Annotated in this window: 119 protein-coding genes, 6 tRNA genes and 2 pseudogenes (2 of these 127 cut by a window edge); 36 read left to right on the forward strand and 91 right to left on the reverse strand. The window is 55.8% G+C overall.

Going from position 1 to position 109871, the window contains the following annotated elements; all coding sequences use genetic code 11:
* The 4 genes from ACEVJK_RS03330 to rplU form a co-directional block, all read right to left on the reverse strand.
* Positions 1 to 25, reverse strand: partial view of a PPC domain-containing DNA-binding protein gene (locus tag ACEVJK_RS03330; protein WP_147571020.1) — the 5' end (the start) only. 398 nt of this gene lie to the left of the window's left edge; 25 of the gene's 423 nt are visible here — the first part of the coding sequence; the start codon lies at positions 23 to 25; its stop codon lies off the left edge, out of view.
* Between the two features lie 129 nt (positions 26 to 154).
* A complete protein-coding gene (gene rpmA, locus ACEVJK_RS03335) occupies positions 155 to 439 on the reverse strand; it encodes a 50S ribosomal protein L27 (protein WP_147571021.1) in 285 nt (94 codons plus the stop codon).
* A gap of 3 nt (positions 440 to 442) precedes the next feature.
* On the reverse strand, positions 443 to 772 hold the full coding sequence (locus ACEVJK_RS03340) for a ribosomal-processing cysteine protease Prp (protein ID WP_374739948.1): 330 nt from the start codon (positions 770 to 772) through the stop codon (positions 443 to 445).
* Positions 772 to 1083, reverse strand: a complete 312-nt coding sequence (gene rplU, locus ACEVJK_RS03345; RefSeq protein ID WP_147571023.1) for a 50S ribosomal protein L21 — start codon at positions 1081 to 1083, stop codon at positions 772 to 774. The genes ACEVJK_RS03340 and rplU overlap by 1 nt, the downstream gene beginning before the upstream one ends.
* A gap of 324 nt (positions 1084 to 1407) precedes the next feature.
* Here rplU and ACEVJK_RS03350 point away from each other — a divergent pair, with 324 nt between their 5' ends.
* On the forward strand, positions 1408 to 1767 hold the full coding sequence (locus tag ACEVJK_RS03350) for a hypothetical protein (RefSeq protein WP_147571024.1): 360 nt from the start codon (positions 1408 to 1410) through the stop codon (positions 1765 to 1767).
* Positions 1768 to 1814: 47 nt separating this feature from the next.
* Here the strand turns inward: ACEVJK_RS03350 and ACEVJK_RS03355 are convergent, their stop codons facing one another.
* The 4 genes from ACEVJK_RS03355 to ACEVJK_RS03370 form a co-directional block, all read right to left on the reverse strand.
* Entirely contained in the window at positions 1815 to 2441 is a 627-nt protein-coding gene (locus tag ACEVJK_RS03355) for a CoA pyrophosphatase (RefSeq protein ID WP_374739949.1), read from the reverse strand.
* A 7-nt stretch (positions 2442 to 2448) separates the two neighbouring features.
* On the reverse strand, positions 2449 to 2769 hold the full coding sequence (locus tag ACEVJK_RS03360; protein ID WP_147571026.1) for a hypothetical protein: 321 nt from the start codon (positions 2767 to 2769) through the stop codon (positions 2449 to 2451).
* A gap of 53 nt (positions 2770 to 2822) precedes the next feature.
* Positions 2823 to 4571, reverse strand: coding sequence for an arginine--tRNA ligase (gene argS / locus ACEVJK_RS03365; protein ID WP_374739950.1), 1749 nt, complete (start codon positions 4569 to 4571; stop codon positions 2823 to 2825).
* A gap of 67 nt (positions 4572 to 4638) precedes the next feature.
* Complete coding sequence (locus ACEVJK_RS03370; protein ID WP_147571028.1) at positions 4639 to 5085, reverse strand: DUF1934 domain-containing protein; 447 nt, start codon at positions 5083 to 5085, stop codon at positions 4639 to 4641.
* 256 nt (positions 5086 to 5341) lie between these two features.
* Between ACEVJK_RS03370 and ACEVJK_RS03375 the strand changes: the two genes are divergently transcribed.
* Entirely contained in the window at positions 5342 to 5755 is a 414-nt protein-coding gene (locus ACEVJK_RS03375; protein ID WP_147571029.1) for a hypothetical protein, read from the forward strand.
* Between the two features lie 135 nt (positions 5756 to 5890).
* Here ACEVJK_RS03375 and ACEVJK_RS03380 read toward each other — a convergent pair whose 3' ends face one another.
* The 13 genes from ACEVJK_RS03380 to ACEVJK_RS03440 form a co-directional block, all read right to left on the reverse strand.
* The gene (locus ACEVJK_RS03380; protein ID WP_240288874.1) at positions 5891 to 6739 is read right to left on the reverse strand and encodes a metal ABC transporter permease; all 849 of its coding nucleotides are present in this window, start codon (positions 6737 to 6739) and stop codon (positions 5891 to 5893) included.
* Positions 6736 to 7539 (reverse strand): metal ABC transporter ATP-binding protein, encoded by an 804-nt coding sequence (locus tag ACEVJK_RS03385; RefSeq protein ID WP_186852202.1) that lies wholly within the window; start codon positions 7537 to 7539, stop codon positions 6736 to 6738. Before ACEVJK_RS03385 ends, ACEVJK_RS03380 begins: the two co-directional genes overlap by 4 nt.
* On the reverse strand, positions 7536 to 8477 hold the full coding sequence (locus ACEVJK_RS03390) for a metal ABC transporter substrate-binding protein (protein ID WP_186852203.1): 942 nt from the start codon (positions 8475 to 8477) through the stop codon (positions 7536 to 7538). The genes ACEVJK_RS03385 and ACEVJK_RS03390 overlap by 4 nt, the downstream gene beginning before the upstream one ends.
* Positions 8478 to 8616: 139 nt before the next feature.
* A complete protein-coding gene (locus ACEVJK_RS03395; protein WP_186852204.1) occupies positions 8617 to 9528 on the reverse strand; it encodes a hypothetical protein in 912 nt (303 codons plus the stop codon).
* 107 nt (positions 9529 to 9635) lie between these two features.
* Positions 9636 to 10553: an NAD(P)/FAD-dependent oxidoreductase gene (locus tag ACEVJK_RS03400; protein ID WP_240286812.1), complete on the reverse strand. Its 918-nt coding sequence runs from the start codon at positions 10551 to 10553 to the stop codon at positions 9636 to 9638.
* 97 nt (positions 10554 to 10650) lie between these two features.
* Entirely contained in the window at positions 10651 to 13038 is a 2388-nt protein-coding gene (locus tag ACEVJK_RS03405) for a ribonucleoside triphosphate reductase (protein ID WP_374739951.1), read from the reverse strand.
* A 187-nt stretch (positions 13039 to 13225) separates the two neighbouring features.
* Positions 13226 to 13918 carry an anaerobic ribonucleoside-triphosphate reductase activating protein gene (locus tag ACEVJK_RS03410; RefSeq protein ID WP_186852207.1) on the reverse strand — a complete coding sequence of 231 codons (693 nt, stop codon included), beginning with the start codon at positions 13916 to 13918 and terminating at the stop codon, positions 13226 to 13228.
* Between the two features lie 3 nt (positions 13919 to 13921).
* Positions 13922 to 15196, reverse strand: coding sequence for a hypothetical protein (locus tag ACEVJK_RS03415; RefSeq protein WP_374739952.1), 1275 nt, complete (start codon positions 15194 to 15196; stop codon positions 13922 to 13924).
* Positions 15180 to 18491: an AAA domain-containing protein gene (locus ACEVJK_RS03420; protein WP_374739953.1), complete on the reverse strand. Its 3312-nt coding sequence runs from the start codon at positions 18489 to 18491 to the stop codon at positions 15180 to 15182. Before ACEVJK_RS03420 ends, ACEVJK_RS03415 begins: the two co-directional genes overlap by 17 nt.
* A gap of 150 nt (positions 18492 to 18641) precedes the next feature.
* Positions 18642 to 19409, reverse strand: a complete 768-nt coding sequence (locus tag ACEVJK_RS03425) for a hypothetical protein (RefSeq protein WP_374739954.1) — start codon at positions 19407 to 19409, stop codon at positions 18642 to 18644.
* Positions 19402 to 20601 carry a hypothetical protein gene (locus ACEVJK_RS03430; RefSeq protein WP_374739955.1) on the reverse strand — a complete coding sequence of 400 codons (1200 nt, stop codon included), beginning with the start codon at positions 20599 to 20601 and terminating at the stop codon, positions 19402 to 19404. The genes ACEVJK_RS03425 and ACEVJK_RS03430 overlap by 8 nt, the downstream gene beginning before the upstream one ends.
* Before the next feature lie 28 nt (positions 20602 to 20629).
* Positions 20630 to 21679: a hypothetical protein gene (locus ACEVJK_RS03435; RefSeq protein WP_186852212.1), complete on the reverse strand. Its 1050-nt coding sequence runs from the start codon at positions 21677 to 21679 to the stop codon at positions 20630 to 20632.
* Between the two features lie 15 nt (positions 21680 to 21694).
* Positions 21695 to 22315 (reverse strand): hypothetical protein, encoded by a 621-nt coding sequence (locus tag ACEVJK_RS03440; RefSeq protein WP_374739956.1) that lies wholly within the window; start codon positions 22313 to 22315, stop codon positions 21695 to 21697.
* A 236-nt stretch (positions 22316 to 22551) separates the two neighbouring features.
* Here ACEVJK_RS03440 and ACEVJK_RS03445 point away from each other — a divergent pair, with 236 nt between their 5' ends.
* From ACEVJK_RS03445 to ACEVJK_RS03470, 6 genes are all read left to right on the forward strand, one after another.
* A complete protein-coding gene (locus ACEVJK_RS03445) occupies positions 22552 to 24429 on the forward strand; it encodes a TM1812 family CRISPR-associated protein (protein WP_374739957.1) in 1878 nt (625 codons plus the stop codon).
* 167 nt (positions 24430 to 24596) lie between these two features.
* Positions 24597 to 25448, forward strand: coding sequence for a C39 family peptidase (locus ACEVJK_RS03450; RefSeq protein ID WP_374739958.1), 852 nt, complete (start codon positions 24597 to 24599; stop codon positions 25446 to 25448).
* A 169-nt stretch (positions 25449 to 25617) separates the two neighbouring features.
* Positions 25618 to 25860 carry a hypothetical protein gene (locus ACEVJK_RS03455; protein WP_374739959.1) on the forward strand — a complete coding sequence of 81 codons (243 nt, stop codon included), beginning with the start codon at positions 25618 to 25620 and terminating at the stop codon, positions 25858 to 25860.
* A gap of 80 nt (positions 25861 to 25940) precedes the next feature.
* Positions 25941 to 26663, forward strand: coding sequence for a hypothetical protein (locus tag ACEVJK_RS03460; protein WP_262669460.1), 723 nt, complete (start codon positions 25941 to 25943; stop codon positions 26661 to 26663).
* Positions 26664 to 26710: 47 nt separating this feature from the next.
* Positions 26711 to 27487 carry a hypothetical protein gene (locus tag ACEVJK_RS03465; RefSeq protein WP_374739960.1) on the forward strand — a complete coding sequence of 259 codons (777 nt, stop codon included), beginning with the start codon at positions 26711 to 26713 and terminating at the stop codon, positions 27485 to 27487.
* A 44-nt stretch (positions 27488 to 27531) separates the two neighbouring features.
* On the forward strand, positions 27532 to 28164 hold the full coding sequence (locus tag ACEVJK_RS03470) for a hypothetical protein (RefSeq protein ID WP_374739961.1): 633 nt from the start codon (positions 27532 to 27534) through the stop codon (positions 28162 to 28164).
* 80 nt (positions 28165 to 28244) lie between these two features.
* Here ACEVJK_RS03470 and ACEVJK_RS03475 read toward each other — a convergent pair whose 3' ends face one another.
* Entirely contained in the window at positions 28245 to 28697 is a 453-nt protein-coding gene (locus ACEVJK_RS03475; protein ID WP_374739962.1) for a helix-turn-helix domain-containing protein, read from the reverse strand.
* 355 nt (positions 28698 to 29052) lie between these two features.
* Positions 29053 to 29141: transfer RNA gene (locus ACEVJK_RS03480), tRNA-Ser, on the reverse strand.
* A 94-nt stretch (positions 29142 to 29235) separates the two neighbouring features.
* On the opposite strand from ACEVJK_RS03480, the gene ACEVJK_RS03485 reads away from it, so the two are divergent.
* Complete coding sequence (locus ACEVJK_RS03485) at positions 29236 to 29697, forward strand: low molecular weight protein-tyrosine-phosphatase (RefSeq protein ID WP_374739963.1); 462 nt, start codon at positions 29236 to 29238, stop codon at positions 29695 to 29697.
* Between the two features lie 49 nt (positions 29698 to 29746).
* Here ACEVJK_RS03485 and ACEVJK_RS03490 read toward each other — a convergent pair.
* Positions 29747 to 29920 (reverse strand): annotated as a pseudogene (locus ACEVJK_RS03490) (ferritin family protein); the annotation flags it as partial.
* 152 nt (positions 29921 to 30072) lie between these two features.
* Between ACEVJK_RS03490 and ACEVJK_RS03495 the strand changes: the two are divergent.
* Positions 30073 to 30729 carry a hypothetical protein gene (locus ACEVJK_RS03495; protein WP_374739964.1) on the forward strand — a complete coding sequence of 219 codons (657 nt, stop codon included), beginning with the start codon at positions 30073 to 30075 and terminating at the stop codon, positions 30727 to 30729.
* A 9-nt stretch (positions 30730 to 30738) separates the two neighbouring features.
* Positions 30739 to 31284, forward strand: coding sequence for a tyrosine-type recombinase/integrase (locus ACEVJK_RS03500; RefSeq protein WP_374740042.1), 546 nt, complete (start codon positions 30739 to 30741; stop codon positions 31282 to 31284).
* A 45-nt stretch (positions 31285 to 31329) separates the two neighbouring features.
* Here ACEVJK_RS03500 and ACEVJK_RS03505 read toward each other — a convergent pair whose 3' ends face one another.
* From ACEVJK_RS03505 to ACEVJK_RS03515, 3 genes are read right to left on the reverse strand one after another with little or no spacing between them, the layout of a single operon-like run.
* Positions 31330 to 31677 carry a hypothetical protein gene (locus tag ACEVJK_RS03505; protein WP_374739965.1) on the reverse strand — a complete coding sequence of 116 codons (348 nt, stop codon included), beginning with the start codon at positions 31675 to 31677 and terminating at the stop codon, positions 31330 to 31332.
* A gap of 4 nt (positions 31678 to 31681) precedes the next feature.
* On the reverse strand, positions 31682 to 32134 hold the full coding sequence (locus tag ACEVJK_RS03510) for a hypothetical protein (protein ID WP_374739966.1): 453 nt from the start codon (positions 32132 to 32134) through the stop codon (positions 31682 to 31684).
* A 9-nt stretch (positions 32135 to 32143) separates the two neighbouring features.
* A complete protein-coding gene (locus ACEVJK_RS03515; RefSeq protein ID WP_374739967.1) occupies positions 32144 to 33172 on the reverse strand; it encodes a helix-turn-helix transcriptional regulator in 1029 nt (342 codons plus the stop codon).
* Positions 33173 to 33410: 238 nt separating this feature from the next.
* Between ACEVJK_RS03515 and ACEVJK_RS03520 the strand changes: the two genes are divergently transcribed.
* Positions 33411 to 33995, forward strand: a complete 585-nt coding sequence (locus ACEVJK_RS03520) for a ScaI family restriction endonuclease (RefSeq protein ID WP_374739968.1) — start codon at positions 33411 to 33413, stop codon at positions 33993 to 33995.
* On the opposite strand, the gene ACEVJK_RS03525 is transcribed toward ACEVJK_RS03520, so the two are convergent.
* The 4 genes from ACEVJK_RS03525 to ACEVJK_RS03540 all read right to left on the reverse strand — a co-directional run bounded on the left by ACEVJK_RS03525 (position 33973) and on the right by ACEVJK_RS03540 (position 36688).
* Positions 33973 to 34839 (reverse strand): site-specific DNA-methyltransferase, encoded by an 867-nt coding sequence (locus tag ACEVJK_RS03525; RefSeq protein ID WP_374739969.1) that lies wholly within the window; start codon positions 34837 to 34839, stop codon positions 33973 to 33975. The genes ACEVJK_RS03520 and ACEVJK_RS03525 overlap by 23 nt on opposite strands.
* Before the next feature lie 63 nt (positions 34840 to 34902).
* Positions 34903 to 35466: a tyrosine-type recombinase/integrase gene (locus tag ACEVJK_RS03530; protein WP_374739970.1), complete on the reverse strand. Its 564-nt coding sequence runs from the start codon at positions 35464 to 35466 to the stop codon at positions 34903 to 34905.
* A 162-nt stretch (positions 35467 to 35628) separates the two neighbouring features.
* Positions 35629 to 36279: a SprT-like domain-containing protein gene (locus ACEVJK_RS03535; protein WP_374739971.1), complete on the reverse strand. Its 651-nt coding sequence runs from the start codon at positions 36277 to 36279 to the stop codon at positions 35629 to 35631.
* 130 nt (positions 36280 to 36409) lie between these two features.
* A complete protein-coding gene (locus ACEVJK_RS03540; RefSeq protein ID WP_007493636.1) occupies positions 36410 to 36688 on the reverse strand; it encodes a hypothetical protein in 279 nt (92 codons plus the stop codon).
* A gap of 211 nt (positions 36689 to 36899) precedes the next feature.
* Here ACEVJK_RS03540 and ACEVJK_RS03545 point away from each other — a divergent pair, with 211 nt between their 5' ends.
* Entirely contained in the window at positions 36900 to 37121 is a 222-nt protein-coding gene (locus ACEVJK_RS03545; protein ID WP_374739972.1) for a helix-turn-helix domain-containing protein, read from the forward strand.
* 135 nt (positions 37122 to 37256) lie between these two features.
* Positions 37257 to 37394 (forward strand): hypothetical protein, encoded by a 138-nt coding sequence (locus tag ACEVJK_RS03550; protein WP_374739973.1) that lies wholly within the window; start codon positions 37257 to 37259, stop codon positions 37392 to 37394.
* Between the two features lie 521 nt (positions 37395 to 37915).
* Here ACEVJK_RS03550 and ACEVJK_RS03555 read toward each other — a convergent pair.
* The 14 genes from ACEVJK_RS03555 to ACEVJK_RS03620 form a co-directional block, all read right to left on the reverse strand.
* Positions 37916 to 38359 (reverse strand): type IV toxin-antitoxin system AbiEi family antitoxin domain-containing protein, encoded by a 444-nt coding sequence (locus ACEVJK_RS03555; RefSeq protein WP_374739974.1) that lies wholly within the window; start codon positions 38357 to 38359, stop codon positions 37916 to 37918.
* Between the two features lie 12 nt (positions 38360 to 38371).
* A complete protein-coding gene (locus tag ACEVJK_RS03560) occupies positions 38372 to 40036 on the reverse strand; it encodes a hypothetical protein (protein WP_374739975.1) in 1665 nt (554 codons plus the stop codon).
* Positions 40037 to 40921: 885 nt separating this feature from the next.
* Positions 40922 to 41779, reverse strand: coding sequence for a hypothetical protein (locus ACEVJK_RS03565; RefSeq protein WP_374739976.1), 858 nt, complete (start codon positions 41777 to 41779; stop codon positions 40922 to 40924).
* A gap of 316 nt (positions 41780 to 42095) precedes the next feature.
* Positions 42096 to 42530, reverse strand: a complete 435-nt coding sequence (locus tag ACEVJK_RS03570; RefSeq protein ID WP_374739977.1) for a hypothetical protein — start codon at positions 42528 to 42530, stop codon at positions 42096 to 42098.
* Positions 42531 to 42572: 42 nt separating this feature from the next.
* Entirely contained in the window at positions 42573 to 42782 is a 210-nt protein-coding gene (locus tag ACEVJK_RS03575) for a hypothetical protein (RefSeq protein WP_374739978.1), read from the reverse strand.
* 37 nt (positions 42783 to 42819) lie between these two features.
* The gene (locus ACEVJK_RS03580; protein ID WP_374739979.1) at positions 42820 to 43248 is read right to left on the reverse strand and encodes a hypothetical protein; all 429 of its coding nucleotides are present in this window, start codon (positions 43246 to 43248) and stop codon (positions 42820 to 42822) included.
* Between the two features lie 528 nt (positions 43249 to 43776).
* A complete protein-coding gene (locus tag ACEVJK_RS03585; RefSeq protein ID WP_374739980.1) occupies positions 43777 to 44319 on the reverse strand; it encodes an NADH peroxidase in 543 nt (180 codons plus the stop codon).
* The gene (locus ACEVJK_RS03590; protein WP_147571050.1) at positions 44316 to 44735 is read right to left on the reverse strand and encodes a Fur family transcriptional regulator; all 420 of its coding nucleotides are present in this window, start codon (positions 44733 to 44735) and stop codon (positions 44316 to 44318) included. Before ACEVJK_RS03590 ends, ACEVJK_RS03585 begins: the two co-directional genes overlap by 4 nt.
* A gap of 96 nt (positions 44736 to 44831) precedes the next feature.
* Positions 44832 to 45515 (reverse strand): TVP38/TMEM64 family protein, encoded by a 684-nt coding sequence (locus tag ACEVJK_RS03595; protein ID WP_147571051.1) that lies wholly within the window; start codon positions 45513 to 45515, stop codon positions 44832 to 44834.
* 86 nt (positions 45516 to 45601) lie between these two features.
* Positions 45602 to 46468, reverse strand: coding sequence for a methylenetetrahydrofolate reductase [NAD(P)H] (metF, locus tag ACEVJK_RS03600; RefSeq protein ID WP_147571052.1), 867 nt, complete (start codon positions 46466 to 46468; stop codon positions 45602 to 45604).
* 30 nt (positions 46469 to 46498) lie between these two features.
* On the reverse strand, positions 46499 to 47020 hold the full coding sequence (locus tag ACEVJK_RS03605; RefSeq protein ID WP_147571053.1) for an NAD(+) diphosphatase: 522 nt from the start codon (positions 47018 to 47020) through the stop codon (positions 46499 to 46501).
* Between the two features lie 24 nt (positions 47021 to 47044).
* Positions 47045 to 47803, reverse strand: coding sequence for an exodeoxyribonuclease III (locus ACEVJK_RS03610; RefSeq protein WP_374739981.1), 759 nt, complete (start codon positions 47801 to 47803; stop codon positions 47045 to 47047).
* Positions 47804 to 48023: 220 nt separating this feature from the next.
* Positions 48024 to 48476, reverse strand: a complete 453-nt coding sequence (locus tag ACEVJK_RS03615) for a DIP1984 family protein (protein ID WP_186852240.1) — start codon at positions 48474 to 48476, stop codon at positions 48024 to 48026.
* 110 nt (positions 48477 to 48586) lie between these two features.
* Positions 48587 to 49012, reverse strand: a complete 426-nt coding sequence (locus ACEVJK_RS03620; protein ID WP_186852241.1) for an RNHCP domain-containing protein — start codon at positions 49010 to 49012, stop codon at positions 48587 to 48589.
* A gap of 299 nt (positions 49013 to 49311) precedes the next feature.
* On the opposite strand from ACEVJK_RS03620, the gene asnA reads away from it, so the two are divergent.
* From asnA to ACEVJK_RS03640, 4 genes are all read left to right on the forward strand, one after another.
* Positions 49312 to 50325, forward strand: a complete 1014-nt coding sequence (gene asnA, locus ACEVJK_RS03625) for an aspartate--ammonia ligase (RefSeq protein ID WP_240286759.1) — start codon at positions 49312 to 49314, stop codon at positions 50323 to 50325.
* 118 nt (positions 50326 to 50443) lie between these two features.
* Positions 50444 to 51007: an elongation factor P gene (gene efp, locus ACEVJK_RS03630; RefSeq protein WP_147571166.1), complete on the forward strand. Its 564-nt coding sequence runs from the start codon at positions 50444 to 50446 to the stop codon at positions 51005 to 51007.
* Between the two features lie 77 nt (positions 51008 to 51084).
* A complete protein-coding gene (locus ACEVJK_RS03635; RefSeq protein ID WP_147571057.1) occupies positions 51085 to 51492 on the forward strand; it encodes a CD1247 N-terminal domain-containing protein in 408 nt (135 codons plus the stop codon).
* A 125-nt stretch (positions 51493 to 51617) separates the two neighbouring features.
* Positions 51618 to 53153, forward strand: a complete 1536-nt coding sequence (locus ACEVJK_RS03640) for an oligosaccharide flippase family protein (protein WP_374739982.1) — start codon at positions 51618 to 51620, stop codon at positions 53151 to 53153.
* 55 nt (positions 53154 to 53208) lie between these two features.
* Here the strand turns inward: ACEVJK_RS03640 and rplL are convergent, their stop codons facing one another.
* From rplL to ACEVJK_RS03710, 14 genes are all read right to left on the reverse strand, one after another.
* Positions 53209 to 53586 (reverse strand): 50S ribosomal protein L7/L12, encoded by a 378-nt coding sequence (gene rplL / locus ACEVJK_RS03645; protein ID WP_147571058.1) that lies wholly within the window; start codon positions 53584 to 53586, stop codon positions 53209 to 53211.
* Positions 53587 to 53663: 77 nt separating this feature from the next.
* Entirely contained in the window at positions 53664 to 54221 is a 558-nt protein-coding gene (gene rplJ / locus ACEVJK_RS03650; protein ID WP_240286755.1) for a 50S ribosomal protein L10, read from the reverse strand.
* 272 nt (positions 54222 to 54493) lie between these two features.
* On the reverse strand, positions 54494 to 55186 hold the full coding sequence (gene rplA, locus ACEVJK_RS03655; protein ID WP_147571060.1) for a 50S ribosomal protein L1: 693 nt from the start codon (positions 55184 to 55186) through the stop codon (positions 54494 to 54496).
* Between the two features lie 12 nt (positions 55187 to 55198).
* The gene (gene rplK, locus ACEVJK_RS03660) at positions 55199 to 55624 is read right to left on the reverse strand and encodes a 50S ribosomal protein L11 (protein ID WP_147571061.1); all 426 of its coding nucleotides are present in this window, start codon (positions 55622 to 55624) and stop codon (positions 55199 to 55201) included.
* Between the two features lie 171 nt (positions 55625 to 55795).
* A complete protein-coding gene (nusG, locus tag ACEVJK_RS03665) occupies positions 55796 to 56320 on the reverse strand; it encodes a transcription termination/antitermination protein NusG (RefSeq protein ID WP_374739983.1) in 525 nt (174 codons plus the stop codon).
* An 11-nt stretch (positions 56321 to 56331) separates the two neighbouring features.
* Positions 56332 to 56628, reverse strand: a complete 297-nt coding sequence (secE, locus tag ACEVJK_RS03670) for a preprotein translocase subunit SecE (RefSeq protein ID WP_147571063.1) — start codon at positions 56626 to 56628, stop codon at positions 56332 to 56334.
* A gap of 39 nt (positions 56629 to 56667) precedes the next feature.
* The gene (gene rpmG / locus ACEVJK_RS03675; RefSeq protein WP_008980220.1) at positions 56668 to 56835 is read right to left on the reverse strand and encodes a 50S ribosomal protein L33; all 168 of its coding nucleotides are present in this window, start codon (positions 56833 to 56835) and stop codon (positions 56668 to 56670) included.
* A 390-nt stretch (positions 56836 to 57225) separates the two neighbouring features.
* A complete protein-coding gene (locus tag ACEVJK_RS03680) occupies positions 57226 to 57489 on the reverse strand; it encodes a metal-sensing transcriptional repressor (RefSeq protein ID WP_186852243.1) in 264 nt (87 codons plus the stop codon).
* The gene (locus ACEVJK_RS03685) at positions 57486 to 60050 is read right to left on the reverse strand and encodes a heavy metal translocating P-type ATPase (protein ID WP_374739984.1); all 2565 of its coding nucleotides are present in this window, start codon (positions 60048 to 60050) and stop codon (positions 57486 to 57488) included. The genes ACEVJK_RS03680 and ACEVJK_RS03685 overlap by 4 nt, the downstream gene beginning before the upstream one ends.
* Before the next feature lie 408 nt (positions 60051 to 60458).
* Positions 60459 to 62084, reverse strand: a complete 1626-nt coding sequence (ptsP, locus tag ACEVJK_RS03690; protein ID WP_374739985.1) for a phosphoenolpyruvate--protein phosphotransferase — start codon at positions 62082 to 62084, stop codon at positions 60459 to 60461.
* Positions 62085 to 62098: 14 nt separating this feature from the next.
* Positions 62099 to 62356 (reverse strand): HPr family phosphocarrier protein, encoded by a 258-nt coding sequence (locus ACEVJK_RS03695; RefSeq protein ID WP_374739986.1) that lies wholly within the window; start codon positions 62354 to 62356, stop codon positions 62099 to 62101.
* Between the two features lie 29 nt (positions 62357 to 62385).
* Positions 62386 to 63315, reverse strand: coding sequence for a carbohydrate kinase (locus ACEVJK_RS03700; protein WP_374739987.1), 930 nt, complete (start codon positions 63313 to 63315; stop codon positions 62386 to 62388).
* On the reverse strand, positions 63312 to 64643 hold the full coding sequence (locus ACEVJK_RS03705) for a Na+/H+ antiporter NhaC family protein (RefSeq protein WP_147571069.1): 1332 nt from the start codon (positions 64641 to 64643) through the stop codon (positions 63312 to 63314). The genes ACEVJK_RS03700 and ACEVJK_RS03705 overlap by 4 nt, the downstream gene beginning before the upstream one ends.
* 59 nt (positions 64644 to 64702) lie before the next feature.
* A complete protein-coding gene (locus ACEVJK_RS03710) occupies positions 64703 to 64837 on the reverse strand; it encodes a hypothetical protein (RefSeq protein WP_263858374.1) in 135 nt (44 codons plus the stop codon).
* Positions 64838 to 65033: 196 nt separating this feature from the next.
* Between ACEVJK_RS03710 and ACEVJK_RS03715 the strand changes: the two genes are divergently transcribed.
* The 3 genes from ACEVJK_RS03715 (at position 65034) to ACEVJK_RS03725 (ending at position 68943) form a co-directional block, all read left to right on the forward strand.
* Positions 65034 to 65630 (forward strand): shikimate kinase, encoded by a 597-nt coding sequence (locus ACEVJK_RS03715; protein ID WP_147571070.1) that lies wholly within the window; start codon positions 65034 to 65036, stop codon positions 65628 to 65630.
* Positions 65617 to 67497 carry a DEAD/DEAH box helicase gene (locus ACEVJK_RS03720; protein WP_374739988.1) on the forward strand — a complete coding sequence of 627 codons (1881 nt, stop codon included), beginning with the start codon at positions 65617 to 65619 and terminating at the stop codon, positions 67495 to 67497. Before ACEVJK_RS03715 ends, ACEVJK_RS03720 begins: the two co-directional genes overlap by 14 nt.
* Before the next feature lie 105 nt (positions 67498 to 67602).
* Entirely contained in the window at positions 67603 to 68943 is a 1341-nt protein-coding gene (locus ACEVJK_RS03725) for a butyryl-CoA:acetate CoA-transferase (RefSeq protein ID WP_147571072.1), read from the forward strand.
* A 49-nt stretch (positions 68944 to 68992) separates the two neighbouring features.
* Here the strand turns inward: ACEVJK_RS03725 and ACEVJK_RS03730 are convergent, their stop codons facing one another.
* The 5 genes from ACEVJK_RS03730 to ACEVJK_RS03750 all read right to left on the reverse strand — a co-directional run bounded on the left by ACEVJK_RS03730 (position 68993) and on the right by ACEVJK_RS03750 (position 72092).
* Positions 68993 to 69154, reverse strand: a complete 162-nt coding sequence (locus ACEVJK_RS03730) for a hypothetical protein (RefSeq protein ID WP_186852250.1) — start codon at positions 69152 to 69154, stop codon at positions 68993 to 68995.
* A 2-nt stretch (positions 69155 to 69156) separates the two neighbouring features.
* On the reverse strand, positions 69157 to 69732 hold the full coding sequence (locus ACEVJK_RS03735; protein WP_147571073.1) for a hypothetical protein: 576 nt from the start codon (positions 69730 to 69732) through the stop codon (positions 69157 to 69159).
* Between the two features lie 284 nt (positions 69733 to 70016).
* Positions 70017 to 70637 carry a TatD family nuclease-associated radical SAM protein gene (locus tag ACEVJK_RS03740; RefSeq protein WP_186852252.1) on the reverse strand — a complete coding sequence of 207 codons (621 nt, stop codon included), beginning with the start codon at positions 70635 to 70637 and terminating at the stop codon, positions 70017 to 70019.
* Entirely contained in the window at positions 70634 to 71314 is a 681-nt protein-coding gene (locus ACEVJK_RS03745; protein ID WP_240286743.1) for a hypothetical protein, read from the reverse strand. The genes ACEVJK_RS03740 and ACEVJK_RS03745 overlap by 4 nt, the downstream gene beginning before the upstream one ends.
* Positions 71301 to 72092, reverse strand: coding sequence for a TatD family hydrolase (locus ACEVJK_RS03750; protein WP_262669444.1), 792 nt, complete (start codon positions 72090 to 72092; stop codon positions 71301 to 71303). The genes ACEVJK_RS03745 and ACEVJK_RS03750 overlap by 14 nt, the downstream gene beginning before the upstream one ends.
* Positions 72093 to 72309: 217 nt before the next feature.
* Between ACEVJK_RS03750 and ACEVJK_RS03755 the strand changes: the two genes are divergently transcribed.
* Positions 72310 to 72747, forward strand: coding sequence for a LytTR family DNA-binding domain-containing protein (locus tag ACEVJK_RS03755; RefSeq protein ID WP_240286739.1), 438 nt, complete (start codon positions 72310 to 72312; stop codon positions 72745 to 72747).
* 18 nt (positions 72748 to 72765) lie between these two features.
* Complete coding sequence (locus ACEVJK_RS03760) at positions 72766 to 73215, forward strand: hypothetical protein (protein WP_262669443.1); 450 nt, start codon at positions 72766 to 72768, stop codon at positions 73213 to 73215.
* Between the two features lie 294 nt (positions 73216 to 73509).
* On the opposite strand, the gene ACEVJK_RS03765 is transcribed toward ACEVJK_RS03760, so the two are convergent.
* The 7 genes from ACEVJK_RS03765 to pyrB all read right to left on the reverse strand — a co-directional run bounded on the left by ACEVJK_RS03765 (position 73510) and on the right by pyrB (position 76996).
* A tRNA-Lys gene (locus tag ACEVJK_RS03765) sits at positions 73510 to 73585 on the reverse strand.
* Positions 73586 to 73663: 78 nt separating this feature from the next.
* Positions 73664 to 73738 (reverse strand) — tRNA-Gln (locus tag ACEVJK_RS03770).
* Between the two features lie 65 nt (positions 73739 to 73803).
* Positions 73804 to 73880, reverse strand: a tRNA-His gene (locus tag ACEVJK_RS03775).
* A 136-nt stretch (positions 73881 to 74016) separates the two neighbouring features.
* Positions 74017 to 74093: transfer RNA gene (locus tag ACEVJK_RS03780), tRNA-Arg, on the reverse strand.
* Positions 74094 to 74096: 3 nt separating this feature from the next.
* Positions 74097 to 74170: transfer RNA gene (locus ACEVJK_RS03785), tRNA-Gly, on the reverse strand.
* A gap of 168 nt (positions 74171 to 74338) precedes the next feature.
* Positions 74339 to 75652, reverse strand: a complete 1314-nt coding sequence (locus ACEVJK_RS03790; RefSeq protein WP_374740044.1) for a hemolysin family protein — start codon at positions 75650 to 75652, stop codon at positions 74339 to 74341.
* Positions 75653 to 75934: 282 nt separating this feature from the next.
* Positions 75935 to 76996 (reverse strand): aspartate carbamoyltransferase, encoded by a 1062-nt coding sequence (gene pyrB, locus ACEVJK_RS03795; RefSeq protein ID WP_147571079.1) that lies wholly within the window; start codon positions 76994 to 76996, stop codon positions 75935 to 75937.
* A gap of 181 nt (positions 76997 to 77177) precedes the next feature.
* On the opposite strand from pyrB, the gene ACEVJK_RS03800 reads away from it, so the two are divergent.
* Entirely contained in the window at positions 77178 to 77693 is a 516-nt protein-coding gene (locus tag ACEVJK_RS03800; protein WP_374739989.1) for a putative ABC transporter permease, read from the forward strand.
* 319 nt (positions 77694 to 78012) lie between these two features.
* Here ACEVJK_RS03800 and ACEVJK_RS03805 read toward each other — a convergent pair.
* The 4 genes and pseudogenes from ACEVJK_RS03805 to ACEVJK_RS03820 form a co-directional block, all read right to left on the reverse strand.
* Positions 78013 to 78515 (reverse strand): annotated as a pseudogene (locus tag ACEVJK_RS03805) (tyrosine-type recombinase/integrase); the annotation flags it as partial.
* A gap of 254 nt (positions 78516 to 78769) precedes the next feature.
* Complete coding sequence (rpoN, locus tag ACEVJK_RS03810) at positions 78770 to 80131, reverse strand: RNA polymerase factor sigma-54 (protein WP_374739990.1); 1362 nt, start codon at positions 80129 to 80131, stop codon at positions 78770 to 78772.
* A 372-nt stretch (positions 80132 to 80503) separates the two neighbouring features.
* A complete protein-coding gene (locus tag ACEVJK_RS03815; protein WP_240286731.1) occupies positions 80504 to 80866 on the reverse strand; it encodes an NAD/NADP octopine/nopaline dehydrogenase family protein in 363 nt (120 codons plus the stop codon).
* A gap of 208 nt (positions 80867 to 81074) precedes the next feature.
* Positions 81075 to 81287: a helix-turn-helix transcriptional regulator gene (locus ACEVJK_RS03820; protein ID WP_240286729.1), complete on the reverse strand. Its 213-nt coding sequence runs from the start codon at positions 81285 to 81287 to the stop codon at positions 81075 to 81077.
* Positions 81288 to 81547: 260 nt separating this feature from the next.
* On the opposite strand from ACEVJK_RS03820, the gene ACEVJK_RS03825 reads away from it, so the two are divergent.
* Positions 81548 to 83002, forward strand: coding sequence for a sigma-54 interaction domain-containing protein (locus tag ACEVJK_RS03825; RefSeq protein ID WP_374739991.1), 1455 nt, complete (start codon positions 81548 to 81550; stop codon positions 83000 to 83002).
* 1914 nt (positions 83003 to 84916) lie between these two features.
* Here the strand turns inward: ACEVJK_RS03825 and ACEVJK_RS03830 are convergent.
* The 6 genes from ACEVJK_RS03830 to ACEVJK_RS03855 all read right to left on the reverse strand — a co-directional run bounded on the left by ACEVJK_RS03830 (position 84917) and on the right by ACEVJK_RS03855 (position 90731).
* Positions 84917 to 86302, reverse strand: a complete 1386-nt coding sequence (locus ACEVJK_RS03830; protein WP_374739992.1) for an acetamidase/formamidase family protein — start codon at positions 86300 to 86302, stop codon at positions 84917 to 84919.
* Positions 86303 to 86407: 105 nt separating this feature from the next.
* The gene (locus ACEVJK_RS03835; RefSeq protein ID WP_374739993.1) at positions 86408 to 87184 is read right to left on the reverse strand and encodes a fumarylacetoacetate hydrolase family protein; all 777 of its coding nucleotides are present in this window, start codon (positions 87182 to 87184) and stop codon (positions 86408 to 86410) included.
* Positions 87185 to 87255: 71 nt separating this feature from the next.
* A complete protein-coding gene (locus ACEVJK_RS03840; RefSeq protein ID WP_240286719.1) occupies positions 87256 to 87642 on the reverse strand; it encodes a cupin domain-containing protein in 387 nt (128 codons plus the stop codon).
* A gap of 18 nt (positions 87643 to 87660) precedes the next feature.
* A complete protein-coding gene (locus ACEVJK_RS03845; RefSeq protein WP_240286717.1) occupies positions 87661 to 88035 on the reverse strand; it encodes a cupin domain-containing protein in 375 nt (124 codons plus the stop codon).
* 22 nt (positions 88036 to 88057) lie between these two features.
* Positions 88058 to 89038 (reverse strand): L-lactate dehydrogenase, encoded by a 981-nt coding sequence (locus tag ACEVJK_RS03850; protein WP_374739994.1) that lies wholly within the window; start codon positions 89036 to 89038, stop codon positions 88058 to 88060.
* 37 nt (positions 89039 to 89075) lie between these two features.
* Positions 89076 to 90731, reverse strand: a complete 1656-nt coding sequence (locus ACEVJK_RS03855; protein WP_374739995.1) for a M20/M25/M40 family metallo-hydrolase — start codon at positions 90729 to 90731, stop codon at positions 89076 to 89078.
* Between the two features lie 634 nt (positions 90732 to 91365).
* Here ACEVJK_RS03855 and ACEVJK_RS03860 point away from each other — a divergent pair.
* The 5 genes from ACEVJK_RS03860 to ACEVJK_RS03880 all read left to right on the forward strand — a co-directional run bounded on the left by ACEVJK_RS03860 (position 91366) and on the right by ACEVJK_RS03880 (position 97664).
* The gene (locus tag ACEVJK_RS03860; protein WP_374739996.1) at positions 91366 to 92421 is read left to right on the forward strand and encodes a TRAP transporter substrate-binding protein; all 1056 of its coding nucleotides are present in this window, start codon (positions 91366 to 91368) and stop codon (positions 92419 to 92421) included.
* A 141-nt stretch (positions 92422 to 92562) separates the two neighbouring features.
* Positions 92563 to 93072, forward strand: coding sequence for a TRAP transporter small permease (locus ACEVJK_RS03865; RefSeq protein WP_240286709.1), 510 nt, complete (start codon positions 92563 to 92565; stop codon positions 93070 to 93072).
* Entirely contained in the window at positions 93072 to 94358 is a 1287-nt protein-coding gene (locus ACEVJK_RS03870; protein ID WP_240286707.1) for a TRAP transporter large permease, read from the forward strand. The genes ACEVJK_RS03865 and ACEVJK_RS03870 overlap by 1 nt, the downstream gene beginning before the upstream one ends.
* Before the next feature lie 36 nt (positions 94359 to 94394).
* Positions 94395 to 95684, forward strand: coding sequence for a nickel-dependent lactate racemase (gene larA / locus ACEVJK_RS03875; RefSeq protein WP_240286705.1), 1290 nt, complete (start codon positions 94395 to 94397; stop codon positions 95682 to 95684).
* A gap of 33 nt (positions 95685 to 95717) precedes the next feature.
* The gene (locus ACEVJK_RS03880) at positions 95718 to 97664 is read left to right on the forward strand and encodes an FAD-dependent oxidoreductase (RefSeq protein ID WP_240286703.1); all 1947 of its coding nucleotides are present in this window, start codon (positions 95718 to 95720) and stop codon (positions 97662 to 97664) included.
* 1602 nt (positions 97665 to 99266) lie between these two features.
* Here the strand turns inward: ACEVJK_RS03880 and ACEVJK_RS03885 are convergent.
* Positions 99267 to 99647, reverse strand: a complete 381-nt coding sequence (locus tag ACEVJK_RS03885) for a hypothetical protein (RefSeq protein ID WP_374739997.1) — start codon at positions 99645 to 99647, stop codon at positions 99267 to 99269.
* On the opposite strand from ACEVJK_RS03885, the gene ACEVJK_RS03890 reads away from it, so the two are divergent.
* Positions 99646 to 99897: a hypothetical protein gene (locus tag ACEVJK_RS03890; protein ID WP_374739998.1), complete on the forward strand. Its 252-nt coding sequence runs from the start codon at positions 99646 to 99648 to the stop codon at positions 99895 to 99897. The genes ACEVJK_RS03885 and ACEVJK_RS03890 overlap by 2 nt on opposite strands.
* 218 nt (positions 99898 to 100115) lie before the next feature.
* On the opposite strand, the gene ACEVJK_RS03895 is transcribed toward ACEVJK_RS03890, so the two are convergent.
* The 4 genes from ACEVJK_RS03895 to rplM form a co-directional block, all read right to left on the reverse strand.
* Positions 100116 to 100319, reverse strand: coding sequence for a ParA family protein (locus tag ACEVJK_RS03895; RefSeq protein ID WP_374739999.1), 204 nt, complete (start codon positions 100317 to 100319; stop codon positions 100116 to 100118).
* A complete protein-coding gene (locus ACEVJK_RS03900; RefSeq protein ID WP_263858371.1) occupies positions 100289 to 100579 on the reverse strand; it encodes a ParA family protein in 291 nt (96 codons plus the stop codon). Before ACEVJK_RS03900 ends, ACEVJK_RS03895 begins: the two co-directional genes overlap by 31 nt.
* 454 nt (positions 100580 to 101033) lie before the next feature.
* Entirely contained in the window at positions 101034 to 101438 is a 405-nt protein-coding gene (gene rpsI / locus ACEVJK_RS03905; protein ID WP_147571081.1) for a 30S ribosomal protein S9, read from the reverse strand.
* A gap of 16 nt (positions 101439 to 101454) precedes the next feature.
* A complete protein-coding gene (gene rplM / locus ACEVJK_RS03910; RefSeq protein WP_147571082.1) occupies positions 101455 to 101886 on the reverse strand; it encodes a 50S ribosomal protein L13 in 432 nt (143 codons plus the stop codon).
* A 275-nt stretch (positions 101887 to 102161) separates the two neighbouring features.
* On the opposite strand from rplM, the gene ACEVJK_RS03915 reads away from it, so the two are divergent.
* The gene (locus ACEVJK_RS03915; RefSeq protein WP_262669948.1) at positions 102162 to 102926 is read left to right on the forward strand and encodes a tRNA 2-thiocytidine biosynthesis TtcA family protein; all 765 of its coding nucleotides are present in this window, start codon (positions 102162 to 102164) and stop codon (positions 102924 to 102926) included.
* Between the two features lie 256 nt (positions 102927 to 103182).
* Here the strand turns inward: ACEVJK_RS03915 and ACEVJK_RS03920 are convergent, their stop codons facing one another.
* Complete coding sequence (locus ACEVJK_RS03920; protein WP_374740001.1) at positions 103183 to 103773, reverse strand: DNA-3-methyladenine glycosylase I; 591 nt, start codon at positions 103771 to 103773, stop codon at positions 103183 to 103185.
* A gap of 11 nt (positions 103774 to 103784) precedes the next feature.
* On the reverse strand, positions 103785 to 104324 hold the full coding sequence (locus tag ACEVJK_RS03925; RefSeq protein WP_374740003.1) for a methylated-DNA--[protein]-cysteine S-methyltransferase: 540 nt from the start codon (positions 104322 to 104324) through the stop codon (positions 103785 to 103787).
* A gap of 298 nt (positions 104325 to 104622) precedes the next feature.
* Between ACEVJK_RS03925 and ychF the strand changes: the two genes are divergently transcribed.
* The 4 genes from ychF (at position 104623) to ACEVJK_RS03945 (ending at position 107591) form a co-directional block, all read left to right on the forward strand.
* Positions 104623 to 105711: a redox-regulated ATPase YchF gene (gene ychF, locus ACEVJK_RS03930; RefSeq protein WP_186853148.1), complete on the forward strand. Its 1089-nt coding sequence runs from the start codon at positions 104623 to 104625 to the stop codon at positions 105709 to 105711.
* Positions 105712 to 105830: 119 nt separating this feature from the next.
* Positions 105831 to 106388 (forward strand): chromate transporter, encoded by a 558-nt coding sequence (locus ACEVJK_RS03935; protein ID WP_147571088.1) that lies wholly within the window; start codon positions 105831 to 105833, stop codon positions 106386 to 106388.
* A complete protein-coding gene (locus ACEVJK_RS03940) occupies positions 106385 to 106948 on the forward strand; it encodes a chromate transporter (RefSeq protein ID WP_240286666.1) in 564 nt (187 codons plus the stop codon). The genes ACEVJK_RS03935 and ACEVJK_RS03940 overlap by 4 nt, the downstream gene beginning before the upstream one ends.
* A 79-nt stretch (positions 106949 to 107027) precedes the next feature.
* Positions 107028 to 107591, forward strand: coding sequence for a prolyl-tRNA synthetase associated domain-containing protein (locus tag ACEVJK_RS03945; protein WP_147571090.1), 564 nt, complete (start codon positions 107028 to 107030; stop codon positions 107589 to 107591).
* A 48-nt stretch (positions 107592 to 107639) separates the two neighbouring features.
* Here ACEVJK_RS03945 and ACEVJK_RS03950 read toward each other — a convergent pair whose 3' ends face one another.
* The 3 genes from ACEVJK_RS03950 to ACEVJK_RS03960 all read right to left on the reverse strand — a co-directional run.
* A complete protein-coding gene (locus ACEVJK_RS03950) occupies positions 107640 to 108344 on the reverse strand; it encodes a coenzyme F420-0:L-glutamate ligase (protein WP_147571091.1) in 705 nt (234 codons plus the stop codon).
* 102 nt (positions 108345 to 108446) lie between these two features.
* Entirely contained in the window at positions 108447 to 109739 is a 1293-nt protein-coding gene (mtaB, locus tag ACEVJK_RS03955) for a tRNA (N(6)-L-threonylcarbamoyladenosine(37)-C(2))-methylthiotransferase MtaB (protein ID WP_262669945.1), read from the reverse strand.
* Positions 109736 to 109871, reverse strand: partial view of a cupin domain-containing protein gene (locus ACEVJK_RS03960; protein ID WP_147571093.1) — the end only. Its footprint extends 200 nt past the window's final position; only the last 136 of its 336 coding nucleotides appear in the window; the start codon falls outside the window, past its right edge — the gene reads right to left on this strand; the stop codon is at positions 109736 to 109738. Before ACEVJK_RS03960 ends, mtaB begins: the two co-directional genes overlap by 4 nt.

Genomic DNA, 109871 nt, shown 5'->3' on the forward strand with positions numbered 1-109871 from the left:
CCTGTTCAAATTTGCGGTAGTCCATATTTTATCCTCCTTCACAATATTCCCCGTTTTCTGTCCCATATCCTTGTCCAAGGCGGGGCGTCACATTCCGGGACTGGAAAAAGGCCGCAAACGGAGTCCGTTTGCGGCCTTCTGTTAAGCAACGAAATTACTGGGCGATCTCCACAATGGAAACCTGCTTGCGATCCTTGCCCAGGCGCTCAAACTTGACCCTGCCGTCCTTCAGAGCAAACAGGGTGTCGTCGCTGCCCTTACCCACATTGACGCCGGGATGGATGTGGGTGCCGCGCTGACGGACCAGGATGTTGCCGGCCAGCACGAACTGTCCGTCGCCCCGTTTGACGCCCAGGCGCTTGGCCTCGGAGTCACGGCCGTTCCGGGTGGAACCAACGCCCTTTTTATGGGCGAAAAACTGCAAACCGATATTCAGCATAACTTACACCTCCATGACGGAAATATTTTCTGGGTACTCCTCTGCCAACTGGACACAGTGGACCATCAGCGCCACCAGAAGGGTCTGGCAGGTGCTCTCGTTAGTCTGGCCCAGAGCACTGGGGAGCTTGAGGGAGATGGATGCGTCCTTTTGCTTCACCTTTACAGCGGCCTCCAGCCCCAGTACGTCGTTGACGGCGCACTCGGTTAGGCGCACGGCGCTGGTGATGGCGGCGCAGACGATGTCTTCTCCCTCCGGGGCATAACCGCTGTGGCCCTTCACCTCGAAGCCCACGATCCGGCTGCCCTCAGTCTGAAAGGTTACGGTGGTCATCAGGCCTTAATAGCGCCGATCTGCACCTTGGTATAGGGCTGGCGGTGGCCCTGACGCTTCCGATAACCCTTCTTGGGGGTGTACTTGAAGATACGGACCTTCTTGCCCTTGCCGTTCTTCACGACAGTGGCAGCCACAGAGGCACCCTCCACCACGGGAGCGCCGAAGGTAGCCTTGTCCCCATCCAGGATGGCCAGCACCTGGTCAAAGGTGATGGTCTGTCCGGCCTCGGCCTCCAGCTTCTCGATAAACAGGGTGTCCCCTTCGTTCACTTTGTACTGCTTGCCGCCGGTCACGATGATTGCCTGCATTTGTTTCAACTCCTTCATTACGGGCTCGCTCTCGCAGGAGGGGGCCGTTCCCCGCTTGTCACACCTGGGTCCCCTTGCGGCCGGGTCGTTCACTCCCCTGACCGGAAATCTGGTGCTTTTCCTGTTCAATGCGGCTATGATAGTTTATCAGCAGAGCAGAAGGTTGTCAATAGAAAACGGAGATTTTTTCTCCTGTTTCCACCTTTTTTGGCCTCTTTCCTCCAAAGGTGGAATATACCATCCAATTAATAAGAATCACTTGCGTTAATATTTGTTCTGTGCTATATTCTTCTCATCCAATACCATTGAGAGGAGGCGTTCCCCATGAAATTCAAGCCCGAATTGTCCACCGCCGTCCTGGAGCGGCAGCTTCTGGACCGGGAATTTTCCGCCGCTTGGGAGGCGGGGCGGGTGCGTCTGGGGGAAAGCTGTCTGTTCTTTCCCAAATTTTCCGGCACTACCTATCTCCCATACAGCCAGATTGTGAACGCCTATCTACGTCAGGAGGAGGTCAACGCCAATTTGTGCTGTGGCCGGGCCAATTTTGACCAGTTTTTCCTCATGGTCCGTGGGACCGACGGCCAGCTGCGCCGGGGACAGGTGCTGTCCAAGGAGAAGGGGAAGGAGGCCCTGGCCCTCCTCGCTGCCGCCAATCCCGCCATTGAGATCGGCTACCACCCCTGACCAGACATAGGCAAAACGGCCCGGCCGCATAGGCGGCCGGGCCGTTTTCAGTTCCTCTCCAGGGAGCGGACCAGCGCCACCAGATGGCGGGTGATCCGGGCGGTGAGTCCCCAGATGGCCCGCCCCTTCCAGGGGTAGATGGGGACGTTCTCTCCTCCCGGCTGCCAGCGGTAGTCCCGCGGGATGCCCACCAGCTCATAGGGGAAGTTCTCCCCCGTCTGGGGAATCAGCTGATAGTCATACTCCAGGGGCTGGGTGGCCAGCAGGTGGCGGAGGGGCACCAGAAAGGTCTCCTCCACCTCCGCCGAGTTTGGGCACATTTTCTCTACCGCCCTCCTGTCCACCAGGGCCAGGACAGGGTACATGATGAAGTTGGCCCGGTGGGCGATAAAGTCCAGCCGTCCCAGCACCCGGACGGCAGACCGGGGGATGGACAATTCCTCCTCCGTTTCTCGCAGGGCACATTCCTCCGGGGACTCTACCCCCTCAATCCGGCCGCCGGGAAAGCACACCTCCCCCGGCTGGCGGCGGAGTGTATGGGCCCGGACCTCGTACAGCAGGGACAGGCCCTCCTCTCCCTTCACCATGGGGACCAGTACCGCATATCTCCCCGTGGCGTCCATCAGGCCGGGCTGGCGGCGGGCCAGCAGGCGAGTCAGCGCATCCAGTTCCATAGCCACCTCACACCAGGTTGTTGTACAGCAGGGCAAAGGTGAACAGCAGCCCAATGAGGGAGCCAGCCAGATAGACCCACTCTCTTGGCCAGCGCCAAAACAGGGCGGCAAAGATCTCCGTCATTGCCAGATTGAGCAGCAAGCCCTGCCCCTTGGGGACATAGTGGTGGTTCGCCGCCGTTGGGGGCCTGATGGTCACCATATCAGGCAGCAGCCCCCAGCCCACTAGAGCGCCCAGCAGGCCCAGCACCACCAGCAGGTAAGTGATCAGGTTGCGGTGGCGCTGAAGGGCGTCCCTCTGGCGTGGGAACCATTCACGCTTTGCCATGGCTCATCCTCCTTTGGAAAAACACGCCCCGTCGGGGCGTGTTTTCCCGTTCTTTACATCTTTTCTGGGGCGGACACGCCCAGCAGCTTTAGGCCGTTAGCTAGAACGGCACGCACTGTGTCCGCCAGCTTCAGCCGAGCGGACAGCACAGCGGACTCCTCTCCCTTGATGCGGCAGGCATTATAGAACCGATGGAAGTCCCCAGCCAGGGCGGACAGATACCGGTTGATGCGGCTGGGGTCATAATCACGAGCCGCCAGATGGAGCTCCTCGGGGTATTGGGCCAAGGACTTTACCAGGGCCAACTCCTCTGCCGCCGCCATCAGGCTGGCGTCCACCTCCGCGGCGGCGGGCACCTTGGCTCCCTCCTCCGCCAGGCGGCTCACCAGGGAGCAGATGCGGGCGTGGGCGTACTGGACATAGTACACAGGGTTGTCGCTGTCCTGGCGAACCGCCAGGTCCAGGTCAAAGTCCACCGGGCTGGTGGCCGTCCGGGAATTGAAAAAGTACCGGGCAGCGTCCACGCTTACCTCGTCCAGCAGGTCGTGGAGGGCGATGGCCTTGCCCGACCGCTTGGACATTCGGACAGGCTTGCCGTCCTGCATCAGGTTGACCAGCTGCATCAGCACAATGACCAGCCGGTGGGAGCCGTCCAGCCCCAGCGCGTCCAGGGCAGCCTGGAGTCGGGCCACATGGCCGTGGTGGTCGGCGCCCCAGATGTTGATGGCCAGATCAAAGCCTCGCACCTCCAGCTTGTTCCGGTGGTAAGCGATGTCAGCGGCAAAGTAGGTGTAGAAGCCGTTGGCCCGGCGGAGCACATCATCCTTCAGATCCAGCTTGTCCACCTGCTCCTGGCTCTTGCCCTCCCGCATGAATTTCTCCTTGAGCAACTGAGTGGTGTTCAGCCATAGGGCCCCGTCCTTCTCATAGGTCCAGCCCTTTTCGGTGAGCATCTGTACCGTTTTTTCCACATAGCCGCTGTTGTGCAGCTCAGACTCGAAAAACCACTGGTCATAGACGATGCCGTATTTCTTCAGGTCCTCCCGCATCTTGGGGATGTTGACCGACAAGCCGTATTCGGCCAGCTTGTCCAGCCGCTCCTCCTCGGGCAGGTTCCCCCAGCTTTCCCCGTGGGCCTCATAGATGGCCTTGGCCAGCTCCCGGATGTCATCCCCATGGTATCCCTCCTCGGGGAAGGGGAAATTGTCCTCCCCCAGAAGGAGCTGCATATACCGGGCGTTGATGGACACGGCGAACTTGTGGATCTGGTTGCCGGCGTCGTTGACGTAGAACTCCTTCCAGGTGTCCCAGCCGTCCCGGGCCAGCACATTGGCCAGGGTGTCCCCCAGCACGCCCCCCCGGGCGTTGCCCATGTGCATGGGGCCAGTGGGGTTGGCGGAGACGAACTCCACCATGACCCGCTTGCCCCGGCCCTCCTCGCCGGAGCCGTAGCGGTCCCCCTCAGTCTCCACGGCGGACAGCACCTCGCCGTACCACTTGGGGCCCAGAGTGAAGTTCAAAAAGCCGGGGCCGGCGATCTCCACCTTCTGGAAGTAGCTCCCCCCCAGTTCCAGGTGGTCCACGATAATCTGGGCGATCTGCCGGGGGGCCATATGGAGAGCCTTGGCACCGGCCATAGCGAAGGAGGAGGCGTAGTCCCCATGGGAGGTGTCCTTGGGGATCTCCACTGTGGCCCTCACCTCGGCTCCAGCGGGGAGTAAGCCCTCGGCGGCGGCCTTCTCATAGGCCGCCTGGGTCAGTTTGGCCACCTGTGCCTTGGCGCCTTGGATCATATTTGTCATAGCGATCACATCCTCATTTCTCACGCGGACTTTCTCTCCATCGCCCGTCCCGCGTCTGTATATTTCTCTACTGCTTCAGGCTCCCGGAACCCTCCGCCTCCTTAAATTGGATACAAAAAATATTCCTGCTGGCTACCGCGTGGTCCACCTCGATACAGTAGTCGATCTCGATGTTCCCGCCGTGGTCGTCCAGCTCGGCCAGCAGGTGCCGGGTATTCACCCCGATGGCCATTGCGCCATAAGGTGTATTGTACATGGAGAGGTGGCGCCGCCCCTCCCGGAACACCATCTGGGTATTGAACTCGCCCACCCGCATCAGGGTGACCTGCTCCCCCTCCACCTGGATGGTGGTCATCGTCCCCTCCAGGCCGGTGAGCTCACTCTCCTGATAGGAGAGGGTGTAGCCAGCCTCGTCCTGGGCCAGCCGCCCGGCGGTGACCAACTCGACAGCGCCGGGCTCCCCTCCGTCGTATTTCTGCGTCCCTTTGATGGAGATGATGACATCCTTTTCCATGAGTCCCTCCAGGGTATTCATTCTCGCGCCGCGGAGGCGGACCGCCACCGGGCAGGGGGTATTATACCCTTCCCCGCCCTGGTTGTAAAGGGCAGAGGGGGCGAAGCTAGGTATTTTTTATTTTATGTTATCTTCTCTGGAAAGACAAGGGGAAATTTCCATGGAAAATACCCGTTTTTTCTCCGTTCCCCTATTTGACAATCCCTCAGACTTGATTATAATATAGATACCCATTCCAAGGAAGGAGGTCCTGACGATGAACTTGGAATTGAGTAAGAAGCAATTTCGCCGTCTGCTGGACCTGGTATACATCGGCAACTGGATCCTGAACTCCACCCGTGGAGACCAGCGTTTCGCCGACTATGACCAGGTGGAGAGCCTGCTGTTCGGCCGGGCCGCTTTAGAGGGGATGCCTGATCTGGCCGAGCTGTACCAGGGGGAGGTTGTTCCCTCCAGGGCCTTTGTGGAGGGAGGCATCCACGAGGCCATCATTGAATATGAAAACAACGTCTTTTTTGATATTCTGGCCGAGGACCTGGCCCGCCGGGACATGGATGACGCCCCCATCGATGAGAGCAACTACGCCGAACTGACCAGCCGCATCGACGCCTATATCGCCGAATTTGAGGAACACGGCACAGACAACATTTTAGTGGATATTGATAGCTGATCCGCCCTTTTGATTCAACTAGACCGTAAGGTATGGATATACTGGCCAAATCAACGGCCATTTCACCTGAGAAGTATTTCCTTTTTTCAAGAAAAACAGGCGCGCCCCCAGTTATCTGCTGGGGGCGCGCCTATTTTATCCCTTTTTCCGGAGCAAAAACGACAGCGCAAACCACACCGCGAGATAGAGAGTGATAGACGCTCCAGCGGAGGGACCCAGATGATAGGAAGTCATCAGGCCGGCCACGCCGGCCAGCACCGCTCCCAGCAGAGAAAACAGATGGTACTGCCTCATGTTCCGGGCCAGGTTCCGGGCCGCCGCCGCGGGCAGCACCAGCAGAGAATTGATGACCAGCAGGCCCACCCAGGTCATGGACAGGGTGACCACCACGGCGATGGCTACGGAAAACACCGTCTCCTGCCAGAACACCTGAATCCCCCGGCTGTCTGCCAGGGCCGGGTGAACAGCGGACAGCATCAGCTTGTTGAAGGACAGCAGCCACAGGGCCAGCACCAGCAGCAGAATACCCGCCAGAACCCCGATCATGGCCGGCTCCACCGACAGGATGTCGCCGATAAGCAGGCTGTTGAACTTGGTGAAGGACCGGCCGTTCATTGTGGACAGGAAGATACCCAGCGCCACGGCGGTGGAAGAGAACACCCCGATGACCGTATCGCTGGCCAGAGCGGACCGGCGGCGGACCAGGTTGAACAGCAGGGCGAAAACCACCGCAAAGATCACCGCCGCCAGCGTGGGGCGGTCGAAGCCACAAATGGCTCCGATGGCCATGCCGGTGAAGGCGGAATGGCCCAGGGCGTCGGAGAAAAAGGACATCCGGCTGTGGACCACCATAGTGGACAGGATACCGAACAGGGGCGTGATGACCAGCACGGCCAGCAGGGCGTGCTTCATAAAGTACATCTGCCCAGGCTGGGCCCAGTCAAAGGGCAGGACCGACAGGAGAGAATACCAAAGCTCCATCAGCGCTCTCCCCCTCTCCCCATCCGCAGATGGAAGGTGTCATAGAATTCCGGAGAGGACAGCACCTCGTCCGGCGGACCCGCCCGCAGCATTCTCTTATTCAGCAAAATGACCTTGTCCGCGAACTGGCCCAGGGTGGCGAAGTCATGGGTGGACAGGAAGATGGACAGATCATATTGGGTTCTTAGCTCATCCAGCATCTCCAGCAATTGGTGCTCCCCCTCAATATCCACGCCGGACAGGGGCTCGTCCAGAATCAGAATGTGAGGCACTGGCTCCAGGGCCAGGGCCAGCAGCACCCGCTGGAGCTGGCCACCGGACAGGGCCCCCATGGGCCGGTCCAGTAAGTCCTCCCCATGGACACGGGCCAAGATGGCCGCCGCCCGGTCCCGGTATTCCCGCGGGATAGGGAGAAAAACCGGCCACTTAGAGGTTGCGGCGGTAAAGAAGTCTAAAACTGACACCGGGTCCCCCCGGTCAAAGCTGGGAGACTGGGGCACATAGCCCACCAGTGGCCGGGTGCCCCCAGCCGCCGCTCCGTCGGCCAGCCGGATGGCGGGGCCGCCCGCCGGGGAGAAGGTAATACTCCCTTTATAGGGGGTCTGCCCTAAAATGCTTCGAAAAAGGGTGGATTTGCCAGCGCCATTTGGTCCGATCAAAGCCACGATCTCCCCACAGTGTAGGTGGAAGGACACATCCTCCAGGATCTGGTCCCCCTCCATGCTGACGGACAGGCCCTCCAGTTTCAGGCAGCAGGAGTCGGCGCAGCCACCGGATAATTTTCCATGCTTGAACTTTCTCATCCCAGAGCCTCCCTCACCGTCTCTAGATCTCCCTTCAGCCGGGAGATGTATTGCTCCATGATCTTCTCCAGTCCCCAGTCCTGGGGCACGTCGTCACCGCTCATCAGCATATCCAGCATCCAGACCTGACAGCCCGTCTCCCGTCCGATAGCGTTGGCGGTGGCGTCAGAGCCGTTGACCTCGGTAAAGATTGCCGGAATATCATGCTCCCGCACCAGCTGGGAGATCTCCACAATCTCCTTGGCGGAGGCCTCGCTGCCCGCCTCCTCCTCGATGGCAGCCAGCAGCTCCAGATCAAAGGCCCTGGCAAAATATTGGAACCCGTCGTGGAAGGTAATCAGTTCCCGGTGGGTCAACCCACCACCGTCCCGCCCCTGGTATGTATCCAGCAGCTCTCTCTCCACCAAGTCAGCGGCCAGCCCAGTATTGGTCCGGAGCAGAGGCTCCCACTCCGGCATAATTTGAACAAGTCCCTCTACTAGATTGTCCAACATGGTGGGCACGCTGGCAGGGTCCATCCAGTAGTGGGGGTCATAATGGCCGTGATCATGGTCCTCGTCCCCTTCCTTGTGGTCGTGGGAGAGATTTTCCAGCAGCTCTGCTCCAGCGGAGCAGTCCACCACCTCCGCGTCCGAGGTGGCTAGGGCATCGGACAAAAAGTCCTCCAGCCCCGCCCCGTTCAGGGCAATCAGGTCGGCTCTCTCCAGCTTTTTCATGTCCGCCATGGACAGGGTGTAATCGTGGAGGCAGCTGGCGCTTCCTGTGTCCAGCCGCTCTACCACTACCCCCTCCGTCCCATCGGTCACCGCCCGCGCAAACAGATAGATGGGATATGTGGTGGCCACCACAGTCACTCTTTCCTTTTCTTCCTGGGCCGCACATCCAACTGCGGGCAGGAGCAAGGCCAGCAGCAGGAAAGCTAAAATAATCTTTTTCATGGAAACCTCTTTTGAAAAAATTGAATCCCCTGGCCGCACCTGCGGCGCATGGGGTATCCGGAACTGATTTAGTATATCGCAGTTTCCTCTGTTTGTAAAGGAAGGCTGTCCGCCAGTAAGCGGACAGCCTTCCTTTTCATTAAAATATTCCGGGGACGAACAGGGCCAGCACCCAACCCAGGGCCAGCGACAGGCCGTTGGCAGCCAGCGCATAGGCGGCGAGTTGTTTCCCCCGCCCCTTCCCACCGGGCATGAGGCCGAGATAGGCCCCTCCTTCTGCCAGCACCACCCCCAGCTCCATCAACAGATAGGGCAAGAACAGGAACATGGTGCCATTCTTATAGGCGTACCAGTTTAGTCCCAGGTTCAGCGCGCCCTGGGTAAGCAGGTTGACAACCAGAATCAGCGCCATCTGCCCCCTGCTCCGCAGATGGAACAGCCAGGCCACCCCCAACTCCGCCCCAACCGTCAGCACCACCCGGACGGCCAAGGAAACCAGCTCCTTGGTGTAGTCATAGCTCCGAGCCGCCGTTGGGAGCCGGACCGCCCCGCCAGGCTCCAACTCCGCCCCGGACAGATCCAGATGGTAGTAGCTGTCAAAGGCGTACTGCTCGCAGGTCTGGCTAAGAACGACGGCATTCTCCCCCGGAAACCACAGCGCTATCTGGAACTGGTCCGGCGGGTAGTAGGTCCAGGCAAACGCTCCATCGGAGGCGTCCCACACCTCCTGAAGGAAAAACCAGTCCCTCCTCTCCTCCTCATACTCGGCGAAGGCAGCCCATGCGGGATACTCCGGATCAAGCTGGGTATACCGTGGCAAGATATGCTGGTTTTTTACCCACTGCCCCCTCTCACTTTCCCGCCACAGAGAGCTGTGTGGGCCGGTGGAGGAACGGGCAGACAGCAGGGTGGCCCAACAAGCCCGCCCCTCCAGTCCCTCGATCGTTACATTCACTGACGGCTTGGGCCCCGTGTCCCCGTAGACGGGCAGAGCCATGGCGGACAACATCAGAAGCAGGCAGGCCAATCTGATCAGCGTCTTTTTTCTCATGTCATTTCCCTCCCAATCATCCATGTCCCCGCCACTCCCGGCGGTACATTTCTACTGGTATAGACGGAAAAACACGCTTCTCATGACAGGTCCGGGGCCATCCTCATTTAATTCTTGCGCTGGTCCACATAGCGGCAGGCAGCCAGACCAGCCACAGCCCCGTCGCCCACGGCAGTAGTCAGCTGGCGGACCTCCTTCGCCCGACAGTCACCGGCGGCGAAAACCCCAGGCAGGCTTGTAGCGCAGTCCTCATGGACCACAAAATAGCCTCTGTCGTCCGTCATGACCAGGTTGGCAAATATCTCGTTCCGGGGCTCCTGACCCACGGCCACAAAAAGGCCGTCAACCTTCAGCTCCTCCTCTGTCCCCCTCTTCCGGTCAGCCAGCCGCAGGCCGGTCAGCTCCCCGTTGGCTTGTAACAGGCCGGTCACCTGGCTAGACAGGCGGAAGTCCACATTGTCACGGCCGCGGAGCTGGTCCACCAGCCGCTGTTCCCCCCGGAACAGGTCCCTTCGGTGGATGACCGTCACTTGGGCGCACCGCTGGGACAGAAAGAGGGCCTCCTGGAGGGCCGCATCACCGCCGCCCACCACCGCCACCGGACGCCCCTGGTAAAAGGCCCCGTCACACACCGCGCAGTAAGACAGGCCAGCTCCCACCAGGTCGGCCTCCCCAGCCAGTCCCAGCTTCCGGTGGCTCACCCCAGTGGCCAGCACCAGGGCCAGACACTCCTCCGTTCCTCCGTCCGTTGTCAGCTCAATAACCTCTCCTCTGGTGCGCATGGCGGACACGCCCTCCATCCGCAGCTGCGCCCCCTGCTCCCGGACCTGCCGGGCCAATTGGTCGGCAAAGTCGCCGCCCCTCATGCCGGGCAGTCCCGGATAGTTCTCCACCAGGGGGGCATAGGCGATCTGACCGCCCAAAGTCTCCTGCTCCAGGACCAGGACCGACTTGCCCGCCCGGGCAGCATACAGGGCGGCAGTCAGACCGGCGGGCCCGCCGCCCACAACGATAATATCATACATATCAAAGCACCTCTTCCTGTCAGGTCGTGGAAGGAAAAACAGCCCCGGAATCCGGGGCTGTTTTTATGATACACGAGTTTGTCCTCCAGCGCAAGGGTCATCCTACACTGGCGGGCCGATTCTCCTGGATAAACTGGCGGATGGGCCCCAGGCCAACCACCTTCGCCGGGCCGCCCTGTCCCTCAAAGACTAGGGTTGGGGCCTGGCGGACGCTGTATCGAGTGGTCAGGTCGGGATTTTCCTCTGCCAGCACCTTCCGGTAGGGGATGCCCGCCTTCTGTAACTGTTCCTCCGCCTGACGGCAGTTGGGGCAGGTCCGGGTGGCGAAGAGCATCAGTTCCTCCGTGGGAACAGGCCGGGCCGCATGGTCCTCCACCGTCACTTGGCTGCCGGCGATGCCCGCCCGGCGCAGAGAGGAGCGGCTAATGTCGTACACCTTTCGGTCCTTGAACTCCTGACTCTTGCCGTCGTTCCAGTTCTTCACCGGGCGGTAGTAGCCGGTAATACGGCTGTACACCTCGGCTTCCTTGCCACAGTGGGGACAGACGTGCTGCTCCCCTGCCAGATAGCCGTGGTCGGCGCAGACCGAGTAGGTGGGGGACATGGTGTAGTAGGGCAGCTTATAATTCTCCGCAATCTTCCGCACCAGGGCGGCAGCCGCCTTCCAGTCGGGCAGCTTCTCCCCCAGGAAGGCGTGGAACACAGTACCTGAGGTATAGAGGGTCTGGAGCTCATCCTGGACATCCAAGGCGGAGAAGATATCCTCGGTGTAGCCCACGGGCAGATGGGAGGAGTTGGTGTAGTAGGGGGTCCCGTTCTCATTGGCGGTGATGATGTCGGGGAACTGGGCCTTGTCGTGCTTGGCGAAGCGGTAGGTGGTGGACTCGGCGGGGGTGGCCTCCAGGTTATAGAGGTCGCCGTACTTCTCCTGATAGTCGCTTAAACGCTCCCTCATATGGTTGAGCACGTCCTTGGCAAAGGCCTGGGTCTCCTTGTGGGTCAGGTCAGCCTGGAGCCACTTGGCGTTGAGCCCCACCTCGTTCATGCCAATCAGGCCAATGGTGGAGAAATGGTTATCAAAGCTTCCAAGATAACGTTTTGTATAGGGATACAGCCCCGCATCCAGCAGCTTAGTGATAACGGTGCGCTTGGTCTTCAGCGATCTGGCCGCCACGTCCATCAGGTGGTCCAGTCGCTTGTAGAAATCCTCTTCACTCTCCGCCAGATAGGCGATGCGGGGCAGGTTGATGGTGACCACGCCCACAGAGCCGGTGGACTCGCCGGAGCCGAAGAAGCCGCCGGACTTTTTCCGCAGCTCCCGCAGGTCCAGCCGCAGGCGGCAGCACATGGAGCGCACGTCGGAGGGCTCCATATCGGAGTTGATGTAATTGGAGAAATAGGGGGTGCCGTACTTGGCGGTCATCTCAAAGAGAAGCTTGTTGTTCTCCGTTTCGCTCCAGTCAAAGTCACGGGTGATGGAGTAGGTGGGGATGGGATACTGGAAGCCCCGGCCATTGGCGTCCCCTTCGATCATGATCTCGATGAAGGCCTTGTTGACCATATTCATCTCTTTTTTACAGTCGCCGTAAGTAAAGTCCATCTCCTTCCCACCCACGATGGTGGGCAGGTTCTCCAGGTCCTTGGGCACCGTCCAGTCCAGGGTGATGTTGGAGAAGGGGGCCTGAGTCCCCCAGCGGGATGGGGTGTTCACGCCGTAGACAAAGGACTGGATGCACTGCTTGACCTCCTTCTGGGTCAGGTTGTCCACCTTGACAAAGGGGGCCAGATAGGTGTCGAAGGAGGAAAATGCCTGGGCCCCAGCCCACTCATTCTGCATGATGCCCAGGAAGTTGACCATCTGGTTGCACAGGGTAGACAGGTGGCTAGCGGGGGAGGAGGTGATCTTACCCGGAATACCGCCCAGCCCCTCCTGGATGAGCTGCTTCAGAGACCAACCGGCGCAGTAGCCGGTGAGCATGGACAGGTCGTGGATGTGGATCTCGGCGTTCCGGTGGGCGTCAGCAATCTCCTGGTCATAGATCTCACTGAGCCAGTAGTTTGCCGTAATAGCCCCGGAGTTGGACAGAATCAGACCGCCCACGGAGTAGGTGACGGTGGAATTCTCTTTCACCCGCCAGTCGTTGATCTGCAGATAGTCATCCACCAGGTCCTTGTAGTTCAGCAGGGCGGAGTTGACATTGCGCACCTTCTCCCGCTGCTTGCGGTACAGAATATAGGCCTTGGCCACATCGGCGTAGCCCGCCTCAGACAGCACCCGCTCCACACTGTCCTGGATATCCTCTACGGCGATCCGGCCGTCCTTGATCTTGGGCTCAAAATCGGCGGTGACCCGCAGGGCCAGCATATCGATCACACTGGGGTGATACTGCTTCTCCATGGCCTCAAAGGCTTTGGTAATGGCGGCGGATATCTTGTTGAGCTCAAAGCTGGCGGCGGTGCCGTCCCGTTTTGTCACCTGGTACATCAGAAGTCCCTCCACATTTCTTTCTATGACAAAGCCGGCCTCTCCCGGCGTTTCAGCGCCTTTTTACTATACCACCGGCTGGAGCGGCCGTCAATATATAGTTTCAAATATTTTCAACAAACACAATATCTTGTTGCTATATACAAAAAGGCGAGGGCAACTTTTGGTCACCCTCGCCAAAGCCCTCTCACTCCAGCCCCCGCAGGCTCACCTCGTCCACATAAGGGCGAACCAGGGCGGCGAAGCCCTCCAGCTCCTCTCGGGAGCAGGGGTGGAGGCCCGGCTGGAGTACGGTGTCCCGGTCCGCGAAGGACTGGAGGAAGTACCTCCTGGCGCCGGACAGCCAGGGGCCGATGGCCCGGAAGGAGTCCCGGTTGTGAAACTCCCGTACCACGGTGGTCCGAAATTCATAGTCCACCGCCCCAGACAGCAGATAGGACACGCTGTCCCGGACAGACGCCAGCTCCAGGCCGTACACCCCCGCTGTTTCCCCGTACCGCTCCGGGCTGTTCTTCACGTCCATGGCCACATAGTCCACCAGCCCCTCCTCCACCAGCCGGCGCAGCCGGTCCGGATGGGTGCCGTTGGTATCCACCTTGACCCGAAAGCCCAGCTCCTTGATCTCGCCCAGCAGTAGGGGCAGGTCGGGGCGCAGCAAGGGCTCCCCCCCTGTGACGCACACCCCGTCCAACAGGCCCTTTCGTCTGTTCAGGAAGGCCAGAAGCCCCTGGTCGTCTGTTTCTGGGGGACAGGTGCCGGTAACCAGCTCGCCGTTATGACAGAAGGGGCAGCGGAAATCGCAGCCGCTCAAAAAGACGGTGCAGGCCACTTTGCCGGGATAGTCCAGCAGCGTCATTTTTTGCAGTCCGTGTATCTCCATGGCTTATACCTCCTCTCTCTCCGTACGGGCCAGCTCCTGGGGGCTGTCGGCGGGCCGACGGCGGACCGTCAGCCTATCCAGGTACCGCTGGTCCTCTTCCTCCCCCTCCGGTCCGGGACGGTGTTCTAAAAGTGTCTGCTGGAGCCGGTCCAGCTGCCCTTCGTCCAACACGGGGTGGCAGACGCTCCCCATAGTCTGCGGCTGTGTGTTGGCCAGCCAGGGGTTGCGGTACAGCTCATGGAGGGCGTCTATTCCCCGGCCCTCGCCGGCCTGGGCCAGCAGGACCTCTATATCCTGGTCGGTCACCCGGAAATGGAGATTGCCCTGGTCGTCCAGATAGCCGGTTTTGGCACATTGGCCCAGAGAGCGGGGAAAACCTCTCAGCGGGATATAGAGCCGGTCTCCCCTGCCCTCCGCCAGCTGCTGTGCCGTCCAATCCCGGCTGTTCTCCAGCAGGCCAAGGATCTGTTTGCGCAGGTCAGGTCTCCGGTAGAGCAGGGGAGAAAAAATCTCAGAGGGCTCCCCGGTGTAGTAGTCCAGCGCCTCCGTCTCGCCCCCCTGCCAGCATACGAAGTAGTAGGGAGTAAAATACTGCTCCAAAGGCTCTCCGCTATTGAGGACCACCCGGCTCACCCGCTGGGGCAGATTGCGCTCGATCCGCTCCTGGCCGGACCAGGGGTCCAGGATGCGCCGCTTCAGAGCCTCCTCCTCCAATACCACCCGCTCGTCGAACATGTCCAGTGGCAGTCCGTCCCGGAAGGGTACCTTGGCTCCCTCCTCATGGTGGAGGGAAATGTAGAGGTCCTGGCTGTTATAGGGGATCAGCCGGGTACCGGGCTGATACTCCCGCGTCAGGGGAATCAGCCCCAGGGCGTCCACATAGAGCCGCCGCAGCGACCGGGCCGGGTATATCTTCCTACCTCTTTGGATGGACTTGGCACACAGCTGGGTGTATTCCAACCCCTGGGGTCCTTCCACGATGTGCCCCTGGGTTATCAGCGCGGAGTAGAAACTCTTGGCCATCTCCACTCCCTCCAGCCCAAGCAGGCGGAGCAAATCGTCCCGGTCCTTCAACCGCTGGCTGGGGGCGCACTCCATCACCGCCCGGTCCATAAATTCCTCCAGCACAGACCAATCGCTCTCCAACTCCTCTACCAGCTCCAAAGGCAGTCCATAGACCGGGTGGTACACCTTGGCGAAGCAGGCCACCGGCCGTACGGCGGCCAGGGCGCTCAATATCTCATTGACCCGGCGGGGCCGGTTATTCTTCCTTGCCATGGGACACCTCCAGCCGCTGATAGACGCCGTTCTGCCGGCAGTAGTCCAGCAGAGCGGAGAAATACTCCCGGGGGTAGCGGCTCCCCTGGAAGGGGGGCTTTTTGGCCCGGGTCTGGGTCAGGGTCTCGCTGTCCCCCACCATGACCAACAGCCGCTTGGCCCGGGTCATGGTCACGTTCAAGCGGCGGACCTCGCTCTCAAAGCCAATGCCGTGCTGGGGGGAGGAGCGGACAAAGCAGTAGAAGATGATCTCCTTGTCTCTCCCCTGAAAGGAGTCCACCGTGGCGATGTCGATCCGGTCCAGGATCTCCTGGGCGTGGAGCTTGTCACCTTCGCACAGCTCCCGGGCGAGGGCAGGGAGTAAGAATTTGCGGATGCGGCCAATCTGCTTCTTATAGGGGGTGATGATACCCACCGAGCGGTAGTTCAGCTCCACGTCAAACTCCCGGCTGCCGTCAAAATCCTTGACCACATAGGGCAGCTGTTTGAGTATCTTGACGGTTTCATCCACCAGGATCCTAGCTTCACAGTCGTTATATACTCCCTCGCCTCCCTCCGCCATGGTCTCCTCCTTGTCGGGCAGGCCGATGGTATCCAGAAAGCGGATGGGGGCTTCGCCCCCCCGAAGGGGCAGGACACGGTATTCATCCAGGCACCCGGTTTGGTAGGTCCCGTGATAGAACTGGTCCGAGATGTACCGCGCGATGGAGCTGTGCATCCGGAACTGGGTATCCAGCATGACTTTATTTGCCTCCGGCGCCCGCTCGAACAGTTCCTCAAAGAGGCTGACGGAATAGTATCGGTCCAGGCCCTCCTCCTGCTGGAAGCGTTCGTCCTCCTCCATGCGCCGGATCAGGTCGCTGTCTGACACAGGGGGCAACTGAAGGTGGTCTCCGATGAGGATGACCTTCCTGGCCTTGGCCATGGGGACGATTACGTCGTGGAGGGTAATCTGGCCCGACTCATCCACGATGGCAACGTCGTACTCCAGCTTTTTAAAGTTCCGGTCCGTTTCGCTGGAAATACAGGTGGCCCCGATGACCTTCACCTGGGCAAACAGGGCGTCCTCCAGTTCCTCGCAGCGGTTTTGCAGCTCCCGCTCCCACTGGCTCAACAGTTGGAGACGGGCTCTCCAGGTCCGCTCCTTGGCCTGGAGATCAGCCAACTCCCGGAGGATATCGGTCGCCAACTGGCCCACATCCACATCCCGGCTCCCCATGCCGTGCTCCACACAGTACCGGGCCAGCAGCTCTCGGGCAAAGGCCAGCCGCTCCTCGGTATGCTCCAGTTCCTGCTCCCACTCCTTCGTCCGTTTGGAGCGGAACAGGGCCAGCAGCTTCATCCACAGGCGCTGTCCCATCAGCCTTCGGCGCTCCTCCAGCAGCTCCTGATAGCGTCCGGCGCTCTGGGCACAGTCCTGGAGGGCGGAGATCTGGGGGGCAAGCTCTGTCATCTCCTCCTCCAGCCTGGCCCGCTGGCGACCGCTGTTTCGGAGCACGTTTCGCTGCATGGTCAGCAGCTTCCGGTTGGTCCATACCTCTCGGACTACGGGGACTTGGATTTTCTCCTCGTCAGTGGTCAGGCGGACACAGTCTACCTGCTTCTCCACCAGCTTTTCCAACACATTGTCCACCGCTAGATTGTTCTTGGAACTGATCAGCACCCGCATCCCCCGGTCTACAAACAGGCGGACCATCTCGATAATAATGGTGGTCTTTCCTGTGCCGGGCGGTCCCTGGACCAGCAGGAAATCCTTAGTGGCCACTGCCAGGTCTACCGCCCGTTTTTGGGCGGGGTTTCCTTTTCTGGCCACTTGCTCCACCGGCCCCATGGGGGCATACCGCCCTTCCAGCAGGATGTCCAGAATAGAGCGGTTCACCGCCTTGTCCTCCGCCAGAGTCTGGAAGGCGCTCTTCTGGATCGCGTAGCCGATATTGGGCCGGCTGAACAAAGTGCCCTCCTTCGGCAGGGCGTCCAGGGTACACTCCCGCCGCTGGGGCAGCTTGACCCATACCGCTGGGCGCTGGCTTTCATACCGGACGATGGTCCCAGTGCGCCGGCTGTTCTCTCCCGGCTCCTCACCCAGGCCGCACAGCACCACGCCCTGTCCCTCCAGCTCCTGACCGCTCTGGGAAGAAGGCTCGGCCAGCAGGAAACAGTAGGTGCCGCCCTCGGCGTTGAACTGGTCCGTGCTCTCGATACCCCGGTAGGACAGCCGGATGGCCTTCTCCTGCTCCAAAGCCGCCTCGGCGTCGATCAGGTCACAGTGAAGGGTACAGTAATCCACCCGTTTCTGCTGCTCCTCTTCGGGCCGCTGTTCCTCCTCCCGTTCCAACTCCACCTGGCCCAACAGGCAGAAGTAGCTGTCCACCCGGCTAATGAACTGCTCCACATAGGCCAGCTCCACGCCGGACTGCCCCTTCCTGGCCAGAGATATTTTTTTATTGTGCCGGAAGCGGGCAGTCCGCCCTAACATATTCACCGTATCCAGGGTGGTCTTTCTGTGCCGGAAATGGATGGTAGCGTAGTAGTTGCCGCTGGAAACAAATTTTTTCCACTGCAGCTCAAAGACACAGTTAGCGGAATAGAGGAGGTATTGGGCATATTGCTCCGTAATCTTTCCTGGCTGAATCCACAAGTAGTCGTTCAGAGCCAGCTCCTCTTTGACCAGCCGCTCCAGCTCCCCGTTGGGGATGGTCCTCCGCTCCATCTGCTCCGACGGAAAGAACAGCGGAGTGGGGCCGGTCAGGTCCAGGCCCTCGGCCAGCTCCGCCCGTAGGGTGGCCGCCTGCCGCCCGTCCACAGGAGGTGTCAGCCCAGTTGGACAGCCAGCCACCTGCACCCCCGTCTGGCGGGCCGGAGGATTGCCCAGAGGGTATCCCAGATCACGTTCGGCCTGTACGGTCCTTTCCGTAGCTTCTCCGCCAATCCGGATTCCATTGGCCGCCTTTCCGGTCCCCACAGAGGCTCTGCCCCTCTCCTCCAGCCAGGCAGCGCCTCCATCGGCCCAGCGGAGCAAGGCCCCTATCTTTTCCCGAAAGATCCATAGTCCAGCAGGGATCAGAGGCAGAAAGAATTTTACATACTCGACCAGCCTCCACAGCAGGAAGCCTGCCGTCAGACACAGCAGCAGCCGGACAGTCATCGTCCGCAGCAATATTCCCTGCCTGTGTTCCTGGAGAAACACCAGGCTCCGGCTGCTGATACAGGCACTGACTCTCTCCGCGGCCAGAAAAAGCAGTCCGGTCCCAATCGGCCCTGACTCTATTATGATGTCGTAAAGAACATCACACAAAAACAACCATATCCCAATGGCAAGAAAGACCCATATCAAAGAAACCATACCGCCGCCTGCCGAGATCCAATCTCCGTATCGGCTTCCATCCCGGTATCTGTATTGTCCGTTTTTCTTTTTATGGATCAACCCCGTTCACCTCTCCTCTGGCTAAAGTCGGAACAGGTAGGGCGGCCGCCCCACCCAAAAGTCTGTGGGCAGCACGCCCGGCCACCGCAGCCAGCTCCCTGGCTTTAAGGCGGGGCCCCCCTCCGCCAGACAGAGCCGCCAGCTGCCAGCCCCATCCTCTGAGGGCAGTTCCTCCGGTCTGGCGGGTATACCAGCGGACAGCAACAGCCAGCGTTCCCCGGCCGCCGGGGGGACATCCATCTGCCCCTCCACAGTCAGCACAGCGCCGGCCATCTCCAGCTCACGCCCCGGCGCCAACGCCAGCTCCCGGGGCAGGAACACCTCCAGCGTCAGATCCTGGTCCGCCTCCCACACCATCCGGTGGACCAGCCCGCCCCGGTCCAGTCGGGCCTGGGGCCGTGGGATGGGAAGACGCACCTCCCCCAGCTCCGCCGGAGCCAATATCCCGTTCTCACAGCGCCAGCGGCCAGCGGCCAGCCGGTCCAATGCCTCCTGAGAGAACCAGGGTTGAAACAGCATCCGAAGCAGGCCCGGAGCCCGGGCTACATACTGGCTTTTCTTCAGCTTCTTACCCAGCGTATAGCTAGCAGCATCCCCCTGATCCCCGCTCTGGACACCGGATGGCCCCAGAGGACTATAAAATGTCCCTCCAGGCAGCAGATCGCTGAGGGCGTCTCTCTCCTCCAGCCCAAAGGGGGCCAGAGCTTGGGCCACGGCGGAGGCCGGTACCGGAAACAGATCCATGCACTGACCCCGCTCCATCTTCAGGCGGAGCGCCTTGTCAGCCATATGGGACCTCCTCTCTGCCAAACAGAGCCAACAGCTCACGGGCCTGTGCCCGGTCGCTGTCCCGGCCGCTGTGGTCCAAAATATCCTGGAGGAGCAGTTGGGGAACTCCATAGTGATGGGCGCTCCGGCCAAGCTGCCGGAACAGGTATTCATTCTCCTCCAGCAGCCGGCCCAGCTCCTCCGCCTGTACCCAGCTCAAGGTCCTGCCCCCCATCGCCAGCCGGTCTTTTCCCTGGGCCTTGGACAGCTCCAGTTGTCCCTCCGCCCGATCCAAATAGTACAGGGCGGGCAGCCTGGGGTCGAAGGAGGGCAGACAGCCGCAGGACAGGCCGAAGCGAGGGCGGTAGGCCTCCAGCGCCGCCTCTCCCTCGATCTGCCGCTCCAGCTCCCGCCGCAGGGCGGCGGCCACGGACAGCGCCCGCTCCGGTGGGCACAGGAGCAGCAGGTCATCCCCTCCGGCAAAGAGGGGATATAGCTCCTCCAGGTGGGTGACAGCCCCCAGGATGGCCCGGTCCAGAGCCTGTCCCGCCGCCTCCCTCTGGTCCACGGTGCCGAAGGCGGAGAAGAACAGGCCCAGGTTGTCCAAGTCCAGCTTCAGCAGGCCAGGCCGTGCCCAGGGAGGCGGTAGGAGCTCTCCTTCCCCTTTTAGCAGGGCGGCAGGCTCCAGCCAGGGCATCCGGTCCCTCGCCCGATCCAGCCCGAACAGGGCCCGGCTCTGGAACTTATCCCGCTCCATGGCCCGGTGGACCTGGGCCATCCCGTCCGGCCAGGGCCCGCCCATCAGGCGTCTGCCCCCAGGCCGGACCAGTACAACAGGGACCGTGCCCGCCTCCAGCTCCAGCCGGCCGCCGGAGGCCAGAAACAGCCCCCGCTTCAGCCGGACCAGCTCCCTCTCCAGCTTTTCCAGGGGTGTTCCGGGGGCCGTGAGGAGCCAGCCCTTGCCGCTGCTCATCATCAGCGGGTGGGGACGGTATCCCCCCATGGCCCGGACCAGGTAGGCCCCCACCGCCTCCGTCGCCAGGGACACATAGCGGGAGGCCCGCCGCACCCTGGCCGGGGTCCACTCCCCGTTTATCCTGCCAAAAAGATAGCCCTGGATGCCGGACAGGGCAAACCCGGTAAGCAGCGCCCGGCTTTTTTCCGGGTAATCTGCCGGAAATTCCTCAAAAAATAAGCCGTACCGCTCCCCCATGGGTGACCTCCTCTCCGCTAGAAGCCTTTTATCGGATGGCCATAGCCATTGTTTTCCTGTAATTCTGCCGGTGGAGGTCGATGCTGCGGGTGGTGACCTCCTTCCCCCAGGCCAGAGCCACATATGCCTGATATACGTCTGTGGGCAGGGGCAGAGGGGGCTCCGCTCCGCTGTCCCGCTTTGGGACCAGAAGCCGGTATGCCTTCAGGGCCGTCCGGCCCAGCTCCGTCAGTGTGCGGCACACACAAGTCATGCAGTGGTCCAGAAAATCCAAGTCCATACTGCGAAACAGCTCCCTGGGGTGGCGCACCTGGCGGAGCCAGCCCTCTCTGGCCATCTGGGTCACATTATCAGTAAAAAACAGCTGGTAATAGGCAATGACCACGTCTTTCCTGACCGACCGGCCCCGCTCCTGCTGGAGCAGGAACACCTTGGCCGCCAGCTCACAGGCCATGGAGGCGAACACACTGTCCTCCTCCACCCGCTCCAGGGTCTTCAGCCCTTCCGGGTCCTGGACCATGTCGCCCAGCGTGGCCTCCTCCTCCCCCATCGGTACATCCAGCGAGAGGGCGCTGATGCCGCGGTAGACCGCCCGGCGCACCTCGTCCCTGCGGTCCGGGTCCGCCTCCCGGATGCGTTGGCGCTCCCCATGGGTCAATTCAGGCACACCGTCCCGCTCCCTGCGGATGAAGTCAGACTGCTTCCATTTCATCCCCTTGGCGATATATACCAGCCAGGGGGCCCGCTCCGGGTCAAAGCGAGGAACACCCTCCCCCTCCTGTCCTGGCCGACCAGTCAGGCCGTTCATGATCAGCTCGGTGAGCAGCTCCATCTTTAGGTCCTGTTCCTCATAATCCCGCCCGCTGTTGGCGATTCGGCGCTCCTGGTCCAGAGCTCGGCCCCCCAAGGTCCGTTCCATAGCCTCCACCGTGCCCAGCCAGATCTGGGTGGACAGAGCGGTCAGCCGCTCGCTGTTCCGGTCCTGGCCTCTGTTCACCAGCTCTACATACTGGGCGGCCAGCTGGTTGACCCGCTGCTCCTGTCGGGTGAACGCCGGTCCTGTTGTCCTCTCTTCCATCCCGCTTCCCTCCCCTCACAGGTTCAGGATGCGGTCCAGTACCGCCTTGGGGTCGGATACCCGCTGCTCCGCCAGGCGGCGCACGATGTCGTCCAGCGTGATAAGGGCGGTGATGTCATAGAGCTTTGCCGCCGGGGGCTGGACGCTGTGGTCCATCTGGCCGTATACCGCACAGGTGATGGTCACATCCCTGTGGACCCGGTAGGCATACTGCATGGCCATCACCTCCACCAGCGGGGTGGGCTTGCTTCCGAAGGTAAGACAGGCATATAGATCGTCCCCGTCCTCCGTCCGGTCGATCAGCTTTTGAAAGGTGGCGATATGGCTGTCCAGGCTCTCGTCAAAGGGGACCTCCACTGCCTCCACCCCCTTGGGACAGGAGAGTCCCCTGTCTTTGCAGAGGGCCTCCAATTCCTCTTTGAGCAGCTCCAGATTGCAGCGGCAGTTGTCATAGTCGGCCGACAGGGCAATAACACGGATCTCCTCTCCCTCCTGGCCATAGCCCCAGATCAGCGGGATCACCGGGAACCGGGTGGCCCCAGGATAGTCCAGCGCCCGGTTCCCCTGGGCCTGGTAGCGTACGTTGCTCAGGTCCCCGGCCTTCTGCCTGGGGATGACACAAATAAACTTCTTCATGGGAACGCGGTCCTTTCTGTTTGATCTTTCCTCCTGGCTCCAATTACGGAGCCATAACGGGCCATTTTTACATATTGTAGCACACATCCTCTCCGTTTGACAGACCTATCCGGCCCTTCTTCTCCCCTATCCGGACATTTTTTTACCAGAGAAGCGGGATTCCCTTGTTCCAAAGATGTTGGGATGCTATAATAATTATGATTATTTTCCGGCGGAAGCTAAAAGGGAGTGTCCCCATGTCCACACGGATCATCAGCTTTTTCAGCGATCTGCGTCCTGGCCTGACCGAACGTTTATACCGCTATCCCGGCCAGCAGGGCCGGCCGCCCCTGTCTGGAGCTCACACGAACGAGGCTCCGCTCTACTATTTGCTGACCACCTTTGCCCCGGTGGATGAGATCCTGTACCTGCGCACCCGCCAGGTAAGGGAGGACAAAGTGGACTGCGGCCGCGAGGGATCCCTCACCGCTGAGGAGTACCTCCAGAAGCGGGTGGCCCGCTTCTGCCAAGACCGGGGGCTGCCCCAGCCCCAAATGACCCCTCTGGACTACGATCCGGCCAATCCGGACATGGAGCAGGCCCTCCGGGCCCTGCTGACCGGCATCCAGCCCAGGGACCGAATCTATCTGGATGTGACAGGCGGCCCCCGGAACGTCAGCTTTCTTATGCTGCTCCTCACCCGTGCTCTATCCTATAAAAACTGCTCGGTGGAGCAGGTGGTATACAGCAGCATCGTCAACGGCCAGAACGCGGTGGTGGAGCTGGCCAATGTGCCCCAGCTCTTTGACATCATCAACGGCCTCCATGAGTTCACCTCCTTTGGCAGCGCCGACACTCTGGTACGGGTGCTGGCCCAGGACCCCGCACCTCAGGTACAGGACCTGATCCGTGACCTCCAGGCCTTTACCGAGGCCATCCGCCTGTGTCGGGCGGACCTGGACCTTCTGGAGCAGATGCTTGCCGACCTGAACCGCGACCTGGACCGGTGTGGAGCACTCCAGGACAGCCACCCCCTGTTATCCGCTCTCCTCCCTGTCTTTCGGCAGGAGCTGGGCTTTGGCGACCGGAAGCTTACCATCACCGGCCTGGTCCGCTGGTGCGCCCAAAACCGGATGATTCAGCAGGCTATGACCATCTATAATGAGCATCTGGCCCACGCCATGATCCAGGGGGAGACCCCCTATCTTCTGGTATCCCCTGATGCCAGGGAGCTGCTGTCCCGTGAACCCTTCTACGCCAAATCCCAGAGAGAGGTCACCGACTCCGACTGCTTCCAGAGCTTCTCCTACCATCTGGTGGCCGAGCTGGAGCGTTGGGCCGCTTCCACTGGAAACGTTCCCTTCCCCAAGCTCGCCGGAGCAGAGCGGCGGCAGATCCTCCAGCAGGCCCTGTCCCAACCGGGGGTCCGAGCAGCTCTGATGGTAGAGGCCGCTGCCGACCCGTTAGAGGGGACGGCCATTCCCCCTGCCCTGCCCAGCCTACCCGTGGAGAGTCAGGCTCTGGTCCACCTTCTCCGGGCCCTGTTCCAGTCCCCTGGACAGCGGCGGACCCGAGAGGGCAGCTTGTCTTATCTGGCCCAGCAGGACCAGTTGGATCTGGCTCTGCCAGTGCTTCAAAAGGACTGGCAGAGCCAGATGGCCGATGTACTGGAGCGGCTGGCCGATCCCGGACACAATGGCGACCGTCTGCGCCGGATTCTCCTCACCCCGCTGTCCGCCGCCCCTTACCGCCAGGTGGTGTTGGACCTGCTGGACCGCCGGAAGCTCCGGCTTCGTCCCGGTGCGTCGGTGGCGGTCTTTGTCCGCCTGGCCCTGGACAACCAGTATGTCAACCTGATGCGCAACCAGATCAACCACGCCTTGGGCGACTCCAGCAACCGGGGCAAAATGCACGCCCTAAACCGGCTGGGCTACCATGCCAACCTGGGCCGTCTCACCACCCAGGAGCTGTCCTCCTTCTTCCTGGAGTCTGTGGGCCGGCTGGAGCACTTGGGCCGCGAGGTCAAGGCCGCCAGCGGCGCTCCACTCCCCCAGCCGCCGGAGTCCCCATCCCCTCAGGTCACAGAGGACCTCCTGCGCCAGCTCCAGAAAAAGACCAATGCTAGGATGCTCTGAACTTATTTCAAAGGAAAATGCCCCGGCTGTTCAAAAAGAACAGCCGGGGCATTTCTCTATCTTCACTTCTCTGCCTGATCCTTCTCCGGATAGGGTAACTGTACGGTCCAGCGCCTGCCGGATATCCCCAGCGGCCCCAGGCCGCTGTTAGAAAGGAAGGATCCACGATGAAAAACTCCCGTTTCCCGGCCCTCCTCCTGGCCATCAGTCTGATCACGACCTCACTCCCCGCCGCCTTCGCCGCGGGTGAGTCGGCGGGCCAGAGTACCGCTTCTTCGGTCGTCCCACTCCTCTCCCATGCGGGGGTGGACGGCGCGTCCTCCTTCCTCTACCTGCTGGGCACCCTTTTGGGGCCCAACCCTCTGCTGGCCCTGATGCAGCAGCCCTCCGAGTCGGAGGAAGCCCAGCCGGTGGAACCCGCGGCCCCCGCCCTGCCCGACCGTTGGGTGATCGACACCCCTTACATCAGCCAGGTGACCCCGGTGTACGCCCCGGTAGGCTGCGAGCCCACCTCCCTGCTCATGGGGCTAAAGGCCAAGGGCTATGCCCAGGAGGTAGACCTGCGCTCCTTCCTGGACGCCATGCCCAAGCATGAGTACGACCCCGCCCAGGGCTTTGCCGGCTCCCCTTATCAGCCCGACCAGAGCAAACGCACCACCATCTACCCCGCCAAGCTGGCGGAGTACGGGCGCAAGTACGGAGACGTGGCGGATTTCTCTGGACGGTCTGTGGAGGAGCTCCAGAGAGAGCTGCTGTCAGGCAACCCTGTCGTGGTTTATGTCACTCTCTGGTGGGCGGAGCCATACTACCGCACTTACCGCATGGGGGACCATGAGGAGACCTTGCTGCGAAACAACCACGCAGTCCTTCTGTGCGGCTATGACAGCCAGACCGACCAGTACAATGTAGCCGACCCCTATAACGTGAAGTGTCAGGGGCAGGACTACTTTTACTGGCAGGACGCCTCTGTGCTGGAGCCTCTGTACCTGGTCCGGCAGCACGCCGTGGTAGTGCGGTAACTTTTTTCCCAGCTCGCTTCTCTCCCTCATTTCCGTCCGGACAGTACCCTGGGCACCGGAAGCGGTGGGAAAAATAATTTTTCTGTTTCCCTTCTCTCCCGCTCCCGGAGCCGGACAGTACCTTGTAAGTCACAGCGGCCCGGCATCCGTCGAAAGAAAGGAGGTCGCTATGGACCATTCTCCTCTGTCCCATTCCATCGCCGCCATGGTTCGGCGCGAGAGTGTTCAGGCCCATCGGGAGCTGGACCGCCGGCAGGAGCAGCTCCAGCAGCTACTGGACTATAACCAGACCCACGACCTGGACCCCAGGCTGACGGAGGGCTTTTACCGCTGCCTGCGGACCGCCCTCCAGGCTATGGACCTGGCCCAGCGGGACGTTCTTTCCCTCTCCTTTCTGGACCCCCTCCCCTAGTCAATGCCGGCCCCTGGAGGAGCCGCCGCCTGACTTCTCCCATTCCGTCCCAATATGATACATTTAAGGAGGTTATAGATATGAAAGAAATTTTTTGGATCTCTCATTCTCCCATCCACCAGGAGGAGTACCAGGACCTCTGCCAGCGGTCCGGAGCGCCCCTTCTCATCCGGCCTATGGAGCCGGAATCGCTGGAGGAGCAGCTCCAGCTGCGGGGTAGCCGGGTGGAATCTCTGGTAGTCAATCTTCCTCTGCCCAAGGCCGCCCAGGTTTTCCGCACCGCCGCCGGCCGCTTTCCGGTCCTGTTCCGGGCCTCCCAGAGAATCGCCACCGGGCGCAAGGTCCCCGGCTACTGCAGCGGGCTGCCGGAAGACGAGTACGAAAAGCGGTTTGTGGGCTGGCGCAGGTTGCTCCGCTGCGACGTGGAGGAGCTTCCCGCCGCCCAGCTCTCCCTTCCCCCCGCGTCTGGCCGTGTCTTTCTCTGGCTGTCCCGCCACCAGCTCTCTCAGCCGGCCCTGGACGCTCTCCAGGCCGACTGCGGGCCAGTGACGGTCCTCCAGTACCCCCTCCCCATCCGGGATGTAGCTGACCTGCTCCCTCTGCTGCCTATGGCCGACCTTGTAGGGGCTGTGCTGCCCCCTCAGATGCTGTCCCAGCTGAAGCTGCTGCTTGGGGACACCCCCCTCCTCCGCTCCGATTTCTCCCCCCAGGACGGCTTCCATCGCTGGCAGACACTCCTCTCCTGCTCTGTGGAGTATGAGCTTTTACCTCAGTTGGTCCCTGAACAGCTCCACACCGCTTGATTCTATCCCTCTATCCTCATTTTTTGTATACAGAAAGGAGTTTTATGATGAGAAACTACACCCAGGAGCAGAAGCTCCAGCTCCAAACTCTGATCAGTCAGGAGGCAATGCTGCCCGCCAAGCTGTTCAAGTACCTACGCTCCGAGGAGCATCTCCCTTCTCTGTTGGCCCTGGTGGATGTGCCCGGCTTTTCGGAGCCCCTGATGTGCTCCGTCCCCGCCAATCAGGTGGACCGGTTGAATAAGCCCGTGTCCATCCGGGACCTGCAGCCGGGCTTCCGGGTGGTCCTCGGCGGGCTTGAGGAAGACGGCAGCCTGACGGCCTCCCGCCGGCGGGCCCAGGAGCTGATCTATGACCGCCTCTTCCTTCATCCCGACCGCCGCCAAGTCTACCAGGGCCGGGTAATGGGCATCTCCCCGCAGGGCTTCTTTCTGATGGTGGAGGATCAGCCCGCCATCCTCCTCCGGGAGTTTTACCGCCCCACAGAGGGGCAGGAGGTCTCCGTGGGCGACCTGCTCCCTGTCTGTTTCGCCAACTCCTCTCCCCATCAGCGGCTCTGGTTCCGCTCCCCTCAGGATGAGAACTACCTCAACTATCCCTTCCTGGAGGAGCTGGAGCCCGGCCTGATCTTCCCGGCACGTGTCGTGGGCACTCGGAACGCCTCTATTTTCTTCCAGATCTTTCCCGGCTTCAATGCCATCTCCCCCCGCCCGGATGGCTGGCAGGCGGCAGCGGGTGACCAGATCCTATTCCAGATCAGCGGCGTATCCCGGGATCAGGCCAATCTTAAGGCCTGGGGCAGACCCCTGTGCCCCGTAGCCTGAATCTCACACCCGGTGATGATTTGATTTGAATGGAGGTTTTTTAGATGGATACACTTTACACGCTGAAGGACCGGAATCAGCGCTACTATGCGGCCCAGGTCCCTGGCGGCCGGACCGACTGCCCAGACCGGGCCGACACGCTCACTCTGGATAAAGTCAGGGAAGTAATGAAGCGCCCTGCCATGGCCGGCAGCTGCTGGCAGATGGAACCCGCCGCCAGGACCAAGTCCACCCCCGCCCCTCTGCGGCCCTTTGACTGTTTCCCCACACCCAGGCCAGAGGTACAGGCGGGCTCCGCCCCAGCTCCTGTTCCTGCTCCGCCCTCAGATGGAGCCCCCTCTCCCTCTGAACTTCCGTCCCGTTCCGCCGCCCCCCTTTCCCCCGCACTGGGGCGGCTGGCCTCCTCCCTACGCGCCTTTTTGACCCAGCAAAAGGGGCAGCTGGAGGCACGCCGGGACCAGCTCCGTGGTCGTAAGGATTCTCTGCTCCAACAGGCAGCAGCGAACCAGCTGACGGGGCAGGCGCTTACCCAGTTCTACCAGCAGCTCCAAAACACCCTGCTGGAGTCCGCTCAAGCGGAGCAGGACCTAGCCCTGGCAGTGGAGCTTCTGTCTGCCCCAGACGATAGCCAACTGCTCCAGTCCCTCCAGCGGGCGCAGAAGGGAGGGGCAGCGTGAGCTTCGCCAACGGAAGAGAAAAGGGCGTTTCCTCCAGTATCAGGAGGAAACGCCCTTGCTCCGCCGAAATCAGAGCGCCTTCAGTTCTGTCTGTCCAGCTCCCGACGGACAGTCCGAGACAAGAGCTCCTGCCCTTCGGGAGAGCGGAGCACTTCTAGTACCATCGTCCGCACCAGCTCCTGAAAGGGAGCACTTCGCAGGAAGGAATCGAACACAGTTCCCTCTCCTCCCACAGACTGGGCGGAACTCCGAGGCTCCCGCCTGGGAGGGGGAGATTGGACCGGGTCCTCCTGGTACGCGCCTTCTAGCCAGCTTTCTTGACGGGTACAGTCGTCGCTCTCTCCCCGGAGGTAAAATATGGACACGCCAAAGTAGGCGGCCAGCTTCTCCTGCTGCTCCTGGTTGGGTGTTTGGCGGCCCGTTTCAAACTTCTCAATGGCGTTCTTAGGAAGGCCCAGAGCTGCGGAAAGGCCAGGCCGGCTCATTCCCCGCTGGGTCCTCAACTCCTCGATTCGCTGTGCCAATGTGATCATGGTCATTTCCCTCCTGGTTTTGTTGTCTTCCAGAGCCTATTATACCTCCTTTTTTCCTCATTGGAAAGAGGTATGCGAAGGCCGTCCACGTACTCATGTGGACGGCCCTCTCTTGTTGTCGTCGCTGCCCCTATCTTCTGTTCCTATTGACACCATAGTCCTTCCTGGTAAAATAGGAACTGCTCATACCAGTGTCAAACGGTATTTCCCGCCAGAATAATAGCTGGGTGGTAAGGTGAACTATGAGCCCCCCTGACTTTTGAAACCGTTGGCATAGGAGAGCGGACAAATGACGTCTCTTTTGCCACAGGCATAAAAAGACGTCGGAGCAAACGATATAACGTTTGCTCCGACGTGGCGGAGACGGTGGGATTCGAACCCACGTGCGGTTGCCCGCAAACTGATTTCGAGTCAGCCCCGTTATGACCACTTCGATACGTCTCCATTTGGATTCACATTTAAGTCTATGTGATAGGATATCAAACTATTGGGGAGAAATCAAGCACTTTCTTGTTCTCTCTCCAGGAAAGGACAAACCATGTATCGTATCCTGTTCGTATGCCACGGCAACATCTGCCGCAGCCCCATGGCGGAATTTATTATGAGGGATCTGGTCACACATGCTGGTCTTGGTGGGAAGTTTCATATTGCCTCTGCCGCCACCAGCAGGGAAGAGCTGGGAAATCCAGTCTATCCTCCTGCCCGGCGCAAGCTGGCGGAACATGGCATCAGCTGTGCCGGCAAGACAGCCCGGCAGCTGACACAGGAAGATTATAGCCAATATAATCTTCTCATTGGCATGGACCGCACCAATCTCCGCAATATGTCCTATATCTTAGGCGGCGACCCAGAGGAAAAACTCCACCTGCTGCTGGAGTTTGCGGGTCGTTCTGGAGAGGGCATCGCGGACCCCTGGTATACAGGCGACTTTGAGAGCACCTTCCGGGACGTTTTAGCCGGCTGTAAGGGGTTATTAGCTCACTTTACCGGTACGAAATAAAACAGAGAGTGGAGCACAACACTCCACCCTCTGTCACTCTTTGTCTTAATTAGCCGAAGTAGCGCTTCAGCAGGCCCTCAAAAGCCTTGCCGTGACGGGCCTCGTCGCGGGCCATCTCATGCACGGTGTCGCGGATGGCATCCAGGCCCAGCTCCTTGGCCTTCTTGGCCAGCTCGGTCTTGCCGGCGGTCGCGCCGTTCTCGGCGTCCACGCGCATGCGCAGGTAGCCAAACGGCTGTGCCGTTCGGCGCCGGGGCAATACAAACGACGAAAATATAGCCTTTTGTAAATCTCTTCCTTTATCCACAAGTGGACATTTTCACACTCTGGAATTCAGATTTTTGCCACAAAAAAATCCACAAGGAGGATTTACAAGTGGCAAAGCAGAATGACGCAGGTGTTTACAAATTAAAGAATGGGAATTGGGCTTATCGCTATGTTCTCATGGTGAACGGCATCCGCAAAGAAGTACGAAAGGCAAAAGATGAATTCGGAGCGTCTTTCAAAACAAAGCGTGAGGCAATCAAGGCGCGGCAAGCAGCCATTGACAGCGCCCAGAACTCCCGCAAGCCAAAGCCCACGGTACGGAAAACGGTTCAAGAGGTCTATCAAGAATACTGTATCAATGGGCGGAATGATAGAGCATATACCACCAAACGCAAGCAGGACAGCCTTTGGAAAAACCACCTTTGCGCCCGGTTCGGGGCGCGGTACATTGATGAAATCAGCGCGGCGGAAGTAGTGGACTACTTGACGGAACTGTATTGCAGCCGGGGCCTCTCTTATCGCTATGTGGAGGGCTTTTTGAAGATGTTCTATCTGCTGTTCGGGCAAGCCTACTCCCGCGATTACCTTGCTGTGGACAGCTATAATAAGCTCTGTGTCAACAAAGACACGAAAATCCACATGCCAAAACTGAAAACGGATGATGATTTGGATATTGTGTCATTCAACCGGGAAGATCTTGCCGTACTGGATGATTATTTCCACGACACCAATGCGGAAACGGCGTATTTGTTGGGACGGTATTGAGGTCTGCGTATCAATGAGTGTTATGGTCTGAAATGGTCGAATGTCGATCTGGAAAACGGTACGATATTGATTGACCGGCAAATGCAATACCAAGAAAGCCGTATCAAGCTGGTGTCCCTCAAAACCCGCAACGCAAAGCGGACAATCCAGATGTGCGACAAATTGAAAGTGTACTTTCAAGAACTGGCACGGCGGCGGGAGCATGACCAGCTTCACCTTGCCGATCTGCGGGAACAGAACCAACGGATTATAGAGGACTTGGATGGAATGAAAATCCCCTCCACTGAGCTTGTGAACTGCCTGCCAGACGGAAAAATCCAGACGGTAAATTCTATGAAGTACCCTACACGGGAGATTAAAAGCAAATACGGGATAATGTTCAAGTATCACTATTTACGGCACACCTACGGAACCATGATGGCGGAAATGAATACCCCCACGCACCTTCTCTGTAACCAAATGGGCCATGGCAATATCCAGGTCACACAGCGGTATTATATTGCCATTTCCAGAACAGGGGTAGATATATTAAAAGATAACTTAAATCACTTATAACTAAGAACTTTCAAGCAAAGAGCAGTCAGAAGCAACAACTTTTAACTACTCTTTGATATTTTCATGGTCAATATCTTCATCTAAATCAATATATTCAAGAACTTTTTGTCCAAAAAATGTAATGTGGAATCTATCAATATTATTGGATGAGGTGTTCCCTAATGTTGTTATGAAATCATATTGAAGAACACCAAGGGATTGGAGTTTTATAATGGATCGTGCAATAAATGAAGGTGCAATAGTAAAGATTTCTTCGCCTTCTTTCGTTTTCGCAATACATTGTCGGTTGAGCAACTGCCCCATATCTTTGATATCGCTTCCAAAGAGAAAAGCAGAAAAATCACTCCAGTGGATTGTGTTTCCATCTTGGTATAGTTTATTACGATCTGTCATGCGATCACCCCTCATTTTGAGAACTATTTGCCTCTTGCTGCTGTTTAAACCGTTTTATATTTTTTAAAAGTGAAATATCATCTGCATTTAGTTGCTTGATAATCTCACAAGCATACTCAGCCATTGTTGGCTGATCGGACATTATAATTTCAATTAACGCCCGATTGAAAGAATCTACTGTTTCTGGAAGGGCAGACAGGCAAAGAAATTTTAGATTATTCCTAACCACATAGTATTTATGTTCGTCTTTTTCAAGTTGATAAAGTCGTTCTGTAAAATCACTCATTAAGATATCTAAGCTTCGAACTGTTCGCTCTAATTTGGATAGTCTTTTTTCAATATAGCGTTGATCTAAGCAGCCAATTACTTCAGCTATGACGCCTCCTACAATGGGGATTTCGGACATAGCTCCTACAACAACAGCTTTGGCAATATCCTTTTTTACGTTTTCTTCCATACTCCACCTCTATAAATTTGTATACATGTCGCTGATACCATGCAAAAAGTGTTGCATCTTCTCTACTATATCTGATGGATTGATAATTTTAGCTCGATTTCCAAATCCACACACCCACGCAAAAAATTGGTCGCTGACTTCCACATCGGCGGTTACTACATAATGCTTTTCATCATCCTGCCTGTAAAATACATCGGGGCTTGTGCCGAAGCGTTCAATCGCCGTATCAAGCAGCGGATTGATAAAGCGAATACTGACGCGCTTTTCCTTTCCGCCGAACATGGAGAACACGCGGCGGGTATAACTTTCCATATCCAAATCGGCAAACGTTCTTGCACCCTCTCGCGGTTCATCAATGGCCTTTACTTCCTTCATGCGGTCAACACGGTATGTCCGCATGGCCTGGGACTTATCATCAAATGCCAGCAGATAATAATTGCCCTCATTTATCAGCAGTTTATAGGGGCTGACTTTATAGGTGGCCCCTTTGCGGCGCTCCACCTGTTCGCTCTTGTTTTGAAGTGTATATTTCAAATATTTGAAGGTGATTTTTTGCGGTGTGTGTGGCTTTCCGTCCTGCTTGGTAGCCATAGCCGCATGGATAATGCCAACAGTCAGCAAAATGTTGTTGCGCGTTGTTTTCACGCGGTCACAAAGGAACACTTCTCTTTGCAGCTCTTCCGCCTGGTAGATACTGCAAAACTCGCTGATGGTCTGCACAAGCTCCTTGGCCTTGGATGCGGATATAAACTTGGCCGCATGGACGCACTCGGCCAGCAGTCGCAAATCTTCAAATTCAAACTGACGGGACAGCAGCCGATATTTGCCGCCTTGTCCCCCGGCTATGTCCATACCGTACACATCACGCAGGGCGGCAATGTCGCGGTAGATGGCGCGGCGCTCGGCCTCAATGCCGCACTCTTCCCGCAGATAGTCCACAATATCCCCGGCGGTGATTGGGTGGTTCTCGTCTGAATTCTCCAAAAAGTATTTTGCCACAAAGAGCGTTTTCACTTTCTGATTTTCCGACTTTGCCATGTGCGCCGCCTCGCTTTCCCAGTCTTATATCCAGTGTACCATAAAACCGGGAAAAAGGCCGTAACAAGTATTATATCGTTTTCTGTCTCATATGTAACCTCCCTTCTTTCCTGGCCATGCTCAATTCATGAAATTTCGCGAAAAGACAGATAAATCAGAATGTGAGAGTTCGTTATTCTTGAATATAAGTTCATATTTTGGTAAAATGTAATTCAGCTATTATGGAAGGAGACTCTTTATGATAGTATCACCATATGAAGGATTGCCTGTCGGCGCTTGGGAAGAAAAAACCAAAGAGTTAATCAGGCTACATCCCATTACTACAAGTGCTCTGGTAGATGCAGTGATTAACTCTTGGAATAAAATTTATGGCTCTATAATTGGCGAAAACATAGTAATTGGAAAAACATATTTCCCTACACCACAAATTTTAGGGGATTTTATTCATGAACTTGTGCCATTTGAGTTAAGAGAAAACTATCCTGATTTTAGAAAGGGCATTGGCACCGCGGAAAAAGACATTCACTGTGATAGCAATGACTTCTTTTCTATTGAAATTAAGACATCTTCACAAAAGGGAATTTACGGGAATAGAAGCTATGCACAAAAAGGCAGTCGCTCTAGTAAAAGTAAATCTGGATATTATTTAGCTGTAAATTTTCCCCCCGTACATAAAATTGAAGAATGGCAACCGATATCCCTCATTCGATTTGGCTGGCTAGATGCTTCTGATTGGCATGGGCAAGCTGCGGCAACAGGGCAGCAAGCAAATTTAAGCAGAGATGTTTTGCAGAAAAAGCTCATAACATTGTATTCCAATTAGTAAAAGACATCTGATCTTCATTAAGATAATCTCCAATTCGCTGAGCGGCCAATTCGCAATATTCCTCTGAAATTTCGAATCCAATTACTTTTCGGTTATGTTTTAATGCAGCAATACAGGTTGAACCAGAGCCTAGAAATGGGTCAAGGACTATTTCATTTTCATTGCTCATCCCTAAAATGAATTTTTCAATTACTGCAATAGGAAATTGGGCTGGGTGCTTTGCTCGTTCCTTAGAGCTTCTATTTTCTCCAGAAGTAACTTTAGGAAAACACCATACATCTCCAGGATTTTTCCCTAGGGGATTACAACGTAATTTTCCGCGCTTTTTCTGATTGGGATATTTTACATTTGGATCTCGTATTGGATCAAGATTAAATGTATAATGTTTTTTATCTTTAACATACCATATAAATTTTTCATTGCGGGGAGATAAATACTTTTTACTGGCAACACCAGCCTCATAATGCCACACAATCTCTTGTTGCATAAAAAAAGGTGATTTATCCCACAAAAGATAGGAAATCGGAACAGCTCTCCCTTTTTGGGGAACCTCAAGATATCCTAAATTCAAAAGAAATGCGCCATCTTTTGCAGTAACGTGGTATAGACTATGCATCCATTTTGTACACCAGTTGATATATTCGTCAACTGGAAGGATAGATTCATAAGACTTCCCGATGTTATATGGAGGACTAGTTATTGTGAGATTGATTGATTCTTGGGGAATCTTAGACAAGAGGGTAAGCGAATCTGTATTATAAATCAAACAATTATCAGACTCGTAATATGGCGTTCCTAAGGTACGTTTAATATCTAAAAACATTTTTACTCCTTCAAACATATGTTGTTCCTCCGTATTATACCCTATTGTGCATACGCTGACAATATTTCTTTAGGAATCCGCCTATAGCAATCTAGTATGATTTGCAATAGCAGCCTCTATTCGCTGTGGCTCAATGCCGATATAGCGCTGTGTTACGGCGGCGGAGCTGTGTTGTAGTAACCTCTGCACCAGGGCAATATCATAGCCGTTCACCTTGTATATCTCGGTGGCGTACCACTTGCGGAAGCTGTGTGTACTGATACCCTCAAAGCCCAGGTAATCGCACACGACATGAAGCTGTTTTTGTATAGCCCGCTCGGTGATGGGAAAAATCAGATCTTCACGGCGGATATTGTGGCGCAAGCAATAATTCTCTATGTATTGCTGGATAACAAGCGGGACAGTGAACACGCGGCGCTTGCCTGTTTTCTGCTCGGTGATTTCAAGGCGGTATCTGTCCCCGTCCCGGACAATATCGCTGGGCCGCAGCTTCAATATATCGCTGATACGCAAGCCTAAATTCCCTTCCAGCACAAGGGCGGTGGCTATGCGCTCATTAGGGCGGCAGCAGCAACAGCCCTCTTTCATGGTCTGGATAATCTCTTTATATTGCTCGGTGGTGAGCGCCTTTGTTTTCTTGTTCATAGTGGCCTCCATCGTCAAAAGTTCGTTTTTTCGGGCGGGAAAGTTCGGATATTTCGAGCGGCAACGGGAAAGCCCCGGAATCTCTTATTTTTGGTGTTCGTATAATCCCGATTATACGAACTTTGGGGACTGGGCGGGGATTTCTCCCCGCCCACTGTCTTATTATCCGGCAAGTACCATCGGTACAGCACAATCCAAACATGCTATGTGTACTTCTTTGGTGGCTCGAACAGAATTCCCACAGCAAGGACAAATATACTTTCGCGTGCTGCTCGTCCGTGGCGGTGTGGCGGTGCCCTCCGTCCCGCTGTGCGTCCCTGTCCCGGTGACACGGAACCCGGCGAATTCGTTGCGGCTTATCAGAATGTCGGTCAAGCCGTTTTCCAATATGAAGTCCAGCAGTTCGTCAGAGGGGCTTGTGTGGCTCCATCCGTATTTGTCGCTATGGGTGACTATCAGGCCGTGAGCCTCGGCAGCGGCCTTGAAGCGGCGGTTGTGGTAGGTATTGCCCCGGCTGCAATCCTGTATGCCGTTCTCGTAGTTGTAATAATGCACCATTTCGTGAAGCAGGGTCGCGGCCACTTCCTCGATGGGGCGGGCCAGTGTCCCAGCTCCTATATTGATTTCGTGGGTGCCGCCCAGCTTGGAAACCCAGGTATCTTCCCGCAGGGAGAAATGACCGTAGGCGCGGGGCGTAGATTGTATGGTGATGGTCGGTCTTGAAAGTGCATTTTCAAAAAATTCAGCGTTCAGCAGATCAAAAACCTTGTTCAGATACCCGGCTACCCGGTTATAGCTTGTCAATTCTTTCATGTCTTTTTCTCTCCTGTTCTTGATTTTGGGGAGAGGGCAAGCTATAATGGTCTTGCCCTCTCCGGTTCGGTTAGGGTGGAAGCTCTTTGTCCGCTTGCTTTGGTCGGCGTGTCGGACAAGGGGCTTTTCTTTAGGCGCTGATGGAAAAGCGGCGGCTGGCGCTCTGCTTGGTGTACTCCTTATACAGCTCGCCGTGGGCCTTTTTGAAGGCCGTGGTATCGAACCGATTAGAGAGAACCGAAGTCCAGCGGACGATATACTTTCCAGCGGTCATTTCCTCGGTGTCGCGCTCCATCATTTCGGCCTTGATACTATCCCGGATGGCCTCGGCCTCCGCTTTGGCTTCCTCGATAACGGCTTCCCACTCGTTCAGGGCCTCGATTTTGGCAACCAGTTCATTCTTGCTCATGGTCCATTCTCCTTTGTTTTGATTTGGGGTGTTCCCCTTAACTGATTATAGTTTACACCTTTTTTGAGTGTAATTCAATTCGCAAAACGCACAAGTTTTACACTCGAATTATGTGTAGTTTTAACACTTGAAAAAGGTGCAATTTTGTGTTAGAATAAGGATAATGGAAGATAGGCACAATTTTTGGAGCACCCCGGAGGGAGGGACAAACATGCCAATCAAATACAAGGTCGATGTAATCGCCGCGCTGAAAGAAGCCGGGTACAACACTACCAGAATACGGAAAGAGAAAATCATGGGTGAGGCCATGCTACAAAAAATCCGCAGCGGTCAAATGGTGTCGTGGGCCACGCTTGAAACCATTTGCGAACTTCTCAACTGTCAGCCCGGCGATTTATTGGAATACGTCAAAGAGGCCCCAGGGGATAGGTAAATTATGAGAAGCGTAAAAGACCACTAATGTGGATAACGATAGTACGAAAATCCAGCGCAGCGCAGGAAACAGGAGAGCGCGTCGTGACATTCGCCACGACGCGGCAGCTTCAAGCGATACTCGGGAGGTGATATCATGTTCGGGGATACGGATTTGCCCCTTGCCCTTATCATGGAAGAAATACTCGGCTGGGAGAAGAAGCCCGGCGAAAAAGATGAAGAAGAGAAGGAAAATACACAACTTTCATCAACTTCTAATTCTAAAAACTCTTGAACACAAAAAGAGAAGTCGGAGAGAAGATTTTACATCTTCCTCCGACTTCTTGACTTAATGGCACATCTTTATCCGATCAGCTGTTACTTATTAAGTTTGAAATAATACCCTGTCATTTTATCAGCTATCTTCTGTAATTCCTTCTCTGCCGTCTGCTCTACGCCTTTTTCAATCTGTTCCGTACTGTCTGCAATAATACTTCTTTCTAAACAGTCTAACAAATCGCGCCGTCTTTGCAGGAATTGAAGAAATCGTTGCGGGCGTAAGAAGTCTTTACTTTGCTTGTGCAGCTTATAGGTAAGACTGTCTTTGTCAGCAAAAGTTTCCAGCCAGCTCCCCCGGATTTCCTCTTTCTCAAACTCTCTGAAAATCTTTAGTATCTACTCTTGATACATGGTATTACTCCTTTCGATGAATTTTGAATGTGTACTTTCAAGTGCGGAAGCGGAAACCCGGCGTACCCCGTGGGGATTATATCTTTCTCTTTTAACCCCTCGGGGCGTGCCGGGTTTCCGCTGGAATTACACGGAAAGCACCAAATAATGACCACGCTTTATCCTTTTTAAGACACCGCTATCAATCAGCCTTTTTCTCGCTTTATCATCGGTGTACCCCATTCCTACAAGCTGTTCCGTTGTTAGAGTATCTCCCACCTTTGCTTCTCCACACGCAGCGGAAAAACGCTCCTGTATTCTTTTCTTGCCCTTCTCCTTGTTCCTAGCGGCGTTGGTTTCCTGGTTGTATTTTGCCATCTCGCCGGGGGCCTTCAAATCCCGGTTGTCCACAAATTCAACATCGGTATTGTAGTCAATCACAAATTTGTAATCGGCGGCAGGTGTTGCCCCGGAAAGAGGGAATGGAGCGGAACCTCCCACAAAATATTCATTTATCCACTCCGTTATTACTCTGTAATTCTCTTGTGTAAGGGTGAGGTAGCTACCGTAATAGTCAAACTGATAATACATAGCGGGTCGAACCTATTTCCACATTTCTGAATAGCTGCAACTGCAGGCCCGGCACCGATCTAAAACTTCAATCAACTTTACTTGCCAGCGCTCCCAGGTCATTGCGCTTCCCATGAAAACGGCCTTGTCCTTCTGATAATCAACGGAATAGCACCACGTATGCTGTGCGGTCCCGTCCAGTTTCATCCCCACACCAAAGGTCACCAGCTTTGCCAAACCACGGGGCCAATGCAAGCGGGCCAGTAAAGCATCGGCGGTTTTATTGTCCTCTTCACACTCACAAAGGCGGATTAAATCAAGGGCATCCTGTCCGCTCACTTCTTCCAATCCATACTTCCATGCCAAAATTTCATACATCAACTTGGTGCGCTGTCCCCCTGTCAGCCGCAGCACATCATCCGCAGCTTGCCCCAAAAACTTCACGCGCTTCTTGACTTTGTTGTATTGATCGGGGAAGGCCAGCTTGAAGAACTCTTCCCGCTTGGAGCGGGTGCCGTTCCAGACAATCCAATGCCCGGTTCTCTGCTTGCCGTTATCTTCTGCTATTACATTCTCCCAGACAATCGGAAGGCCACGGAAGGTCGGCTCAGAAGTAGTTTCTTCGAACACGACAGAAGTATCATCTTCGAGCGGGACTTGCGGCTCTGCTTCTGGCGCTACTAAGTCTTGCTCCACTTCACCACGGTCAAAGGCAGTTTGGGTGCCTTGCAAAATTCCAGCCCAATGCTCATCCCAAAGTTCACTTTCTGACCCAATTTCACAAATGTAGTCCCATGTGTTCGCACAACTTTGAGGCTGGAATGTCTCCCCAGGCTTGCTCCAATACAAGAACACCTTTCCACCCAAATCAGCGCCGAATACATGAAAAATATCAATACCAACAGAAAGCCATCTTTTCTGTTTCCAGTGAGGCGATTTTGTCTTTTCCAGATCGGCAAAGACTTCTCGCTGCTCTGCGCTCATTTGCTGCAACAGCTCTTCTTCGGGAAGCTCTTCCAGCATGGTATAGCTCTTGCCGTCTTTACCACTTGCGCGTTTCCCCTTGCCGCTGCTCTTGGGACGCGACAAGTCAAAGTTTTCCTTGATAAGCTGGTAAAGTTCCTGCGTCTTATCGGTCAGGCCAATGGTATTATCCCACGGCTCCCATTCGTAGATAAAATGGCCTGTATCACAAAATAAATCGACTTTGTTTGCTCCGTCCCGTGTGACAGCAGTTTTGCATACAAAACTTGCGGCGTTTTCACTTGTCAGTAAATTGATACTGTCAAAGAGCGGTTCCGCCTTTTTCTTGTCTATCCCATAAAACATGTGATAGCCACCACTCTTTGACCGTGTTACTTTATTCGCTAAACGGTGAGCTTCTTTGAAAAAACGGCTCTCTTCATCAAAATCATCAAAGTCAATCACAAAAATGTGAAGGTTGTCAAACATAGCATTGTCCAGCCAAAGGCCGATACGCAAATCTTTACTGCTTCTTTCCCAATTCTCACTACTCTTAAAATAGTAATATTCTATTACAGCTTCTTCGTAAGAAAGTTCGTAATATTTACGTTTATCACCGCTTTTAGCGCCATACAAATTCTGAATTGTATCATCGTAATGGTCGATAAAAACGGGAATTTTCTTTGAACCTAAAGTAAAGCAGTTGTTGTAAGTCGGCCCATCCCCTGCTGGCAACAGGTACTATATGCCCATCTTGTGTGCTTCCTCCTTTTTATAGATTTAAGCAAACAGTAGGAAGCGTGTTGCCAGCACTTGGCGCTGCTGCCCGGAAGCATAGAACGGAAGCGCTCTACAAGATGGAAGGCCGCTGCGCCTTCATCCTACTGCTTGTTTAAGCCTACAAATGGAGCCACAAATTATAAATTTCTCCCTTTTTCTATAAATATTATAACATAAAAATTTTTTTGCGTCAAAGAAGCGGTTTTTGCCTTGTATTTGCCTCATTTAGCAACAAAGTTGTTGCCTTCGCTCTAAAAGTTGTTGCTGGGTAATGGGAAGTGGTCGCCTCTTCTCAAAAGTTATTTCAGAGTTATCAATTCTTCTCACAAGTTGAATTCTTGTGAATGGAGATCCATTTTTGAAAGTGCAGTTTCAATTTGGAGCGGAACCCTGATTGCGAGCGGGTGAAGGGAAATCCCTCAAAAGAAGGTCAAAGGGTAGGCTGGGAGTACCCCCAGGTGGAGCGGAACAGGGAGAACACTGCCCCTGGCGGGGGATAGTTCCGGGAAAGTTCAAACATGATTCTCGGCGGCGGCTTTTCTTGGGAGTTTTCCCTACCGCTGATAAATCACGGCGGGCACGGCCGGGAACGGATAACTTCTTTTACAATCCGACAAAAATAAAGACAGATGGCGGAAAACGCCACCTGTCTTTTCCTCATTTTGTTTTATTGTTTTGTTTCTTGGTATCTTGACCTGCCTTAGCTGCTGTTGCACCGACAATAGCGCCTGCATCACCAGCAATAATACCACCCACCACAGCGCCCGCATCCCCGGCAATGATGCCGCCGACAACTGCTCCTTTGATGACTTCCTTTCTGGCTTTCTTCGCTGCTTCTTTTTAAAGTTCTGCCTTGGCTCGGTCAGACACGCCGGGGATGCCGCTTCGGGCGTTGATTTGGTTAATAGTGTGGCGAAGTTCCTTGGTAGCTTTTATACTCTTTATAAAGTCGGCCACAATTTTACCGAAGCTTTTCCCCAAACCGCCCATACAGGGCAGGATTACAAGGAACAAGGACGCATTAAGCGGAGATGAAAACCCGTCATCGGATACCAGCAAAACAATAAAGCCAATTACCATGATGATAGGACCAAATGTGACAATTCCTCGCAGAAATAGGGTCCCGAAGTAATTGCCCAGGGTTTCCTGATTTTTATTATCTCTCAAAAAGAGAGTTTTGAATGTCATTTGCGGGTGAGCCAACCATGCCCCCATGAACAGATAGCTCCAAACATCCAAGCAACTGGACAGAGAGGCATAGGTGAGAGCGTCTCTATCTTCACCACTCGCGAAAACCCCCAAACATACCATTAGAACCGCGACAGCGAAAGGAAGAGCCCATGCCTTAGCCCATTTTTTTCGCGTTTGAGGGAGAAGAAGCACAAGAACATAAATCAGAGATGCAAGTTCGCCACTCGGTGCAAATGATATAAAGCCCTGTGCCAACTCAAGGAGTAATTTTAATCCTATTGCGATAGCCAGAACTTTGTCGGCACGCCCCATAATGAGTAGGGCAGCAATCAGCAGGCTAGCCAGTAAAGAGAGGGCAGAGAGGGCACTCCACTGCACAGCGTCCCAGCTCATGACATACGGCAGGACAGCCGCTAGCAGAAACAATACCCCTGCAGCAATCGACAAGCCGCTCCTTCTTGTCGCCGGGGTCACCGGTGTCGCATTCGATCCTATTGGTTGTTTCATCGCCTGTTCCTCCTTTTTGATACAATATCGGCTTTCATTAACAAACAAAAAAAGCGTGCGGCAAAAGCCGCACGCCGAAAAACGCATAGCTCTTGCCGCGACGCAAGTTCCAACATTCCCTCAAAAGAAGTGTGCTGAAACAGAGCCTGCGTTTTTACCGAATGGTAAAAACGCACGCTTCCTTAGAGGGAAAACAATATGAACTTGCGTCGCAGTATTATTTTATCACGGATGATTTCAAAAAACAACTTGAAATAGCAAAAAGAGGACAGTACACCAGTAGTACCGTCCTCTTTCATTTTGTATTCCATTGTTATCAAGCGCTCTCCTGCTCCTTCTCTTCCCGCTTCTTCTGGAAAGCCGCAAGGTCAATCACCTTGGGGGCGTTGTTGCCGAAGTCGGGCTGCTCCTTGTAATGGGGGAACTGGGCCTTGAACCAATCCAGCACAAACTTGTAGGGATTGTTCTGGGCCAGGGAACACCGCTTAACCGCATTGAACTGGGCCAGCAGCTCATCGGCGTTCTGAAACACGCTCATGTACTGCTCCATGTGTTTGTAGGTCAGGTTCTTGGTGGGACGGGCCTTCTTGGAGGCGCGGCGGGTCTTGCGGATAATGGTCAGGCTGGGGAAGTCGGCGCGGAGTTGCTTCAACAGCTTGTATTCCTCGGAAGCGGGATTGTTGAGGGCTTCCTCAAAAGCCTTGCTCATGGTGAGGGTATTGTTCACAAAATCAATCTTGTAGTTCATCATGGTATTATTCCTCCTGAATTCTGATCTGAATTTTGAGTTGTCTTAAAAGTCGGTGTAGAGGTCAGGGGTATTGCCTTCACAGAGGGGATGGCTGGGGCGGGCACCTTGCAGGCTGTTGTATTGGGCGGTGAACTCCGCTTCCAGTGCTTCATCGGTTAAGCCAGTCAAGCGATCTTCCTCTTTCTCGTACTCTTCATCGGTGGCGCAGAAAAGCAACAGATAGCCAATCATGTAGGTACGGGTGAATTCCATAGTATCAAACTCCTTTTTATTTTTTGAAAAATGCACTTCAAGCGGACTGCTCCATTATCAATGCCTCATTCTGCTCGGCAGCGACTTCCTCGGCGGCGGTGGCCTCTGTCCCGTCCTCCGTCAACTCGGGAAAGGTGGCAAGGAACCAATTCAGCACGGTGCGGTAGGGGCTTTTCTGAACAATGGAAATCTTCTTCTGCGCCTCGAACTCCTTCATCAGCTCGTCGGCGTTCTCCTGCAAGCAGATGTACTCGGCCATCTTCTCATAGGTTCTGTTTTTGGCGTCGTTCCTCTTGTTCTTTGCCTTCTTAATGGTCTTGGAAACCATCTGTGCATTGGGGAAGTCCTGGCGGTAGGCTCTCCACTCTCTGTATTCGGGAGTACCGAAGATACGGGCTTGCTTCTCAAAAGCCTTGGTGACCTGGGCGTGGGTATCGTCGATGTAGATGATAGCGTTCTTTTTCATGGCAGTAATCTCCTTTTTCATTTTATTTTTTGTTTTGAGGGGCTTTGTTTTTTTCTTGTTCTCTGTCCCTCTTTGTGCTTTAAGTATAGCACCTGGCAAAGAAAAACCTGTACTTTAATTAGAATATGTTGTATAATAGAAGCAAGAAAAAACAGCCGAAAAGCGGCTGCAAACTGAAAGGAGACAGGCGAAAAGCAATCAGCGGCGGAGAGGTTTTGCTTTGGCTGCTCAAGAAATTGGTGAAAGTTAAGAAAAACACTCCAAAACTTCTTGATTGTTGTCCCGGCAAAGCAAAAACTTCTCAAAAGTTGTTAATTTTTCTCCATTTTTCGGTATTAAGCGGTGAAAGCCGCTTGATATAGGGCAAAAAACTGAATATCCACATGTGGAAGGTTTTCACGGATAGATAAAGAAAGAAATGCCACAAAAATATCCACAATGAAGCGGCAAGACGCAAAAAGAGAGGGAACCGGTCTCCCGATTCCCTCTCAAAAAGTGCTTATTAACTGGCTGTTTATCCGGTATTGATTAGCCGAAGTAGCGCTTCAGCAGGCCCTCGAACGCCTTGCCGTGGCGGGCCTCGTCGCGGGCTATCTCATGCACGGTGTCGTGGATGGCGTCCAGCCCCAGCTCCTTGGCCTTCTTGGCCAGCTCGAACTTGCCGGCGGTGGCGCCGTTCTCAGCGTCCACACGCATCTCCAGGTTCTTCTTGGTGGAGTCGGTCAGCACCTCGCCCAGCAGCTCGGCAAACTTGGCGGCGTGTTCAGCCTCCTCATAGGCGGCCTTCTCCCAGTACAGGCCGATTTCAGGATACCCCTCCCGATGAGCCACACGGGCCATGGCCAGATACATACCGACCTCAGAGCACTCGCCCTCAAAATTCATACGCAGGCCCTTGATAATCTCCTCGTCCACGCCCTGGGCCACGCCCACAACGTGCTCGGCGGCCCAAGTCTTCTCACCAGCCTGCTCCTTGAACTTCTCGGCAGGAGCCTTACAGATGGGGCAGAATTCAGGGGCAGCGTCGCCCTCGTGGACATAACCGCAAATGGTACAAACAAACTTTTTCATGATCGTGTTTCCTCCTTACTTTTTTTCTGTTTTATACAGTCGGGACAAAGTCCATGCAGGGTGAGCTCATGGCGGTAGACCATCAGCCCATATTGCTGACTGACGGCATGGTCCATCTCACTGTCCAAAGTAAGATGGGGCAAATCGATGACCGCGCCGCAGTATTCGCAAACAAAGTGGCTATGGGGGGTGACAACGGCGTCAAAACGCTCCTGTCCCTGAATGACTCCTACGCTCCGAATATCGCCTCTCTCCTGAAAGAAGATGAGATTGCGGTACACGGTGCCCAGGCTCAGGTCGGGATGGCTGGGTTTCAACTGCTGGTAGATCCACTCGGCGGAGGGATGGCAGCTGGTGCCCTGAATGGCGGCCAGGATGGCCTCTCTCTTTTTACTGTATCGAATGGACCGTTCCATATCCGCCCCCCTAACAATAGTAATTATCGTTTGCTATTTAAGCATAACATATGGGACTGAGTTTGTAAAGACCCAGTCCCAAAAATTTTTTATCTCTTATCCTCCCCGCTTTAGCCGGCGCAAAATCTCTGCTTCCACCCGGTCCCCGTACTTCATCCCCAGCAGAAAGAGAGCCAGGCCGCCCAGTCCGATAGGGGCCATAGCCCACAGCGGCAGCCGGAGGGAGGCGCCACCTAATGCGCTGGCGAACAGCAGGCCCCAAGGGCGGGCGCACAGCGCAATGAGCGCGAACCTGCGAAACGGGATCTCTGTCAGGCCTGCCAGGATGCACAGCACATCGTCCGGAAAGAAGGGAAACAGGAAAGCCAGCAGCAGAAAGATATCCGTTTTCGCTCGAATCACGTCCTGGTAGCGGTCTGACAGCCTTCGGCTGACCAGCCGGTCAGCAAAATCTCTGCCCAGCACTCGGGCCAGCCAAAAGACCAGGAGGGAGCCGGCCATCACTGCCCCAAAAGTGAGCCAGAAGGAAGGCCAGGTACCAAAGAGCACACCCCCGGCCGCGGCGCTGATATTGCTGGGAATCGGAGCCAGTACCACTGACAGGAACTGGAGCAGGAAAAAAATCAGGTGTGAATAAGGAGCGAACCGGCGGATATACTCCTGCAGCCCTTCTGCTGAGGTTGCTGCCTGAAAAAAGCCGCTTCGGTACAGGAACAGCCCTCCTCCCAAAAGGAGCAGCAGGGCGAGGACCAGGATCAAACTCTGCTTTTTCTTCTTCATGACGACCGCCTTCTCCTGTGGTTTTCCTCATCCTACCACAGGAAAATTAGGATATCTGGTAGTTTTCCTTAAAAATTGTTAAAATCCTACACCGACCGGATGGAGGTCAGGCTACCGGCAATTTGCTGGGCTACCGCGGGGTCATTCATGGTATACAGGTGGATACCCTCCACTCCTCCAGCAATGAGATCGGAGATCTGATCAATGGCATAGGCGATGCCAGCCTCCCGCAGGGCAGCCGGATGGTCGCCATACCGGGCTAGGATACGGGTCAGCTTGCTGGGCAGGCTGGCGCCGCACATGGACACCATCCGCTGGATGGAGGACCTGGACAGCACGGGCATGATGCCGGCCTCAATAGGCACATCAATGCCGGCAATCCTGGCCCGCTCCAGGAAGCGAAAGAAATCCTCATTGTCAAAGAACAGCTGGCTGACCAGATGCTGGGCCCCGGCATCCACCTTTTCCTTCAGGTGGCGAATATCGCTGACCAGGTCAGGGCTCTCCAGGTGTCCCTCGGGGTAGCAGGCGGCAGACACTCCGAAGTCGCTGTGGGCGCGGATATAGGACACCAAATCGCTGGCGTGGGCAAAGTCTGTCTTGGGCGGGATATCTGGATTCACGTCCCCCCGGAGCGCCAGGATGTTCTCCACCCCTTCGGCCTTCAGCTCCTCCAGCAGCCGGTCCACGTCCTCCCTGCCGGCCGCCACACAAGTCAAGTGGGCCATGGCCGGGATGTGGTACTGGTTTTGGATCAGTCCGGCGATCTCCCGTGTAGACTGGTTCACCTGGGACCCTCCCGCCCCGAAGGTGACGCTAATAAAGTCTGGGTGGATGTCCCGCAGGCCGTCCAACGTCTTGTAGATGCTATCTACTGGGCTAGTCTTTTTAGGGGGAAACACCTCACAGGAGAAAACCGTGCGCCCCTTCCCAAATAATTCTGCTAACTTCATGGAAATTCTCTTCCTTTCTGTTGATGTGCACTAGGCCAAAACAGAGGGCGTCAGGCTCTCCCGATGGTCCACGTAATATTCCACCACCTGGTGGGAAATGGCCGGATGGGCGTTTACCATAGTCAGGGCCTCCTCTGGAGTGACCCAGACCGCCTGGTCCACCTCCTGGGAGAGGTGGAACTCCTCCCGGTGGACGTTTGCCACAAAGCCGATCATCAACATATCCTTTTTTCCCAGCCAGTAGGTCCCGGTGAAGTGGAGCCCCCGGACCGCAAGGCCCAGCTCTTCCCCAATCTCCCGGGCCGCGCACTCCTCGGCGCTCTCTCCCGGCTTTATATATCCGGACACCAGCACATAGTGCTGGGTGGAGATATACCCCTGGCGCAGAAGGGCCACATTCCCCTCTTCGTCCACCGCCAGAGCGATGATACAGGTGGAGAATATGTCAAATAGAGGCCGCTTACAGCGGTCGCACCATGGCATCAGCCCCTCGTCCCCGATCTCCTTTTGGACGGCTCTCGTCCCACAGTGTGGGCAGTATTCAAATCGCATGGCGTTTCCCTCTCCGTCTTAATATCATACGTCCAGCTCCAGCAGCACCGGACAGTGGTCGCTGCCTTCTACGTCAGCGAGAATCTCCGCCCGGCGGATCTTATCCCGCAGGCGGTCGGATACGATAAAGTAGTCGATACGCCATCCCGCGTTGTTCTTCCGGGCATTGAACCGATAGGACCACCAGGAGTAGGCCCCGGTGGCGTCGGGATAGAGGAATCGGAACGTGTCAGTAAAGCCGGAGGAGAGCAGAATCGTCATCTTCTCCCGCTCCTGGTCGGAGAACCCCGCGTTCATCCGGTTGGTCTTTGGATTTTTCAGGTCGATCTCCTGGTGGGCCACGTTCAAGTCCCCGCAGTAGATGACCGGCTTTCGCCTGTCCAGAGAGCTAAGGTAATCCCGCAGGTCGTCCTCCCACTCCATCCGGTAGTCTAGCCGCTTCAGGCCATCCTGGGAGTTTGGGGTGTAGCAGCACACCAGATAGAACCCCTCATACTCTAGTGTAATGAGCCGCCCCTCGTGGTCGTGGAGGTCCTTGTCCATACCGTAGGCCACAGAGATGGGGGTATGGGAGGTAAACACGGCGGTGCCGGAGTACCCTTTCTTCTCCGCGGAGTTCCAGTATTCCAGGAGACCCTCCCCAAGGGGGACATCCGCCTGTCCCTGTTCCATCTTGGTCTCCTGCAGACATAGAAAATCCGGCCGCCGCTCCTGATAAAAGTCCAAAAAGCCTTTTTTCATACAGGCCCGCAGCCCGTTCACATTCCAGGATATAAATTTCATTGTTTGCTCCTCTGTTGTTCAAAAATCCCCGTACCCACCCTCGTCTCCGGTCAGTGCTGGGTTGTGCGTGATGCCAGATCACAATGCGGTCATGCATGGTCGGGGCATTACGATAAGCCGGGGAATCGAACCCCCGCGTCCGCCCAAGGACGCATACCAATGGTTGGCTCATTCTCAGCCAAAGAGATCGCACTCGCTCCGGAAACTATCCTTTGTCAGCTTATGACAGTTCTGTGGACCAGTTGGTCTGCTGCAGCTTGTTATCCAAAAGGCGCAGCCGCTGGGCCATCCGATCAGTGTCCTTTTGCAACTGGGCCACGTCTACTGTGCTGAGAATCTTAATCTCAGAGCGGGTTGCCCGGCGGGTGGTCTGCCCCGCCTGCTGAAGAAGATCCCGGTACACGCTGATTTTCAGGGACAGGCAGTCCTTTTTCGCAATCAGTTCCGTAAGGGTGAGACCATCCACCATCGTTCTGCTATTGGTAAGATTGATGCGGACCATCAGTTCCTCCAGCCTAGCGGCGCAGTGCTCCAGTTCCTCCAGAAGCACCTCGGGAGCTTCCGCAGGGCGCTCTCCTTCCTGGACGAGGGCGCTGTTCTCCAGCCGATTTCGGAGCTGCTCGATGCGACGGTTCAGGTCCGCCCGTTCCTGCAGGGCCTCTGCCAGTTTCATGGCGGGATCCTCCTTGTCATTTTTTATGGTTATCATTATAGCCATGGCGGTCTGGTTTGGCAAGAGATGAAATAAAGCGCCCGCCGAAGCGGACGCTCTGAAATGGTCCGTTACAAAAGCCTGCCCTCTCCGCCCATGAGGGTGGTAATCGCTTCTATACGCTCCAGTGGGAACGGAGGCATAGCAAGGGGCTTCAGCGCGATGGACATAAGCTTCACAGGGTTGTCGTCCGCTGCTGACCGGTTGGAACTTAGCTTACCGCACCGGCGGCACCGGTGGATGACCGCCCACTCTCCGTTTTTCCGGACCCAGACCCCGATGGGGTCCATCACGCCACCACACTCGGCGGCCCGGTCCCCAGGCTCCTCATCCATATGCAGGCTGGACAGACAGTTGGGGCAGTGGTTGCGGTAATCGCTGCCCGCCGCCTCCGGCGTCACCAGCCAGCCGCACACCTTACAGGTAAAGCTATCTCGGCAGGGATGTGTCTTATAGTAGCCTTTTTCAAATATTTTCCGTTTATTTTCCCGATTCATGGGGATATTTCCTCCTAAAAGATATCATGTGTTCTTTTGGGAGGCGCGCGAAGCGTTTGGGCGCAAACCTCCCGGTTTAACCCACAAGCTCCGAATCATAATGATAATTCATCTTGGTTTCCTCATTTTCTATTTTTGTCGTCGCCGCGGCCGCAACACCGCCATTATACTGTAAAGTGAGTGGAAAAGGCAAGTTCAGAAACAAAATCGTAATAAAACTGTAAAAAACGCCGTTGCGCTCCCGCAAATAATTCGTTATAATAAGGGAGATTCGATTGAAAAAGGAGGACCCTGCCACCATGCCTCAGATTCACATCCCCCAGGGTTATACTTCCCTGCTGTCCATCTATGAAACACAGAAGGCCATCGGTCTACTCAACCGGCTCTTTGAGGATAAGCTGTCCGGTGCTCTCCGCCTCCACCGGGTGTCCGCCCCCCTGTTCGTCTCCTCCACCTCCGGGCTGAATGACGACCTGAATGGCGTAGAGCGGCCCGTGTCCTTTGACATCAATGGCTGTCAGGAAACCGCGGTGGTGGTCCACTCCCTGGCCAAGTGGAAGCGCCTGGCCCTGAAACGCTACCAATTCCAGGTGGGTGAGGGGCTGTACACCGACATGAACGCCATTCGTCGAGACGAGGAACTGGACTCCCTCCACTCCGCCTATGTAGACCAGTGGGACTGGGAGAAAATCATCTCCAGAGAGGACCGGAACCTGGATTTCTTGAAGCAGACCGTCCGCTCCATCGTGGGCGCCCTGGCCGAGACCCAGTCCTTCCTCCACACCGTGTTTCCCCAGCTGTCCGTCCTGCCCAAGCTGACCCGTGAAGTGACCTTTATCACCTCCCAGGAGCTGGAGGACCTGTACCCCCAGTTGACCCCCAAGGAGAGGGAGCACGCCTTCACCCAGGAGCATCCCGTCACCTTTCTCATTGGCATCGGGGGCAAGCTCCGCTCCGGCCAGCCTCACGACGGTCGGGCGCCCGACTATGACGACTGGTCCCTTAACGGCGACCTGCTGGTGTGGGACAGCGTCAACGGTCAGTCTCTGGAGCTGTCCTCCATGGGCATCCGGGTAGACCCTGAGGCGCTGGACCGGCAGCTCGCTCTGGCCGGCTGTGACGACCGGCGCGGCCTGCCCTTCCACAAAATGCTGCTGAACGGCGAGCTGCCTCTGACTATGGGCGGCGGCATCGGGCAGTCCCGGGTGTCTATGGCCCTGTTAGGCAAGGCCCATATCGGAGAGGTCCAGAGCTCTCTCTGGGATGAGCCCAACCTCAAGGCCGCCGAGGAGGCCGGCGTCATCCTGCTGTAATGGGAGAAATTTACCGGCCCGCTTCATCAAATCCCAGGAAACCCCTTGTCAAAGCAGGGAAAATAGGGTAAAATAAATCAGCTTATTTCAACGATAATGGAGGATGATTCCTATGGCAATGATTTCTGCCAGCGACTTCCGCAATGGCGTGACTTTTGAAATGGACGGAAAGGTCATGCAGGTAGTCGAGTTTCAACACGTGAAGCCCGGCAAAGGCGCCGCCTTCGTCCGCACCAAGATGAAGAATATCATCACCGGCGGTGTCACCGAAACTTCTTTCAATCCCACCGCTAAATTTGAGCAGGCCTTCGTGGAACGCAAGGACATGGAGTATAGCTACAACGACGGCGACCTGTACTATTTCATGGACATGGAGACCTTTGATATGCTGCCCATCAGCAAGGATCTGCTGGGCGACTCCTTCCGGTTTGTTATGGAGAATACCCCCTGCAAGGTCATGTCCTATAAGGGCAGCGTCTTTGGTGTGGAACCCCCCAACTTTGTTGAGCTGGTGGTCACCGAAACCGATCCCGGCTTCAAGGGTGACACCGCTACCAATGTGACCAAGCCCGCCACTTTGGAGACCGGCGCCGAGATCAAGGTCCCCTTGTTCATCAATCCTGGCGACAAAATCAAGATTGACACCCGCACCGGCGAGTATCTGGAGCGTTGCAAGGGTTAAGTGTCCCAGCCGTCGTGAGTCCCACCTAACAACCGTAGGCCGGGGTTTGTCCCCGCCGCCTGAAAAGGAGAACGATTATGACTATTTCCGAAAAAGTCGCCTATCTCAAAGGTTTGGCCGAGGGCCTGAATTTGGATACCGAGAAGTCCAAGGAGGGAAAGCTCATCTCTGTGATGATCGGCATTCTGGAGGAGGTCGGCCTGTCCATCGAGGACCTGGAGGAGAACGCTCTGGCTCTGGGAGAGGAAATCGATGTGCTGTCCGATGACCTGGCTGATGTGGAGTCCGTGGTCTTTGACGAGGATGAGAACGACGAGGAGGACTACGACGACGACTGGTTTGAGGTGGAGTGCCCCACCTGTGAGGAGCCTCTCATCATCGACGATGAGGCTCTGGCGGAGGGCTTTATCCAGTGCCCCAACTGTCAGTCCAAGTTCTCTTTGGACCTGAGCGACGATGTGGTGGAGGCTGACGAGGAGGAGTAACCCCCTTCCCCTCTCTCCCGTTCAAAAAGCGGCCGAGGAGGCGCGCCAGACGGCGCGCCTCCTTTTTTCCTTTGGTCATGAAGCGCCCTCCCCGCGAATAGAGTGACAGGGAGGGGTGATCATCGTTGGGCGAAAAAATGTTGTCGGCGGGCAAGGGGGCGCTCTTCCTCACCGCTGTAGGCGCGGTATCCCAGATACTGGGCTTCGGCTACCGTGTGGCCCTGTCTCGGGCCGTAGGGGCGGAAGTCATGGGGCTATACCAGCTTATCATGCCAGTGTATTCGGTCCTTCTCTCTCTGACCGCCATTGGCCTGACCTCCGCCATGTCTAACCTTACCTCCCAGTATCTGGCCCTGGGCAACCGGAGGGGGCTGTCCCAGACAATGGGCACCTGCCTGCGGGCCTTTTTTCTCCTTCTGCTCCCTCTAGGCGCGCTGGTCATCTGGCTGTCCGACCCCATCTCTGTGGAGCTGTTGGGGGACGCCAGGACCCAGCTAGGTCTTATTCTGCTGGTCCCCTGTGTTGCCCTTACCGGTGTGGAAAATCTACACAAGCACTTCTTTTATGGGGCGGGGCTGGTTCGGCCGCCGGCCATCGTCGAACTGGTGGAGCAGTTCATCCGGACGGCAGCGGTGCTTGGACTGCTGTTCTTCTTTCTGCCTCAGTATCCGGAGCGGGTGGTCGGGCTTATCGTCCTAGGGATGGTGATCTGCGAGGTATTCTCCGCCTGCACCCTTTCCGTCCTGTACCGCCGTCGGTTAGGCCGCTTAGGGCTGAACGGGCCGGGGGAAACCGCCCGAATCCGCCGGAAGCGAGTGCTCTCCATTGCCCTGCCTGTAGGGGCCAACGCCCTGCTGGGCAACCTGATGGGAGCGGCCAACGCCACTTTAATTCCCCAGAAGCTGGTAGAGGGAGGGATGGAGCGGTCGGCGGCCATCTCCGAATTCGGTGTGGTCTGTGGCATGACCATGCCCATGCTCTCCCTTCCCATTGTCTTTCTGGGCGCCCTCAATCTGGTCCTGGTCCCCCGTCTGGCTCGGGCCTGCGCCTTAAACTTGCCGGGTGAGGTGCGGCGGCTGTCCTCCCGAGCCATGGCCGCCGTCTCTGTCCTCACTCTGCCTGCCATGGCTCTGATGGTGGTGCTGGGCCCTGACCTGGGCCGGCTCATGTTCAAGCAGGATGGCGTAGGAGAGCACCTGATCCCTCTGGCTGTTACCACCGCCATGAGCTGCTACTGCTCCGTGTTGGCCGCCGTCCTCAATGGGGTTGGCCGCCAGAAGGAGGTGGCCGCTGTTTCCCTGCTAGGCGGTGGGGTGCAGCTGGCCTGCACTCTGGTTCTGATCCCCCTGCCTGGCCTTGGAATGAAAGGCTATGTGGCCGGAGCTCTGGTATCCACCGCGCTGGAGCTTGTCCTGTGCCTGTCGCTTGTTCTACGGCACACAGGTCTGCGGCCCCAGCTCTTCCGCTGGATGACTGCCCCTGGGCTGGCCTCTCTCCTGGCCGCATTGAACACCAATCTTCTGCTCCGGTATCTAAAGGCCAGCGGGCTTCCTCTCCTTTGGGCTGGGCTGGGCAGTCTAGCCTTCGCTCTGGTCCTCTACCTGGCCGCTCTTCATGCCCAGGGAGTCAGCCTGCGGGATACACTGCGGGTCAAGTGGTAAACGAAAAAAGGACTGCCGCAAAAAGCGGCAGTCCTTTTAAATGCATGGGGACAGCTTACTTCAGCTCGACCTTGGCGCCGGCCTCTTCCAGCTTCTTCTTCAGCTCCTCGGCCTCGTCCTTGGACACGCCCTCCTTCAGAGCCTTGGGAGCGCCCTCGACGGTAGCCTTAGCCTCGGCCAGACCCTGGCCGGTGATCTCGCGGACGGCCTTGATGACCTTGATCTTGGCAGCAGCGTCAAAGCTGGCCAGAACCACGTCAAACTCGGTCTTCTCCTCAGCGGCGGGAGCAGCAGCGCCGCCAGCAGCGGGAGCGGCCATAGCGGCGGCGGACACGCCGAACTCCTCCTCCAGAGCCTTGACCAGCTCGGACAGCTCCAGCACGGTCAGAGCCTTGACTTCCTCGATCAGAGCAGTAATCTTCTCACTTGCCATGATAATTTACCTCCTAATTGTGTAATCAAAATCTAAATTTTTTCTCCCCACCGGGGAGCGGGGAAAGGTACGCCGACTTACTCGGCGGCAGGGGCTTCCTCAGCGGGGGCAGCGGCCTCCTCGGCAGCAGGGACGGCTTCGCCGCCCTTCTCGGCGATGGCCTTCAGCACGATAGCCAGGCTGGTGATGGGAGCCAGCATCATGCCCAGAGCCTGGGCCTGCAGAACATCCTTAGCGGGCAATTCGGCCAGAGCCAGGATTTCCTCCAGGGACAGCACCTTGCCATCCATGAAGCCGCCCTTGATGTTGAAGCGATCGCCCAGCTGCTTGGCGTACTTGTTGACCACACGCATGGGAGCGATTGGGTCGCCGGCGCTGGTCGCCAGGGAAGTGGTGCCGTTGAGCACCTCATCCAGGCTTTCCAGGCCCACATTGTTCAGGGCGAACCGGGCCAGAGTATTCTTCACCACGCCATACTGCACCTCGTTCTGGCGCAGCTCGACGCGCAGAGCGGTGTCCTCGGCAACAGTGATACCCTTGTAATCCACCAGCACGCCGCTGGCGGCGCCCTTCAGCTGCTCCGTCAGAGCGGCCACAACAGCCTGCTTCTCAGAAAGGACCTTTGCGTTAGGCATTTTGGATTCACCTCCAGAAATTGTTTCCGCGCAACAAAAAACCTCCGGTCAAAAGACAGGAGGACAGTACCATCAAAAGGTATTCTTTTGAAAGCACTCTCGGCAGGACTTACTCCGGCGGGCCGGAACCTGCTGTCTTTGAACGCGAATGATATTTTATCATCCCGGACAGGCCTTGTCAAGCAAAACCTGTCCGGGCATGACAAACAAAATTGGGGCACAGCGCAGCCGCCAGATCGAGGACCAGGTCCTCCCAGCGGTCCGTGCGCGTCTTACATCAGTTTGGCGCCGTTGACTTTCACACCGGGGCCCATGGTGGATACCACGGTGCAGCTCTTGATATACTGGCCCTTGGCGGCGGCGGGCTTGGCCTTAACAATGGCGCCCATGATGGCGTTGAAGTTCTCAGCCAGCTTCTCAGGGCCAAAGGAAACCTTGCCGATGGGGCAGTGGATGATATTGGTCTTGTCCAGACGGTACTCCACCTTACCGGCCTTGATCTCGTTGACGGCCTTGGTCACGTCCATGGTGACGGTGCCGGCCTTGGGAGAGGGCATCAGGCCCTTGGGGCCCAGCACCTTACCCAGACGGCCTACCACGCCCATCATGTCGGGGGTAGCCACTACCACGTCGAAGTCGAACCAGTTTTCCTTCTGGATCTTCTCCACCAGGTCCATCTCACCTACGTAGTCAGCGCCAGCAGCCTTGGCCTCGTCCGCCTTGGCGGCCTTGGCAAAGACCAGCACGCGCTGGGTCTTGCCGGTGCCGTGGGGCAGAACGATGGCGCCGCGGACCTGCTGGTCAGCGTGGCGGGAGTCGACACCCAGTTTCACGTGGAGCTCCACGGTCTCATCGAACTTAGCGGTGGCGGTATCGACGACCAGCTTCATGGCGTCGGCGGTATCGTACAGAGCGTTGCGGTCGATCTTCTTGGCGCTCTCCTGATATTTCTTACCTCTAAACATCTCTAACCCTCCTTACTCGCCCACCAGGATGCCCATGGAACGGGCGGTGCCGGCGATCATGCTCATAGCGGCCTCGATGGAGGCGGCGTTCAGGTCGGGCATCTTGATCTCGGCGATCTTGCGGACATCTTCCTTGCTGATGGTGGCCACTTTGTTCTTATTGGGCACGCCGGAGGCCTTCTCCAGATTACAGGCCTTCTTGATCAGCACGGGGGCGGGAGGAGTCTTGGTGATAAAGGTAAAGGAGCGATCGGCGTATACGGTGATGATAACGGGGATGATCATACCCACGTCGTTCTTGGTGCGCTCGTTGAACTCCTTGGTAAAGGCGGCGATATTCACGCCGTGCTGGCCCAGAGCGGGGCCAACAGGGGGGGCGGGAGTCGCCTTGCCGGCGGGGATCTGAAGTTTTACATATCCAGTTACTTTCTGTGCCACGAAAGAGCACCTCCATTTGAAAAATGTGGTCGTTTGGCGGAGCGGTAATCGCTCCTCCCACTTGTGCGGGCCGCTTTTGTAGGGCGCGGCGACCCTGGTGCGCCATTTATGACCCAACCTGAAGCATGCGGCGCGCCATAGCCGCCGCATCCTGCGTCCAGTCGGTCATTGTCAGGAATTTGCGGGCTCCACCTGGTCCAGCTCCAGCTCCACGGGGGTCTCGCGTCCAAACATGGACACTACCACCCGAACCTTGCCGCGCTCCAGGTCAATTTCTTCCACGGTGCCCAGGAAGGACTCCAGGGCGCCCTCGGTGATCTTGACCATGTCGCCCAGCTGATAGCTGACTACGATCTCGCGCTTCTCCACCCCAAGGGCAGCCACGTCGTCTTCGGACAGGGGGATGGCCTTGTTGCCCTCGCCCAAAAATCCGGTGACGCCGCGGATATTGCGCACCACGTGCCAGGTCTCGTCGTTCATCACCATCTTGACCAGGACATAGCCGGGAAAGACCTTCCGCTCCACGTCCTTGGGACCGTTGTCGGTAATCTCGGTAACCGTTTCCATGGGGATGCTGATCTCGTGGATCAGATCTCTCATGTTGCGGTTCTCCACATACTTCTCGATGGTGGCCTTCACCGTATTCTCATACCCGGAATAGGTGTGTACCACATACCAGTTCGCGTTGTCAGCCATAGTCCGCGCCCTCAGCCCAGCAGGGAAAGGATCAGGCCGATCCCCTTGTTGGCCACCAGGTCAAACAGCCAGATAAAGATGCCAACCACAACCACACAGGCGATGACGATCAGGGTGTTGTTGACCGTCTGCTTGCGGGTGGGCCACTGGACTTTCTTCAACTCGCTCTTCATATCCTTGAGCCACTTGCCAATGCGGGCAAAGACGCCGGGCTTGGACTTTTTCTCGGACTTCTTGTCCTTCTTGGCCTTGTCGGCCTTGTCAGAAGCAGTCTGGGCAGTCTGCTCCAGCTTCTCGTTCTCAGCCATGTTGCTACCCTTCTTTCCTTTCAGCCTGTGAGGCTCCAATTACTTGGTCTCATTGTGGACGGTGTGCTTTCTGCAGAAGGGGCAGTATTTGTTCAGCTCCAGGCGGTCAGGGGTATTCTTCTTGTTCTTCATGGTGTTGTAGTTTCTCTGCTTGCACTCAGAGCACCGCAGGGTGATCTTAATGCGCGCGCCGGCTTTGCTTGCCATTTGTTCGGCACCTCCTTTTGAATTTACAGGGACCGCCGCAGCGGCCCGCGTTGAGTCGGACGGGAGAAAAAGCGTTCCTAAAACAGAAAACGCCGGACCCGGCCATATTGCCAGATCCAGCGACACAAGGGCGTAGTACGCCATGGTCTACGGTGGGATCCGGCTCTGTTGCCTCCCTGTGTTCCAAGTATGGCTAAGGGGGTCGGACGTCAAACACCGTAAAAATGCGCACGACAAAAAAGCCCCTTTTCACAGGTATGGGATACTATATCATCTTTCCCGCTATTCGTCAAGCAATTTTTTATTTTTTATAAGTTAAGGTAAGAAACGGGATGGACGGCGGGCCCCTATTTGTAGGACCCGCCGCCGCAGTCTACTCAAATATTCGCTTCAGTCCGCCAGCTTATCCAGCAGGGCAGCCAGCTCTTCCAGCTTGGCGTCCGGGTCGCCGGAGGCGGCCGCCTCCCGGACGCAGCAGTCCATATGGGCCCTGAGCACCATCCGGTTGGCCTTTTTCAGGATGGACTGGGCGGCCATGATCTGGCTGGATACATCCAGGCAGTAGCGGTCCTCCTCCACCATCTTCAAAATGCCGTCGATCTGCCCGCGGGCGGTCTTTAGCAGCCGGTTCACCTGGGCGTGGTCTGCCTTCACTTGACAGACACCACCTCATAGCCTGCCTCGGTGACGGCGTCGGTGAGCACCTTGTCATCCACTTCCTTAGATAGGGACAAAACGGCGGACTTATCCTCCAGACTCATCTCTACCTTGTCCACTCCGTCAATGGCGGACAGGGCCTTCTCCACCCGTCCGGTGCAGTGGCCGCACATCATGCCCTCGATTATCATGGTCTTGTTCATCGTTTCTGTTCCTCCTTGCTCTGTTTCCTTTATCTCCAGGGGGCAGGCTCCCTCCCGGGCGCTCCGCTCCTCTGTGGGCGGGGATTTAAATTTGCTTTTGAAAAAGCGCAGGCGCAGGGCATTTGTCACTACGCAGACCGAGCTTAGGCTCATGGCGGCAGCGGCAAACATGGGATTGAGCTGCCAATGGAGGGTGGTGTAAAATACACCGGCAGCCAGAGGAATACCCAGCGAGTTATAGAAAAATGCCCAGAACAGGTTTTCTTTGATGTTTCGGATGGTGGCCCGGGACAGCTCCACTGCGGAGGCCGCGTCCAGCAGGTCAGACTTCATCAGCACGATGTCCGCGCTTTCGATGGCCACGTCAGTCCCGGCTCCGATGGCCAGTCCCACGTCCGCCCTGGCCAGGGCGGGGGCGTCGTTGATGCCGTCGCCCACCATGGCCACTTTCCTGCCCTGATCCTGGAGCTCCTTCACCTTCCTCTCCTTGTCCTGGGGCAGGACCTCGGCCATCACCTGGGTCACCCCCAGCTCTTTGCCAATGGCGTCGGCAGTGCGCCGGTTGTCGCCGGTGAGCATAACCACGTCCAGTCCCAGCGTCCGGAAAGCTGCCACGGCGGCCGCGCTGGAGGGTTTGGGGGTGTCCGCTACCGCGATAAGGCCCAGCACCCGCTCCCCGTCCGCAAAGTACAGAGGCGTCTTTCCCTGGGCGGCCAGAGTGTCCGCCTGGACCCCAAATTCGGCCAGGTCCACTCCAGCCTCCTCCATCATCGCCCGGTTTCCCCCCAGGAAGTATCGGTCTCTGATGGTTGCCCGCACCCCTCGGCCATGGACGGCCTCAAAGTTGCCCACCGAAGTGATGGGCAATTTCCTGCTCCTGCTCTCCTCTACGATGGCGGCAGCCAGGGGATGTTCCGACGGCCCCTCCAAACAGGCTGCCAAGGTCAGCAGGCCGTCCTCCTCCAGATCAGCCGCCGGCAGGATATCGGTCACCACCGGCTTTCCCTGGGTCAGGGTGCCGGTCTTGTCCAGTACCACCGTATCAATGGTGTGGAGGGTCTCCAGCGCCTCAGCGGATTTGATGAGGATGCCGTTTTCCGCTCCCTTTCCGGTCCCCACCATAATGGCCACGGGGGTGGCCAGCCCCAGGGCACAGGGGCAGGAAATGACCAGCACCGCCACGCCGGCAGTGAGAGCTTTTGTCACGTCCCCGCCGGTGAAAACCAGCCAAACGACGGCGGTGACCGCGGCGATCAGCATTACCACCGGGACAAAGACGCCGGCTACCTTATCCGCCAGCTTGGCGATGGGAGCCTTGGAGGCAGAAGCCTCCTCCACCAGTCGGATCATCTGAGCCAGAGTGGTATCCTCCCCCACCCGGCTGGCCTCAAAGGTAAAGAAACCGGATTTGTTGATGGAAGCGGCGGCCACCTTATCCCCCACAGATTTGTCCACAGGGAGAGACTCCCCGGTGAGGGCAGACTCATCCACAGCGGATTGGCCCTCTACGATCACGCCGTCCACTGGGATGGACTGGCCCGGCCGGACCACCACTCGGTCCCCCACCTGGACCTCTTCCACGGGAATCTCCACCTCCACCCCGCCCCGAAGGACAGAGGCCGTCTTGGGCGCCAGGTCCATCAGGCGGGTGATAGCCTGGCTGGTCTTGCCCTTAGAGCGGGTCTCCAAAAATTTCCCCAGGGTAATCAGGGTCAGGATCATTCCAGCAGACTCGAAATACAGGTCCATGTGGTAGCGGGCCACCCGCTCCATATCCCCGTGGCCCAGTCCATAGCCCATCTGGTAAATGGCGAACACGCCATAGATAACCGCGGCGATGGAGCCCACGGCGATCAGGGAGTCCATGTTGGGCGCCCGATGCCAGAGCGTTTTAAAGCCCACCTTGTAATACTTATCGTTGAGATACATGATAGGCAGAGTAAGGAGCAGCTGGGTCAGCCCGAAGGCTACGGCGTTCTCATGTCCCAGCAGGAAGGCAGGCAGGGGAGCGCCCACCATGTGGCCCATTGAGATATAGAATAGGGGAATGAGAAAGACGAAGGACCAGATCAGCCGGTGCTTCATAGAGGCCAGCTCCCGCTCCATGGTATCATCTTTTTGCGGGGCAGCCGCCTTTCCTTTTTCCTGGGGCAGGGAGGCACCATAGCCAGAGGCGGTGACCGCCTGAATGATATCCTGTGCCGTGACGACACCTTCGTCGTACTCCGCTACCATGGAGTTGGTCATCAGACTGACCGCGGCACTTCTGACGCCCTCCATCTTGCTGACCGCCTTCTCCACATGGGCGGAGCAGGCGGAACAGGTCATGCCTGTGATGTTGAATTTTTGCTTCATCGTATCACCTCGTTGCGCTGTCCCCCTCCGCCCATATGGGGCGCGCCGCGCTCCACACTGCGGAGGCGGCACAAATTCGGAGCGGAGGATTTTCGGTGGCGGCTCTGCTGCCTTAGAGATTACAATGCGCGTGCCACCATTCAAATAGAACGGTCTGAATGGGAAACGGAGCAGGCGCTGCCTGTTTGATTGAATTCCCGCTTCCTGTCCTCGCTCCACCATATCCTCCAGCTTTTCCGCTCAAAGATATCGCTTTCGAAGGTATCGCCCGCTTATTTATACCCCCCCTGGGTGAGGTGTCTATATCATACCCCGACATCTCAGCTTTGTCAAGAGGATAGTATGGGCGTTTTTCCGGATCTTATCAAAAGAGCCGCACGGCTGTACACCGCGCGGCTCCTTAGTCTGTCACTCCGCTGGACGGTCTTCGGATAAATCCAGACCGCTAATCAATTCTCTTAAGGGCAGAATGAACTCTGGGGATATGGACAAGCTGTCCACCCCCATCCGGAGGAAGGTCTCCGTCAAATCAGGATCTGCCCCCAGATCTCCACAGATCGACACCCGGAGCCCGTGCCGGTGTCCCGCCTCCACGGTGTGGCGGATCATCCGCAAAACGGCCGGGTGCCTGGGATCGTAAGCGCCGCCGGCGCGGCATCGATCTGCCGCCAGAGTATACTGGGTCAAATCGTTGGTCCCCAGGGAAAAAAAGTCCGCCTCTAAGGCCAGCTCATCCGCCAGCACAACGGCGGCAGGCGTTTCCACCATGATCCCCACTCTCACTTCTCCCGGCTCCCGGCCCTGGCTCTGCAACTCACTTCGGCACTCCTCCAGGATCTCCCTTGCCCTCCGGACCTCCCACGGGGCTGTCACCATGGGCAGCATCAGGGAAACTGGTCCCAGAGCACCAGACCGGAGAATAGCCCGGAGCTGTGGGCGAAACAGGTCGGGACGGGCTAGGGACAGCCGGATACCCCGGCATCCCAAGGGGGAGCTGTCCCCCTCAAGCCCCAGACAGGGGGCCTGTTTGTCTCCCCCCACATCCAAAGTCCGGATGACCACCGGCCGGCCAGCCATCGCCCGCACCACCTGGGAATAGGCGGCAAACTGTTCCTCCTCATCCGGACAGGTATCCCGGTCCAGGAAGAGGAACTCACTTCGGAACAGCCCCACGCCCTGGGCGCCCTTCTGCCGGGCCAGCTCCCCCTCAGCGCCGCTGCCAATATTGGCCAGCAACGGCATCTCCCGGCCATCCAAAGTAACTGTATCCCGGTCTCTCCACTGGTTTAACCGCAGCCGCTCCTCCCTGCCCTTATGGGCCATCTGCTCCCCCTCCTCCACTATCTGCTCTGTGGGGTCAAGGTACAGCCAGCCCCGGTCTCCATCCAGCATGGCTGTTCTTCCCTGCCAGTCCTCCTGGATTTCTACCCCCATCACAGCCGGGACGCCCATGGCCCGGGCCAGGATCGCGGTATGGCTGCTGGCCCCCACATCTCGGGTAACCAGCCCCAACAGCTTGTCCCGGTCCAGTCCGATCAACTGGCTGGGGGACAATTCCTCTGCCGCCAGAATGGACGGCTCCCCGCCCAGCAAGTCCTCCTCCCGGACTCCGATAAGCAGGTCCGCCACCCGGCGCGTAATGTCCCTCATGTCGTCGGCCCTGGCCTGCATATACTCGTCCTCCATAGCGGAAAAGAGGGCAGTGAACCGCGCTCCCGCCCTCTGAACCGCTTGGCAAGCTCCCTCTCCCCGGCGAATGGAGGTGTGCACCGCCTCCTGGTAATCCGGGTCCTCCAGCAGCATCTGGTGGATGCGGAAAATGGCAGCCGCCTCCATCCCCGCCTGGTCCAAGGCCCGTCCATAGAGGTCCTCCAGCTGGTCTATGGCGCCGCGCCGGGCGGCCTCAAAGCGGTTCAGCTCCTCCTCCGGGGACAATGTCGGCCCGGCTGTATCAGTTCGGCCCATTCGGGGACAGATGCGGATGGGACCTAAGGCAATTCCGCCGATACTCCATGTCCCCCTGATCGCCTCCATGAAACCAGCCTCCTTTACAGGTTCTCCCGGAAAAAACGCTCCAGGACCGCTATGGACCTCTCCTCATCTCCCCCTTGGACGGTCACGGTGATCTGATCCCCCTGGCGCACGCCCAATGTCATCAAGGCGATGATCCGGGTAGCCTCCACCGCTGTCCCTCCTTTGATTATGGCAACCGTGCTGTCCAGGCCTCTGGCTGTGTGGACCAATAGGCCGGCAGGCCGGGCATGGAGGCCCAGCGGGTCCTTTACCGTGTACGGAAACTGCTTCACCTGGTCACTCTCTCCTTTTCCCTCAAGACTCACAGTTCCTCCGCCCTGGGCATAGCCGGGATCGCTCCGCTTCTGGAGCAGGTGATGGCAGCCGCTCGGTTGGCATAGGTCAGAATGTCCCGCAGCTCCTCTGCCGTCAGCCCCGCCAGCGGCTCCCTTCCCCGGCTGCACAGCCGGGCCAGCACAGCCCCCAGGAAGGTATCTCCGGCTCCGTTGGTGTCAGCGACCTGGACCGAGGCACCGGGGACAGAAAAGCTCTCTCCCCGCCAGCGGCAGAAGGCCCCCCGCTCCCCCAGCGTGACCAAGATCAGGGAAATGCCCCGCTCTTCCAACAGGCGGCTGCCCTCCTCTGGGTCCCGCGTGCCGGTGAGGAGGGGGAGCTCCTCCTCTGACAGCTTGATCACATCCACCAGGGGCAGAGGTATGGCCATCCACTGGGCGGCCTCCTCTGGATTCTTCCACAGGGGCGCCCGATAGTTGGGGTCATAGCTGACCAGGACGCCTGCTCGGTGGGCGTGGCGGGCAGCGAAAATGGTAGCGTTTCGCTCCAGTCCCGCCGTCAGGCTCACCGAGCCAAAATGGAGAAATTTGGTGCGGCCCAGAGCCCCCTCATCCACCTCCTCCGGGCTTAAAGTGCAGTCGGCCCCCCGGATGAACTGAAAGTCCCGCTCTCCCCGCGAGTCTACCGACACCACAGCCAGGGTGGTGGGCTGGCTGCCCGTCCGCAGGCCGGAGCAGTCCACGCCATTTTCCTCCAGCACCCGGCGCAGGTAGGCGCCAAAGCTGTCCCGGCCCACTTTTCCAAAAAAGGCGGTCTCCGCCCCCAGCCGCGCCGCCGCTACCGCCACATTGGCGGGGGCTCCTCCTGGATTGGCGGCAAAGGCTGGGATTCCCTGATCTGTTGTTCCCGTCTGGGTCAGGTCGATGAGGACCTCTCCAACGCTTATGATATCTCTCATAATGCCGCCGCCTTCTTTCTCTTCTTTTCCTTCCAGACCAGGCAAGCCCACCAGCACAGGGACACCAGATAGAGGTAGACCGCCAGGGGCAGCGCTGACGCTCCCACCCCAAGGGTGGTCAGCGGGACGCTGGCGGAGATGGCCCAGGGCACCAGACCGGCTAGATTAAGCACAGAATTTCCGAGATTGACCGCCAGTTCCATGGAATCCAGGCCCCGCCGGCGGTACTCCCCCTCCATCAGTTGGGCCCCCATCACAATGCCCACAGCCTGGTTACAGAACAGGCCGCAGCAGCCAAAGGACAGCAGGATGTGGACGGGGAACAGACCTACCCGGTCTACCAGATGCCCCACCCGGTCAGTCACCGGATCCAGCAGCCCGGTCCCGTTGAAGATACCAGAATAGGCGCAGGACAGGACCACAGTCAGCACGACGTTGATCATGGAACTCAGGCCTCCGCCGGCCATAATGTCCGCCAGACCCGGTTGAGCTGTCTGGTAGCCCACCAGACAGGCCAGCAGCAGTTCACCCAGATCCATCCCTTGGACGAACAGGGCGCAGATGGCGGCCAGGACACAGCTGACAGCGATGGACAGGAACGCGCTTATTTTGAGCCAGGGCAGAAGGAGCACGGCGGCGGCTGGAAGAAGTGTCACCCAGCTCAACTGAAAGCCGCTCTCTAAAGCCTCGATGATGTGGCTGTCTACCTGCCGGATGGGACACAGGATGGATAGGACACCGTAGACAGCCAGCGACAAAGCCATGGGCAGAGGGGTAGTGCGCCACATCTCGTGCTGAAAGGCCCTCTGCTCCGCCCCTGACACCGCCGCTGTCAGCGCCGCGGAGGAGGAAGCGGGGGACAGCCGCTCTCCCACATAGATCCCGGATATGATAGCCCCGGCGGTGACGGTTAGATCGGCCCCGCCGCTGCGGGCGATGGCCATCAGGATCACTCCCGCGGTGCCCACTACACCGAAGGAACTGCCAAAGGCCAAGCTGAACAGGGCTGGCAGCAAAAAGGCCACCAGGATGAAGGTCCTGGGTGTGATGAGTTGTGCGCCTCCCCAGACGAAGAAGGCCACCGTCCCCCCCGCCCGCCACAGGGCGGTGAGCAGCCCGATCAGGACCAGGATACGCAGCACCTTTACTGAGGTCTTCATTCCAGTCAGGGTCATTTGGACCAGGTCAGCCGCCCGGTGTCCCCGGTGCAGCCCGACCAGGAAAAAGCACACCAGCCCCACCAGCAGGGCCAAAAACTGGGGCAGCCCCATGACCATACAGCAGGCCACACAAGCCAGGAACACCCCAAACGCCGCAAAAAGATCCACTTTTTTCTCCCCTTTTATCCCTCTCCGCCCGAGATGGGCCACTTTTTCATCCCGCAATACTACAATCGTGCCATGCCGTCGGTCCGCTCGGTCCCCTCCTCAGGGCTGTCAGTCCCGTTGTGTCCCGCCTGTTTGCCGCCATTATAGCATTTTTTCGCTCCAGTGTCATCCGGTTTTTCAGCATGGCCCACCATTTCCTTTTCGTCCTGTCCCCCCTTTCTTTTCCAAAAAAGGTATGGTATAATAAATTCTCAGAGCATATGGGACAATACTATTTTTCGGGGCCGGGCCGCTGTCCGACCATTTTGTTGTGCGCCTCCCTCTCCCTGGAATCGTTCCTATGCCCTTGGCATACTGGAGCATATTATAATAGGGAAAGGCGGAATCTTTTTGGACAACCTCGTACTCATCGGTATGCCTGGTTCTGGCAAAAGCACTGTGGGGGTTCTGCTGGCCAAGGCCCTTGGGTTGAGCTTTGTCGATGTAGATCTGGTCATCCAGCGGCGGGAGGGTGCCCTTCTTCAAGAGATCCTGGATACTCAGGGGGCCGAGGCTTTTCTGGACGCGGAGGAGGAAGCTGTCCTCTCCCTTCAGTGTCAGAACGCGGTCATTGCCCCAGGGGGAAGCGCGGTATGCCGGGAAAAAGGCGCGCTGTATTTGAAGGAACTGGGCCGGGTCATCTATCTCCGCGTCCCTCTGGAGGAGCTGGACCGCCGCATCCAGGATCTGGCCACTCGGGGCATTGCCATGGCTCCGGGACAGGGCCTGGCGGATTTAATGGCCTATCGAGGCCCCCTTTATGAAAAATATGCCGATCTCATCGTCGATTGCCTGCCTGGTCAGACTCTTGCCCAGACTACGGGTGCGGTTCTGGACTGTCTGTCCCAGGACCTCTCTGCCCCAGCCCACGGGGTCAATGTGGGCCAGACGGCAGCGATCCGGCTCCGTTCTGAATCAGAAAAGGAAGGATCCAATGACATTTCGTGATTTGGGGCTCAACGCCCCCATCCTGCGTGCCCTGGAGGAGCAGGGCTATGCCAAGCCCTCTCCCATCCAGGAGAAGGCCATTCCCCCTGCCTTGAAGGGCCGGGACGTACTGGGCTGTGCCCAGACTGGCACGGGCAAAACCTGCGCCTTTGCCGCCCCCATTCTCCAGCGGCTGGCCGCCTCTCCCGCCGCTGGCCGTCCGATCCGTGCCCTGATCCTCACCCCTACCCGCGAGCTGGCCATCCAGATTGGAGAGAGCTTTGCGGCCTACGGCAAGTATCTGAAGCTGCGCCACACCGTCATTTTCGGCGGCGTGGGTCAAGCCCCCCAGGCCGAGGCGCTGAAGCGGGGGGTGGATATCCTGGTAGCCACTCCGGGCCGGCTCATTGATCTCCACGACCAGGGGCTGATCTCCGCCAATCATCTGGAAATTTTTGTCCTGGACGAAGCCGACCGGATGCTGGATATGGGCTTTATCCACGACGTGAAAAAAATACTCAAGTGGCTGCCCCAAAAGAAGCAGACGCTCTTTTTCTCTGCTACCATGCCCCCGGAGATTACCGAGCTGGTAAACTCTCTGCTGAAGGATCCGGTCAAGGTCGCGGTAGATCCGGTATCCTCCCCGGTGGATGCCATCCACCAGACCGTATACTTCGTAGACCGGGGCAATAAGACCCAGCTTCTGGCGCTTCTGGTGGAACAGTTGAAGGCGAAGAACGCACTGGTCTTTACCCGGACCAAGCATGGGGCCAACAAGGTGGCCCGGGACTTGGTCAAAGCGGGGATCCCCGCCGCCGCCATCCACGGCAATAAGAGCCAGACCGCCCGGCAGCAGGCCCTGTCTGACTTTAAGGCTGGCCGGATCCAATGCCTGGTGGCCACTGATATCGCCGCCCGTGGGCTGGACATTGAGGAGTTGTCCCACGTCTTTAACTACAATCTGCCCGAAGTCCCGGAAACCTATGTCCACCGCATCGGCCGCACCGGCCGAGCGGGCCGGGAGGGCGTGGCCGTGGCCCTGTGCGATTTCTCGGAAAAACCCCTGTTGAAGGATATTGAGAAGCTTATGGGACGAAAGGTACCTGTGGTGGAGGACCACCCCTGGCCTATGGAGGTCTTTGAGGCCCCCAAGCGGGACAAAAACGGCAAGCCCATCAACGCTGAGGACGCCGAGGCCCGGGCCGCTGCCAAAGAGCTGCGCCGGATGCGGGACCAGAGCCAGAAGGAGACCCTCCAGCGCAAGGCGGCCCAGGCCCAGCAGAAGGGCCAGGAGGCAGGAGAGCAGGAGGAAAAGCGTTCCCGCTCCCGCCGCCGGAAGAAAAAGGCCAGTCAGTCTGAAGGGGTGCCCCCCGACACCGCACCTGCCGCCCTCCAGGATTACGAGAGTCCCATCCGCCGCTCCGAACCACCCAAGCGAGGAGTACGTCCCGGCACGCTGATGGACACCGGCGACGCCATGCCACGCACCGATTTCCACCGGCCCAACCCTCTGGACAGCGATGTCATCATGGACGCCACCGCCCGGCTTCTAGCGCCCCGGCGCTCCCCCCTGGTTCCCTCTCGCGGCGGGAGTGACCGAAAGGAGAGCCGTGCCGGCAAGGGACATAGCAGCAGAGAGGGCCAGCCGGCCCCCCAGCCCGGTCAGGCGCACCGGCAGAAGGCCAAGTCCCGCGCCGGGCAGCAGTCCGAGTCCAGGGGGGCTGCGCCCAAAGGCCCGCTGGAAAAGAAGTCCGGCGGCAAGAAGCGGACCTCCCGCCCCGACAGGCGCCATTCCCAGCCACTGGAACCCCGCCGGAATGGTCAGCCTAAGGACTCCACCGAGCAGCATAGCCTGATGAAGCCCTATTACTTGGATATTGGCAGATGATCCCGGTGGACGGAGCAGAGGGGCTCTCTCCCGCTTCCATGTCCGCTCCCAGTCAATTTGTCTTACAAAATACTATTTAATATACAGAATATGGAGGAAAACAGTATGGATTATCAGGCCCTCTATCAGCAGAAGCTGACCACCGCCGACGAGGCGGTCAAGGTGGTCAAGTCCGGTGACTGGGTAGATTACACCTGGTGTACCAACCACCCCATTGCCTTGGACAAGGCCCTGGCCGCCCGGCAGAATGAGCTAACCGATGTCAAGGTCCGGGGCGGCGTCACCATGTGGATGCCCGAGATCGCCAAGGCCGAGGACGCCGGGGAGCACTTCGCCTGGCACTCCTGGCACTGCAGCGGAATCGACCGGAAGATCATCGCCAAGGGAATGGGTTATTTCAGCCCCATGCGCTACTCCGAGTTGCCCCGGTTCTACCGGGAACACCTGGATCCCGTAGATGTGGTAATGCTCCAGGTCACCCCCATGGATAAGCATGGCAACTTTAATTTTGGTCTGGCCTGCTCCCACCTGGCGGATATGCTGGCCCGGGCGAAGTGCGTCATCGTAGAGGTCAATCAAAATCTTCCCTGGGTCTATGGCCTGACTGGTACAGAAATCAACATTCAGGACGTGACATATGTGGTGGAAGGAGATAATCCCCCCATCGCCCAGCTTGGCGCCGGCGGCCCTGCTACTGAGGTGGACAAAGCGGTGGCCAACCTGGTGGTGCCCCAGATTCCCAACGGTGCCTGCCTGCAGCTTGGCATCGGTGGTATGCCCAACGCTATCGGCGCCATGATCGCTCAGTCCGATCTAAAGGATCTGTCTGTCCATACCGAGATGTATGTGGATGCCTTCGTGGACATGGCCGCCGCCGGCAAGATCACCGGACGGCACAAGGCGCTGGATAAAGGCCGCCAGGTCTTTGCCTTTGCGGCCGGCACCCAGAAGCTGTATGACTACGTGGACCGCAATCCCGACGTGATGGCTGCCCCTGTGGACTATACCAACGACGTCCATGTCATGGCCCAGATCGACAATTTCATCTCCATCAACAACGCCATTGACATGGACCTGTTCGGCCAGGTCAACGCCGAGTCTGCCGGCATCAAGCACATCTCCGGCACTGGCGGACAGTTGGACTTCGCCATGGGCGCTTACCTGTCCAAGGGGGGCAAGAGCTTCATCTGTATGTCCTCCACCGTCACCGGCAAGGATGGCACGGTCAAGAGCCGCATCGTCCCCACTCTGACTCCCGGCTCCATCTGCACCGATCCCCGGTCCTGCACCCACTACATCGTGACTGAGTACGGAATGGTATGTATGAAGGGCCTGTCCACTTGGCAGCGCGCTGAGGCAGCCATCTCCATCGCCCACCCTGATTTCCGTGAACAGCTCATCAAGGACGCGGAGAAAATGGGCATCTGGCGGCGCAGCAACAAGTAAAAAGCTTGCTAATAAAAAAATCCCTGTGTCCAAAAGGCACAGGGATTTTTCAAATCAGCTCCCACTGAAAGTCCTCCCACTTCAACCGGCTGCCCACCGTGGTCCCCTCCGGCAGCAGGAACATGGTAATAGAGTGCTCCCGCCCCCCATCAGACAGCAGGTCGGCGTAATCTCCGTTGACTCTCTGAACTGTGTAAAAAATCGGGTCCAATTTCAGCTCTCTCCTTTCTCACATCCCGTCTGCTCCTTACAGGACCGGCGGATCTGGAAATAAAATACGAGATAACTGATTACATCCAGCACAAAGATCAGTTGAAAAATCACATTTCGGGCAAACTTTTTCCCCGTCAGGTTGCCCAGCCGGTACTGCACATACAGCCCGCTGATGGAGTAGGCCGAGGTGGCCAGCACCACGGAATAGGCAAAGGCTACGCCAAGAAATCCGAAGGGCAGCAAGATCTGCAGACCTGGAATCACGAGAAAGGCGGCTAACATCATTGACCAGATCTGCAGGTGCGTGATAAAAAAGGGGATGGTCAGCAGCTTCATGGCCAAGGCCAAGTGATTCAGCCTTCTCCGGGCGGAAAGGTCTGCCTGGACTCGCCTCACCCGCTTGATCAGAAAGATGATGGCTACCACGGCAAGAATCAGGTTGGCGATCACCGCCGGCGGCAGCAGTCCCCATGGGATATCCAGGTCTCCACTCCCGTCCGACAGCAGAATGGGTCCCAGTAAAACGGCCTGGGTCCCATAGAGGCTGACTAAATAAAGAGCGCTTATGATGATCATGTCTACTCACTCCTCAACGCCCTGTAAAAAGTCCGTTTTATGGGACTGCTCTTTTCCTATACTTAGGTTGTCGATCAGACAAGAAAGGAGCAGAACATTATGGATTACAGCATCGTTTGGGTACGGGGACATGTGGAGGTCTACGACTGGGCAGGGCGGTTCTGCTTCTCTGCCGATAACGAGCGGGAGGCCAGAGAGGAGCTGGCTCTCACCGCGTAAATTCAACTTGGGGGTGCGCTACAGGGGCGCCCCCTTTTCTTATTGGCTGCCCCGGTGTTCTCCGTTCAGGAGTCGATAAAGCTGCGGATACGCAGCTTCACTCCCAACCGGTCAGCGATATCCCGGCAGTTCTGGATCTCCTCTTGCGTCTTGTCCTTGTCCACGATAGTCAGCACTACATGGGGCACATAGTGCTTGGCCTCTCCGGCAAAATCCAGCATGGCCTGATAGGCCGCCTCCCCCTGAACGGGGTGGCACAGGGCGGTGTAGTCCGCCGCGTTGTCCGAGTTGAGAGAGATAGACAGGGTATCGATGCGTCCCTTTAGCTCTGGGCACACATCCCGGCCCAGAATCAGATTGGCGTGTCCATTGGTGTTGATACGCACTGGGGGCAGCTTATCCCCGAAACGCCCCTTCAGTTCGTCCACCAGCCACAAGATATCATCCAGGCGGTAGGTGGGCTCGCCATAGCCACAGAATACGATCTCCCGGTAGGAGCACACATCCCGGCTCAAAAAGCTGTCCAGAGCCTCCTGGCGGGTAGGCTCCCGCTCCAGCCACAGGGAGTCCTCGGTATAGATGGACCCCTGCGCCCTGCCGTGGCGCAGGCAGAATTCGCAGTTGCAGTTGCATTTGTTGGTCAGGTTCACATACAGCGCGTCCTCATATTCATAGGTAATGGTCATGGTAGATCCGTCCTCTCCTTTTTCTTCTTGGGCAGCATAGGTGGAAAGACACCTGTGCGCACCCCCACAAACCGAATGATGATCCAGGCAGCCGCGAAGGCCGCGGCCCAGGCCAACAGGCCGTGGTATTCCACATAATCCTCCTGGCTAGCCGTGGCGTGGCCCCCCTCCATGTCAATATAGCAGGTATCCACGGTAACTCCATGGTACTTGTTCAGCTCCTCCAGCTGGTCGTCCGTCAGGGACTCCCGCGCCAGAGTGCCGATGGGCAGGCGGGCATAGCTGGCTGTCATAGGGGCCTCCCCCTCCTCCCGGTATACCACGCTGTCCGAGTTGACTTTGGCGGCGATCCGTGTGCCGTCTTCCAACTGGAAAATATGCCAGAATAGTCCGTCGATATAGCCGCCGGGGCTGTTGCTATTCAGAGTAATGGAGTCCATCTCCATCGTAAAATACTCGTTGTTCTCCATATCAGCCAAGGTCTCAGCCAGAGGGATATCTTCACTGGCCACCGCACCGACTGAGCCTTCTTCCGCGGCGTTCTTCTCCAAATACGCCTGGTACCCCTCCTCCAGTGTCTGTTCGTACAGGTATTGCGCTCCAAAGGCGATCCCAGCTGACAGCAGCACAGTCAGCAACAAGTCCCAGCGCCAGTACCAGATACTACGGCGCCTCATTAGGCTCTCCCCCTTTGATGCCAAAAAACCGTTTCCCGTTCTCCAGGGTGATACGGGCCACCTCATCCGAAGTCAGCCCCTTCACCCGGGCGATGGCTTCCGCCACCAGATGAACATGGCTGGAGTCGTTCCGCTTACCCCGGAAGGGTTCCGGCGTCAGGTAGGGGGAGTCAGTCTCAATCATAATCCGGTCCATGGGCAGCCAGTCGATGACCTCCAGGGCCTTCCTGGCGTTTTTGTAGGTAATGACGCCGGTGAAGGACAGCATCCATCCCAGCTTGACCAGCACCTTGGCGTCCTCCAGACTGCCGGAATAACAGTGGTACACCCCGGTAACCTGGGGATACTCCCGGACAATGGTCAGGCAGTCCTGATGGGCTTCCCGGTCATGGACGATAACGGGCAGATGGAGGGACTGGGCCAGCTCCAGCTGGCGGCGAAAGACATTCTGCTGTAAGGCCCGAGGCGGGTTATCCTTCCAGTAGTAGTCCAGTCCGATCTCTCCAATGGCCCGGACCTTCGGGTGGGCGGCCAACGCCCGCAGCTCCAGTAGAGCCCCGTCTTCCCAGTCTCCACAGTCGGAGGGGTGGACCCCTACTGCCGCGTAGACATAGGGAAAGCGGTCTGCCAGCTCCAGGGCCGTCTTTGAGCTCTCCAGATCACAGCCGGGATTTAAAATCAGCTCCACCCCGCATCCCGGCATGGAGGCCAGCACTTCCAGCCGGTCGGCGTTGAAGGCCCCGGAGTCATAGTGGGCGTGGGTGTCGAATACCGCCATAGGCTACCCCTCTCTTCTTCATCAAGCGTGTCTTTTATCATACTCCCATCCCCTTAAAAATGCAAGTGGATGGCCCCCCTGTCTCTCCTTCATTCACGTCGGTATGGGGGGACTCCTCCCTTCTTCCTCCTGCCCCCCAAAAAAGGCAGGTCAGCGGTATTCCCCTTGCCCTTTGGCGCAAAGCCTGATATGCTGTCGTTGAAAGGAGGGGTCCCTCTTGAAGATCTCAGTAGAACACGCCCCTTTAGAGGAAAACGAGGTCATCCTGCGCTGTTCCAACTTGGACCAGGAGATGCTCTGGGTGCTGTCCATTCTCCGCTCCGGCCTGCAAAAATTGTGTGCGTGGGATGAGCGACGCGAGGTCACCCTCCTCTCTCCCAGTGAGGTGGTGTACTGTGAGAGTGTGGATGACCACACCTTCCTCTATACCTCCGCGGCAGTCTATCAGACTGCTCTTAGCTTGGCGGAGCTAGAGGGGCGGTATGGAAGCCTTGGCCTTTTCCGCGCAGGCAAGTCATCCATCGTCAATCTTCACCGTGTCCGCGCCCTGAAAAGTCAGCCTGGCGGGAGGATCGAGGTCACTTTGGAAACAGAGGAGAGGCTGGTGGTCTCCCGCCACTATGCGCCCCTGCTGCGGGAGCGGCTGGGACTGTGAGAGAAAGGAGTGTTATCTATGTTCAGAGAAGAATTTATCCACTATTACAGCTGGGGCGTCACCATGAAGTACCACATGGGCGTCTATACCGCGGCCCTTGTTTTCACTGACTGTATTGCCCAATGGCTTATGGGGCGGCAATCCATCCCCATCCTGGTCCTGGGGGAGATGCTGCTGGTATCTATGGGGGTGGCTGTCCTTGAGTCCTGGATCTTTCCCCGGAGAGAGGTATGGGAGGGCGAGGCCCTGATACGCCGCACCGCCCTGTGGGCACTGGTATCCAATCTGGGATTCGTAGGAGGGGCAGCCCTATGCGGCTGGTTTGATGGCGTTCCCCTGTGGGGTGCCGCGCTGTTGGCTCTTTTTCTGGAGTTCGGTCTGGCTTCCATGTGGTTCGCTGACCATGTTGCTCTCCGGCGGGATACCCAACGGCTCAACGAGAGGCTGCGCCAGTATCAGAATGAATAGACGGTAAAACTACGGCAGGACATCTGACGGGATGTCCTGCCGTTTTGTCGGACATTTCCGAGCCATACGCAGCAAAGCCCATTTTGATTCCAAATCAAATTGCAGCCCAGTGCAGCAATACATATGTATTTTACCTTTTGAATCATCACCACCGGTCCAGCCGGTGAGTTCCAATTATAAAAAAGTCGGAGCAAGCGGTTGCGATTTGGAGAGGATGAGCAAGTGGGCGGGGGGATAACGCTATTTGCACACACATAAAAAAGCGTCGGAGCAAAGAGAAACTTTGCTCCGACGTGGTGACCCAGCGGGGACTCGAACCCCGGACCCACGGCTTAAAAGGCAGTTGCTCTACCGACTGAGCTACTGGGTCATATATATTCTTTTTTGAAATATTGGCTCCGGCACAAGTCCATAAGAAGTCGCCAGAGGCTGATGTCTCCATCAGATTTGGCAGGGATGGCTGGACTCGAACCAGCGAATGAGGGAGTCAAAGTCCCTTGCCTTACCACTTGGCTACACCCCTGTATCTGCCGCGAAGAAAAGGCAAGGGCCGGAGCCGAAGCTCCCGGCCCTTACGCCTTATTGGTCTGGGGTGGGTAAAGGGACTCGAACCCTCGACACCCGGAACCACAATCCGGTGCTCTAACCAACTGAGCTACACCCACCATATCGCTGACTGTTCACAGATTGGCTCCCAAAACCGGGGGCCTTCGCCCTGTCAGAGGACCATCCAACTTGAGAGGATAAGGGGAATACAGGGGCGGACTACGCCACAATGTCCAGAACAAAATTGCTCCGACATGGCACGCCTGAAGGGACTCGAACCCCTGACCCACTGCTTAGAAGGCAGTTGCTCTATCCACCTGAGCTACAGGCGCGTATGGAGCGGGTGATGGGAATCGAACCCACGCGACCAGCTTGGAAGGCTGGGATTCTACCATTGAACTACACCCGCATAGAAGGCGCGGTCCTTCCACGTCAGCCTTGAAATTGTAGCACACCAAGACCCGGTTTGTCAATCCCTTTTCTTCTGTTTACAGCAATTCATAAAATATTTCTCTCTCCGGCAGGGATTCCGGTCAAAACCGCGGGGAGGGGGGGCTGCCCCTCCCCCGCGTGTTCCTTATGTAGCCGCTTTCCGGACCAGAGCCGATTGGATCCGATGGTCCTCCACTTTTTCCACCTGGATATCCAGTCCGTTGACCTGAACCGCCGGCCGGCTGCCGTCCTCTGGAATGGTACGCAGGCAGCTGAGTACCATTCCACCCACCGTATCATAATCCAGGTCCTCGGACAACTCGATCCCCAGAGTTTCGGCCAGTTCCCCCACGCTCAACGCGCCGCTGGCTCTCCACAGGCCTTCGCCTATCTGTTCCAGTTCCGGCGGCTCGGCGGGGTCGTACTCATCATAAATATTGCCCACGATCTCCTCCAGCAGGTCTTCCACCGTGATAACACCTGCCAAACTTCCATATTCATCCATCACCACAGCCAGATGTATCTTCTTTCGCTGCATATCCCGCAGCAGGTCGCCGGCGGACAGGCTGTCTGGTACCAGGTAGGCCGGGCGCATCAGCTCCCGCACCGTATGGCCGCCCCGGCCCGTCCAGTCCAGCAGGAAGTCCCGGGCATAGAGCACACCCACCACATCGTCGTCGTCCTCTCCACATACAGGAAAGCGGGACAGCCCACTGCTTTGAATTACATCCAGCACCTCCTCCCGATCCGCGTCTTCCCACAGGGTAATTACATCTGCTGCCCGGGTCATCACATCGCCCACAGCCTGCTCAGAAAAGTCAAATACATTATGTAGCAGTTCCTTTTCCTCCGCGTCAATAGCGCCATTTTCATTCCCCAGGTCGATCATCATGCGGATCTCATCCTCGGTGACCTGCTCCTCCTCCACCTCCACGGGCACCCCAATCAGCCGCAGCACCCCATTGGTGGAACAGGAGAGCAGAAAGATCACAGGCCGGGCCAGCACTTCTATGGCGGATACCACTCGACAGGAAAAGCGAGCCATCTCCATAGGCTTCTGCATGGCGATCCGCTTAGGTACCAGCTCTCCGAATACCAGTGTAAAGTAGGATAGGATCAAGGTAATGAAAATCACAGACAGGGTATCCACCACCGATATGGGCAACATCGTGATACCCAGATCCTCGCAGAACCAACGCACCAAGTACTCCGAGAAGCTGTCGGCGGCAAAAGCCGAGGCCAGAAAGCCAGCCAATGTGATCCCGATTTGGATGGTGGACAAAAATCCGGCTGGCTCCTCCACCATCTTTAGCAGCCTGGGGGCCAGCTTGTCCCCCTCCTCCTCCAACTTGCGCAGCTTATTGGCGTTTAGAGAGATCACGGCAATCTCTGTCGCCGCAAAAAAGGCATTTATCACGATCAGTACCACCTGGAGCAGCAGTTGGAGCGCTATGGTCATCAAATCAGTTCCTCCTTTGATTTCTTCCGCCTGTGCTGACATATGCAAAAGGCATGGCCCGCTCCGCGCAAAGCGAAACAGGCTATGCCTTTTTTCATCTGTTATCGATTTGTAAGTGACAGGGACCGTCTCGGTCAGGATCCATAAGAATCGAGGGGCTCCTTTTTACACAGGCTTCCGGCGCCGCTGTGGCACCGGCCAACATTATCATATCCAAAGGCGGCTCTCACGTCAAGGCATTCCCCGCAACCTTAACGCTTTATTGACAGGCGCTCCGTTCGTTCAGCGCAGAGCCGTGTCACAGAAGGCGCAGCAATCCACCCCACCGTTCTTTTTCACCAGAGGCGGCAGATACGGTTGTGTCTGGGTGATGCACCTGGGGTTGGAGCACACCGGCTTGGTCCCGATCTCCACCGCCTCCGTCCGTTCCAGCCGGGGCTGGTTCGCCAGGTCGGACAACAGGGCCATCCGTGCAAACATCCCGTACCGAGCCTGCTGAAAATAGGCCGCCCTGGGATCGTCATCCACATCCACAGTAATCTCATCCACCCTGGGCAGGGGGTGCATGACCAGCATCTTCTCCTTGGCCCGGTCCAGCTTCCGCCGCGTGAGAATATAGATCCCTTTGTTCCGCTCATATTCCAGGGGATCTACAAACCGCTCACGCTGGATCCGGGTCATATACAGCACATCCAGTTGTGGAATGACCGCCTCCAGCCCCGTGACTTCCGTAAATTTCATCTCATTTTCCAGCATGAAAGCCCGCACATAGTCGGGGACGGCCAGCTCGCGGGGCGAGATCAGGAAAAAGCGGATATGTTCAAATTTGGCCATGGCCTTGATGAGGGAGTGGACCGTGCGCCCATTCTTTAAGTCGCCGCACAGTCCGATAGCCAGTCCATCCACGCCGCCCAGCAGCTTGGTCATGGTCGTCAGGTCAGCCATGGTCTGAGTGGGATGCATATGGCCGCCGTCCCCGGCGTTGACCACCGGAACATGGGAGTAGAGGGAGGCCGCCTTGGCCGCCCCCTCCCAAGGTGTACGCATGACAATAACGTCGGCGTAGCTGGACACCATTTTAATGGTATCCTTTAGCGTCTCTCCCTTGGCCACAGAGGAGGAATTGGGGTCCGCGAACCCAAATACCGTCCCACCCAGCCGAAGCATGGCGGTCTGGAAGGAAAAGTTAGTTCGGGTAGAGGGTTCGTAAAACAAATTGGCCGCCACCTTGCCCCGACATACATCAATGAACTTCTCCGGGGCGTCTATGATCTGACTGGCCCTGGCATATAGCTGATCCCACTCCTGGCGGGACAGGTCGCCAAAATCGATCAGGTGCCGCATCGTCCCTCACTCCTCATCTTTTTTCTTCCAGCTATCCTACCACAAACCACCCCGCTCCGCAAGGTGGCAGAACAACTTTTCCTATTTTTTAACTCAGGAGCACACCAATAAATCACAAAAATTTCCCCGCATGAAAATCATCCATTTCCACACCCTAACAAATGTGAATGGAGGGTCTCATTTGGTCTGGTTTTGGTATTTTTTGATATACAGCTTTTTTGGCTTTTTGTTAGAGGTGTCCTATGCCCGGATCACCGGGGGATATCCGGAACGCAAATGTCTGTTGGTGCTGCCTCTATGCCCCGTCTATGGGTTGGGTGCCTGCGCCATTTTGCTATTGGCTCCAGTCAAAGGCTTTCCTCCGGCCGTCTTTCTGTTGGGCGGACTAGCGGCCACAGCGGTAGAATATGGGGTCAGTCTCTTTTATGAAAAAGCCCTTAAGGTTTCCTTCTGGGACTACCGAGGATTGCCAGGCAGCATCCACGGCAGGATATGTATGCCCTTTTCTCTGGCTTGGGGTGTTCTAGCTCTGCCTCTGATCTACTGGGTTCATCCGGCTCTAGCACCATTGGTTCAGGCCATCCCAGGGCCGGTCAGCCTGTCCGCCGTGACAGCGGTGGGGGCGGACTCCTTGATTTCTCTGGCACTGTTGGCTCAAACCCATGACCGATCCTGTCTGGAGTGGTGCCGATCCTGATACCGGCGAAAGCGCCGTTCTACCATTAGAGCAGATGATCGTTTTCTCCGCCGCGTTCCTCCACAGTCACGTAACGAGGCTGTAACCCACTTATGGTTTTGCCTGTCCCCAAGGAATCAGTCTCTAATAACTGTAACAAAAAAGCAGACCCGGAAAACTGTGTTTTCCGGGTCTGCTGAACACTTTTGATAAGGGTTAACGTTTTCTGAAGTGAGGCACGCGACGGGCGGCTTCGAGGTCGTACTGCGTCTTCTCTAAACACTGGAAAGCCTTGATATTTCAGGTTTTTTCAAATCCACGCACCGGTTTAGCCCGTACATTAATCTTCTATTAATGATGGGGTGTTTCCCTTGTTTTGTCTAAACGCCCCCTTCACAACAGGAAGTATCTGATGTGGTTTATTGCACTTCACCTTGGCGTAAATGTTCATTGTTATTTTGCTGTTTTCAGGACCTACCAGACGTTGTACTGTCTTAGGGCTAACAAAGCGTAAATGAGATTGGTAATATATGTGTGACGCAATTGGTGTGGTGTTATCTGAAAATTAAGGCTATATACACTACCCTACCATTGTGACCAGCTTTCTCACCCAAGACTGGCGCTACAGTTTTCGTGATTTTCTGTCCATTAATGTATCTGACATATGTTCTCTCCTGGGTAGGGCGAGTTACAATATACTGCCAGACTCGTTTGAACTGCGTATAGGACAATGGACCGCCATCCTGATTTGCAATCACATAGTCAGATGTTACAAACTGCTTTAGTTTCTCTAAGGCACTCTGCCAACCGTTCAGGCAAAGGAAAGTCCCTTTGGCCCGCTTTACAAAAGTAAACGTCAAAAGAGAAACAGACGAGAAATCCGCCGCTCATCTGTTTCTCTTTTGACACGCACCTTAGTTTGCAGCGGCGGGGCTGTCTCGGTACAATTCTTTGCCTCTGTCGAGGCACCGGAATGTCAGAAGGCACACTCAAAGCATCTGGCTCACAGACTCTGGTCAACATATAAAAAAGAGGGCTTTCCTATATGTTGGAGCTGGACCTATTTTATCAAGTTAATGTCTCTAATGACAAAAGAATCAAAGCAGCCTTCGGCCAGAAGTGTTCGGGATATTTAGCTCTTTCCGATATTTGGAGACTGTACGCCGGGAAATAGGGCAGTCCAGTGCTGCCATTGCCTCGCACAGACTCTGATCAGACATAGGGTGGGCCTTGTCCTCCTGGTCCACCAGTCTGCGAAGAAGCGCATAGGCCGCAGCGACACCCACCTCTTTTTGGGTTGTGTCATGGATAGTAGCATTGCGGGAAAAGAAGTAACGCATGGGGAAAACACCGCGGCTGCATTGGAGGTATTTGTCTCGTACGGCGCGGCTGATTGTGGATTCATGAAGATCCAGCTTTTGTGCCACCTCGGCCATCTTCATGGGCCTTAGAGCCTGTGGACCCGAGCAAAAGAATGCAAGCTGCCCGTCTACGATTGCCTGTGCACAGCGGAGAAGAGTGCTCTTCCGCTGCTCTAAGGATCGGAGGACACCTTCGGCCTGGTGGAGTTTCTCTATTAGATATCCCTTTACTTCCGGATCCTCCGACTGCCTTATCAGAGCCTGGTAGTTCCGGTTGATATGAAACATAGAATGGTTCTCGTTCCTTAAGCGGACGACCAGGTACCCATCCATTTCCTCCACGAACAGATCTGGTAGAATGTATGGTACCTGTGAAGGGCGCTCAAAAGGGGCTCCCGGACGGGGCTCTAACTCATGGATCACTCGTTCTGCCTGCTGTACCTGTTTCACAGAGATGGAAAGCTTAGTAGCAATGGAGCGATAATGCCGTTTTGCCAGTGCCTCCAGATGGCCTCTTACAATCTCAAGAGCGGGTCCTCTTTCATGAATTCTCTGCAGTTGAAGTTCCAGACATTGAGAAAGATCAACGGCTCCGATCCCCGCCGGCTCCAGCGAGCGCAGAAGTTCAAGACAGGGTTCCAATTCCTTCACAGAGATCGACAGGTTGTCCGCCAGTTCACATAAGGGGATGCGCAGATACCCATCCTGATCTAAACAGGCGGCCAAGTAGCGGACCCGTTGAGCAGTATCTTCATCCAGTTTCAAGGGATAGAGTTGCCGTGAAATAAATCGGAACAGAGTTTCCTCCAGACCACCCTCGTGTCCTACCCGGGCTAAAGGATCAAATTCTTCCTCCTCCACACGTTGATAGTAATAGTTTTGTTGATCATTATCTTCCAGCCAGTTCAGACGGTCGAGCAGCCGGTTATCCCGGCTTTGTTCCATTTCGGAAAAGTCCTCGTTGAGCTCTACCATAGGATTCTCCTGGGCCAGATCTCGCAGGTATTCCTCCAGTTCCATCGTGCTCATCTGGAGCAATTCCAGGCTCTGCAGCAACTGCTGATTCAGGGCTTGGACCTGCTTTTGGATCAGTTCCATCCCTGCCACCTCCTTCTCTATTGTTATTATAGCAGATTCGACTTTTTTCTACAATAGAGGGCAACAGGGGTGACTGGTGGGCCAGGGCTATATCTATCGAGCAGCCGGTCAGGACAGAAAGTAGGATTATGCCCTCCGACAGGACAAAACTGCATCAGAGGGCATGAAATCCGTATTTAGTTGTGCTTTATCCAATCACGGGCACTGGTTTTTCAGTAACACTTGACTGGTACCCTGTACATTATTCCGGCGATGCCAAGCTCCCTCATGGTGTATGCATCCTGATAAACGTTTCTTCTGCACACTGCAAGGAGTATGTTGGCTAGGACCCGTTGCGGAAGCGCTGCTGCTACAAGAAGGCAGCAGTGGAAATCAGATCAGGCCATAGAGTAAGTCTTCCGTTACGTAGCGGTGGTAGTCCATCGTCGGAGGCATTCTACTGGATACAAAATCTGGCAGACATTGCTGCAGCTCTGAAGCAGTATCTCTCTTTGTCCCCTGGTACCTATACCGACTTTGGATGATTTGAGCGAGGGAAAGTACCTTCATCCCTTCGATCTCATTGAGCGACTTCCGTTCTTTATTCAGAGCATCCATCAGATTATCTAGAGAAAGATCAGTGATGCACTCCCAGTAGAAGTACCGACTTTCTTTGTTACCGATACAGGCGACATTGAGCAGTAGCAAAGATGTGTGCAGCGTTGTGTTGATATTGGAGAGACCGGGTTCGATCACATTATCGTACGGTGTGATATAGGGGTACAGGTTTTGCAACCGCTGAAAAGCTGGCTCACTACCTTAGCCGGTGAAACAGGCAACGCCTAAACCATGCTTATAGCCGAAGACCCATATCATAAAAATCAATACCCATAAAAATACAACTTTCCTGGTTTTCTGCATCATATTTTAATAAGATAAATAGACAACCATATCTGGTTGTCTATCAAAATGTATTATTGTCATCAAAATGTTCCATTATATCTTCAACACGACAATGTAAGATATTACATAATTTATCAATTGTATTTACCTGCACATTTTCATTATGCCGCAAACGATTAAGTTGCGAACGATTAATATTATAGGTTGTATATAAAGTATATTGGGTAATACCTTTTTTCTTCATCGTTTGCCACAGTCTATCATATCTGATCATTGCTACTCCAAATGCAACAAATACTTGCTTTTTCCTTATGATAGCGATAAAATAAAAAAAATAACAGTGTTCGTACAATGACACTATCAGTGAAAGTTCAGCTGAATGTGGAGTAGATATATTGATCTTTGCTGTTTTTTGAAATTCATCTATTTTATAACTTTAAGTTAATGGCGTTATGTGAAATACTTGTAACTAAATTAATGCAGTTGTTGATATCATGTTCCCATTCTTTTCTATTATTTCGCGGAGGAATTGCCATGGACGAAAATAGGCCACTTGGTCCAGACCAGGAAATGATCTCCTATATCTATAAAGCCATCATGGACTGGTCAGGGGACGGCTTTTTGGTAATAGACGAAAACGGGAAAATTATTGACATCAACCAGACCTATGTTCTGAAACTGGAGGGTACCAATGGTTTGAAGCGGGAGGATATCATTGGGATGAACGTTTTGGACTATATCCCCACCTCCCTGCTTCCAGATTTTATCCACGTGAATAAACCCATTCATGACGTGGACGTCCAGCAGAAAATTGCGGATAAGTTTCTAAATAATACTAAAGAGCAGTATCTGATCTCAACCCGTGCCACTATTTATTCTCCTAAGCGGGGTGTGCTGGGAGCTGTAGCCCAGGTAAAGTTCTATGACCAGGTGATCCGCCTGAACAACCAGCTAAAGCAGGTCAAGCAGGAACTGGACTACTATAAAAATGAGCTAATCCATGTCTCCAAAAGTAGTCAAAAAACCCCCAATGACAGCTTGACCTCCATTGTAGGCACTAGCGATGCCATTACGTTGACCAAGGGAGAGATCGTAAAGGTGGCTTCCATGGACTTCAGCGTCCTGGTCCTGGGCGAGACGGGGACGGGTAAGGAGCTGGTGGCGGCCGCCATCCACAATGCCAGCAGCCGGAAAAACGGTCCTTTTATCAAGCTCAACTGCTCGGCGATTCCCGCAGAACTCTTTGAGAGCGAACTGTTCGGCTATGAAGCCGGTGCCTTCACAGGCGCATTAAAAAAAGGGAAAAAAGGCAAGCTTGAACAGGCGAACGGCGGCACCATCTTTCTGGACGAGATCGGCGATATGCCCATGTCCATGCAAGCCAAACTGCTGCGCGTGCTGCAGGAGCGGGAGGTGGATGTGGTTGGAGGTTCCAAGCCCAAACCTATTGATGTACGCATTATCTCCGCAACCAATAAGGACCTCCAAACCTGCATCAAGAACAAGACCTTCCGCAGTGATCTGTACTTCCGTCTGAATGTCATATGTATCCACGTTCCCGCCCTGAGAGAGCGCAAGGGTGACATCCCCCTGCTGGCTGAGTACTTTCTGAACCGCCTAAACACCCAGTATCAGACAAACACCCGATTCGGCAATATGGTTCTAGATCTGCTGGAAGACTATGGCTGGCCCGGCAATGTTCGGGAGCTGATCAACGTTGTTGAGCGTATGTATGCCTATGCCGAAGCTGGAATCATCGAGACCATCCATGTACCTTTTCTCCTGCAGCATGGCACCCACAACCGCCATTTCAGCAAAGGGACACTAAATGAGCAGATGGATCATGTGGAACGTTCGATCCTCTTAACTGCGCTGGAGGCCAACCAATACAACTGCAAACGCACTGCCGATTTTCTTGGGATTCACCGATCAACGCTGTACAAAAAGATGGACCACCACGGAATCTCACGCTTGGCCTCCGACCTGTAACTTGCTTTGTCTTTTCTCTTTCCCTGTGCAAAATCTTAATACGGGAGATGCTCTTTTGGCCACAGCGCTGGGATCTCTATGGGTCCCGCCACTACTCCAAAGGGAGTATATTATTCTCCTGATTTATTCTATAACAAATACTATCAATAGACACCGTCTTTAGGAATGGCTATCCTAGTACAAGGGCCGCACGTACGGACATACCACCACTGAGACTGCTAGGGACCGCCTTTTCCTTTCCAGTCGCCTCCCGGACCCAGTCCATCACATTTGGGGTAAAACCGTGAGTGATCGTGAGTTTCTTCATCCAGAGGTAAAGCGGCATAGACCATTATCAGTTGGACCTACACAGTACGGCATTCTGGATACTATGTAAGATGGTCTACCAGCACCTGGTCCGGGTGTTTTTCAGAGAAAACACTATAACGATGTAACTATTCTCCCATATTGGTCCATCTTCTGCTATGACGAATTTCGGTCAGTAAATCATATTTTTTCATGATTGGCAATACAGTTTTGGGATTATGGTAGATTCCTTTGGATGCCAATGCCTAGTATATTCTTTGATATCCATATGCACTATGGCTGCGTTGTGATGAATCAAGCCAGGGCTCGTGTCCGTCTTACGCAATCTATGAACATAATCATAGTAACCGTTTCTCAATACGCCAAAGAAGTGACAAATAACAGATATGGGATGCCCCTAACAATGGCAATAAATTACGATACTTTACCGGTAGACTCACATCTTTTCGGTACTTGTACCCAGCTAATATTTTTGCTGGTCTCCTGCTTTGACCCTTTTGTATTCTTTGAACCGCCTTTTTCCATTCTCCCTTGAGAAGATTATGTGTCGGTCGCCCTCCTGCTAAATCCAACTTTTTTCTATCTTTTGAGAACTTTTTTCTTCCGTCAGCTTTACTTCCATATCCGGCAACAATGCTTGAGTTCTATATATCTTTGTTTTTTATAGAAAATCCCCCTGATGTATTTATTTTCCTACATCAGGGGGATTTTCTCTATTGTCCGTTTTTAACGGACCTGTTCAGCGCCAGAAGGAGACTTTGCTCAATTGAATTGCCAAATGTAAATTCTATTCACCGATTTCGATTTTTATCTATTGCAGGAGTAGCGCCCACCTCCGCTCTATGCGCAATTCAATTAAAGCAGGGCAAACAGGCAGATTCAAGTACCAGTGGTATCCTTATGCGAAAGGTGTACATACGTTCAAAAGTGCTCAGATCACCGTTGCAGACGCACTTGTGGACGGTGATATTATCCAACTCAAACATGCGGTGAGCAACAGGCTTGCTAGTATCGGGAGACAGGGACTCTATGCTGCAGAAGCTGATCTTCTTCTCCATCAGGTACTCTCGCTTTAGGAGTTATATAGGGCCTACATCACCGGTAAAGTCCACAGGGTTTGACTTACAGATACTAAGGTGCTGGCCTCCCGAATCCACCTTACATCATAGATCAGAGCGGTAGCCACTAGGCCGAAGGCAGTGTAGATGTAGCCACCGTCGATATAGGAAGCCACGCCTATACGCAGAATCTAAGTGCTGCCATCTTTGATAATATGGCTTTTCTTCTCCGCCCATGGTTAGAGTGGACTGGACGCTGCCATTTTTAGCGGTCACAGTCTTGGTGGCACCGTACCAAGTCATGTCGCAAAACCCAACTGCCATGAAGAACAGGAAGGAGGGGCATTGTGGATCTTCGGCCCCACATCGGTAAAAGCGACTTCATTCCCGTTGACCTTCATATTGAAGTCTCCCTTTCTGCTGTCAGCGAAAGTAAAGAATGTCATGGACACGAGAAGCGCCGTACGCAGAAGTGTGGAAGGAAATTTCTTGATTCAGTCTTTCTCCTTTAAAACAAATTTTTCTAAGCCAGATCAGCACTAGCCTGCGATCACAAGTCGAACTTGTAGCCGTTCTGTTCCAGCAGCTCCAGGGAAAACTCCACGCGGGCGCCCATCAGGGTGTCAACGATCTGGTTGACGCGCACGTTACTGGCGATGGAGATCAGGTTGGCGGCATCGTTCTTGGAGAAGCCGGCCACCTGGGTCAGAAAGGCATGGGTATCATTGATGGCGTTCATGATGGCCTCGTCCATGGTGGGGGCATGGCCCATGATGATCAGTTTGCCGCCTTCAACGGCCATAGGGTACTGGATGGGCAACTCAACGCCCTTGATGACATCCAGCTTCAGTGTCACAAAACCAGGGATCTCGATGCCCATACCGGATGCCTCACCATCTCCCATGCAGGCATGCAGGTCGCCGGTATTGATCAATGCACCGTCCACGTTGGCCTTCAGGTACAAAACAGTGCCTTCCTTTATCCGGGTGCAATCCATGTTGCCGCCGAAGGTGTCGGGGTCTAGTGAGTAAGCGGGGCTGCGCTCAACAGTAGGGGCCACAGAAATGCAGCCCACCATGGGGGCCAATTCGAGAACCAAGCCAGTGTCGTCCATATAGGCTTTTCCATCCTTTATGTAGAAGGACTGGCAGATATCCTCCGGAGCCAAGTGATACAGCTTCAGGAAATCAGCGCCCTGATACATATGACCCTCATCGGCCAGTTCAATCTTCTGGATCTCGATGCGGATGATGTCACCAGCCTTGGCCTCCTCAATGTACACAGGGCCGGAAACGGGGTTGTAGTCGGCAGTGGTGTGGGGGTACTGATCTTTGACTGCGGCATAGGGGGTCTCGCGTCCGGTCAGCAGGCCGCGCCAAGCATCATCGGTCTCGAACCGGACGACAGAGCCGCTGGGGACGGTCAGAACGGGATCCATGTCGTAGGACAGGTAGGACATGCCGCCCTCCTTGGAGACAAAGTAGTCGGGGGCGGTGTTGATCTTGAGTACGTTGAGGCCGTTCACGTCCCACTCCACGATATAGTCCAGTGCGTCAGCGATCAGGTCTGCAGAGATATAGGTGCTGCCATTGTCAATGTAAGGGGCCTCGTCGGCAATGACGGTTTTAGTGGTACCGTCCTTGGTGATAGAGACAGCCTTGTCACCGATGGTCAGGACCACCTTGACACCGCCACCTTGGGCGGTCACTGTTCTGGCGGTGCCGTTCCAGCTGATGTTGTCAAGACCTAGCTGCTTGAACACTGTAACAAGGGGGAGGAAGGCTTGATCGCCGAGGAGCTGAGGCTCGGCCTTTTCGAAGGCGACGGTTTTGCCGTTGACCCGGACTTCATAGTTGGCGTCGTAGCCGGCGAAGGTGGAGACAGTCATGGTTATGACTATAGCCGCGCACAAAAGCACGGAAAATGTTTTCTTCAAAAGTCTTCCCTCCTAATTATTTCTTTTGAAAATTCAAATGAAAATACGCACCGGGCAATCAAGAATGGAAATGGACACAAAAATCAGTCCCGCCTAGACTGCCTATTACATGTGGACCTTAGGATCGTATACTGTGTTGACCAGCCGTTCCCCCATCCCCTCAATTTCAATTTCCACCACGTCGCCGTCCTTCATGGGCTGGACATTGTAGGGGGTGCCGGTCATAATGATATCGCCGGGGTAGAAGGTGATCACCTGGGACAGATAGGACAGCAGAACGCTGGGTTTGAACACTGTCTTGGAGGTATAGTCCTCCTGCATCTTTTCGCCGTTGAGGTAAGTACGAACGATAGTGTCGTCCGGATCAATCTCAGTGTCGATGAATGGGCCAATAGGGGCAAAGGTGTCAAAGGATTTACCGTAAGTCAGCTGGAAGGGCCACTTCATCAAATCGCGTTCAGTTACATCATTGCACGCCGTCACACCCAAGATGCTGTTCTTCGCCTCCTCAGGGGTGGCTCTCTTTACCACATTCTTAATGACAATGCCCAACTCGCCCTCGTAATCCACTCGGGTGGCTTCCTCGGGAATCACTACGTTCTCCCCATTGGCAATGGCACAGGTAATGGGCTTCATAAAGGTGGAGGGGCGGTCAGGAATCTCCATCCCCAGCTCCTTGATATGGGCCACATAGTTGGCACCGATGCAGAAAATCTTGGTGGGTTCACAGGGAACAAGCAGTTTTACATCCTTTCGGGCAAAGGTTTCGCCGTTTTTCTTGTACTCTCCCATCATAGAACCCTCAATCTGGTGGATAATTTCTCCTTCCAAAATTCCATAGGCGGCTTCCACTCCAGGAGCCTGAAAACGAACCCATTTCATAATATAATCCTTCCTTTCTTTCACGAAGCCTCCGAAGGACGCTCCCCTCCGGATGTCAAAACAATGTTCAATCAGTCGCCCCAGTTGTGTCCTAGATCCCGGACCTTCTTGCTGGCGATGCGGTAATCCTCATAGGGGAGAAACATATCCACCACACTGGCAGTAGCGTTCCCGCTTGTGAAGGCACCGTGGACTACATCCCCGTATACGATGCCAAAGCAGCCCTCATTCAGGATGTGCTCCTTTCCCTCAATGATGACGCGGGCCTTCCCCCGGCGCACATAGCACAACTGCTCGGCGGCGTGGGTGTGGTCGCCTCGTCCAATCTCAGGGGGCATCTCCCAGTTCTGCATAGTTGCCAGCGGGGTGGCCTGGAAAATCACAGAGCGGGCTCCATTGGGGGCGTCGACCCACTCCTGCTCTTCGATGTCAAAAAACAGCGGTTTTTTCTCATTCATGTTCATAGCTCCTCTCTTTTACCAGTTGTGTCCGCGGTCAGCAATTTTGGGGCTCTCAGGCAGGGCATCCCACGCAGGCAGGTAATAGCGCACGTTCACTGCGGTGGTGCCGTTGTGGTTTTTTACCGAATAGGGTGTGTTAGCGGGAATCCAGCACCACACGCCGTCGTTGACGGTGTATATCTTTCCATCAATGATGTAGTCGCAGATGCCGTGCTCACACAGCACCAAGATTTCGGAGGGAGCACACACCTCAGCGGTGGTCTGGCCCCGGTTGATCTCGTAGTACTGAACGGTAGCCTTTTCAGATGCCTGGAATACACAGTAGCGGACTCCTTTGCTCTCCTGTGTCCATTGTGCCTCTTCGATGTCAAACACTCTTCCTTTGCTCATTGCAGCTTTCCTCCTTATATGTTTAGTGGTTTTCAGGATCAACACATGCGGCCTCGATGTCTGCGGCCTTGCGCACGTTGTTGCGCACGCTCTCACAGGACGCATGGAAGTGGTCCAGTTCGTCCTTTGGCAGGTTCAGCTCCAGAATCTCCTCCACACCCTCGCGGCACACGATTGCGGGGGTGCTGACATAGACGCCGGATTCACCGTACTGGCCGTCCAGCATGACAGAGATGGGCATGGGTACCTTGGCGTCGTTAAAAATGTTGCGCACAAGGTCGGCGGCGGCGGAGGTAACAGAGAAGTCGATACCATGCTTGACGAACCACACCTTGTAGCCGGAGGCGCGGACCTCCTCCTCAATCTTGGTTTTGTCCAGGTTCTTAAAGCGGGGACTGCTCTTCTCTAGCTCAACCAGGGGCTTCAGCCCGACTGTGGTATGAGACCAGCACGGGAACTGAGCGTTTCCATGTTCACCCAGCACAAAGCCGTTGATGGCGGTGGAATTCAGGCCAACCTCGCGAGCCAAAATGGAGCGGAAGCGGGCAGAGTCCAGACTGGTGCCGGTGCCAATCACACGGCAACTGTCCAGGCCGGATTCGCGCCAGATGACCTGGGTCACTGCGTCGCAGGGGTTGGTAATGTTGATAATAATGCCATTAAAGCCAGCCTTCATCAAGCGAGGAATGGCATTTTTTACTTCCTTGATGCTGTTAACCAATTCGGCGTCGCGTAGGGCGACCTTGGGAATCTCACGGGCCAGGGCGATGATAACGATATCACAAACGGCCAGATCCTCAATACCCCCGGTGGAGATGTCGATCCGGTGGGGGAAATATACCGCAGAGTCGGTTAGGTCCTTAGCCTGAGCCTCTGCCAGCTCTTGGTTGGTGTCGCACAGAATCAGCTCGTCCGCAATCCCTTGTATGGCGATGTTGTACGCACAATGAGAACCAACATGGCTGACACCCACAATACCGACTTTTCTTGCCTGATTACCCATAACAGATACCTCTTTCTTTTATATAATTTGGGGGGCCTTACTTGATCAGATATCGCTCCAATGCGGCAAAAATAATGCTGGGGAGCTTACCGAAGGTATACGGCAGGTTTACTCGCTCAGTCCACTTGTGGCCGTCCTTTCCATAGCAACCGAAGGAGAATGCTGGTACATTCATAGCTTTGATTTTGTCAAAGGGGACATTGTAAACGGTGCCATAGCCGGGGAAATTACCAATCAACTTCTCAATGGAGGTGTCGTCGTCGTCAATCTTCAGATAGCTGCTGTCAGACAACACAGGAAAGAACTGCATCAGCTTCACATTCTCCCCCATGACCTCACCCATCTCATCCAGCATAGCCCGCACATCATCCACCAAAATTTTCTCCTCGGGTACGCTCTGTTTCATGGTGTTCCGAGGGCAGTAGGGTGGGGCCAAGAATATCACAGTGGTGGGAACAGTGATGTGGCACAGTTCAAACAGGCGCTCCACAATCATCAGGGACATCTCCCGGCGGTCGGTGTCCTTGGCCAACTCCCGGTCAGTAATCTGCTTTACCTCGTCGGCCACGTTGGGGCACTCCTTTTCCGCCATGGAATACAGCTCGCTGTACTCCAGCACCTGGGTGGGATATTTGATGGAATGATAGGTGTCGCCGCTGCGCTCGCAGTAACGCCTGAACTGAGTGTCCGTGTGCTCATTGACAAAGTCCATGGCCTGCTGGGCTACACTGCGCAGCCGGTCCATGATGACCGTCATGGACTCGTTGTGGATAAAATAGTTGAAGTACATAAAACAGGCCTCAGGAGAGGTGACGTTGTAAGAAGGTTTCAAGTCCCGGCTGCGCAGGGACAGCGGAGGGCCGGGCAACTCGCCATTGTATTCGTCAGCAAAATCGGCCCTCAACTCCATCTGGCGCATAATCTCAGAGGCGGCCAGCGTGACGCTGAATCCCTCATAGGCGTGTCCCACATGTGTAGGTAGACCGTGAATGTAGAAGCAGGGCAGGATCTTGCCCACCGCACCGGCGTGAAAATACTTGTGATTGTCGCCGGGATAGGCCGGTGAAAAAAAGTCGGTATTGATGGATAGAAGGTAGTTGAGCTGCTCGTTCTTCCTCCAGTCCAGCAACACATCCAAGGAGTCCATGATACCGTAGTGCTGGTTCTCCTCCACGGGGTTGAGCATGTAGACGATATTGCCGTCAAACCGGTCTAGATGCTCGGTGAAGTACTTGGTGATGCACATGAGGATGGCGTCACCGCACTTCATATCACAAGCGCCTCGTCCAAACATCCAGTCGCCGGAGTCAATGTCCTCCAACACCTCGGGGTCGTCGGTCAGGGCTTTGATCTTCTCGGGCAGAGCGTCATAGTCAAAGGCATACTCTTTCAAAGAGCCATAACCGTCAATGTCCACGGTGTCGCAGTGCCCCTGAAGAATCAGGGTGTCCTTGCAGTCGCTGCGAGTTCCTTTTACCAGCGCTAGGATATTGATACGGTGAATAGGGTCGTTTTTCACTTCCTGTACCACCAGTTGCTCTGGGAACTCCTGGAAATAGGGCAGTTCAGCCAGCCAGTCCCGTACATATTCGGCTAAGTGACGCTCGCCTTCTGTACCGTTCAGGCTGGGAATCTTCACCAGCTTTTTGGTAAGTTCCAGAGATTCCTCATAAAAATAATTTTTTTCCAGCATTCATTTCTATGACGCAGACTTTGTTTAGGCCGCGTCAGCCTCCTCTCATTCGAAAATAAAATTCTGTAATATGTGACTGCATTCTATACATGTAAATACGAGCAAATTTCATGCCAACTATTTTTCGGTATGGCCGCACTCTTTACCCCTCTCCGCAAAGGTATCTTCTTCTGACACTATTTAAAATCATACATATTATTCTAAAAATAGCCTCTCCATGTGTTGATTTTTTGTTCAGCACATCCAATCGCCTCCATTTCAAGACATGTCTATATTTTGAGACACCAAAATCAGCAGTTAAATAACAGATTTCCAAGCCTTCATTTTTTTCTGTCTCTAAAAATCGACACTTTTGTCGTTTCCATCACTTCCAACCCAGCAAATCACAGAATTTTAAAGCAAAAATATTTTGTTTTATGTCAAAATTGCCGGTCCGCGGTTGTGCTGACCCGCTTAATTAAATCAATTTTCATGCTTTTTCTAGTTTTTGAATCTTAATCTCCTTTTTATATTTCCATTTTTATTCTTTTGGCATGATATTTGCTTCATTAAAAATATAGCGCACACATTTTTGCCTGTGTGTTCGTATAGCCGCCACAGACGCATCCACATTACAAAATAGGAGGTATATTGTATGAAAAAGAAACTCTTAGCCCTGACCCTCGCCCTTGCCATGTCTCTGCCCTTGGTGGCCTGCGGTGAAGACGCCCCTTCCAGCACCACCGGCAACAACGCTTCTTCCAGCGCCTCCACCGGAGATCCCATCATTATGAAGGTCGCCGGTACCTTTAATGACGAGTCCTTCATGGGTATTTATCTTCACGAATACTTCAAACCCTACGTCGAGGAGCACTCCAACGGCCGTATCTCCGTCGAGATTTACACCAACTCTGTGCTGGGCAGCGACCGTGAACTGGTGGAAGGCATGCAGATGAACACCATCCAGGCCGCCGTTTCCCCCGTGAACGTTATCGCCAACTTCAATATGCCCAAGCTAAACGCAATCTCCATGCCCTACCTGTTCCAGAGCCGTGAGGACGCCTATGAACAACTAGACGGCGAGTTTGGCGCTTACATGGCCGAGGGTTTGCCTGAGACTGTAGGCATCCGCTCTCTGCGCTGGGGCGAGAGTGCCATTCGCTGCCTTTCCTCTAACGTGCGCCCCATCCTGACTCCCGCCGACTGTAAGGGCCAGAAATTCCGCGTCATGGAGGCTGCCATCGACATGGCCATCATAGAGGCTCTTGGTGGTTCCCCCACCCCCATGGCTTTCAATGAACTGTACACCGGCTTACAGCAGGGTACTGTTGACGGCCAGGACAACGGGCTGGTCATGACCTACAGTATGAAGTTCCATGAGGTCCAGAAGTACTATACTGTTTCTGAGCAGTATTTCCTGGCCAATGGATTTATCGTGTCCGAGATTTTCTGGCAGAGCCTGCCCGATGACCTGAAGCAGGTCGTACAGGACGGTGCCGACTACGCTATGGAGAAGGGCCGCGAGATTGTGGTGCAGCAGGAGGCCGAGTTTACCCCTATTATGGAGGAGGCCGGTATGGAGATTACCTATCTGACTGATGAGCAGAAGGCCGCCTTTAAGGAAGCCACTTCCACCGTGTGGGATCGCATCGATGAACTGGTGCAGGACGAGAAGGCTATTGAAATGGCCGAGACTTTGTATGCCCGCTGATTTTTCCTTCAGAAACTAATATTTGATTAGCACATAAGTGCATCTAATAACAGGGGGCTGCCAATTGGCAGATTACTCCACGCTGAATGGCAGCCCCATTTCCATCGCTCCTATTTCAGAGGAGACAAGAGGGGTTTCAATATGTTGAAAAAAATATGGTACCACTTGGAGGAGTTCATTCTTCTCCCCATTCTAGTTTTTCAGCTTGGCCTGATCTTTGTCCAGGTTGTCCTGCGTTACGGATTCAGCTACTCTCTTTCCTGGTCGGAAGAATTGGCCCGCTATCTGTTCGTCTGGCTGATGTGGCTGGGCGTAAGCTATGCTGCCCGCAACCGCACTCACCTGAGGGTCACTATGATTCGAGATAAGCTGCCCACCAAGGTCGGCGCCGCCCTGGAGCTGATCGTTACCCTGGTGTGGCTCGCCTTTGGCATTTGGGTTGTATATAAAGGCATTCAGATGGTGCAATCTATCCTACAGTTTAAGCAGGTTTCCGCCGCCCTGAAGCTACCCATGCAGTATGCTTACGCCGGCGTACCTGTTGGCGCCAGTCTGATGTGTCTGCGCCTCATTGAGAATCTGTACCACGACTACATATCTCCCATGACCTGCCGCAAGGCGGTTCCCGCAGATAAGGAGGCCGAAGCATAATGGAATCCGTTTTGATCTGTGTTGTTATCGTATTTGTCTGTTTAATGCTCAGTCTCCCCATTGGTGTGTCTCTGGGCCTGGGCACCGCGGTAGCTATGGCCACCGCTGCCACCACCCCCACGATCCTAGTGGCTCAGAAGGCATTCTCAGGTCTTGACTCCTTTCCCCTGATGGCTGTTCCTTTCTTCATGCTCGCCGGCAACCTGATGACTACCGGCGGTATTGCCCGCCGCATCGTGCATGTGGCCGACCTGTTGGTAGGTAAGGTCACCGGAGGTCTGGGCATGGCCACCATCGCCGCATGTATGTTCTTCGCCGCTATCTCCGGATCCGCTCAGGCCACTGTGTCCGCCATGGGTGCTATGATGCTGCCCGAGATGGAGAAGCGAGGCTATGATAAGGCCTTTGCCACCGGCCTGACCGCCACTGCGGGCACCATCGGTGTCATCATTCCTCCGTCCATCCCCTTCGTCATATACGGTGTGGCCACCGGTGCTTCCATCAGCCACCTGTTTATTGCCGGATTTGTCCCCGGCTTTCTAATTGGTGGTGCCCTCATGGCCGTGTGCTACTACTTCTCCAAAAAAAATGGCTATAAGGGCAGCACCGAGAATAGCGCAACCGGCAAGAGTGCTACTCAGATCATATTTAGCGCCATTCCCGCCCTCTTGGCCCCCGTCATCATCCTGGGCGGTATTTACGGCGGTGTGTTCACCCCGACTGAGGCTGCTGTCGTCGCCACCGTTTACTCCATCATCGTAGGTATCTTCGTTTACCATGAGTTAACTTGGCAGTCCTTCCTAGACTCCCTGCGGGCCACCGCCGACATGTGCGGTCTGACCGCTCTGGCTCTAGGCTTCTCCATGTCCTTTGCCAACTTCCTGGCCATGCAGCAGATTCCCCAGAAGCTAGCTTCCTGGATGACTGCTACCTTCAGCGAGGGCTGGATGGTCCTGGCCTTCATCCTCGTAATCCTGCTTATTGTAGGCTGTTTCGTGGACAACATATCTTCTTGCTTGATCCTGGCCCCCGTTCTGTTGCCCGTAGTTAAGGCCTACGGCATTGGCGATGTCCACTTTGGCATCATCATGACCGTGGCTCTGGCCATCGGTTTCGTAACCCCACCTTACGGCTGCAACCTGTTCACCGCCTCTGCCATCGCCAAGCTATCCATTGAGCGGATTGCCAAGGCGGCTATTCCTTTCATCATAGCCATGTTCATCTGCCTGCTACTGATTACCTATATTGAGCCCATCTGTATGACGATGGTGCGCATGCTGGGCTAATTGCTTCCTGCGGATAGAACAAGAAAGAAGTCTGCTATGAATCAGAAATATATCACCGTTGACATTCCATCTTCTAAAAAAAACTACCCTCTCCGCATTCCTGACAATGGTCGTGTGATGGTTGCCAGCACGCCTGAGTTCCACGATCTCCCCGATCAGAAGGATCTGGTCAGGGAGGCCCTGGATAATCCCATCGGAACTTCCCGAATCGAAGAGATGGTCAAACCAGGAAACAAGATTTGCATCATCAGTGACGACGTGACCCGGCCTACCCCGGTTTACCTAGTATTGGAAGAACTTCTTCCCCGGTTACTGAACGCTGGAATTGAAAAGAAGGATATCTGCTTCGTCATGGCTTTAGGTAGCCACCGCCGCATGACCCGCGAAGAGATGGCGATCAAGTTGGGACAGAACATTGTGGATGAGTACACCGTGTTCAACTCTGAGTTCAGCGACCCCGAGCTGCTGGTCGAGGTGGGTACCAGCCAGATGGGCACTCCTATCCGGGTATTCAAGCCGGCTATGGAGGCCGATTTTCGCATTGCCATCGGCAACATTATCCCACATGGCTGCATGGGCTGGTCCGGCGGTGCCAAAATCCTGTATCCCGGCATTACCTCGGAGGATATCGTGTCCGAATTTCATGTAATGCAGGGCTTTCAAGACGGCATCGTGTATGGCATGGACAACTGCCCGGTGCGGCTGGCTGTGGAGGAGTGGACCAAGAACATCGGTCTGCATTTTATCATCAACACCTCCCTCACTGGCGAATTCAAAATCTATAAGGTCGTAGCGGGAGACTATGTTCAGGCCCATCGCACCGGTGTAGAAAACAGCAAAAAGACGCTGGGCGTTCCCATCAAGTGCCGCCCCAATATTGTGGTGACTTCCTCCTACCCCACCGATCAGGATATGTGGCAATGCACTAAGGGTATATATGGCGGCGGCCGCGTTATCTCTGAGGGAGGCACTATAATTGTTCTAGCCCCCTGCGTGGAGGGTGTTGGCCCTCACAAAACGTTTCCGACCAATTTGGGCCTACTCAATGGCGTTCCGATACTTCAGGCGCGTATCGACGCCAAGGAGACCGGAGAAGATCTGCTGTCCATGGCCGTTGGCGTTAGCATCGCCAAGCTCCATAAATACTGTACCGTCCACTGGCTAACCAACGGCTGTTCCGAGGAGGAGGTCAAGCCCAGTAAGTTTATCTGGCACCGAGAAGACGATATTCAGGCTGTCTTTGACCAAGTCTACGCCCAGTACGAGGATCCTGATGTACTGATCATCCCAATCGGCGGCGAGACGCTCCCATATCTGGTAGAGTAAGGCCGCTGCGTACCATAGAAAGCGAGGAAGAATATGAATACACAATATCCCAATCTGCTGAAACCAGGAAAAATTGGCCGTCTGGAGCTTAAAAACAGGGTAGTTGTGACCCCTGTTGGCCTGTTCTATGCCGAATCTAACGGCGAGGCCGGAGACCGCTTCTGCGCCTATATGGAGGAGCGGGCCAGAGGAGGTGCCGGCCTGATTATGACTGGTATTGTTACCATCGACTCCACGTGGGGCAAACTCAGTCCCAACGAGCTGGTACTGGAAAACCGCGCTCAGGCTATGTCGTACTCCCATCTGGCCAGCATCATTCACAAGTACGATGCCAAGCTGATCCTCCAGCTCTACCATCCCGGTAAGTGCACCTCCGTGGCCAATCTGAATGGCGAGATTCCCTGGTCCGCCTCCCCCACCAAGGCCAACGACGGAACCATAACCAAGGAGATGACCAAGAAAGACATCCAGTATATCATTGACCGCTACGTCAACGCCGCTCGTCTGGCCAAAAACGCCGGTGTGGATGGCATTGAAATCCATGCCGCCCATGGCTATCTGCTGGGGCAGTTTCTCACTCCCACCATCAATAAGCGCACCGACGAGTACGGCGGCCCTCTGGAAAACCGTATGCGGATCATCGTAGAAATCTATGATGCCATCCGAAAAGAAGTAGGCAAAGACTTTGTAGTGGGCATCCGCATCTCCGCTGATGAATATGTGGAGGGCGGAAACACCCTGGAAGACGGTGTGGAGATGGCCAGAATCTATGATGAGATGGGCATGGATTTTATTAACGTCAACTGCGGCCTGCAGGAGTCCTCTCAGTTCAACCGGGAGCCCCCCTCCTTCCAGCAGGGCTGGAAGAAACACCTGGCAAAGGCCATTACCGAGGCGGTCAACTGCCCCGTCATCGCAGTGAATACCATTAAGAAGCCCGACTTTGCCGAATCCCTCCTGGCTGAGGGTGTCAGCGATTTCGTTGGTCTGTCCCGTGGTCACCTTGCCGACCCTCACTTCACCAAAAAGGTGATGGAGGGACGGGAGTGTGAGATCCGCTCCTGCATCAGCTGCTTGGTGTGTATGCAGACCCAGGTCAGCGGGGTGCCCCCGGTCTGCACTGTCAACCCTGCTCTCGGCCGTGAACGTGAGTTCGCCCACATGGAGCACAACGGCAACGGGCGCCCCGTGGTGGTGATAGGTGGTGGTCCCGGCGGCCTGGAGGCCGCTCAGGTTCTATCCCGGCGCGGCTATACCGTCACTCTGTTTGAGAAGGAAGACCTCTTGGGTGGCCAACTAAACTACGCAGAGAAGCCCCCAAAGAAGAACAAGATCACCTGGCTCAAGGAGGGCCTGATTACCCAAGTCCAGAACGCCGGTGTCAATGTGGTGTTGGGTAAGGAAGCCACTGTGGACGACATTAAGGCGCTGAATCCTGTGGGCGTGTTTGTCTGCGCCGGCTCCACTCCCATCCGGCCTAGATCTATCCCCGGCATTCTCAACGCCAACGTCTCCACTGTCCCCGAGGTGCTCACCGGCAAGGTTAACTTGGACGGCAAGTCTGTGGTCGTGGTTGGCTCCGGCCTAGCCGGTCTGGAGACTGCCTCTTTCTTGGGAAGTCGCGGTTGTAAGGTCTCTGTGGTAGAGATGCGATCCGTTATCTGCCCAGGCGTGTTTCCTCAAGTTGTGGCCGACGAACTACAGCAGTTGGAGAGTTACGGCGGTCAAGTTATGCCCGACCACAAGCTGGAGTCCATTGAGGATAATTGCGTCCACTTGTCCCGCTCCGACGGATCCCAGGTGACTCTGGATGCCGAGGCTGTGGTCCTGTCTATGGGTGTGGCGCCCCGTTGTGAGTTGGTAGCTCAGATCAAGGAGAACTTCGACCATGTGGTCGTAGTGGGCGATGCCAACAAGGAAGGCCGTATTCTGGAAGCTCTGTCTGACGGCTACTGCAAAGCATGGGTCTTCGACACCTGAGTAAAAGTGTATTTCTATCCCCGGCTTTATTCTGGGTGTGAAACCTCTTGTACGCTGGTAATTTTTCAAATATTTTTTCCTACTTCTACTAAGCTACAGTAAATGCCACAACCCTACTAGATCAGGATTTTATTAAAACGCAGAGGGAAAAATCCTAGTAAAAAAGCCGACGTTCAGCAGGAATAAAGGCCAAAATATGACGATTTCTCCTCCAAAACCCCGTTCCATGACGAGCATGAAACGGGGTTTTTCTTTTGACCATACCTCAGCACAAAAGGGGGACTCCTGATTTACCGAATTGTGTCTAGATCATTGTATTGATTGCATAACAGTCCATTGTCTGGTAGTGAATCATAAGATCTTAGAGCAACCACTGACTTCAGGCTGTATATTGCGACTTATAGTTTAGAAGACCATCCTTTACAATTTGCTTTCCCAAAGATCGCCCGTTTTCTGTCGTAGGAAACGAATCCTGCTATTTGTGAAGTTAACATTTTAAAACGACAAAGCGGCAGTGTTATCAATCGGATATCGTAACGAGGCAGAAGCATGTCAATCTCATAATTTTAGATTCCAGCAGGTGTGGCTGGGTCTATAGAACTTTTAACTGACGTCATTTCGTCTACGGAATACACGGTTTGGGAAGGCGAATTCCTTTTTCAGACTGTTCTATGTGCTGGTCCAACCATTCCCGGCGATAGAGATAGATACAAGCTTGATTATTGTTTACACAGCCCTCCGGGTATACACAGCAAAAATGATCGTTGTGGCCACAATTTTTTAGCGCATGATCATATTGCTCATCAAACCAGAGCATATGAAGGACTCTATTTAACTCTCTTAAACTCAGGCATGTTGTAGGGGCATTGTTGCACTTCTGGTCGCTGACAAATATAGTGGCGGTGTCATCCAGTCGACCCAACAGATGGCCCGGACTCCCTCCCACATTGTCCGGCGAACTGCGTACTCTGATCATAGGCATACAACTACTCCTCTGGAGTCGCAGCCCTTAAACCCTCATATTCATCATCGCTCACGTCCCTTATCTGGCTCACTTGGCTGTTCAGTAACCCGTTATTTTTTATCATTTAACATTCCAATTTCTGTTCGGCACGTTTCAATAATTCTTTTTTCCACCATAAGATTGGAGTGGTAGTAGCCCCAATAATAGTAGTCATCCCTTGGCAGGCCTGTGTCCAAACATGAACTGCTCTGTACTGCTCACGTCCAGTACAAACTCCACATTTCCGACATGGATGGAGTCGGTAATTATAGCTGGCGTTCATGCGGCTGCCTATATCAGCGGTCCTCCCCGTGGTAAGATTTTTACTCTGACGAAGTTCTAGGCGACGCTTTGCCCACCTTGGTAAATCATCCGATGTTCTTGTCCTTGTTTGCCTTTCACAGCCCTCGATGGTAATGGCCGCATTGGAGATATCCTGAAGTATAGGGCCAGTCTATACGAGTTTTCTCCTCCTGCTTCGCCACACGCACACCGAGCAACGCCACAGTGGAGGCATTCACTGCTGAGTGTTCACGCCGTCCGCCAAAACACAGTTCTCTTCCCCATTGAGATTAGTCTTATAGACGATTTTATAGCTACTAGAATCTTCCATGTTCCGGTGTTGGCTTTGGTAGTAAACTCCACGTCTTTCCTACGGTGTTGTTATAGCAGTGGAGGGTCTGCGCGGCGTTGGGATTGGTGGGGACGGTCTGGCTGTCCAGTTCGATGGTGTATCTAGGCACGCTCTCCAATCCGGTCTCAATGGCGGTACCTGTGATACCAGACGGAGTGATCTTTCCCGTGGAGTCGGAATAATAGATATCGTTGCTGAATAGGGTGCCCCCGGAGTTTCCCACATACTGGCCGTTAGCGTGTTTAATCTCAAACTTGACACCCTCCAGAGGAATGGTTTCTGTGCCGTTCCGCCCCCACTTTTCAACAATCAAGTTCCCTAGGGGCTGGTTGCGGAATTCCACCATGACCCGTGACCGTCTGCCCCGCCTTAACCTGAATCGTTTGGGGCGTACCGACCAACAGGTAGCCGGTCCTGGCCCTGGGTTCCTTGACAACCAGCGCTATGCCCTCAACCAGAATGGCTCTGGCGGAATATGTGATAAAGTAGCGGCCGCCGTCGCCTACCACCTTCTGCTCTTGGCTGGAGAGGCAAACCGTTTGAGGGAATGTGTCGATCATGTGGGATCCTTCGCTGGAACAACTCCTCAATGGTGAAGGTACCGGCTTTACAGCCCGTCACGATGAAGGATGCGTTCTCTGAGGTCCGGTAGGTGCCGGTCAGAATTGTTCCAAACGCTGGCTATAATGTCCTCGTGGAAGTTGGTTTCGTTTGCCATGGTCAGGAACACACCACCGATCTTCAGCTACGGGTTGATCTGACGCTGGACGTTCCGCACCGTCCCCACCAGTTCCGTCATATCCTCCGCCGCCAGCTAGTCCGCTTGGACGGGGACAAGCACATAGTCCAACGCAGGCAGGGCGTTAATGGCCAGTATACCCAGCGAAGGACGGTAGTCCAGCAGAACATAGTTATAGTCCCGCCTTATGCTGTCTATATACCACCGCAGCACCGTTTCACGGCTCATCATGTTCACCAGGCCTGCCTCTACGGCGGACAGTGTTTGGTTCCCCGGCACAAAATCAAAGCCCTCATGGTGGTACATGATCTCCGGGCGGCCGCAGGGCATTGTCCCCGATACCATTTGGCAAGGGTGAGGGGCAGTTCATGGGGCTTGCGCTGGCCCAGCATCTCGGTTAGGTCGCCCTGGGGGTCCACATCCAGCAACAGGACTTTCTTTCCCTCCAGCGCAAAGCCGGCTCCCAGGTTGTAGACGGTGGTGCTTTTTCCGACACCGCCCTTCTGATTTGCTACGCTGATTACCTTTGGTTTAGCCATTTGGAGGTTCCCTCCCCTCATAGATTTAGCCGCCTGCGGCGAAACAGACGGCTATGTAGGCTTTGAGTCAGGACAGGGGAAATAATTGCGTCTGTTAACTGGGGCAAAAAGAGCGCCGCTTCATTCAGGAAATGATTCGGCGCACTATATATGTCTGCAATATAAACAGTATTCAGTTATGACAAAGCAGGTTAAATTAGGAGCAAAAAACAGATGGATTGTTTGGTATAGGGGACCTCTGGAGCGGGTAATAACTGCCCATGACGGCCTCCCCTAAGGCCTAGCCCAAATCGACTTCTTTCGCTCTGTTATTTAGCCCATATTTAACCGCAAAAGCAGGGCCAGATTGGGCTAAATCAGGTTAAAACCAGGCAAAGACTGTCAGAGGTTTCTAAAAAGAAAAGCCCCGGAAAATCGCAATTTTCCGGAGCTTTTGAACGTTTTTGATATAAAATCAGCGTTTGCTGAACTGAGGTGCGCGACGGGCGGCTTTGAGGCCGTACTTCTTGCGCTCCTTCATTCTGGGGTCGCGGGTCAGGAACCCGGCGGCCTTCAGAGCAGGGCGGTACTCCTCGTTGACCAGCAGCAGAGCGCGGGCAATACCGTGACGGATAGCGCCGGCCTGGCCGGTGACGCCGCCGCCGGTAACGGTGGCCACGATGTCCACCTTACCCACAGTCTCCGTGGTGACCAGGGGCTGACGGACAATGAGCTTCAGGGTCTCCAGACCAAAGTAGTCGTCGATGTCACGGCCATTGATGGTGATGGCTCCGGTGCCGTTCTCGAACAGGTGCACGCGGGCCACGGAGGACTTCCGGCGGCCGGTGCCGTAGAAATAAGGCTTCTTGCTCTTATACATGATCTAAATCCTCCTCTTACTCAGCGTCCCAGACCTGGGGCTTCTGGGCAGCGTGCTCATGCTCGCCGCCGCGGTAAATGTGCAGGCGAGTCAGGGAGTCCTTGGCGATGATGTTCTTGGGCAGCATCCCGCGGATGGCCAGCTTCATGGCCAGCTCGGGCTTAGTCTGCATCAGGGTGCGGTACTTGACTTCCTTCAGGCCGCCCACCCAGCCGGAGTGGGAGCGGTAATACTTCTGGTCCAGCTTCTTGCCGGTCAGAACAGCCTTCTCAGCATTGATGACGATAACGAAATCGCCGCAGTCGGCGTTGGGGGTAAACTCGGGCTTGCGCTTACCGCGCAGCAGATCAGCGGCCAGAGCGGCTGTCTTGCCCAGAGGCTTGCCAGCAGCGTCCAGGACGTACCAGCTACGCACGATGTTCCCCTTGTTTGCCATAAAAGTGGACATAGGTGAAACCTCCATTTTCCTCTACTTATCTCAACCATTTGGTCAATGATAAAAACATTTTGCCCAACTCTGTACAAGCGGAGCGTTTTGTATTATAGTACGGGAGTAAGCGGGTGTCAACTGATATTTCATGTTTTTTTAGCAAAAGATTAGATATCTTTTATTTTCTCTTATATTCTTCCGATATCTCTTGATATCTCATTTTTAATTTTTGTTTTTATTCAGTCAAAACTTCAGTTTTTGTAACAGTTTTACTCAAATGGAGGAGATCCCCCATGAACAAGATTCTATCCCTGACTCGCCGGTGTGTAGAGGACTATCATATGATACAGCCCGGCGACCGGGTAGCCGTCGGTGTATCCGGCGGAAAGGACTCCTTGGTCCTGTTGATGGCGCTGGCCAAGCTGCGTGAGTTTTACCCTATCCCCTTCACGGTAGAGGCTTTTACCCTGGATATGGGTCATTCCGATGGGAGGGACGGGATGGACTTCTCCCCCATCACCCGTCTGTGCGGGGAACTAGGTGTTCCCTACACCATACTGAGCAGTGAGATCCAGCACATCATTTTCGATATCCGCCGGGAGAAGAACCCTTGCTCCATGTGCGCGAAAATGCGCCGTGGGGCTCTTCACCAGGCCATTCTGGACCGGGGCATCACCAAAATAGCCCTGGGCCACCACTATGATGACGCCATTGAGACCTTTTTCATGTCTTTGATCTTTGAGGGGCGGCTGTCATGTTTTCAGCCTGTCACCTTCTTAGATCGGACCGGCATCACCCAGATTCGCCCTCTCCTCTATTGTGGCGAAAATCTGATTCAGCACACGGCTCAGAGGCTGGGATTGCCCGTAGTCAAAAATCCCTGTCCAGCCAATGGGAACACCAAACGGCAGGAGATCAAGGAGCTCATCTACGAACTTCAGGGACGCTACCCTGGGCTGAAAGCCCGCGCCTTCGGCGCCATGCAGCGCCTTCCCTTGCCGGAGTGGGGACCAGTGGAGCACCGGAGGCGGCCTTTGCCGGAGGAGCTTGGCGAATAACAGGACGGTGTGCTACTACTAGATACAATATACTCAGTTATACCAGAGGTACCGTCGGGAGACATAAAAACGGCCGCCTGTGCAGAAATGCACAGGCGGCTTTCTGATTTCTCTCTATTCTTTCGCCAGCAAGTGTTCCAAGCTCTGGCGCACCTTTTCTAGGTCCGGGTCGCAGAGCAGCGGCAAGACAGATACCAGCGCCTCTCCCTCCAGTTCCCACCACCGGAACCGGAGGAGTAATTCAGTCAAACTCTCGTCAAAGCGCCGCTTCAGAAAGCGGGCCGGGTCCGGGACGGCTCTCCAGGAAGCAGCCCTCCTCATGGGACCAAACGACCCCTACGGCCTGGAGGTAGGCGTAGATGATGACTGTCCCCACAAAAGTCATTCCCCGTTTTTTCAGATCCCTGGATACCCGGTCGGACAGCGGGGAGCTGGCCTTCCCCTGCTCACAGACCACCTGGCCCTCCGTCCAGTGCCACAGATAGCGGTCGAAGCTGCCCCACTCCCTCTGAATCTCTCGGAACACCCGGGCATTCTGGACGGCGGCAGCGATCTTCCTCCCGTTGCGGATGATGCCTGGGTCACTTTTCAAGCGGGCCTGCTCCTCCGGTCCATAGGAGCACACTTTCTCCAGGTCGAAGCCGTCAAAGGCCCTGGAAAAAGCCTCCCACTTATTGAGGACACACTCCCAGGACAGTCCAGCCTGAAAATTCTCCAAGATCAGCATTTCAAAGAGCTTTTGGTCGTCGTGGACGGGGACCCCCCACTCCTTATCGTGGTATTGGAGGTACCGGGGGTTGTTGGGGTTAGCCCACGGGCACCTTGTCTTTCCATCTGGCCAGTCCATGCTCCCCCTCCTCACAGCGCCGTTCCCCGTGTAGGGGTGCTGAGTGTTGTCACATCAATCCCCTCCAAAGAGAGGAGATACCTTTTCTTTTCCAATCCTCCGGCATAGCCGGTCAAGCTGCTGTCGCTCCCCACCACCCGGTGGCAGGGAATGATGATGGAGATGGGATTATGCCCCACCGCGCCGCCCACTGCCTGGGCCGACATGGAGACTCTGCCCAGGCGAGCCGCCATCTCTTTCGCCAGGTGACCATAGGTCGTCAGCTCTCCATATGGAATCTGGCACAGCAGCTCCCACACCGCCTGGCGGAACTCTCCGCCCCGCGGCGCCAAGGGGAGCTCCGACGGGTCAGGCCTCTCCCTGGCAAAGTACCGCTCCAGCCATGTTCGAGCCATAGCAAAGACGGGCAGGTCATCCCTTTGGACCAGTTCCTCCCGGATGGCGCCGCCAAAATATTTCTGGCCTTCCATCCACAGACCTGTCAGACTAGTCCCATCGCTGGCCAGCATAAGGGGGCCGACAGGTGAATCATAGTTGGTCCGGTAGTACATCGTTTTTCCTCCTCTACCCCATGTTTCAAACCACCCAGGTACGCACCCGCCTGAAATTGGCTTCTGGCGGCGGGGAAAGGGACAAGGCGGTTAAATTCTTTCATAGAATTATTATACCATATTTCTCTAAAAATCGCCCCGTTTTTTTATCCACTGGACCGGCCTTTTGGGCCACTCCACAGGGAAAATCCAAGCCTCCCCGTCGGATTTCTGCCTGTCACCCCTTGCATCCCCGGATTAAAACAGATATAATATTTGGGCTGATTCATAAAAATACCATTTGGAAAGAGGGATCGCCTTGAAATTGGGCATCGTGGGGCTTCCAAACGTTGGAAAGAGCACCCTGTTCAACGCCATCACCAACGCTGGCGCCGAGAGCGCCAACTACCCCTTCTGCACCATCGACCCCAACGTGGGCATGGTGGCTGTCCCTGACTACCGGCTGGATAAGCTGTCCGAGATGTACCACCCCAAGAAGACCACACCAGCGGTCATCGAATTTGTGGACATCGCCGGTCTGGTGAAGGGAGCCAGCAAGGGAGAGGGCCTGGGCAACAAATTCCTGGGCAACATCCGCATGACCGACGCCATTGTCCATGTAGTCCGGTGCTTTGATGACGACAACGTCATCCATGTGGAGGGATCCACTGATCCCGTCCGGGACATGGACACCATCGACCTGGAACTGGTAATGGCTGATTTGGAGATGGTAGAGCGGCGCATTGACAAGGCCAAAAAGATGGCCAAGGGGGACAAGAAGTTCCTTCAGGAAGCGGCCGACTTTGAGGGCCTGCGGGACTGGCTCAACGACGGCAAATCCGCCCGCTCCTATGAAGCGGTGGATATCGCCGCCGAATATCCCGACTGTGAGTTGCTGTCCTTAAAGCCCGTCATCTACGCCGCCAATTTGGACGAGGAGGGATTCTCAGATCCTCACTCCGTCCCCTACTACCAGCAGGTGGAGGAGCGGGCCGCCGCTCAGGGGGCCCAGGTCATCCCCGTGTGCGCCAAGCTGGAGGCGGAGATCGCCCAGCTGGACGGCGAGGAGAAGAAGATGTTTCTGGACGACCTGGGGGTAGCCGAGTCCGGCCTGGACCGGCTGGTGAAGGCCAGCTACACCCTGCTGGGCCTGATCTCCTACTTGACCTCCGGCGAGGACGAGTGCCGGGCCTGGACCATCGTGAAGGGGACCAAGGCCCCCCAGGCCGCTGGCAAGATACACTCCGATTTTGAACGGGGTTTCATCCGGGCTGAAGTGGTCTCTTACGAAGACCTGATGGCCTGTGGCACCATGGCCGCCGCCAGGGAGAAGGGCCTGATCCGCTCTGAGGGCAAGGAGTATGTCGTCCAGGACGGCGATATCATCCTCTTCCGATTTAATGTATAGGACCTGTCCGCCTAGCCAGGAGCACCCCGCGCCCCACCGACACGCCGCGTTGAAGGCGGGGGCCGCCGTCCTGTCTGGGCTCTATATCTGAATATTGATCGCTGAGAGGTAGCTGCTACATGAATATTATGGTCGATCTGTTCGTCACCTTCGCCAAGGTGGGGGTATGCACCTTTGGCGGCGGCTATGCCATGCTTCCCATCCTTCAGCGGGAGGTGGTGGAGAAAAAGGGCTGGGCCACCGAGGAGGAGCTCACCGACTACTTCGCCGTGGGACAGTGCACCCCCGGTATTATCGCGGTAAATACCGCCACTTTCATCGGATACAAGTACAGGGGAATCCCTGGCGGTGTGCTGGCCACCCTGGGCCTGGTCTTTCCCTCCCTTGTCATCATCACCTTGATCGCCGCCTTCCTGTCCAACTTTGCGGATATCCCTGTGGTCCAGCATGCGTTGGCGGGCATCAACGCCGCTGTGGTGGCCCTGATTGCCGCCAGTGTGGTCAAGCTGGGCAAGTCCAACTTGAAGGACGCCCTGTCTGTATGTATTTTCCTGGCTGTCCTGCTGCTGGCCTTCTTTGTGGACCTGTCCCCCGTCATTCTTATTGTGTGCTCCGGCGTGGTTGGCTATGTGGCCCGTATGATAGCCGGTATGAAGAAGGGAGGGGCTGACCAATGATCTTACTGCGCCTGTTTTTTGAATTTGCCAAGGTGGGCCTCTTTGCCGTGGGCGGTGGACTGGCCACCATCCCCTTCCTCCAGGACATGGGGACCCGCACTGGCTGGTTCACCGACGTGGAGCTGACCACCATGATCGCCGTGTCCGAGTCCACCCCCGGTCCCATGGGCGTCAACATGGCCACCTATGTGGGCTTTGAGATCTTCGGTCTACCCGGCGCTGTGGTTGCCACTCTGGGGCTCATCTTCCCCTCCATCGTAGTTATCATCATCATCGCCGGCTTCCTCCAGAAATTCCGCCAGTCCAAGGCGGTGGACGCCGTCTTTTACGGCCTGCGCCCCGCCTCTACCGGGCTGATTGCCTCCGCTGGGTTGAGCGTGGCTGTTTCGGTATTCCTGCTGGTGGGCGGCACCGCGGAGCACACCTTTGCCCTCCACTGGCCCTCTATCGCCCTGGCCGTAGCTATCTTCCTGTGTATGCAGACCAAGAAGCTGAAGAAGCTCCATCCCATTGTCTTTATCGCCGCTGCCGCCGTGATCGGCGCTATATTCCAGTTTTAAAGCGGACAGCGCCCGCCCCACGGAGGGGCAGGCGCTCTCTTTTCACGTTCCACTACCATCTAAATTACGAGGGACCGATATGTACATAGATAAAAACCGCTATACCACCCGCCCCACTGACGACCGCATCCCCCAGGAATTTGCCATCTATGACCGGCTGGAGGAGCTGTCCATTCCCTTTGTCCGGGTTGACCATGACCACGCCGACACCATTGAGTTCTGCCAGGAGGTAGAGGCGGTCCTGGGCTCTAAGATCTGCAAAAATCTGTTTCTCTGCAACCGCCAGCAGACGGAGTTCTATCTGTTGATGATGCCGGGCGACAAGCCCTTTAAAACCAAATTCCTGTCCGCCCAACTGGGGTGCGCCCGGTTGTCCTTCGCCGATGACGGCCATATGCGAGACTTCCTTCAGACCGTTCCCGGCTCCGTATCCGCTCTGGAGCTGCTCTTTGACGCCCAACATCAGGTCCAGTTGGTCATTGACCGGGATCTGCTGGCCGACGAATTCATCAGTGGCCACCCTGGCCGCTCCACCTCTACCCTCCAGTTGAAGCGGGAGGATCTGCTGAGATTTGTGGAGTCCACCGGCCACAGCCCCATCTATGTGGATCTGCCCGACCCCCGTATGGAGGATCAGGCATGAAAAAGCCTCCGGCCCCTTGCTAACGGGCCGGAGGCTTTTGTTTTCCTGTTATGCCCGGCGGATGATGCCCATGGGCGTACATTCCTCTCCCTGGCCCAGGGGGTTATCCCCCAGGATCTTGGCGATCTGGTCCATAGAGGGCTGTTTTTCCGAGAAGCCTAAAATATTGGCCCCCAGGTCGTTGATGTCCACGATGGCCACCGGGTGTCCAAGGGCCTTCGCCAGACTCTTGGCCGTCCCCATGGGGTCGGCCGGAGTGAGGACCACATAGTGGTCATAGGGCGGAATGGTGCCCTCCGTAGGGCCGTCGATGCCTCTGGCTTTCGGTCCGGCCACAATGTAGAACCACCCCTTCTTTCCCAGCAGCTTGCCGATGACCGAGCAGAAGGCGGCGAAGAGGATGCGCAAGGTACCGCACTCCTGAAGGGCCATCTCCATAGTCTCCGGAATCCCCAGGCCAATGCCCGCCGGGGTCTTAGTGACATAGCGGCTCAAGGTGACGGCCAGCTTACGGGGCTTAATATCCTCCATGGGGATGGCACGGCACTGGGTACAGGCCACTGCCTTCTCCGAAATGAAGAGAATATCTCCCTCCCTCATCAGATCCTGAGGATATTTTTTCACCACGTCCGCCATATCGTCATCCTTTGTGATCAAGTGTGTCTTGACCGGGATACGCATATAGTCCACCCCATCCACCGCGCGGATCAGGTTTTTCCCCGGATTGGGGGTAAAGTTCATCTCTTCGCTCATTTGTGAAGCGCTCCTCTCAACGGGCAGCGTGATGCCCTAAACATTATCGCCCAGCAGCGGCTCCTATTATAACACCGGCGGCCTTCGAGAGCCACATTTTTTTCAATCCGCCTCCCGCCCCAGCAGGACGCTGCCCTCCACAGCGGTGAAAGTTACCTGTCTGATCTGATTGTGCAGGTTCTCCCCGCTTTGGAGGGCAACCTCTGTATACCGGGTGGTGTGGCCCCGCCACAGGCCGTCCCGCTCCTCCTCAAAGAGGACAGGCAGGGTCCGCCCCACAAACCGCTCCAGGTATTCCCGCTCCATCTGGGCGGCCACGGCCGCTCCCCGCCGAGCCCGCTCCTCCTTGATGGCCTTAGGCACCTGGCCCGCCATCTGGGCCGCCGGAGTGCCCGGCCGCCTGGAGTAGGGGAAAATGTGCATGGCGGAAAATGCGCACCGCTGGATAAAGTCCATTGTCTGCCCAAATTCCGCCTCCGTCTCCCCCGGAAAGCCCACGATCATATCCGTAGTGATGGCCGGGTCCTCGAAGTGGTCCCGCAGCAGGGCCACGCTCTCATAAAACCGCTCTGTGTCATATTTCCGGTTCATCCGCTTCAGGGTGGCGTCACAGCCGCTCTGCATGGACAGGTGGAAGTGGGGACACAGGTTGTCCAGCCGGGCCGCCCTGGTACAGAACTCTCTGGTGACAGTCCGGGGCTCCAGAGAGCCCAGCCGGACCCGGCAGCCGGGGACCGCCTGACACACCCCTTCGACCAGGTCGATGAGAGCAGTGCCGTCCTTTCGCTCCTGTCCCCATGAGGAAATTTCGATGCCGGTGAGGACCAGTTCCTGGTAGCCCTCCGCCGCCAGTTGGGCGGCCTGTTCCTTCGCTTTTTCCAAAGGCAGGGACCGGATTGGGCCTCTGGCGTATGGGATGATACAGTAAGTACAGAAGTTGACGCAGCCGTCCTCCACCTTCAGCATGGCCCTGGTGCGGCCCTCCAGCCCGCCGGCGGGCAGGACCTCAAAGGCCCGCCTTTTCAGCGCGTCGTCCAGGGCGGTGATGGGCTGGCGCTCCCGCCAGGTCCGCTCCAGCAGGTCCACGAAGCCGGCCCGGTCCCCGGTGCCGGACACCAGGTCAATGGACAGCCCCTCCAGCTCCGCCGGATGCGTCTGGGGATAGCAGCCGCACACGGCAATGACGGCGTCCGGGGCGCGCTTTCTGGCCCGGCGGATCACCTGTCTGGACTTCTTGTCACTCACCGCGGTGACCGTGCAGGTGTTGATGATGTAGGCGTCTGCCTCTCCCTCAAAGGGCACCAGAAGATGGCCACGGGCAGTCACGATCTGCTCCAGGGCCTGTGTCTCGTACTGGTTGACCTTGCATCCAAGGGTGTAAAAGGCGATTCTCATGCGCCGTGGTTGGGAATGATGGCCACCAGGACCAGGTCCTCGGTGCCGTCATTCATCAGGCGGTGGCCATGGCCCTTGGGGCAGTAATGAAAGCTGCCGGGAGCCAGCGGCTCGTCCACTCCGTCACACAGT

Origin of the sequence: Flintibacter sp. P01028 (assembly GCF_041925235.1) — a bacterium.
Taxonomy (GTDB): Bacteria; Bacillota; Clostridia; order Oscillospirales; family Oscillospiraceae; genus Lawsonibacter; species Lawsonibacter aceti.

What these genes read in the sequence shown, in the direction of transcription:
- rpmA (WP_147571021.1), bottom strand. Translation starts at nt 439, where the DNA reads ATGCTGAATATCGGTTTGCAGTTTTTCGCCCATAAAAAGGGCGTTGGT.
- ACEVJK_RS03340 (WP_374739948.1), bottom strand. Translation starts at nt 772, where the DNA reads ATGACCACCGTAACCTTTCAGACTGAGGGCAGCCGGATCGTGGGCTTC.
- rplU (WP_147571023.1), bottom strand. Translation starts at nt 1,083, where the DNA reads ATGCAGGCAATCATCGTGACCGGCGGCAAGCAGTACAAAGTGAACGAA.
- ACEVJK_RS03350 (WP_147571024.1), top strand. Translation starts at nt 1,408, where the DNA reads ATGAAATTCAAGCCCGAATTGTCCACCGCCGTCCTGGAGCGGCAGCTT.
- ACEVJK_RS03355 (WP_374739949.1), bottom strand. Translation starts at nt 2,441, where the DNA reads ATGGAACTGGATGCGCTGACTCGCCTGCTGGCCCGCCGCCAGCCCGGC.
- ACEVJK_RS03360 (WP_147571026.1), bottom strand. Translation starts at nt 2,769, where the DNA reads ATGGCAAAGCGTGAATGGTTCCCACGCCAGAGGGACGCCCTTCAGCGC.
- argS (WP_374739950.1), bottom strand. Translation starts at nt 4,571, where the DNA reads ATGACAAATATGATCCAAGGCGCCAAGGCACAGGTGGCCAAACTGACC.
- ACEVJK_RS03370 (WP_147571028.1), bottom strand. Translation starts at nt 5,085, where the DNA reads ATGGAAAAGGATGTCATCATCTCCATCAAAGGGACGCAGAAATACGAC.
- ACEVJK_RS03375 (WP_147571029.1), top strand. Translation starts at nt 5,342, where the DNA reads ATGAACTTGGAATTGAGTAAGAAGCAATTTCGCCGTCTGCTGGACCTG.
- ACEVJK_RS03385 (WP_186852202.1), bottom strand. Translation starts at nt 7,539, where the DNA reads ATGAGAAAGTTCAAGCATGGAAAATTATCCGGTGGCTGCGCCGACTCC.
- ACEVJK_RS03390 (WP_186852203.1), bottom strand. Translation starts at nt 8,477, where the DNA reads ATGAAAAAGATTATTTTAGCTTTCCTGCTGCTGGCCTTGCTCCTGCCC.
- ACEVJK_RS03395 (WP_186852204.1), bottom strand. Translation starts at nt 9,528, where the DNA reads ATGAGAAAAAAGACGCTGATCAGATTGGCCTGCCTGCTTCTGATGTTG.
- ACEVJK_RS03400 (WP_240286812.1), bottom strand. Translation starts at nt 10,553, where the DNA reads ATGTATGATATTATCGTTGTGGGCGGCGGGCCCGCCGGTCTGACTGCC.
- ACEVJK_RS03405 (WP_374739951.1), bottom strand. Translation starts at nt 13,038, where the DNA reads ATGTACCAGGTGACAAAACGGGACGGCACCGCCGCCAGCTTTGAGCTC.
- ACEVJK_RS03410 (WP_186852207.1), bottom strand. Translation starts at nt 13,918, where the DNA reads ATGGAGATACACGGACTGCAAAAAATGACGCTGCTGGACTATCCCGGC.
- ACEVJK_RS03415 (WP_374739952.1), bottom strand. Translation starts at nt 15,196, where the DNA reads ATGGCAAGGAAGAATAACCGGCCCCGCCGGGTCAATGAGATATTGAGC.
- ACEVJK_RS03425 (WP_374739954.1), bottom strand. Translation starts at nt 19,409, where the DNA reads ATGGCTGACAAGGCGCTCCGCCTGAAGATGGAGCGGGGTCAGTGCATG.
- ACEVJK_RS03430 (WP_374739955.1), bottom strand. Translation starts at nt 20,601, where the DNA reads ATGGGGGAGCGGTACGGCTTATTTTTTGAGGAATTTCCGGCAGATTAC.
- ACEVJK_RS03435 (WP_186852212.1), bottom strand. Translation starts at nt 21,679, where the DNA reads ATGGAAGAGAGGACAACAGGACCGGCGTTCACCCGACAGGAGCAGCGG.
- ACEVJK_RS03440 (WP_374739956.1), bottom strand. Translation starts at nt 22,315, where the DNA reads ATGAAGAAGTTTATTTGTGTCATCCCCAGGCAGAAGGCCGGGGACCTG.
- ACEVJK_RS03445 (WP_374739957.1), top strand. Translation starts at nt 22,552, where the DNA reads ATGTCCACACGGATCATCAGCTTTTTCAGCGATCTGCGTCCTGGCCTG.
- ACEVJK_RS03450 (WP_374739958.1), top strand. Translation starts at nt 24,597, where the DNA reads ATGAAAAACTCCCGTTTCCCGGCCCTCCTCCTGGCCATCAGTCTGATC.
- ACEVJK_RS03455 (WP_374739959.1), top strand. Translation starts at nt 25,618, where the DNA reads ATGGACCATTCTCCTCTGTCCCATTCCATCGCCGCCATGGTTCGGCGC.
- ACEVJK_RS03460 (WP_262669460.1), top strand. Translation starts at nt 25,941, where the DNA reads ATGAAAGAAATTTTTTGGATCTCTCATTCTCCCATCCACCAGGAGGAG.
- ACEVJK_RS03465 (WP_374739960.1), top strand. Translation starts at nt 26,711, where the DNA reads ATGAGAAACTACACCCAGGAGCAGAAGCTCCAGCTCCAAACTCTGATC.
- ACEVJK_RS03470 (WP_374739961.1), top strand. Translation starts at nt 27,532, where the DNA reads ATGGATACACTTTACACGCTGAAGGACCGGAATCAGCGCTACTATGCG.
- ACEVJK_RS03475 (WP_374739962.1), bottom strand. Translation starts at nt 28,697, where the DNA reads ATGATCACATTGGCACAGCGAATCGAGGAGTTGAGGACCCAGCGGGGA.
- ACEVJK_RS03485 (WP_374739963.1), top strand. Translation starts at nt 29,236, where the DNA reads ATGTATCGTATCCTGTTCGTATGCCACGGCAACATCTGCCGCAGCCCC.
- ACEVJK_RS03505 (WP_374739965.1), bottom strand. Translation starts at nt 31,677, where the DNA reads ATGACAGATCGTAATAAACTATACCAAGATGGAAACACAATCCACTGG.
- ACEVJK_RS03510 (WP_374739966.1), bottom strand. Translation starts at nt 32,134, where the DNA reads ATGGAAGAAAACGTAAAAAAGGATATTGCCAAAGCTGTTGTTGTAGGA.
- ACEVJK_RS03515 (WP_374739967.1), bottom strand. Translation starts at nt 33,172, where the DNA reads ATGGCAAAGTCGGAAAATCAGAAAGTGAAAACGCTCTTTGTGGCAAAA.
- ACEVJK_RS03520 (WP_374739968.1), top strand. Translation starts at nt 33,411, where the DNA reads ATGATAGTATCACCATATGAAGGATTGCCTGTCGGCGCTTGGGAAGAA.
- ACEVJK_RS03525 (WP_374739969.1), bottom strand. Translation starts at nt 34,839, where the DNA reads ATGTTTGAAGGAGTAAAAATGTTTTTAGATATTAAACGTACCTTAGGA.
- ACEVJK_RS03530 (WP_374739970.1), bottom strand. Translation starts at nt 35,466, where the DNA reads ATGAACAAGAAAACAAAGGCGCTCACCACCGAGCAATATAAAGAGATT.
- ACEVJK_RS03535 (WP_374739971.1), bottom strand. Translation starts at nt 36,279, where the DNA reads ATGAAAGAATTGACAAGCTATAACCGGGTAGCCGGGTATCTGAACAAG.
- ACEVJK_RS03540 (WP_007493636.1), bottom strand. Translation starts at nt 36,688, where the DNA reads ATGAGCAAGAATGAACTGGTTGCCAAAATCGAGGCCCTGAACGAGTGG.
- ACEVJK_RS03545 (WP_374739972.1), top strand. Translation starts at nt 36,900, where the DNA reads ATGCCAATCAAATACAAGGTCGATGTAATCGCCGCGCTGAAAGAAGCC.
- ACEVJK_RS03550 (WP_374739973.1), top strand. Translation starts at nt 37,257, where the DNA reads ATGTTCGGGGATACGGATTTGCCCCTTGCCCTTATCATGGAAGAAATA.
- ACEVJK_RS03555 (WP_374739974.1), bottom strand. Translation starts at nt 38,359, where the DNA reads ATGTATTATCAGTTTGACTATTACGGTAGCTACCTCACCCTTACACAA.
- ACEVJK_RS03565 (WP_374739976.1), bottom strand. Translation starts at nt 41,779, where the DNA reads ATGAAACAACCAATAGGATCGAATGCGACACCGGTGACCCCGGCGACA.
- ACEVJK_RS03570 (WP_374739977.1), bottom strand. Translation starts at nt 42,530, where the DNA reads ATGATGAACTACAAGATTGATTTTGTGAACAATACCCTCACCATGAGC.
- ACEVJK_RS03575 (WP_374739978.1), bottom strand. Translation starts at nt 42,782, where the DNA reads ATGGAATTCACCCGTACCTACATGATTGGCTATCTGTTGCTTTTCTGC.
- ACEVJK_RS03580 (WP_374739979.1), bottom strand. Translation starts at nt 43,248, where the DNA reads ATGAAAAAGAACGCTATCATCTACATCGACGATACCCACGCCCAGGTC.
- ACEVJK_RS03585 (WP_374739980.1), bottom strand. Translation starts at nt 44,319, where the DNA reads ATGAAAAAGTTTGTTTGTACCATTTGCGGTTATGTCCACGAGGGCGAC.
- ACEVJK_RS03590 (WP_147571050.1), bottom strand. Translation starts at nt 44,735, where the DNA reads ATGGAACGGTCCATTCGATACAGTAAAAAGAGAGAGGCCATCCTGGCC.
- ACEVJK_RS03595 (WP_147571051.1), bottom strand. Translation starts at nt 45,515, where the DNA reads ATGAAGAAGAAAAAGCAGAGTTTGATCCTGGTCCTCGCCCTGCTGCTC.
- metF (WP_147571052.1), bottom strand. Translation starts at nt 46,468, where the DNA reads ATGAAGTTAGCAGAATTATTTGGGAAGGGGCGCACGGTTTTCTCCTGT.
- ACEVJK_RS03605 (WP_147571053.1), bottom strand. Translation starts at nt 47,020, where the DNA reads ATGCGATTTGAATACTGCCCACACTGTGGGACGAGAGCCGTCCAAAAG.
- ACEVJK_RS03610 (WP_374739981.1), bottom strand. Translation starts at nt 47,803, where the DNA reads ATGAAATTTATATCCTGGAATGTGAACGGGCTGCGGGCCTGTATGAAA.
- ACEVJK_RS03615 (WP_186852240.1), bottom strand. Translation starts at nt 48,476, where the DNA reads ATGAAACTGGCAGAGGCCCTGCAGGAACGGGCGGACCTGAACCGTCGC.
- ACEVJK_RS03620 (WP_186852241.1), bottom strand. Translation starts at nt 49,012, where the DNA reads ATGAATCGGGAAAATAAACGGAAAATATTTGAAAAAGGCTACTATAAG.
- asnA (WP_240286759.1), top strand. Translation starts at nt 49,312, where the DNA reads ATGCCTCAGATTCACATCCCCCAGGGTTATACTTCCCTGCTGTCCATC.
- efp (WP_147571166.1), top strand. Translation starts at nt 50,444, where the DNA reads ATGATTTCTGCCAGCGACTTCCGCAATGGCGTGACTTTTGAAATGGAC.
- ACEVJK_RS03635 (WP_147571057.1), top strand. Translation starts at nt 51,085, where the DNA reads ATGACTATTTCCGAAAAAGTCGCCTATCTCAAAGGTTTGGCCGAGGGC.
- rplL (WP_147571058.1), bottom strand. Translation starts at nt 53,586, where the DNA reads ATGGCAAGTGAGAAGATTACTGCTCTGATCGAGGAAGTCAAGGCTCTG.
- rplJ (WP_240286755.1), bottom strand. Translation starts at nt 54,221, where the DNA reads ATGCCTAACGCAAAGGTCCTTTCTGAGAAGCAGGCTGTTGTGGCCGCT.
- rplA (WP_147571060.1), bottom strand. Translation starts at nt 55,186, where the DNA reads ATGTTTAGAGGTAAGAAATATCAGGAGAGCGCCAAGAAGATCGACCGC.
- nusG (WP_374739983.1), bottom strand. Translation starts at nt 56,320, where the DNA reads ATGGCTGACAACGCGAACTGGTATGTGGTACACACCTATTCCGGGTAT.
- secE (WP_147571063.1), bottom strand. Translation starts at nt 56,628, where the DNA reads ATGGCTGAGAACGAGAAGCTGGAGCAGACTGCCCAGACTGCTTCTGAC.
- rpmG (WP_008980220.1), bottom strand. Translation starts at nt 56,835, where the DNA reads ATGGCAAGCAAAGCCGGCGCGCGCATTAAGATCACCCTGCGGTGCTCT.
- ACEVJK_RS03685 (WP_374739984.1), bottom strand. Translation starts at nt 60,050, where the DNA reads ATGAAGCAAAAATTCAACATCACAGGCATGACCTGTTCCGCCTGCTCC.
- ptsP (WP_374739985.1), bottom strand. Translation starts at nt 62,084, where the DNA reads ATGGAGGCGATCAGGGGGACATGGAGTATCGGCGGAATTGCCTTAGGT.
- ACEVJK_RS03700 (WP_374739987.1), bottom strand. Translation starts at nt 63,315, where the DNA reads ATGAGAGATATCATAAGCGTTGGAGAGGTCCTCATCGACCTGACCCAG.
- ACEVJK_RS03710 (WP_263858374.1), bottom strand. Translation starts at nt 64,837, where the DNA reads ATGGTGGGCCATGCTGAAAAACCGGATGACACTGGAGCGAAAAAATGC.
- ACEVJK_RS03720 (WP_374739988.1), top strand. Translation starts at nt 65,617, where the DNA reads ATGACATTTCGTGATTTGGGGCTCAACGCCCCCATCCTGCGTGCCCTG.
- ACEVJK_RS03725 (WP_147571072.1), top strand. Translation starts at nt 67,603, where the DNA reads ATGGATTATCAGGCCCTCTATCAGCAGAAGCTGACCACCGCCGACGAG.
- ACEVJK_RS03735 (WP_147571073.1), bottom strand. Translation starts at nt 69,732, where the DNA reads ATGATCATCATAAGCGCTCTTTATTTAGTCAGCCTCTATGGGACCCAG.
- ACEVJK_RS03740 (WP_186852252.1), bottom strand. Translation starts at nt 70,637, where the DNA reads ATGACCATTACCTATGAATATGAGGACGCGCTGTATGTGAACCTGACC.
- ACEVJK_RS03745 (WP_240286743.1), bottom strand. Translation starts at nt 71,314, where the DNA reads ATGAGGCGCCGTAGTATCTGGTACTGGCGCTGGGACTTGTTGCTGACT.
- ACEVJK_RS03750 (WP_262669444.1), bottom strand. Translation starts at nt 72,092, where the DNA reads ATGGCGGTATTCGACACCCACGCCCACTATGACTCCGGGGCCTTCAAC.
- ACEVJK_RS03760 (WP_262669443.1), top strand. Translation starts at nt 72,766, where the DNA reads ATGTTCAGAGAAGAATTTATCCACTATTACAGCTGGGGCGTCACCATG.
- ACEVJK_RS03790 (WP_374740044.1), bottom strand. Translation starts at nt 75,652, where the DNA reads ATGACCATAGCGCTCCAACTGCTGCTCCAGGTGGTACTGATCGTGATA.
- pyrB (WP_147571079.1), bottom strand. Translation starts at nt 76,996, where the DNA reads ATGCGGCACCTGATCGATTTTGGCGACCTGTCCCGCCAGGAGTGGGAT.
- rpoN (WP_374739990.1), bottom strand. Translation starts at nt 80,131, where the DNA reads ATGGAACTGATCCAAAAGCAGGTCCAAGCCCTGAATCAGCAGTTGCTG.
- ACEVJK_RS03820 (WP_240286729.1), bottom strand. Translation starts at nt 81,287, where the DNA reads ATGATCAGATATGATAGACTGTGGCAAACGATGAAGAAAAAAGGTATT.
- ACEVJK_RS03825 (WP_374739991.1), top strand. Translation starts at nt 81,548, where the DNA reads ATGGACGAAAATAGGCCACTTGGTCCAGACCAGGAAATGATCTCCTAT.
- ACEVJK_RS03835 (WP_374739993.1), bottom strand. Translation starts at nt 87,184, where the DNA reads ATGAAATGGGTTCGTTTTCAGGCTCCTGGAGTGGAAGCCGCCTATGGA.
- ACEVJK_RS03840 (WP_240286719.1), bottom strand. Translation starts at nt 87,642, where the DNA reads ATGAATGAGAAAAAACCGCTGTTTTTTGACATCGAAGAGCAGGAGTGG.
- ACEVJK_RS03845 (WP_240286717.1), bottom strand. Translation starts at nt 88,035, where the DNA reads ATGAGCAAAGGAAGAGTGTTTGACATCGAAGAGGCACAATGGACACAG.
- ACEVJK_RS03850 (WP_374739994.1), bottom strand. Translation starts at nt 89,038, where the DNA reads ATGGGTAATCAGGCAAGAAAAGTCGGTATTGTGGGTGTCAGCCATGTT.
- ACEVJK_RS03855 (WP_374739995.1), bottom strand. Translation starts at nt 90,731, where the DNA reads ATGCTGGAAAAAAATTATTTTTATGAGGAATCTCTGGAACTTACCAAA.
- ACEVJK_RS03860 (WP_374739996.1), top strand. Translation starts at nt 91,366, where the DNA reads ATGAAAAAGAAACTCTTAGCCCTGACCCTCGCCCTTGCCATGTCTCTG.
- ACEVJK_RS03865 (WP_240286709.1), top strand. Translation starts at nt 92,563, where the DNA reads ATGTTGAAAAAAATATGGTACCACTTGGAGGAGTTCATTCTTCTCCCC.
- ACEVJK_RS03870 (WP_240286707.1), top strand. Translation starts at nt 93,072, where the DNA reads ATGGAATCCGTTTTGATCTGTGTTGTTATCGTATTTGTCTGTTTAATG.
- larA (WP_240286705.1), top strand. Translation starts at nt 94,395, where the DNA reads ATGAATCAGAAATATATCACCGTTGACATTCCATCTTCTAAAAAAAAC.
- ACEVJK_RS03880 (WP_240286703.1), top strand. Translation starts at nt 95,718, where the DNA reads ATGAATACACAATATCCCAATCTGCTGAAACCAGGAAAAATTGGCCGT.
- ACEVJK_RS03890 (WP_374739998.1), top strand. Translation starts at nt 99,646, where the DNA reads ATGACCCGTGACCGTCTGCCCCGCCTTAACCTGAATCGTTTGGGGCGT.
- ACEVJK_RS03885 (WP_374739997.1), bottom strand. Translation starts at nt 99,647, where the DNA reads ATGGTGGAATTCCGCAACCAGCCCCTAGGGAACTTGATTGTTGAAAAG.
- ACEVJK_RS03900 (WP_263858371.1), bottom strand. Translation starts at nt 100,579, where the DNA reads ATGGCTAAACCAAAGGTAATCAGCGTAGCAAATCAGAAGGGCGGTGTC.
- rpsI (WP_147571081.1), bottom strand. Translation starts at nt 101,438, where the DNA reads ATGTATAAGAGCAAGAAGCCTTATTTCTACGGCACCGGCCGCCGGAAG.
- rplM (WP_147571082.1), bottom strand. Translation starts at nt 101,886, where the DNA reads ATGTCCACTTTTATGGCAAACAAGGGGAACATCGTGCGTAGCTGGTAC.
- ACEVJK_RS03915 (WP_262669948.1), top strand. Translation starts at nt 102,162, where the DNA reads ATGAACAAGATTCTATCCCTGACTCGCCGGTGTGTAGAGGACTATCAT.
- ACEVJK_RS03920 (WP_374740001.1), bottom strand. Translation starts at nt 103,773, where the DNA reads ATGGACTGGCCAGATGGAAAGACAAGGTGCCCGTGGGCTAACCCCAAC.
- ACEVJK_RS03925 (WP_374740003.1), bottom strand. Translation starts at nt 104,324, where the DNA reads ATGTACTACCGGACCAACTATGATTCACCTGTCGGCCCCCTTATGCTG.
- ACEVJK_RS03935 (WP_147571088.1), top strand. Translation starts at nt 105,831, where the DNA reads ATGAATATTATGGTCGATCTGTTCGTCACCTTCGCCAAGGTGGGGGTA.
- ACEVJK_RS03940 (WP_240286666.1), top strand. Translation starts at nt 106,385, where the DNA reads ATGATCTTACTGCGCCTGTTTTTTGAATTTGCCAAGGTGGGCCTCTTT.
- ACEVJK_RS03945 (WP_147571090.1), top strand. Translation starts at nt 107,028, where the DNA reads ATGTACATAGATAAAAACCGCTATACCACCCGCCCCACTGACGACCGC.
- ACEVJK_RS03950 (WP_147571091.1), bottom strand. Translation starts at nt 108,344, where the DNA reads ATGAGCGAAGAGATGAACTTTACCCCCAATCCGGGGAAAAACCTGATC.
- mtaB (WP_262669945.1), bottom strand. Translation starts at nt 109,739, where the DNA reads ATGAGAATCGCCTTTTACACCCTTGGATGCAAGGTCAACCAGTACGAG.